We start from the raw sequence: 113476 nt of genomic DNA, 5'->3' as shown, positions 1-113476 counted from the left end.
GTCAGCTGAAATCCCAGGCGGCAAAATAGCGCGCTGGCGTCATCCAGCTGGCTGGCAACGTTGATCACCACGTGGTCGAGATGTGGAACAGGTACAGAAATCGTCATCGCTTTTCTCCTTGCTCTTAGGGTCACGATGCCAGCGCCTGTTGCTGGCGCAGCGTCAGCAGTGCGCGCTGGGCCAGTTCAGTGAAGTAATGCACCGCCGGTTCCAGCATCGCTTCATCCGGATCGAATCCGGAGTGATGCAGGCCAAATTCACTGGCGCTGCCGATGCTGACGAACGCGCCTGGCAGCTGCTGCAGGTAGAAGGCGAAGTCTTCGCCGCCCATTTGTGGCGTGCCAACTTGGGTTTGATAGCCTTGCTCAGCTGCCAGATCCAGCGCGAAATCGGCCCATTGCGGCGTGTTGACCAACGAAGGCGGCCCTTCCTGCCACACCAGATCCGTCTGCGCGCCAAATCCGGTGGCGATGCCATTGATCAGCGCTGTGATTTTCTGTGGGATCTGCGCGCGAATCGCCGCGTTGTGAGTGCGCACCGTGCCTTCCAGTTCCACCGTTTGTGGCAGCACGTTCCAGCTGTTGCCTGCGGTAAAGCGCGTCACGCTGACCACCACCGATTCCAGCGAACTGAATACGCGGCTCGGCAGCGTTTGCAGCGCGGTGACGATGTGACTGCCAATCATGATGCTATCAATGCCTTCATGCGGACGCGCGGCGTGCGCGCCTTTGCCGGTGATAGTGATTTGGAAGCGATCGACGTTGGCATAATAAGCGCCGCCGCGCGTGCGCAGCGCGCCGGTCGGCAGATCCGGCGCGTTGTGCAGCCCAAAAATCGCCTGTACCTCTTTTAGCGCGCCCGCTGCGATCAGCTGCTTCGCGCCGGTGAAAATCTCCTCGGCAGGCTGAAACAGAATGCGCACGCGGCCGGGCAGTTGGGATTCGATGCGTTTCAGGTGCTGCGCGACACCCAGCATCACGCTGCTGTGCAGATCGTGGCCGCAGGCGTGCATCACACCCGGCTGCTGCGATCGCCACGCGTGATCGCTTTGCTCGTCGATGGGCAGGGCGTCGATGTCGGCACGCAGCGCAATCAGCGGTTCGCCGTGACCAATTTCTGCCACAACACCGGTTTTCAGCTCCAGCGGCAGCAGCTTGACGTTCAGCTCCTGCAGCCAGCGGGTGAGGCGTTTAGTGGTGGCAAATTCCTGATCCGAAAGCTCGGGATGCTGATGCAGCTCGCGTCGCCAGCGCACCAGCTGTTGATGGGAAAGATCCGTCATGGTCATCCTTGTGTGTGTTCAGGTAAGAAAGGTTCGCCGAGCGTCAGCATCAGACGGTTCGCCCAGGCAAAGAAGGCGGCGGATTGAATCAGGTCCAGCAGCGCCAGCGTGCTGAATCCCTGATCGCGCAGCGCCTGCAGCTGTTTCAGGCTGGTGGCGGCAGGCGTGATCGATAAGGTGGCGACCAGATCGATCTGCGCCGCCCAGCGCGCCGATTGTCCGTGTGACAGCTCCGCGCCCGGCGCGACATTCAGCAGCTTCTGCACCGACGGTTCATCTTTCGACAGCTGGCTGGCTTTGCGCGCATGCACCGAGGCGCAGTAGATGCAGCCGTTGACCTTGCTCACCACCGTGGCGGCGAGTTCTCGCTCGGCGCGTGAAAGTCCGCCTGCGGTGTAGAAGATGCCTTTATCGGTTAGCGTGCGCTGCTCGAGCAGCGGCTGATTGCGGCCCAGCAGGCGGAAGTAATCAGAGTCGCTGTGGCCGAATTTCGCCAGCGTTGCCTGCTCTTCAGCGCTAAATTCATGCAGCGGTTTCGCCGCCAGCCACGGTTCCCAACCCAGTTCCTGTTGGGTAAAGGCGGTGAGGGCGGTTTTACCGCTGACGGTGAGCGGCGCATCGTGCCATTTACCGGCAACCGCATGTGGCTGCGACGCCGTCTCTTCGCCGTTGAGCAAACGCAAACCCGCGAGTAAGCGGCTCTGGAAGCTGACAAAGGCAATCAGTTGCGCCAGCGTGACGATACCGCGCGGCGACCAGCCGGCAGTTTGCAGTTTCTCGATGTGCTGCGGCGCGGCATCAATCGGATGCAGGCTCAGCAGTTCCGCAAACGCCAGACCCGCAGCGAAGCGCGCGTTTTGCGGCTGATCGTGCTGGCGGTAATGCGCTTCAAGACTTGACGCACTATGCCAGGCCGCAACCTGCGCGGCGAGGGCGAAGCGCTCTGCTAACGGCAAATCTTCATCATCTTGCGAAAACAGCACGTCGTAGCTGCCTTGGGTATGCTGGGTGGCGGCATGACGCTCGGCACGGGCCTGCGCCAGTTCAGACGCAGGATCGATATCCGCCAGCGCGGCCAGTAAATCTGTCGGTTGAGACATGAAATTCTCCAGTTTAACGTTAGAAGGTCACCATAAATGGCGACCCTACAAACCTTGCGTAGGGTCGCCATTCCTGGCGACCGCTAATCACCTAGCCACGCAGCGCGGGCGCAATATGTTCCGCAATCAATTCGATGGAACGCAGAATGTCGGCGTGTGGCGGATCGATGGAGTGCCCCTGGAAGCTGATATCGGTGACGCGTTGCAGCGACGTATCGGCGAGCAGCGATTGCCGCACCTGGTCGGCATCGCCGAAATGTGCATCCAGCTGACGCGCCTGTTCGTCCAGCGTGTGGCCAATCACATGTCCTGATTCGCGGAAATGCTGCGCCTGGCGCTGCAAGCCCGGTTCGGCAAGGCGGCGCGCGTAGTCACGGGAATCAGCCACAAAAGCGGTGCGTGAAGCCAGAATGCGCGGCGCAATGCCCGCCGGTAATGCCGCCAGATAGGCATCGATCATCGGGTTCTGAATCTGATCCAGCGGCAAATCCGGCTGGCCAGCCGGACGCGGCTGGGTGCGCGACAGCATCAAACCGTGTCCGGCTTGTCCCGCGCGCGCGGCACCTTCCACCGAGAAGGTGGCGATCCACACGCGCTGCGCCAGCGTCGGCGCAGCGGGATAAAGATGGTTATCCGGATGTCCCAACGTATCGCCGCGCCAGGCGCTCAGCAGCTGATGCAGATGATCGGCAAACACGCTGGCGCGCTGATCGATGGTGATGCCGAATGGCAGAAACGAGGTCGCGGTGCCGCCCGATCCTAAACCGACTTCGAGGCGACCGTTGCTTAGCAGATCCAGCACCGCCGCATCTTCGGCGACGCGCAGCGCGTTCTCCATCGCCAGCGTGATGATGCCGGTACCAAGGCGAATGGTGCGGGTGTGCGCGGCAACGTGGGCCAGAAAAAGCAGCGGAGACGGCAAGCCGCCTTCTTTCTCGTGAAAGTGGTGCTGCGCAATCCATGCACTGTCAAAACCGTTGCGCTCGGCGTGCTGAATCTGTTCAGTTGCCAGGCGATAGCGCTGTTGTGCGCTGGTGTCATCCAGCAGACGGGTGAAAAATCCAATGCGTTTACGCGTCATGCAGACTCCTTAATCAGCGGACGGAAAGCGGGAATCGCGTCAATCAGCGATCGGGTATACGGATGCTGAGGCGCGTTAAATAGCGTGACGGTGTCACCTTGCTCCACCACTTCACCGGCGCGTAGCACGGTGACGCTGTGCGCAATGCGGCGCACGGTGGCGAGGTCGTGGGTGATTAACAGATAAGTGAGGCCGAGCTCGCGTTGCAGTTGTTGCAGCAGTTGCAGAATTTGCGCCTGAACCGTGACATCCAGCGCCGAAGTCGCTTCATCCAGCACCAGAATCGCCGGTTGCAGAATCAGGGCGCGGGCAATGGCTACGCGCTGACGCTGGCCGCCGGATAACTCACGCGGTTTGCGCGTCAGCAACTCCAGCGGTAACGCTACGCGCTGCGCCACGGCGGCGACGCGTTCTCGACGCTGCTCGCTGCTGAGCTTCTCAAAGTTACGCAACGGTTCCTCAATAATGGCGAACAGCGTCTGGCGCGGATCGAGCGAGGCAAACGGGTTCTGATACACAAACTGAATCTTGCGGCGCAGCTGGCGTTGCGCTTCACCGCGCAGCGCGGTGGCGTCGATCCCATCAATTACTACGCGACCGCTGTCGGCCTGCTCAAAGCCTAAGAGAATGCGCGCCAGCGTGGTTTTCCCCGAGCCGGATTCGCCGACTAGCGCGTGCGTGGTACCGCGCGCCACGGTGACGCATACCTCTTTCGCCACCTGTAACTGCTGCTGGCGACCCAGTGAAAACTGTTTATTGATGCCGGAGAGCTGAATCGCCGGTGACGAGAAGTTGGCTTGTGTCGGCACGGACAGCGCGCTGTCGCCTGGATCGGCATCCTTTAATAGCTGCCGCGTATAAGCATGTTTCGGCGCGTTGATCACCTGCGCCGCCGGGCCTTGTTCCTGCACTTCGCCATGACGAAATACCAGCAGGCGATCGGCGCGTTCTGCCGCTAGCGCCAAATCGTGCGTGACAAACAGCACTGCCGTGCCAGATTCACGGCGCAGCACATCCAGCAGATCGAGAATGCGTTTTTGCACCGTGACATCCAGCGCGCTGGTGGGTTCATCGGCAATGATAATCTGCGGACGCAGGGCGAGGGCGATGGCAATCAATACGCGCTGTTTCATGCCGCCGGAGAGCTGATGCGGATACTGCTTGAGGCGCTGTTCCGGATGGCTCAGTCCTACTTTTTGCAACAGCTCCAGCACGCGTTGCTGGCGTTCGGCCTTGCTGATTTTCAGGTGCAGCTGCAGCATTTCACCGACCTGATCGCCAATGGTTTTCACCGGATTAAGCGAGTTGCCCGGATCCTGCGGCACCAAGCTGATGCTGACGCCGCGCAGGCTATCAAGACGTTTTGATGACCAGCCAGCGATATCGGTGCCGTTCAGCACAATCCTGCCGCTGTCACGGCGGCCGTTGTCCGCCATCAAACCAATAATCGCCTGCGCGGTGGTGGTTTTGCCGGAGCCGGATTCCCCGACCAGCGCCACCATTTCACCGGGCTGCAACTCAAAGCTGACGTTGTGAACCACCGCGCGCCACTCGCCGCGCTGGCGATAGCTAAGGGTTAAATTTTCAATGGCTAATAACGCGCTCATGCGTCACCTCCGGCCAGTTGACGGCTAATGCGGTTAGCGGCCAGCACCACGGCGACCACCACAATGCCGGGGAAAGTTGTGAGCCACCACGCGGTCGCCAGATAGTTACGTCCTTCAGCGATCAATAATCCCCATTCGGGCGTTGGCGGCGGCGTGCCGTAGCCGAGAAAGCTCAGCGTCGACAGCGCCAGAATCGCCTGACCAAACTGCAAAGCGGCGAAGGCGATCACCGCCGTCAGCGAGTTGGGTAGAATGTGGCGCCACAACACGCGCCAGAAACTGCCGCCACTGCCGTAAGCCGCTTCGACGAATTCACTGCGGCGCACGCGCACCACTTCGCCGCGCGCCAGGCGGGCAAAACTGGCAATTGAGGCGATGCCCACCGCCAGCGCGGCGTGAACGGTGCCGAAACCCAGCAAAATCAGAATGCTGAGCGACAGCAGCAGCGAGGGAATTGACAGCAGCACATCGACTAAGCGCATCAGCCAGTTCTCGGTGCGCCCGCCCATCGCGCCTGCCAGCACGCCGAGCGTGGTGCCACCAATCAGCCCCATCGCCACGGCTGCGACCGCCGCCGACAGCGACTGTGACGAACCATAGATAATGCGCGTGTAGAGATCGCGGCCTAGCTGATCGGTGCCGAGCCAGTACGCGGCCTGCGGCGGCAGACGCTGCGCGCCGGGCACGCCTTCCGTCGGGCTGAAATGGGTAAACAGGCCAGGCGCAAACGCCGCCAGCAGCGCCAGCAGCATTACGCCCCACGCCAGCCACAATCCGGGCTGGATGTTGAGCACGCGCGGTGTGCTGATTTTTTGCCGTGCAGTTGAATATTCGACCAGGCTCATCGGTGTCCTCCGGCAATGGATTGCAGACGCGGATCGAACAGCGGCATCAGCGCATCGACCAGCAGGTTAATCAGCACAAACGCCAGCGCCGAAATCATCACCACCGCCTGTAATACCGCGACGTCCTGATTATTCACCGCCTGCTGCGTCAGCTGACCGACGCCGCTCAGGCCAAACACCGTTTCTGTAATCAGCGCCCCGGCGATCAGTTCACCGAGCAGCAAACCCGCCACGTTCAGCACCGGCAGCAGCGCATTGCGCATCACGTGATGCCACAGCACATGGCTTTCGCTGGCGCCTTTGGCGCGCGCCACCGCCACAAACGGCTGGGTTGACACCTGATCGATGCTGCGCAACAGAATCTGCGCCAGCGGCGCGGAGATCGGGATCGCCACGGTAATCACCGGCAGAATCAAACCCTGCAGCGCCGAGGGATTGATCACCGGGATCCAGCGCAGCTGGAAGGAGAACAGCTGAATTAGCGCGATGCCGAGCCAGAAGGTTGGCAGCGAGATAAACAGCGCCGGTACCGATTGCAGCACGGAACGCAGGACTCGCAGCGCTGGCAAACGCGATAACGCCGCCAGCGCGAACGCGATAATCGTTGCCAGCGCAAAGCCGAGCAGCGCCAGTTGCAGCGTGGCGGGCAGGTTGCTGATCAGCTGTTCGCTGACCGGCACGCCCGCCTGCACCGAGTAACCAAAATCACCGCGCAGCATCGCCAGCAGCGTGTGCACGTACTGCTGCCAGAGCGGATTATCCGCGCCGTAAGCCAGTCGCATTTCGGCGATTTGATCCGGGCTGAGGCCCAGATCCGGATTCTGAAACTTGATCAGCACCGCATCGCCGGGCAGCACCTGCAGCAGAAAGAACGACAGGGTAAACGCGGCCCACAGCACCAAAACGCTTTGACCCACTCTTCGCAGCAGTGAACGTTGCATCATTAACCTGCCTTAGTGTTTTTCCAGCCACGCGCCGTAGAACGACGGACGACCCACAGCTTCAAAATTCACGCCTTTCAGCCAAGGCGCACCGGCAAACACCTGCGGTTCTTCAAAGATCGGAATCACATAGGCCTGATCGAGCAGATAACGCTGCGCATCGCCGGTCACTGCCAGACGCTTCGCCGGATCGACTTCCGAGGAGATAGCCAGTAACAGCGTGTTGAGTTTGTCGTCGCGGAAGTTCTGCACCTTGTCGCTGGAGCCGCCTTTCTGCAGCAGCGCATCGCGGTTGGTTGGATAGAACTGGCTCTTCACCACGTCAGGATCGGCGCGGCCCACTTCGGAAACGGTAAGCGGGGTTTTTAGCGGATCGAGGTTATCCAGCACGCGGCTGCCGGCATCACCGGCTTTCACCGCCAGCGCAACGCCAACCTGACGCCACTGTTGTGCCACCAGCTGCAGCACCTCTTTGTTTTGCGGCTGCGGCAGCGATTCATAAATGGTCAGCGCCAGTTTCTTGCCATCCTTCTCGCGGATGCCGTCGCTGCCCGGTTTCCAGCCCGCTTCATCCAGCAGTTTTTTCGACAACGCCGGATCGAATTTCAGCTTGTCGGCCAGATTGACGTAACCGGCCGCCGAAGTGGCGATCACCGAGGTAGCCTGCGGATAGTTTGGTGAGAACAGGGTTTGCACCACTTGCTGCGCGTTGGTGGCGTGCAGCAGCGCCTGACGTACTTTCACATCACTGACCAGCGGGTTATCCGGGCGGAAGCTGATGCTGTCGTTGACGCCACGCGTGGGTGCAGCGTAAATCGGGAAGTTCTGTTGCTGCGCCTGCTTTTCGTCATAGGCTTGCACCTGACGAATAAAGTCGGCCTGACCCGCCAGCAGCGCGCCGATGCGCACGCTGTCTTCCGGCGTGACGATGAATTTAATGCCGTCGAGATTGGCTGGACCTTGCTGGGCGAGATTTTTCGGGCCCCATTGGTAATCTTTGCGCGCGGTTAAATCGACTTCGCGCCCGAGTTTTTCATCGCTGACCACAAATGGACCGGAACCGATAATATGACGCGCATCGCCGAGTTGATCGAAGCTACGTTGCAGCGTGCTGAGAGAAACCAGGCCCGAGCCAATCGTTGCGGTGCCCTGTAAAAAACCGGGAGACGGTTTTTTGAAATAGAATTTCACCGTCTGAGGATCAATAACTTCACTGCGGTCGTAATTGTTGATCACTTCGGAAACCGGCAGGCGCTGGGCTTTATTTCCCAGACCGTAAGTATCAAAGTTTTTGGCTACCGCATTGGCATCTAAGGGCGTGCCATCGGAGAAGGTGACGCCGGGACGAATTTTAAAGGTATATTCGGTTTTATCCGCGTTGCTGCTCCAGCTTTCGGCAATCCAGGGTTCAACTTGTAATGTTTTTGGATTCTGCCACGTCAGTTTATCGGTGATTTGATTCAGAATTCCGCCATTGGGATAAAAGCCACCGGCGGGGGGATAAAGGTTGGTATGCGCCTGTTGTTCGAGATAAACCAGCGTGCCGCCTTTAACCGGCGTGTCTGCCGCGTGGGCGCTAAAAATCCCTGAGAGCAGGGCCAAACTCAACGCCTGCAAGTGAAAATGCTTAGTCATGGTGTTTCCCTTTTTTATCAATAGCCCGACGGGCGGTTTTCATCATTGAATGCCGCACACGGGAGTTGAACCAAGGAATTGCACTAAGCTTTGCTAAAAAAAATAAATAGGCGTGCTGGTCATACGATGGGTTGCCATAAATGGCGTAATGCTTATTAGCTAAGCCAGCGGCGATGGCGCTGACCGGTGCCACTTTTGGTCCTGCGGTCCTCGCGCCGCTTACGCGGTACCTTCACTTCGCTTGTCTGCCTGACGGAGCGGCGGAGACGGGACGTCCTTGTCCCGGCTCCGCCTTTCGCCCGCGTCCTGCGGGCTCTCCTGGCTTCCTCGCTTCGTTCAGCGCTGTGGATTGCCGGCCCAAAAGCGGCCCCGGCCTGCTCCAAACCTTCAGTGCGTGTTGTTGAAAAGGGCACATTTGCCAGAGGCGCTGGCGCGTCTGCTGCGGCAAAAGGGCTATCCGCAGCGCTGAGGCTTTTACGTTGGGCCAGGAGCCTCACGCATGGATGCGTGAGGCAATTCGGGGCCGGCCAGGATGGCCGATCCCCGAATGGTCCGTCGGCACAATGTGAGAGCCGAAGGTACCGCGCTAGCGGCGCGAGGACGGCCCGTGACGCAGTAGATGTGTCAGAGCCCGCAGCAGAATTAAAGCACTGATTTGACCGGTTGTTACATCACGCCCATTAAACGCGGTAGCCAAAGCGATATCGCCGGAATATAGGTAATCAGCATCAGCACAATAAACAACATGCCATAGAACGGCAGCATGGCGGATACCACTTGCTCAATCTTCTGCTTGCTCACTGCGCTGGCGACAAATAATACCGTGCCAACCGGTGGCGTAATTAAACCGATGCCGAGGTTGGTTAGCATGATCATGCCGAAATGCACCGGATCGACGCCCAGCGCGGTGGCTACCGGTAACAGTACCGGGGTCAGAATCAGGATCAGCGGCGCCATATCCATTAACGTTCCCACCACCAGCAACAGCAGGTTGATACACATCAAAATCACATACTTGTTGCTGGAGAATTGGGTAAAGGCTTCGGTAATGATGGTCGGTAATTGCATAAAGGTCATCACCGCACCGAAACCGGCAGCGAAGGCGATCAACACCATTACAATGGTTACCGTTTTGATGGTGCGGAATACCAGAATATGCAATTGCGTCCATTTGAAATCACGGTAAATAAACATGGTGACAAAGAACGCCCAGATGCAGGCGATGGCCGCCGATTCTGAGGCAGTGAAAACACCCGAAAGAATCCCGCCGAGAATGATGAAAATGGTGAACAGGCCCCAAAACGCATCGAAGAAGATTTTCACCGCCTGCTTATAAGGGATGCGTTCGCCTTTGGGATATCCGCGTTTACGTGCAAAGCCAAGGCACATGACCATCAAACAGAAACCCAGCAGCAGGCCAGGAATAATCCCGGCGACAAACAGCGAAGAGATGGTGACAACGCCGCCGGTGGCGAGCGAATAAATCACCGAGTTGTGGCTGGGCGGGGTTAATACCGCCTGTACCGAGCCGCTGGCGGTCACCGCTGCAGCGAAATCACGCGGATAGCCTTTCTCCTCCATCTGCGGAATCATCACTGAACCAATCGAGGCGGTATCCGCTACCGAAGATCCCGAGATCGCACCAAAGAAGGTTGAGGCGACAATATTCACCAGCGACAAACCGCCGCGAATAAAGCCAACGAAAATATAGGCGAAGTTAACCAACCGCCGCGCAATGCCGCCTTCCGCCATAATCGCGCCAGCCAAAATAAAGAAGGGAATGGTCAGCAGCGAAAACTTGTTGATGCCGTTGGTAATCTGAATCACCACCGCTTCCAGCGGTAAGTCGATCCACCATGCGCCGATAAACGCGCTCAATCCAACGGCGAATGCCACGGGAAAACCCACCAGCAGCAACACCACCAAACTGCCTATCAAAATCAGTGCGTCCATTTTCTTCTCCGCTTAGTGGGTGCCGCCAAGAGTCACGATGGCGCGTTGGCTTTGATCGCCATTAACCAATCGCTCAATCACAAACAACAGCGTAAAGATTGCGCCAACCGGAATCGGCAAATACATTTCGCCGTAGGTCACCACCGGCAATGAGGCCAGCGTTTGCACCCACATCGCTTCGCACAGGTTGTAACTGGCGCGGAAAATCACCAGACAGGTGATGATCATCAGCGCATCAGACAACTTCAGCAGCCAGCGCTGATTGGCGGGCGAGAGCCGGTCGGTCATCATCGACACGCAAATATGCGTGCCGGCGCGGAACCCGACTGGCGCACCAATAAAGGTAAAGATGATCATGCAAATGATGGCGACCGGTTCGGGCCAGGATAACGCGTCGTTCAGCACATAGCGTGAGAAAATCCCGATGGGAATCACCGTCACCATGATCAACAAGGCAACGGCGGCAATCGCCATGCACAGCAAATAAAGCCCATCCATCAGACGAGAATATGCAGTCATAATGTTTACCTGATTAAAACGCCACGCAGGCACGTGGCGTGGGGAGGATTACTTCACATCAGCAATTTGTTTCATCAAATCCTGATAGTTGCCGCCAAACTGATCGCGCACCGGCTGCGTGGCTTTCATGAAGGTTTCACGATCGGTTTGCTGGAAGGTCACGCCACCGGCTTTCATCTTCTCGATGGATTGTTGGGTGTAGGTTGCCCAAAGCTGACGTTCTTCCTCCTGCGCCTCTTTACCTAATTTCTTCAGCAACGCCTGGTCATCCGCTGAGAGACGATTCCACAACGGTTTGGAGTAGAGGATCATTTCAGGCTGAATGAAGTGGCCGCTCAGGGTGTAATACTTCGCAACGGGCATATAGTTGTGGGCGACGAAGGTGGGTGGGTTGTTTTCAGTGCCATCGACTACGCCGGTTTGCATGGCGCTAAACACTTCGCTCACGCCCATGGCGACCGGATTCGCTCCCATCGCTTTCAAGGTCGCCAAAGAGATCGCACTGTTTTGCACGCGGATTTTCATGCCCTTAAGATCTTCGGGTTTGGCGATCGGTTTTTTGGTGATCATGTTGCGCACACCGGCGTCGGTCCAGCCGAGGAAAATCATGCGGGCGTTGGGATCGTTATCGAATTTCTCGACGATACTTTTCCCGATATCACCATCCAGCACCTTGTGCATATGATCTTCATCGCGAAAAACATACGGCAAGGTTAATACGCTGGTTTCCGGCGCGATGCTGGTGACCGGTGCCAGCGAAACACGAATCATATCAATCGCGCCCAGTTGCACCTGCTGCAGCGTTTGGTCTTCATCACCCAATACGCCACCGGCGTAAACCTTCATCTCTAACCGCCCGTCAGTGGCTTTTTTCAGCTTCTCGCCCATGTGTTCAAGTGCTACCACGGTGGGATAACCCGCCGGTTGTACTTCGGCCACTTTGATGACTTTAGCGGACGCCACGGCAGGGCAAAACGCTGCCGCAGAGGATAACGAAACGACCAGAAGTAATTTTTTAAACGTCATGCTTTTTCTCCAGCTAAGGGGGAGGCAGGAAGGTGCGGCGCATTGATTTTGTCGAGAGGTGCCGCGTGGTGCCAGCATAGAGAAAATAGTGGCTGGAAAAATAAGGGAATGGCGATTGGATGAATTGCGTCACATTTTGAAACGATGTTTTAATAATTTTATATTGAATATCACATTTTCAAAACATCACCACAACAATCCCTATTCAGCGGGGATAATTGTGTGTTTTCAAAGCAGTTTACACCAAACGGTCCAATCTATCTCCCTGATATGCATAAAGTAAATATAGATACGACAATATCATGTTTTACGAACCCGCCTTCTGCGCCACACACTACTCGCCATATTCATGACGATAAGGATAAGGCGCATGTCATACCGACTGAGTTTGCTGGATAAATCGCCGATTGCTGATGGAGAGACAGCCAGCCACGCGCTGCACCGCACGTTACAGCTGGCGCAGCAGGCGGAAAGCTGGGGTTATCACCGCTTCTGGTTGGCGGAACACCACAACAGCGATCGTCTGGCGAGCCCGTCGCCGGAACTGCTGATCGCCTGGATCATCGGCCAGACGCAACACATTCGCGTCGGCTCCGGTGGTGTGATGCTGCAACATTACAGCCCGTATAAAGTGGCGGAAAACTTCAACCTGCTGGCGTCATTAGCGCCGGGACGCATTGACGTCGGCGTCGGCAAAGCGCCAGGCGGCTTGCCGCTTTCGACGCGTGCGCTGCAGCTGGGCGTACATCTGCAGGAGAAAGGCAGCTTCGCCGAACAGTTGACGCTGCTGGATAGCTGGCTGCATGTGCCGCCGGTGGGCGACGAAGAAATTCTGCGCGCCACGCCGCAGCCGCCGCGTCCGGCCAATCGTTTCCTGCTGGGTGCCAGTGAAGAGAGCGCCAAACTGGCGGCGGAACTCGGCTGGCAGCTGGTGTTCGCTGCGCATCACAACGGCGATCCGCAATTAATGGAAAAAGTCCTTAACAGCTATCGCCAGCACAGCAACGGACAGCGCGCGCTGGTGGCGGTACAAGTGGTGGTGGCAGATTCTCCGGCAGAAGCCGATCTGCTGGTGGATAACCTGCGCGTGTATCACGTCAGCGTGAAAGATGGCCCAAGCGTGAATGTCGGCAGCGTCGAGCAGGCCGAACGCTACGTGCGTCAGGGCGGTTACAGCGATTACGTGATTGAACCGCGCACGCCGTCGCTGCTGAAAGGCACCGCCGCGCAGGTGCATGCCAAGTTGGATGCGCTGCATCAGCATTTCGGCATTGAAGAGTTTGTGATTGATACGCCGGTGGCTGAAGAGCAGGCGCGCGTGAAATCACTTGAACTGCTGGCCACTCACCGTTTAGTCACGGCTTGATTTGCTGCTTACGGAGGCAGGTATGACGCAATTTAGCGAACATCAGCTGATTGACTGGCGACGTGAGCTGCACAGCTGGCCGGAGTTATCCGGTCGCGAAGTCGAAACCACCGCGCGCCTGCGCCGCTGGTTACAGGACGCCGGTTTGCGTCTGCTGGATTACCCGCTGGAAACCGGCGTGATCGTGGAAGTGGGGCGCGGCGACACGCTGATTGCGCTGCGTGCCGATATCGATGCACTACCGATTCATGAAGCCACCGGACTGGCTTTTCGTTCGCGCAATAGCGGCGTGATGCACGCCTGCGGTCATGACGTACACACCGCCGTAATGCTCGGCGCGGCCTTGCAGTTGAAAGCCGTTGAAGATCAATTGCCAGGCCGCATTCGTATTCTGTTCCAACCGGCGGAAGAGAACGCCACCGGCGCTCGCCAGTTGATCAATGCGGGCGTTTTGGACGGGGTGCAGGCGATTTTCGGCATGCACAATGAACCCGGTTTGCCGACCGGCACCTTTGCCACACGCGGCGGCGCGTTTTACGCCAATGCGGATAAGTTTATCGTGCGCGTTTTCGGCAAAGGTGCGCACGCCGCGCATCCGGAAGAGGGCGTGGACAGCATTGTGGTCGCCAGCCAGATCATTCAGGCGCTGCAATCGCTCACCAGCCGCAGCTTTAATACGCTGGACAGCTTAGTGCTCAGCGTGACGCGCATCGACGCTGGAAAAACCTGGAACGTGCTGCCCGGCGAGGCCGAATTTGGCGGTACGGTGCGCACCCATGACAAACAGGTGCGCGCCGAGCTGGAACAGCGCGCCCGCACGCTGGTCGAGAACATCGCCGCCGCCAACGGTGCCAGCGCCACTTTTAGCTGGCATCCCGGTCCGCCGGTGCTGGAAAACGATGCGCGTTGGGCGCAGTTTGCCAGCAACGTGGCGCAGCAGGCGGGTTACCGCGTGCAGACCGCTGAGCTGCACCTCGGCGGCGAAGATTTCGCTTACTACTTACAGCAGATCCCCGGCGAGTTTGTCAGCATTGGCAGCGCGAGCGAATTTGGTCTGCATCATGGCGGCTTCAATCCCGATGAAGCGCTGATTGCCCCCGCTGCACACTACTTTACGCAACTGGCTCAGCAAGCGTTGCAGCACCTCAATGCGCGATGTCGTGACGCCATTCTGAACTAGCTCGATTCACTGATTTCATTTCGATTCTGCACGGCGACACGATGTCGCCGTCAGGCTGCGCTTTGGCAAAAGAGAGAACATTATGACTGCAAGACAACTGCGATTGGGCACCATTCTGCATGGCGCATCCGGCAATATGTCCGCGTGGCGTCATCCGGCGGCGCTGGCGGATGCCAGCATCAATTTTGATTACGCCAAACACATTGCACGCAAGGCGGAAGCGGGCAAGCTGGATTTCCTGTTTGTTGCCGATGGCCTGTTCATCAACGAAAAATCAATTCCCCATTTTCTCAATCGCTTCGAGCCGCTGACCTTGCTGTCAGCGCTGGCGGGCGTCACTGAACATCTCGGTTTGGTTGGCACGGTTTCCACTTCGTACAGCGAGCCGTTCACCGTGGCGCGTCAGTTTGCCAGCCTCGATCATCTGAGCGGCGGTCGTGCGGGCTGGAACGTCGTGACCTCGCCGCTGGAGGGATCGGCGAAGAACTTCTCGCGTCAGCAGCATCCTGAACACGCGCTGCGCTATCGCATCGCCGATGAGTATCTGCAAGTGGTGAAAGGGCTGTGGGATTCGTGGGAAGGCGATGCTTTCGTGCGGAATAAACAGAGCGGCCAGTTCTTTGATCCCGAAAAGCTGCACACGCTGAATCACCACGGCGATTTTTTCCAGGTGCAAGGACCGCTGAATATCGAACGCACGCCACAAGGACGTCCGGTGGTGTTCCAGGCGGGCGCATCGGAAGATGGCCGCAAGCTGGCCGCTAAACATGCTGACGCCATCTTCACCCACCAGCCGACGCGCGAAGAAGCGCAGGCATTCTACCGCGATGTGAAAAAACAGCTGGTGGCGAATGGCCGCGAGCCGGGCGATCTGCACATTTTCCAGGGCGTTGGCGTGATTGTGGGCGACAGTGCGGAAGATGTGGAGCAGCAGTATCAAACCACCGCCGCGCTGGTTTCCATCAAAGATGCGCTCAACTATCTCGGTCGCTTCTTTGATCATCACGACTTTTCACAATATCCGCTGGATGAGCCGTTCCCGGCACTCGGCGATATCGGGCAAAACAGCTTCCGCAGCACCACCGACGAAATCAAACGCAAGGCGCGCGAGCATGGCCACACGCTGCGTCAGGCGGCGCTGGAAGCCGCCACGCCGCGTCCGCTGTTTCACGGCACGCCAGAGCAGGTGGCCGACGGTTTGCAGCTGTGGTTTGAGAGCGAAGCCACCGATGGCTTCATCATTCAGGGCGGCACGCCAGATACCTTCGAACGCTTTGTCGATCGCGTGGTACCGATTCTGCAAGCGCGCGGGTTAACCCGCAGCGACTATCCCGGCACCACGCTGCGCGCCAGCTTTGGTTTGAAAGATCCGGTTAATCAATACACACAAAAATAAAACACGAGAATAAACGCTATGCAGAAAAAATCCCTTATCGCGCTGCTGTTGCTGGGCATGAGCAGCGCTGTATTCGCCGATGATGTGGCGGTTAATGGTCAGAACGTCAGTGTTGAGGCCAATAAAACGCCGATCAATACCGCGAAGAATGCTGCTGCCGTGGCGCAGATACCGGCTGGACATCGCTTCGCGGTGCCGGGTTCGTTCACCGTGGCGGTGGCCGCGCTGAATTCGCCGCCATTAACCGTATTCAGTGATGACAACAAAACCCTGCTCGGCAGCGAAGTGGATATCGCCCGCTTAGTCGCCGACAGCCTGGGTTTAAAACTCAACGTGGTGCCAACCTCTTGGGAAGACTGGCCGCTGGGCGTGGCATCGGGCAAATACGATGCGGCGATCAGTAACGTGACCGTCACCAAAGAGCGCAAAGAGCGCTTCGATTTCGCCACCTATCGCAAAGATTCACTCGGCTTTTACGTCAAATCCAGCAGCCCGATTAAGGCGATCGCTAAAGCGGAAGATATTGCCGGACTGCGCATTATCGTCGGCTCTGGCACCAATCAGGAATCGATCCTGCTGGCGTGGGATAAAGCCAATCAGGCCAAAGGATTGAAGCCGTTTACGCCGGTGTATACCAAAGATGATGCGGCACAAACGCTGGCGCTGCAGTCCGGTCGCGCCGATGCCTTTTTCGGTCCGAACGTGATTGGCGCATGGAAAGCGGCGCTAACTAAACAAACGCGTTTGGTTGGCAGCGTTGATGGTGGCTGGCCGAAAGCGGCGCATATCGCGGTGACGGTGAAGAAAAATGGCGGCCTGGTGCAGCCGATCAACACCGCGCTGAATGGCGTGATCAAAAACGGCGATTACGACAAGGTGCTGAAGCGTTGGGGTGAAGGCGTTGAGCGTATCGACAGTTCAGAGATCAATCCGGCCGGATTGGGCGATTAAGGAGGCCGCATGAGCGAGCAACTGTTCCGCGAAGTGTCACCGGAAGCGCCTGAGCTGCAGCCGATTTTGACCGGACTGTTTGGTGAATACAGCGCGCGCTACGGCGCGTTCTTCACCAGCCAAAAAGAGGTTGAGCTGACCGAATGGTATTTGCCGCCGCGTGGGCTGTTTATCGTGCTGGAGCGTGACGGCGAGATCATCGCGATGGGCGCGTACAAACCTTATGACGCGGTGACCGCTGAGTTTAAACGCATCTGGACGCGCAGCGATCTACGACGTCAGGGATTGGCGCTGCTGATTCTGCAGGAACTGGAGCGTCGCGCGCTGCGTGCAGGCTACCAGCGCGTGTTTCTCACCACCGGTTTCCGCCAGCCGGAAGCGGTGAAGTTGTATATCGGCCACGGTTATCAGCCACAGTTTGAGCTGCTGGAGGATATGGAAGTCTACAGCCAGCCGCCACACGATGGACGCTTGCGCTTCCTGAAAGTGATTGATGTGCATAGCGTGGCGCAGGCCAGCTAAGGAGTTGCAATGAGTAATGAACCACAACGTTTAACCGTGGTGCCGGCGCGTTATCCGGCACGTACCGTCGGCGCGATTGTCGCGCTGTTTATTCTGGCCAGTGTGATTGATTCGGTTGCCTTCAATCCGCGCTGGGAATGGGGCGTGTTCGCTAAATGGTTTTTTGATCCGGTGATCCTCAGCGGTTTGGGGCAAACGCTGCTGCTGACGCTGTTTGGCACCATTCTCAGCCTGATTTTTGGCGGTTTGCTGGCGCTGGCGCGCCTCTCGTCATCGTGGCTGCTCAGCACGCTGGCGTTCGGCTACATCTGGCTGTTCCGCTCGTTGCCGCTGATTGTGGTGCTGATCATCCTCTACAACTTCTCCTATCTGTACGACACGCTGTCGCTCGGCATTCCGTTTACCGCGCTGTCGTGGGGCCACTTCCAGACCATCAACGTGCTCGGCCAGTTCCCGGCGGCGGTGATTGGTTTGACGCTGGTGCAGAGCGCCTATAGCGCCGAGATCATTCGCGGCGGCTTTTTGGGTGTCGATCACGGCCAGTTTGAAGCGGCATCGGCGTTGGGATTATCCTCCACGCGCCGCACCTTCCGCATCATTCTGCCGCAGGCGCTGCGCGCGATTATTCCCACCACCTTTAATGAAATCATCAGCCTCGCCAAAGGCACCTCAATGGTGTACGTGCTGGCGATGCCGGAACTGTTTTACACCATCCAGATGATCTACAACCGCACGCAGCAGGTGATTCCGCTGCTGATGGTCGGCGCGGCCTGGTATCTGATTATCACCACCGTCTTGTCACTGCTGCAGCACAGCGTTGAGCGCTGGCTGGCGCGCAGTGTCACCCGTGAACCGCAGCCGTCGCGCTGGCGTCAATGGCGTAACCGCAGCGCCAAACCTGCTACCGAGGAGCTTTCCCATGTCCGAAGCCATTGATTACCGCAATCTGCATAGCGCTGGCGCCATCAGCATCACCGGCGTGAGCAAGTCGTTCGGCAAACTGAAAGCGCTGGATGATGTGTCGCTGGAGCTGGAACCGGGATCGGTGACGGTGATTCTCGGGCCATCCGGTTCGGGTAAATCGACGCTGCTGCGCACCATTAACCATCTGGAGCGCGTCGATGAAGGCTATATCCAGATCGATGGCGACTACATTGGTTATCAGCGTCGCGGCGATAAGCTGTATGAGCTGAAAGAGCAGGCGATTCTGCGTCAGCGCATCAACGTTGGCTACGTGTTCCAGAACTTCAATCTGTTCCCGCATCTGACGGTGCTGGACAACCTGATTGAAGCGCCGATTGCGCATCGTCAGCTGTCGCGCCGTGAAGCGATCGATCGCGCCGGTGAGTTGCTGGATGTGGTTGGCCTGCGCCATAAAGCCGATGCCTGGCCGCGCCATTTGTCGGGCGGCCAGCAGCAGCGTATCGCCATTGCGCGAGCCTTGATGCTTAACCCACGTGTGATGCTGTTTGATGAACCGACGTCGGCGCTCGATCCCGAACTGGTGGGCGAAGTACTGGATGTGATTAAAAAGCTGGCGCGTTCCGGCACCACGCTGGTGATTGTCACGCACGAAGTCGGTTTTGCGCGAGAAGTGGCGGATAACGTGGTGTTTATGGTCGATGGCCGCATTGTTGAGCAGGGCAGCAGCCATCAGGTGCTCAATCAACCGCGCCACGAGCGCACCAAACGTTTTCTGGCGCGGGTACTTTAATGGAACGAGTGATTATTGCGGCGTTACTGACAGTGATGTTAGGCGCGCCAGCCATCGCAGCAGAAACGCTGGATGCCAAAAACAACGAAACGCCAATTAACATTGCGGCGAATCCACAGGCTATCGCGAAAATTCCGGCGGGTTTTCACTTTGTTAATCCGGGTTATCTGACCGTTGCCACCACGTCGATGAATTCGCCGCCCATCGGGTTGTGGGCGTCGGATAATAAAACGCTGATTGGCAGCGATCCGGATATTGCACGTCTGCTGGCGGATAGTTTGGGCTTAAAACTGAAACTGGTGCCAGCCGCCTGGGAAGATTGGCCGCTGGGCATCACCGCCGGACGTTACGACGTGGCGATGTTCAATATTGCCGTTACCGAAGAGCGTAAAAAGAAGTTCGATTTCGCTACCTATCGCGCGGATAACCATGCGTTTGCGGTGAAAACTAACAGCGCAATCACCGCGATTAAAGGCCGCGAAGATGTGGCGGGTAAGCGCATCATCGTTGGTTCGGGCACCAATCAGGAGCGGATTTTACTCAGCTGGGATGAGAAGAACCGCGCGCAGGGCTTGGCGCCGGTGCAACCGATCTATCTCAACGATGATGCTGCGGCTACGCTGGCGCTGCTTTCTGGACGTGCTGACGCATCGTTTGGCCCGCAGGCAATGGCAGCATGGAAAGTTGCTTCGCGCGGGCAAAACAAAATCGTCGGCCACGGCCCGTTCCGTGCGTGGGTAGCGGTGACCACTAAGAAGGGCAATGGATTGGATGTGGCGCTGCAGCAGGCGATCAACGGTGCGATTGCCAGCGGAGAATATAAACAAGTGTTGGCACGCTGGGGCGAACAGGAAGAGGCGGTGGAAACCTCGCAGGTCAATCCGCCGGGGATTGTTTATCAGTGATTTTCTAATCCGCTAAATTTTGCGAGAAAGCTCACGATGTAAAAGTTGTGAGCCTTTTTTATTTCATTGGGTTTTAGGTTGGCTCATATTTAATTTTCTGTTGTTTAATATGTGATCTGCTGATTAAAAAATATTTTCCGTAAAACATCGTTTTATTATTCGAATCGCTAATGTTTTAAAAGCATTTCAATGTCAGGATGTTCGCGTTTATGTTTGGTTGACGTTCATTCAAAGGAGGTAAGGGAATGCAGGAAAGAGTTAGCAGACCTAAAGATCATGTTAGTATTCTTTTCACCGATGTGGCAGGAAACAAATCTAGCTATGCCACTAAGCAAGATATTGAGTCCGTGGGAGTTGAGGTGGGGTCGGTAAAGGTCGATGTATATAAAGCGATAATGACACAAACTAAATGGCTAATAACAATGCAATTCATGACTCTTGGATTGGGGCTTTACCTCGCGAAACTGCTGTTTTAAATTGTATGAGCTGGAACGGTCGCCATAAATGGCGACCCTACAAAGCTGGGTTATATTTTCGCTTTTTTGATCCAGACCAGCGCATCAGCAACCGGCAGCGGGCGGGCGAAATGGTAGCCCTGAAACAAATGACAACCTCTATCACGCAGGTAGGTAAAATACTCCTCACTCTCAATGCCTTCGGCGAGCACATTCAGTCCCATTTCACGCGATAACTCGATGGTTTTCTGCACCACTATGGCGGATGATTCGTTTTTAAAAATCTGCATGATTAACGATTTATCAATCTTAATATCATTAATAGCAAAATCACTGATCGATTTAAGCGATGAATAGCCGACGCCAAAGTCATCAATCGCCCATCTAACACCCAGCTGACTAAAATGGCTGATCACCTCGCCAATGCGTTTTTGATCGTAAACAAAGGTGGTTTCAGTAATTTCAAACTTCAGGCGCTCTGGACGGATTTTATAATGTGACAGCGTCAGCAAGGTATCCTGGGTGAAATCCCGGTGTATCAACTGCAGCGGACTGATGTTAATCGAAAAGACCAAATCACCGAGATACTGACCTCGATCCCATTCGGCGATTTGCTGCAAGGCGCGTTCCATCACCCATTTGCCAATCTCTATTATCAAACCACTTTTCTCGGCCACGGGAATAAACACTTCTGGCGAGATAAAGCCTTTAGAAGGATGCTTCCAGCGTAGCAAGGCTTCAAAGCCGATCAGTTTTTTATGGTTATCCACCTGTGGCTGGTAATAGAGTTCCAGCTGGTTTTTTTCGATAGCTTGTGAAAGTTCGCGTTTGATTAAATCGGTTTCAGAGTAATTGCCACGCAGTGTGAATGCCGTCAACAAGAGTGCGATCATCGGCACAGCGCAGTTAACGATATAAAAGCCGGACTCATGCGGAATATTGAGCTCAAAGGCGCTATGTTGCCATGTTAATCCGGTAGAAATAAAAAAGAGATAAACCGCCAGGCAGATTAACGGGAATATTTTACTTAAGTAAGTGGTTTGCTGGCGTAATACCAATGCTGAACCCACGGTTAACGCCACCAAATAATTGTATTCGGAGTGTTTCTCTACCGCATGACCATTATCCAGCAGGAAAAGCAGCATTATGATCAGTAACAAAGCATGGACGATGATGTAGAGATGTTTGTTCAGCCGGTTACTGAAAGCCGCTACGACATTATAAAATCCTATCGCGGTACTCAGGCAATATAAGGCTGTGACACCAATTTCTCCCCTAATGAAATTAGTCGCTACCATATAAAAACCCGCCAGGATGCTGGAAAATCCAGCAATCAGCAGCGTTAAGCGTAATTTTTTCTCTGGGTTATCACCCTGCAAAATGAAGGGCAAATCTCTTAGCATGGAATATCTGGAATTAAAATAAGAGTTCATCTGAGGTTCTCATTTTTCTTTGTCATATTTTTCAACTAGCGTCGCATAATTATTTTAGATTCATGCCTGGTGAAAGTCATAGTTTTGTTTACTTAAATAATGGATTGTTCCTACCCAGTTCCCGGTATGCACGTTAGAATCATCTACCAACGGAAAGGCTTTTACTGAGCTTAAACCCACTTTCAACGTACTGATTGCAATGAAAATACGATTCCTGTCTGCCAACGAGCTTAAGCTGGCCGAGGTGCGTACCATCCTTGAGCCGGTCGGTGTCGAAGTGCTGCCCATCGCACGCCGTATTGAAGAGATTCAGACTGAAAATGAGGTCGAACTGGTGCGCGACAAGCTCACCAAAGCGTTCTCGATTATTGGTCGTCCGCTGTTTGTCGAGCACACCGGGCTCTATCTGGATGGTCTCAACGGCTTACCTGCTGGGCTGACGCGCATCTTCTGGAGCCGCCTGAATGCCGAGCGCTTCACCAAACTGGTGAACGGGCTGGATAGTCCCTGCGTCACGGCGAAAACCGTGCTTGGCTATTGTGACGGGCAAAAAATGTATCAGTTCGAAGGCGAACTGCGTGGCACCATCGCCACCGAGCCGGCCGGTCCACGCGAATTTCAGTGGGACTGCGTGTTTATCCCGGAAGGGCACACGCAAACCTTCGCCGAAATGGGCGATCTGAAAAATGAGATTTCGATGCGCCGCCTGGCGCTGGACCGCTTCGCTACCTTTTTGAAAACATCGCGGGGATTGGCATGAAACCCGAGCTTAAACGCGCCTACGATGCCGGTAAATTGATTCTGTTTGCCGGTGCGGGCATTTCGCGCAATCTGGGCTTACCAGAATGGCATGAGCTGATTGCGCATCTGGCTAAAGAACTGGGCTACGACCCGAAAATCTTCAACACCTACGGCACGCATTTGTCGTTGGCGGAGTATTACAAACAACGTAAAGGCTCGCTGGGACCGCTGCGCAGCTGGATGGATCGCGAATGGCATCGTCCGGATATTGATGTGCGCAGTTCTGAAATCCACACCATGATCACGCAAGGCAACTTCTCACGCATCTATACCACCAATTACGATCGCTGGCTGGAGATGGCGCATGAGGCGCACAACGTGCCTTACAGCAAAGTGGCGAATGCGGCGGATTTGGTATCGTTGACCGAAGATAAGCGCCATATCATTAAGTTGCATGGTGATTTCGACGACGATACTTCCATCGTGCTAGATGAAAGCAGCTACTTTGAACGGCTCTATTTTGATTCGCCGCTGGATATCAAACTCACGCACGACGTGATGGGCAACTCGGTGTTGTTTGTGGGCTACAGCATCAGTGATTTCAATATTCGTCTGTTATTCTACCGCCTGACAAAAATGTGGGGCCGCACCGGATTGGCTACCGCGCGTCCGAAATCGTACCTGTTCACCAACCGCAATAATCCGGTGGCGAAAGAGGTGTTGGGGCAATGGGGCATTGAGATGATCGTCTCGGAAGAGGACGATCCGCGCAAAGCGCTGGCGCTGTTTCTGGAAGAATTACTGGCTTGAAGGCAGAAAGTCATTGCCTGGAAAAGTTTGTTCAGAATATACTGTATATAAATACAGTTAACCGAGGTGCATCATGGCAGTCGAAACCAAATATGTTGTAGTCAGAAAGGGTGAAGAAAAAATGACGTTTGCCAATAAAAAAGACGCGGATGCCTGGGATAAAATGCTGGATATGGCAGACGCTTTCACCGATTGGCTGCAGCAGCATCAGCCTGAACTGGGTGAAGCGCAGGCCGAAGCATTGGGTCTGCTGTTGGCTGAACAGAAAGACGCGGTGCAGCATATCCTGCGCACCAGCAAGCTGCCGGAAAGCGTAAAGGAAGAGGTTTCGCAAGCGTCTGAAGCTTCTGCGGAAACCGAGACCGAAGCGGAAACGGCAGCGCCGGAAAAGAAAGTTCGCGCCGTTAAAGCGGCGTAATTGGTTTCGTCAGGTGTGCATTGATGCGCACCTGATAATCTTCCGCACCCTCAATGTTTAATCTGATACCGCGTACTGCGCCCGCCGCCGGGTAATTTCTCCAGACACCCTTTCGCCAGCAATTCAGTCAGATGTCGCGTCGCGGTAGCTTTACTCACTTTCGCCACTTTCTGGTACTGGCCTGCGCTGATGCCTTCACTGAACCCCTGTTCTCCGCCATCCAGTAAGCGATTCAGCACGCGGGTTTGCTCGGCACTCAATTCAGCTGCATTGTGCATCAACCAGAAGCGCGCTTTATTTTGCGTGCGCGTGACGGTTTCCAGTGCCTTTTCAAGACTTTCATTCAGCACATCACAAAACCACAGCAACCAATCGGTGACGTCCATTGCGCCGCGCTGCGTCTCCTGCAGGATGCGGTAATAATCGGCACGTCGCGCCAGAATCGATGCGGACATGGCATACAAACGGATGCTCTGGCTATCAGCCTGCGCCAGCGCCAAATCTGTGAGGGCGCGAGTGATACGTCCATTACCGTCATCAAACGGGTGCAGCGTAACAAACCACAAGTGGCACAACGCGGCGCGCAACAGCGGATCGAGCAGCGGATCCTCGCGGCTGTAATTAAACCAGGCAATAAATTGCTCTAGCTGCGCTTCCAGCCCGGCGCGTGCTGGCGCTTCGAAATGTACCGTTGGTCGATCGATACGGCCTGAAACCACCTGCATTGGCTCATCGCCGCGCAGCGTGCCGACATTTAACCGCTTAATGGTCCATTCACTTTCGGGAAACAGCCAGCGATGCCACTGACATATACGCGCCAACGTTAATTCCTGATCGCGTTGCGTAATGGCATCCATCATCATGGTTGCCAAACCTTCTGAACGTTCGGAAACCGGGTAAGGCTGATCGAGTGAAACGCCTAAACGGCGGGCAAGCGAAGATCGTACCGACTGCGCGTTGACGCGCTCATCTTCAATCGCTGAAGAAGAGAGGATATTGCTGAGCAGCGTATCCAGCGTTTGTTGATCGCTGTTATCTTGCACGCTGGCGCGGCCCAGCAAGACGCCGCGTTGCTGCTGCAACTGGCGCAGGCGCGGCAGTATTTTTTCATCCTGCCAGCGAAACCGCGGCCAATCGGGCTGCTGCCAAATCCACATTATAAGCTCACTCCTGAATTGCATGAGCTGAATAGGGTTGATATTCGGCTCATATAGTGAGCTGAATAATAGCCTTTATTCGGCTCATTGACCAGAAGGGAGCGGGCGCTGGGCTAAAGCCGGTCGCCATTAATGGCGACCCTACGGAGTTTAGTGCGTCGCCATCAAGTTCCCCCGCTGCGCGCCGATAGAGTGTTCAAAGGGATGTACGCGCACAGGGAGTGGTTCTGATTACCGAAAAGTGTCAACTCCAGGAGCGCCATAATGGCCAAACACGCATCACCTAAGAAAAAAATGAGCACCCGCACGCAGATGCTGCTGACGGGCGCCTTAACCATCACGCTCGGCTTTGCCGTGACCATCGGCGTGCTTAGCTGGCAATCCAGTAATGAACAAAAGTCGCTGGCTGAAAACTACCTGCAGCAGATAGCGCAAAGCCAGGCGCTGCAAATTCAGCATCAGCTCAGTTATGCGCGCGATGTGGCGCACAACCTCGGCCACAGCCTGATTGCGCTGCCAGCGGCGGGAATTCAGGATCGTAAAGTCGCCGATAAGCTGATGGAATCTGCGCTGCGCGATAATCCTGATTATCTGTCGATCTCGGTGATCTTTGAAGAGAACGCCTTCGACGGACGTGACGCGGAGTTTGCCACCCAACCCAACGCGGCACCCAAAGGGCGCTACGCCTTTTTCGTCGATCGCGATCAAGCCGGCAAATTCAACATGCATCCGCTGACCTCTATCTTCACGCCGGGTCAGGGCGATTACTATCTGCTGCCACAAAAAAGCCAGAAAGACATGCTGATCGAACCGTACAGCTACGCTTACAACGGCGTGCCGACGCTGCTAACCTCGGTGGCGGCGCCGATTGTCAGCCAGGGCAAATTGTGGGGCGTGGTGACGTCCGACATTTCGCTGGCGTCACTGCAGGAGAAGGTCAACAAAATCAAACCGTGGGAAGGCAGCGGCTATGCGATGTTGCTCTCCAGCGCGGGCAATGTGGTCTCTTATCCAGATAAAAGCCAGACCAGCAAGCCGTGGAAAGGCGATACCAACAATTTCAGCAGCAGCGTGATGGAGCATCATGATGCGTTGCTGGATGAAGATGTGTTGGTGACGTGGCAGCCGGTGGTAATTGGTAACAGCGATCAGAAATGGTATCTCGGCGTGGTTGCGCCGGTCAGCCAGGTAATGGCTGCGGCACATCGTCAACTGATCAACGCGGTGATCCTGATGATCATCAGCATTCTGGTGGTGTGTACGCTGCTGGGTATGCTGTTCAGCCGCAAAGTGCTGAAGCCGATTGGTGGCGAACCGCTGGAAGCCGCGACCATCGCGCTGGCCGTCGCCGATGGCAAACTCGATAACATCATCACGCTTAAAGGTCGCGATAACAGCAGCTTGTTCTATGCGCTGCATACCATGCAAAACCAGCTGCGCGATATCGTGGGACAGATTCAGGATGCCAGTTCGTCGGTGCGTCAGGGCGCGGGTGAAATCGCCAGCGGCAACCTCAATCTGGCCTCGCGCACTGAGCAGCAAGCTGCCGCGCTGGAGCAAACGGCCGCCAGCATGGAGCAGATCACCGCCACGGTGAAACACAACGCCACCAACGCGCATCAGGCAACAACGTTGACCGACAATGCCACGCATATCGCCAGCCGCGGTGAAACGCTGGTGGGCGAAGTGGTGCAAACCATGGCGCAGATCGACGATAGCGCGAAGAAGATTGGTGACATCACCGCCATCATCAACAGCATCGCCTTCCAGACCAATATTCTGGCGCTGAACGCCGCAGTAGAAGCGGCACGCGCCGGGGAACAAGGGCGCGGGTTTGCTGTGGTGGCGTCGGAAGTGCGTAATCTGGCCCAGCGCAGCGCCAATGCGGTGAAAGATATCGGCGCGCTGATTGAAGAATCCACGCAGCGCGTCGGCAGCGGCGTGCAGCTGGTGCAGGATGCCGGTAGAACCATGCAGGAGATGACCCAGGCGGTGAATTCAGTGCGCACCATCATTGGTGAAATTGTGATTGCGTCCGATGAGCAGGCGCGCGGCATCAGCCAGGTGACCATCGCGGTGAACGAGATGGACAGCACCACGCAGCAAAACGCCGCGCTGGTGCAGGAGATGTCTGCCGCCGCCAGTTCGCTGGAAGATCAGGCTTCGCAGCTGGCGAACACCGTTGGGCGTTTCCAGCTGAGTTAATCGAGCCTTAGCTAAGAACGCGCTGAGCGTGGCACGCCGTTTTTCTCTGAATAACGGCTGCCTATCCACCAGGTGATCAGCGCCGCCAGGGCGATCGCGCCCAGCACGGCAAATGCACTGCGATAGGAATAGGCTGCGGCAATGTTTCCCGCCAACGCGGGACTCATTGCCGCGCCGATGCCCTGCATGAGCATGATAAAGCCCTGACCGGCATTGGTATGTCCGCTGCCCTCGAGCACCTTCACGATATAACCCGGCACCGCCACGCCCAGCAGACCCGCCGCTACGCCATCCAGAATCTGTACCGGAATCATGAAATAAGCGCCGTCAAAAGCGGAGGCAATCAACGCACGTAACGGCAGCACCAGCAGCGCCGCCGTGATCAGCACAGGATAGCCAAAACGCGGTGCGTGACGTGCAGCATACAGCGCCATGGGAATCATCACACATTGTGAAATAACCACCGTGGCGGCAGCATAAAGTCCGGGGCTGATGGCTGCATTGTGTGCTGCCGCCACCCGCAGGCTCAGCATAGGTAACAGCGCGGCATTGCCAAGATGGAAGAGTAACAGCGTAACTCCCGTAATAATGACGGCAGGATTACGGGCAATCTGATAAAGACGTGGGACGTTGCTAACCGATTCGCTGCCAGAAAGCCCGCGCGCGGCAAGGTTATCGATGTCATTATGGCGAATAGCCAGCACGGCTGCACCTGCACACAGCGCCATCGTTGTCATGAGTACAAACACCGCACCCGTGCCCCACAACCACACTGAAGCACCCGCAATAATGGCGGCTGTCATATTACCGCCGTGGTTGAAGGCTTCATTTCTCCCCATTTGATGGCTGAATCCTTGCGGACCGGCCAGGCCAAGGGTAATACCCGTCAACATCGGCGCGATGAGCGCGGCGGAAAGGCCAGTCACAATCTGCGATAAAACCACGATCCATCCCTGATGGAAATACCACAGCAGTAAGGTGGATAGGGTGATCAGGAGTGAACCGATGAGCAGCAACGATCGTTTATGGCGAGTAGCGTCTGTGGCTAAACCCGCCGGCAGGGTGGCAACCAGCCCTGCAAGGCCACCGGCGGTCATCACCCAGCCAATATCTCCTGCATTCCAGTGGCGTTCTGTCAGAAATATGCCGAGAAAAGGCCCAAGACCATCTCGTACGTCAGCCATAAAAAAGTTAACCAGACACAGAGCCTGAAGCGAACGCAGTGGCATAGAAATCCTTAGCAAGTAATCGGAACGGGACGAACGTAATCATGGCAGGAAAACGGCAATTTTCCTGCTGTGATGGGCGTTAATTATGTTGCCGGGTACCAAACCGCTGCCGATACTGGCCGGGCGTGACGCCGGTGAGCTTGCGGAAAATTTTGCGGAAAGCGGAAGGGTCGCTGTAGCCGATCTCCCAGGCGATCTGATCGACCGAACGATTACTCAGCTCCAGCGCGTCGCGCGCTTTCATAATGCGTACCTGCTGCAAATAATCCGTTGGTCGCAGGCCGGTCGCTTTCTGGAAATGGCGCAGAAAAGTACGTGGCGTCATGCTTGCCAGCGCCGACATGCTCTCAATGCTGTGCTGCTCGGCAACATGGGCATGAAGATGATGCTGTGCGCGCAGAATCAGGCTATCACCGTGATCGAAATTGGGGATAAATGCCGAATAGATGCTTTGCTCGCGTCGCGGCGGGTCGATCAGTAAAAAGCGTGAGGTCGCCAGCATGGTGCCGGTACCGAGCACTTTTTCGATCAGCGTTAAACCCAAATCCGTCCACGCCAAAATCCCACCGGCGGTAATAATGTCGCCATCGTCAATCACCATATTTTCCACCGCGACGTCTACCGCAGGAAAACGCTCCGACAGCGTCTGTGCAAAGGCCCAGTGCGTGGTGGCGCGACGATGATCGATCAGTCCGGTTTCGGCCAGCACAAAGGCACCGGCGCACACCGAACAGAGTGTTACGCCTGCGTCATAAAGCTTACTCATCCAGTTGGCGGGCACCTTCATGGGCACCATTTTCGCTGGCACCACCAGACTTGGCGGCGCAATCACGTGGCTCAGGCGATGTGCTGTATCGGGATGGCTATCCCAGACGCAAACCATGTGATCGCTATGCGCATCAATCTGCCAATGTGAGACACGAATCGTCCGCTTGCGCTCTTCACCCGATATATTCTCGGCCCATTCCGCAGCAATCCTGAACATATCGGTTAAGCCATATATCGCCGCGAGTTGGCAATCGGGATAGATCACTAAGCCAATCTCCGCGACAACGCTGCTTTCATCAGTTTTTATCATTTGTCAGTTACGGCCCTTAATGTGTCATATTTGACAATATTAGCCGTTGCCGCTTTCCATGACAATAAGCCCATCGAACGCAGACAATCACATACAGAGGACTTACTCATGAGCAACGGCATCATCACCACTCAAGACGGTACCAAAATCTTTTACAAAGACTGGGGCCCAGAAAACGCCCAACCGGTAGTGTTTCATCACGGCTGGCCGTTAAGCGCCGATGACTGGGATAACCAAATGTTGTTCTTCCTGGCGCAAGGTTATCGCGTTATCGCCCACGACCGTCGCGGCCATGGCCGTTCCGATCAGACCGATAGCGGCAACGATATGAACACTTACGCCGCCGACGTGGCAGAACTGGCTAAAGCGCTGGACCTGCGCAACGCTATCCATATCGGTCACTCAACCGGTGGCGGTGAAGTGGCGCGTTATGTAGCGCACGCTGAGCCAGGCCGCGTGGCGAAGGCGGTGTTGATGGGCGCAGTGCCGCCAATCATGCTGCAAACCGACGCCAATCCGGAAGGTTTACCGAAATCGGTGTTTGACGGTTTCCGCTCGGCGCTGGCAACCAACCGCGCGCAGTTCTTTATCGATGTGCCAGCGGGTCCGTTCTATGGTTTCAACCGTCCGGGGGCGAAAGTCAGTCAGGGCTTGATCGATAACTGGTGGCGTCAGGGCATGGCGGGCGGCGCGAAGGCGCAATACGACTGTATCACTGCCTTCTCGGAAACTGATTTTACCGAGGATTTAAAAGCGATCACGGTGCCGGTGTTGCTGCTGCACGGGGAAGACGATCAGGTAGTGCCGATTAATGATTCGGCGCATAAGGCGATTAAGCTGCTGAAACAGGGCACGCTGAAAACCTACCCAGGTTTGTCGCACGGTATGTTCGCGACGCATCCTGAGCAGATTAACCCCGATTTGTTAGCGTTTGCGAAAGCGTAAATTACCGAGTTCACGAATCGTAGCGGCGCAATTATTTGCGCGATAAATCGCGCCGCTACAGCATGTGCAATGTATGTTTACGCTAAGCCACCGGTGTCATGCCGGTTTGCCGGCTGTTCGCAGCCGGGAAACCCTGCTTAGCACGCAGCGCAATTCCCAACGCGACCAACAGCAATAGCAGAATCGCCCACGGAAAAGATTGGGAGCCGACATGTTCCAGCAACATTCCGCCGGTCAAACCGCCGAGGGCGATAGCGCTGTTCCAGGTGACGACATTCATGGAGAGCGCGACATCGGCATATTCGCCGGCGGCATCTGCCAGAGCCGTTTGCAGCAGCGTCGCGGCACCGCCGAAGGTGAGTCCCCAAACGGCTATGCCCGCATAGATCACGGCGGGTGTTGGCGTACTTAGACCAAAAATCACCGACACCGCAGCAAAGATGGAGAGTGACAGCAGCACCGCTTTGCGCAGATGCGTATCAATGATCTTACCGGTAATGAATATTCCCCCCAATGCCGCAATACCAAAGATCAGCAGCACCACATCCACGCGATCAGCCAGACCGGCTGAAGCAATGAACGGTGCAATGTAGGTGTAGAGAATGTTATGCGCCAGCATCCAGGTCAGCACCACGCCGAGCACGGCACTTACGCCGGGGAGGCGTAATACTGCGCCGAGCGGCATTTTTTGCGTGGCAGATTGGCCGGGATAGTTCGGTACGGCCAGCAAAATCCAGCCGATAAGAATGAGAGAGAGACCCGACATGGCGGCAAATGTCAGACGCCATCCCAGCAACGAACCCATCCATGTGCCTGCCGGAACACCGAGTGAAAGAGCGATTGGCGTGCCCACCATGGCGAGCGCCAATGCGCGTCCCTGCAGCGATGGAACCACCATTCTTCGCGCATAGCCCGCAATCAGACTCCACGCCAAACCGGCTGACGCACCAGCAAAAAATCGCGCTATTAAGATGATGACAACGTCAGAAGAGACGGCGGTAAGAGTGTTAAACAGCAGAAATCCACACACGGTGCTCAGCAGCACAACCCGGCGCGACCAGCTTCGGGTCAGCAATGTGAGCGGAATCGCGGCCAGTAGCGAACCGGCTGCATAGGAGGTAACCCATTGACCGGCCAGCGAGGGGGAAATATTAAGCCCCTGACTAATTTGTGGCAGCAATCCGGCGGGTATGGTTTCAGTCAGGATGCAGATAAAACCTGCCATTGCGAGCGCCAAAAGCGCCAGGATTGGCAGCCGTTGGGCTTCTTCGTGCTTAAACGTTGAATTCATTATTTAGCCTGCTCTTGATTTGCAACAGCGCCGCGAAGCGCCATGAATATATGTATCGATCGGTATTTATATTGCGGAGGCGAGCTGTGCGTTGTCAATGAATTCTGTATCGATTAGTATAAATGGCGGAGGATGTGATGATGAGAACAGGCAGACCAAGACAATTTGACCGGGATGAAGCGGTGATCAAAGCGATGCACCTTTTCTGGGAGAACGGCTATGAATCAACCTCGCTGGCGCAGCTCAAAGCCTCTATAGGTAAAGGCATCACCGCGCCAAGCTTCTATGCCGCGTTTGGATCGAAAGAGGCACTCTTTGCTGAAACCGTGAACTGTTATTTGCAAACCCATGCTCAGGTCACGGAAGCTTTGTGGGATACCCGCGTGCCCGCTCGGCAGGCGCTGGAAACCGCGCTGCTCAACTCCGCCAGAATGCAGTACGATCCTGCGCATCCGCGTGGATGCATGGTTGCGCTAAGCGTGATGTTTTCCTGTTCTGAGGAAAATCGCCACGTGCTTAAACCGCTTGAAGCATCGCGCATGCGCACCCGTGAAGGGATAAAGCATTGCGTTGAAAGAGGGATTGGCAGCGGTGAGTTGCGGGATGAGGAAGAGACGCTTTCGCTGGCGGTCAGCTTCAACAGCTTTATGCTGGGCATCTCGACGCTGGCGCGGGATGACGTCCCTCTCGCCGAAATTGAGCGGGGAATCGCTCAGATGATGAGGTTATGGGATGCCTCGCGGACAATCCCACAACCTTAAACAGCGCGTTACGGTTTGCGCTTTAGCGTAATGCGGGTCAACTCCGATGGTCGGCCCAAACGCACCGCTATGCCAGGCCAGAGCGCGGTGCCATTGTTGACGTAGAGCTGCATGCCGTCGACCTGATACAAACCCGACACGAAGCCCGCGTTGGGTTTGGCAAACAGGCGATCAAAGCCAACAATCAGGCCGCCGTGCGTGTGGCCAGACAGCTGTAGATCGATGTTTTTCAGCGCATTTTGCCGGGCGTTGCGCGGCTGGTGGTCGAGCAAGATCACCGGAGCGTTTTCCGGCGCACCGGCCAGCGCCAATTCCAAATCGGGGCCAACTGCGCCACGTCGTGCTGCTGACGTATCCGGCATGCCGGCGATCACTAGCTCGGCGTTATCGCGCTTAATCACCGTATGACGATTGAGTAGCGGCTCCAGACCCAGCGATGCCAGATGCGCGGTCCAGCGCTCCTGCTCAAAGAAATATTCGTGATTGCCGGTGATAGCAAACACGCCATCGCGGGCATGCAATCCGCGCAACGGCTCGACGTCCGCGCGACGATTCTGCAGCGTGCCGTCGATCACATCGCCGGTGACCAGAATCAGATCGACATCCAGCGTCATGGCTTTTTGCACCAGCGCGCGCGTCCATTTCTCGTTGAAGAGTTTGGTAATGTGCATATCTGTCAACTGCAACAGTTGATAGCCTTCGAATTCACGCGGAAGGTTGTCGATCTCAATGGTCACATCTTTGATCGGCGGCACGCGGATAGCCTGATAAACGCCAACGGTGGCCAGAATCAAGGCAAACGCCGCCGCCACATAACGCACCGCAGGCACAATTTCGAACGGATGGCGGAACAACAGCGAAACCAGCGCCACCATATCAATCACAAACTGCGTCAGCGCGAGGAATAACACGGCGCTGAAACCCCAGTTGAACAGGATGACGATGGCGCGCGGCATTTCCGGCGAGAACATGCTGCCAGAGGTAAAACGGCTCACCAGCAGATATTGCGAAGCCAGCAACACCAGCAGAGAAAGGATGATTTTTAACAGCAAGGGCATGGCTAACGGGAACAAAAATCGGGCGATCACATACCAGCTCGGTATGCTGAAAATCAGATGGAACATCATTCACTTCCCTGGTCTAAGAGCGCTGATTTAGCGCAAAAATTTATCCGCAAAGAACATTACTGACCGCACTGTTGATAAAACCGCATCATCGGGTGATGCCTTCAGCCAGCGTGGCCATCAGCAATGCCCGACGAGATTCGAGTTCACTAATTTGGCGTTCAATATCCGCCAGTCGCTTATATTGCACAGCCTGAGTTTCCGGGCAGAATGCTGCCCCTTCGATCATGCGCATACAATCCGGAAAAGAGCAGATTTCGGCAATGCTGAAACCGGTATTGATGAGCCGTTGAATCTGGCGCACCTGGGTGATCGCCTGTGGCGGGAAAAAACGGTATCCATTGCAGGCACGTGTTGAAGTTAGCAGATGATGGCGATCGTAATGACGAATGGCGCGCACGCTCACACCTGTCTCTCTTGCCAGCTCTCCAATTGATAACTGCATAAGTGACTCCCCATAAAGCGGCTTGACTCTGACATCAGTGTCAGGGTTCAGGATAGCCGGGAATCATTCATTTAAGGAGATTTTTTATGCTGTTACTTTTTAAACGCACAATGTTTATCGGCGTTCTCATGCTCTTTTCTGCCACGCTGTTTGCCGCTGAGAAGCAGTACTCCATTACCGCGCCAGATGGCGTGAAGCTGGCAGTACAGGAATCAGGTAATCCTGATGGTTTACCTATTGTGTTTATTCATGGTTTGCTTGGCAGCCACTTAAACTGGGAAAAACAGATCAGTGACGCGCAGTTACAGCAACGCTATCGGCTGATTACATTCGATATGCGTGGGCACGGTTTATCCGATAAGCCAGAACAAGAATCAGCTTACCGCGATGGGAAACGCTGGGCCGACGATCTCCGCGCAGTAATTAATCAAAGCCATGCCAATAAGCCGTTATTAGTCGGATGGTCATTGGGCGGGGCGGTGATCACCAACTACCTGGCGGCCTCTGGTGACGGTAATATCAGTGGCGCTATCTACGTCGACGGTGTGGTAGAGCTCAATCCCACATTGATTCCGGCGCATGACGTATATGGCGCAATGACGGCAAGTGATTTGAAAACACATCTGGATGGCGAGCGGGCCTTTCTGCAGCTATGTTTTTACCAGCAACCTGACCGCACCACCTTTGAACGCCTGCTGGCCAACGCCGCGCTAGCTGCGTGGCCCATGCAACGAGCGGTGCCCACCATGACCATTGCATTAGAAAAAGGAGTAAAAAATGTGCGTGTGCCGCTGCTGTTCATCTACGGTGAGCATGATGCATTGGTGAATCCTGCTGCATCTCTCGCCAGAGTAAAGCGTATCAATTCGCGCATTCAGACACAGATGTTTGCCGATTCTGGCCATGCGCCATTTATCGAAGAACCTGCGCGTTTTAATCGAACACTGGCAACGTTTGCTTCAGCTTTATAAAGTCTCAGGGCCGCCATCTTCGGCGGCCCTTATCCCGCGTTCACCACGGAGGATGCATGCAACGCCAGCAGCTGTTCGACTACATCATTCAGCACTATCAGGTAGAACCCGATTATCCGTGGAAAAAGCACAGTGAATATGCGGTGCTGCGTCATCCGCGGCACCGCAAATGGTTTGCGCTGGTGTTCCCGCTGGAGAGTCATAAACTCGGTTTGCCGGATGGGCCGGTGATTGACGTGATGAACATCAAAGCGCGCCCCGAACTCATTGGATCGCTGCGCCAGTTGCCCGGCGTTTATCCGGCTTACCACATGAACAAAGAACTTTGGTTGAGTATCACGCTGGAGAATGGCTTGCCGGACAGCGAGATTTTGGCGCTACTCGATGACAGCTTTAGTCTGACATTTTAGTGACGCTGTAACTTTTTTAACGTGAGCGACGCGACGGCATCATGCGCATTAAAGTGTTGTCTTTAAACAGATAATGATGTGCCAGCGCGGCAACGGCGTGAATGCCGATCAGCCAGTAACCATATGGCGCGAGGGTCTCATGCCAGTCCGCAATCGTGTCGGCGAAATCCGGATCAGGATCGCCACTCACCGGCATCGGAATACCAAAAATCCACCAGGTTCGTCCCATATAGAAACGCGACAGAATCCCCAGCGTGGGTAAGACGATGAAAAACACGTAGATCGCCAGATGCATCAGATGCGCCAGCCCGGTTTGCCAGTGCGGTGGTTTGGGCACAATTGCCGGGCTGCGATGACGAAAACGCAGCAGGATGCGCGACAGCATAATCACCAGCACACAGCTTCCAGCGCTGAAGTGACCAATGATCATCGCAAAGCCTTGCCACGAACCGCGCGTCGCCAATCCACGAAATTCCATGGTGCAATACGCAGTGACGACCAACAGGAAGGTCAACCAATGAAGAAAAATCTGTGATGGGGCATATTTATTGCTCATCTCTAATCCGTAAATATATCTGGCGGGACGTTTAATTTAAGGGAAAATGCCCTGAATTAATTCATATTTTGACGCATCAGCAACAGCGTTTTTACTTTTCCGCTTCAGTTGCCACCAATAACTGACTCAGCAAGGTTTTCAACTGTGCTTGCTGCGAGGCATCCAGCGTGGCCAGCAAACTGTTTTGCGTTTGCGTATGCACCAGCAGCGCTTGCTCGATCTTTGCTAAGCCTCCATCGGTGAGCGCCACCAGCATGCTGCGCTTATCCTCGGGATCGGCAACACGCAAAATCGAACCCACTTCTTCCAGCCGATTGAGGCGATTGGTCATCGCGCCCGATGTCACCAGCAACGATTTATACAGCTGCGTGGGCGACAAGCGATAGGGGGCGCCTGCGCGTCGCAGCGTCGCCAGCACATCAAATTCGCCATCGCGAAAACCAAACGGTGCCAGCGCTTCAGCGCGGGTTTTCGCCAGATGTTGCATGATGCGCAGCATACGGCCAAAAACCGCCATTGATGACGCATCCAACTCCGGCATCGCGCTGGCCCATTGTTCAACTACAAAATCGACGTGATCGGTCAAGCGGCTAACTCCTGAGTTTGATGTAAGAAGGTGCGCATGAATGCGCACCCTACGAAAAACGCGCCAATCTTTTGTAGGGTTGCCATTTATGGCGACCGAAAAACGCGGCATTTATGGCGACCATATCTCATCACCATTTGTTGCTTTGTGCGCATGGGCTATTGCTGCTCCGAAAAGTATCTTAACGTTAAGGTACTTTTAATGTGCAAGGAGATGCAAAGTGAATCGTACTTTACCTGCGGTTGGGATGTTTGCCTTACTGGTTTTTATTATCGCACTGAATTTGCGGCCGATTATGGCGGCGATGGGGCCGCTGTTTCCACTATTGCAGCGCGACGCGCAGCTTAGCGCCACGCAGCTTAGCCTGCTCACCACATTGCCGGTGATCATGATGGGATTAGCGGCGCTGGCGGGTCCGCTATTGTTGCGTCGGCTTGGCGAAGTGCGCGGTATCGCTGTTGGATTGCTGTTGCTGGCGCTGGCGAGTATCGCGCGTGGATTCGATCACTCCGCCACCCTGTTAATTGTCAGTGCGCTGGTGGCGGGCAGCGGAATAGGGTTAATTCAGGCCTTGATGCCCGCGCAGATCAAACGTCACTTCGGTGCGAAAGCGGGCACGCTGATGGCGTTATTCACCACCGGGATTATGGCGGGCGCAGCGATTGCTGCCGCCAGCGCCGCACCATTGGCGAAATCGCAAGGTTTAGCGTTAACGCTGGCAATTCCTGTTGTTCCCGCAGTCATCGCGCTGTTGCTGTGGTTGACGTTTTCACGCGGCGTAACGCCAATGCAAAGCAGCCAGGCTCCACGCACTGCTCGCTCACCGCGTGCCTGGCTGTTGATGATCTTCTTTGGCATTGGCACCGGCGCGTACACCTTGGTGCTGGCGTGGCTACCGCCGTTTTACATGCAGCACGGCTGGCAACCTGAACAAAGTGGCTATGTGCTGGGCGCGCTCACGCTGACGGAAGTTGCCGCGGGTTTTGTGCTGTCGGCGTTGATCCATCGCTTCCGCGATCGTCGCCGTCCGTTGCTGGTGGTGTTAACTTTGATTCTGCTGGGCTTGATCAGTCTGCTGTGGCTTGGTGGGGCGCAGGCGTGGCTGCCTACATTGCTGCTCGGATTAGGCATTGGCGCGCTGTTCCCGCTCTCGCTGATCGTCACGCTTGATCATGCGCACACGCCGGAAGAAGCGGGCGCATTGCTATCCTTCGTGCAGGGCGGCGGTTATTTGCTGGCGGCGTTGATGCCGCTGGTCGCTGGCATCGTACGTGACCGCGCCGCCTCGCTCGATAGTGCGTGGATAATCATGAGCGTGGGCATTGTGTTGCTGATGGTGATGGCGCTGCGGTTTAAACCACAGAGAATGTGACAAAACGTGGGGGCAATTTTTTAACGTAGGGTCGTCATTTATGACGACCTGGCAAAACAAGGAGCAACAATGTCGCCACAAGTGGGAATCGGCGTTTTAATTTTCCGCGACGGGAAACTGTTATTGGGACAACGCAAAGGCAGCCACGGCGCGGGCGACTGGTCTGCGCCGGGCGGGCATCTGGAGTTTGGCGAATCGCCGGAAGCCTGCGCGCGTCGAGAAGTGCTGGAAGAAACCGGCCTACAGCTTGGCGAACTGCAAAACGGCGCGTTCGTTAGCGATGTGTTTCCCGAGGTCAACAAGCACTACATTACGCTACTGATGGTGGCGCAGGATGCAATCGGTGAACCACAACTGATGGAGCCTGAAAAGTGCCACGGCTGGCAATGGTTCGCACCAGACAATCTGCCGCAACCGCTGTTTGCACCGCTGCGCACCTGGATCGCACGCGATGGAATCGCGGCGTTAAAGGCGCTGGGAAAATCGACTTAAAGCACCAGCTTCATCACGGTAACTTCTTCATCAGCCATCACGCGTTGTTCCACATCCTGCCAGCCGAAGCGGCGATAGAGCGCTTGTTGATCCGGCGTATACAGCCACAACGCGCTAATCCCACGCAGACGCGCTTCAGTAATCAAGCGCGTCACCAAAGTGCTCGCCAACCCTTTACCGCGATGTTCGGCAGCCGTAATCACTTCGCCAAGCCAAAACTCGCGCTCGGCGATATCGTGCAGTTCGTAATGGATAATGCTGGCGGTCGCCATCAATTCGCCATCGGATGTGGTGGCAACCAGCGTCAGCGTTTTTGCCTCCGCTTGATTGCGCGCCTGCAAACGCTGCTGAATCACCGCCGCATCACGCCAGTTGGGGAAATCCGACCATTCGCGATGCAGCATTTGCGTCACTGCATCCAATAACTGTGGCTGTTGCGCCAGCAGGTTGATGTGCATTCCGATTCCTAAAGGTGGCGGGCGAGAGTGACAACATAACGGTTAGCTACTGATATTGCCAAGCAAACGGCGCTCGACAGTCGCGCCAGGCATCATCTGCAGAATACCGTGCTCCAGCATATCGCCCGCTTGTTGCAATGTGTAGAGCGGCATCGCCGGTAAACGTTCCAGCACAAACCACATCTGCGCTTGCTCAATACTGAGACGCGTGCGCACGCCTTGTCGCCAGTTCCAGCGCCGACAGGTGACGCCTGCATCATCCCGCCATACCACTTCGCCAGGTTCTGGAGATTCATGGCTTAACACGCCTTCTTTATAGACATCGAAGGATTCGCTGCCATCGGCGCGTGTCAGTTGCGGGTTGCCCAAGTAAGCGGCCACATTCTCACCGCCGACCGGAATGGCGAAACGAATGCTCACCGCATTGTAGAGATCAACGATCGGATCGATGGCCGCCATAGTTCCGTCGCGCTGCACGCGCTTGCGCAACGCATCTGCTGAACAGGGCGTACGCTTCGGTTTAGCGCCAAAGCGTTTGAACATCTCAGCCCATTGCGTCAGATGGGCTTCCGCCCACGGAAAGTCATTCTGCAACATGTCGCGACACGCTTGCGCTAAGGCTTCTTCGCCGACGTGCGGACGCTCCACTGGCGCAGCCTGAACTAAAATGCTGAGCGCGGTAAAGTCAGGCGCTAAGGCAGAAACGGAAGGATCGATTGACGGGCTAAAGGTGAACATAACATAATCCTGTAATGACTAATTTATTCCATGATAGTGACCGATGAAGACGAAAGTCAATAAATTGACCGAAACAGGTTCTGATATCGACTATGTTAGCGCCGCCGTATCAGCCAGCGTCAAAAGCTTCCGCCAACAGCAAAAACTGTCGCTGGATGAGTTGTCACGCCGCGCGGGCGTCAGTAAAGGCATGTTAGTTGAGATTGAGAAAGGCAGCGCAAATCCCAGCATCGCCATTCTGTGCAAAGTGGCGGCTGCGCTGGGAATATCGGTGGCCGATATTGTGAATGTCACCGCCGATCCGCTCGCGCATCTGGTTGCTGAAGAGGATATACCGGTGTTATGGCAAGGCGAAAAGGGCGGCACGGCGCGTTTGCTGGCGGGCACCCGAGGGCCGGATATGATCGAGCTGTGGCGTTGGGAGATGTTTCCCGGCGAACAATTTGCCTCGCCGGGTCATCCGCAGCGCACTTACGAACTGCTGCATGTCGAGCAGGGCGAACTCACGCTGAAGGTTGATGAACAGCAGTTGCAGGTGCCGCACGGCAGTTCAGCGGTGGCGAAAACCACTGCGCCGCACAGCTATGCGAACCTCGGCGAACTGCCGCTGATTTTCACCATGGCTGTCGCCGAAATTCACAGTTAATCCACTTCGTTCGCCAGCGCCACCGCATCTTTACCGGCAGGAATGCGCATCGGAGCATGCGAATCGATAGTATAGCGGTGGCAGAAGTAGCGGAACGCGTCAGCTATCGCTCAGCCAGTGCTTACAGCGTGGCATTCAGTCGTTACGTTGGACAGCTACCGGCGTGGTTCGCCGCAGAAGAGGAAATTTAAATCTAATACTTCAGAAATTATTTCAGCATCAATTGATGGGGTATTGACCTATTTGGCTAATTTTTCTTATCGGCTAAAAGTTCTCATCGTTACTGGTTGTTAAGGTTTGTCTTATTAATTTTAATGAATTCCGCGAAAACCACTGTAAGAATTTAAGGACAAAGCTTAAGTTCTTTTAAATAATTAATGGTTAATGTTCTTGCGCATTTACGATCCCTTACACAGGTGTGAGACATGAAAACCAAATCTTTTTTATCCAGCCGAAATATTGGCCTGGATCTGCTGCGTGCAGGACTGATTATTGAAGGTGTTTTATTACACGCTTCCCGTAGTTTACCCGGAGAAAACAGTTGGATTTATAACTCTCAGCGCGACCCTTCAACACTCTTTACAGCCTTATTAAGTTTGATACATACGTTCAGAATGGAAGTTTTTTTCTTTTTATCGGGTATGTTTTCAGCACTCATTATTCTAAGGAAAGGGCGAGCGTTTTTTCATGATAATCGACGTAAACGCGTACTTCTGCCACTGCTATCTGCCTATATCATTATTTCTCCATTAATGTACTGCCTTGAAAAGCAAATGAGTACCTCTGTGATAACCTTAAAAGGCGTGCTAGAAAGTTATGCGACCCTGCATCATTTATGGTTTTTGGTTTCCTTAAGCATCATGTCATTACTGATCCCCAATCGATTTTATCAGTGGTGCGCCCGTTATTTCGCCAAAATGCCGCTGCCATTTCTGATTGCATTATTGATAGTATTGGGCAATCTATTCTTTGTTTTGAAGTTTCTGACAAAAGGTCAGGGCGATTTTATTAATTTAATTCCAGTCACTGCACGTTTCCTTGTGTATTATACTGCTGGCTATGCTCTGTATATCCATCGCGGCAATATTTCATGCTATAGCAACAGTATCGTTATGAATGGCGGGTTAATTGCTGCTCTGGCTATGGCAATATGGTTAGGTTTCTTTATGGTGGCAGAGTTTCATATTGAAGGCGCGATGAAGTACTTGCCTACGCTTGCAGGTAGCGTCTTTTCAGTTTTGTTATCCTATTGGTTAGTATTTAAGTTTGAAAAAATTCAGATTAAAGAAAACCGCATGCTGACTACTATTATCGATTCAGCGTTAGTGATTTACTTATTGCATTATCCAGTAGTTATTGCATTTTCCTGGTTGTTAGATACCTGGCTCCCGGCACAATTCTCAATCATTTATGTGTTGATAGATTTTGTCATTGGTATTGCAGTAAGTGTTGTGTGTTACTTTCTCATAAAACAATCGCATTACGCTTCCTTCATTTTTGGGGTAAAGCCAAAAATGAAGAAGTTTACATGACCGCTTGGCTGAAAATTGTTCGATATGCGCTTTATCGGACAATAAATTAATACTCTTCAAGCGGGCTATCAATCAGCGGAACAATTTTTCCAAAATTAATGCCGATACCGCTTGAAGCGTTCATCGCCAACCTGGCGGGAAGTTGCCGATCAATCACGAGGGTGCAGCGATGGGTGTTTGCGTCAAAATCCATGATTCAGGCTTCACTTCGCGTGTTTTCAAAGGTACGCACGACGTAGGGGCCGCCATCCATGGCGATCACTTCATCAGCCATGCACCTGCTGCGTGCGCCGATCCCTCACCGTGACATACAAAAACGCCAGCACAAACAGCGCCGCGTAGATCACCACAATGGTTGGACCCGGCGCGCTATCGAGGAAGAACGAGGCGTACACGCCGCTGAAACCCGTTACCATCGCAATGCCAATCGCCAGCAACATCACCTGCACAAAACGGCGCGCCAACAGCAAGGCGATAGCGCCGGGCGCGATCAGCATGGAAATCGACAGAATTACGCCCACCGATTTCAGCGCGGCGACAATGGTCAGCGAGATCAAACACAGCAAACCGTAATGCATCAGTTTACCGTTGATGCCGCAGGCGCGCGCCTGATTGGGATCGAACGCGTGCAGCAGTAAATCGCGCCACTTAATACCAATCAGCACGCTGACAATCACCGCGATGGCCGCGGTCTGGATGATATCCGCCAGGCTGATACCCAGCATATCGCCGAACAAAATGTGGTCGAGATGCACTTCAGGCTGCAGTTTCAGGTACAGCACCAAACCGGCGCCAAACATGCCGGAGAAGACGATGCCCATCACCGTATCGGGTTTGATGCGGCTGTTTTCGCTGATGTAGCCGGTTGCGACGGCGCACAGCATCCCGGCGACAAACGCGCCGATGGCGTACGGCAAGCCAATCAGCCAGGCGATCACCACGCCGGGAAATACCGCGTGGCTCATCGCATCACCGAGCAATGACCAACCTTTCAGCACCAGAAACGCCGACAGCATCGCGCACGGCAGCGACAGCACCAAGGTGGTGATCAGCGCCATGTTCATGAATTCGAAATGGAAAGGACTCAACAGTAATTCAGCCATTTACGCCGTCCTCCAGGGTCTGACGCGCACGACGGCGCGCCGCCAGCACGCCATGTTTTGGCGCGAAGACAAAGGCCACTAAAAATACCAGCGTTTGTGCCACCACAATCACGCCGCCAGTCGCGCCGTCGAGGAAGTAGCTGCTCCACGCGCCGAGAAAACTGGTGACGCTGCCAATGGCGACGGCGATCATCAACAGACGTGGAAAACGATCGGTCAGCAGATAGGCGGTCGCGCCGGGCGTCACCACCAGACAAATCACCATAAAGGCGCCGACGGTTTGCAGCGCGGCGACGGTGGACGCCGAGAGCAGGGTAAAGAACAGGATCTTCAGCCGCAGCGTATTCAAACCGAGTGAACGTGCGTGGCTCTCGTCAAAGAAGGTCACCATCAGATCTTTCCACTTCAGCAGCAGAATGGTCAGGGTGATAAAGCCAATCGCGCCGAGCTGCCAGATATCAGCGGGCGCAACCGACAAAATATTGCCCAGAACGATGGTTTGAATGTTCACCGACGTGGGATTAAGCGACACCAGAAACAGGCCGATGCCGAAAAACGACGAGAAAATCAGACCGATGATGGCATCTTCTTTTAAACGCGTGCGTTGATTAAGAAACAGCATGCTGCCAGCCGCCAGCCCGCCGGAGAGAAACGCGCCGAGTGAAAAGGGCAGTCCGAGCATATACGCGCCCGCCACGCCGGGCACAATCGAGTGCGACAGCGCATCGCCAATCAGTGACCAGCCTTTCAGCATCAGAAAGCAGGAAAGAAAGGCGCAAATCGCGCCGACCAGCGCCGCGATCCACATCGCATTCAGCATGTATTGATAGCCAAACGGTTCAATAATCCACGACATGATTTGCTCCCCGGTCCGGATTTTTGTCCTTCATCAACTGCATTAATACCGCGTTACGCTCATGCAGTGCGCCATCAAAGGTCTGCGCCAGATTGTCGGCGGTGAAAGTGTCATGCAACAGGCCGCTCGCCAGCACGGTGTTTTTCACCAGTACGCAGCGATCGCAGAAATCGGGGATGGCGTTGAGATCGTGGGTGGAAACCAGCATGGTGCGGCCTTCGTCGCGCAGCTCTTTCAGCAGGGCGATAATCGCGGCTTCGGTTTTGACGTCAACGCCGGTAAACGGCTCGTCCAGCAGGATAATCTGGCCACTTTGCGCCAGCGCGCGCGCCAGAAACACGCGTTTCTTTTGCCCGCCCGACAGCTCGCCAATCTGACGATGACGATAGGCGCTCATTCCCACGCGTTCCAGCGCCTGATCTACGCTCAGTTTATCGGCGGCACGCGGAATACGCAGCATGCCCATGTAGCCGTAGCGGCCCATCATTACCACATCTTCCACCAGCACCGGGAAGCTCCAGTCGACTTCCTCCGCTTGCGGAACATAAGAAACAATATTGTGTTTCAGCGCCTTATTGGCCGGTAAACCGGCCAGCGTTACCGCGCCTGAGGAGAGCGGCACAAATCCCATGATCGCTTTAAACAGCGTGGATTTGCCAGAGCCGTTAACACCAATCAGCGCGGTAATGCTGCCTGCGGGCACGCTAAAAGAGGCTTTACGCAGCGCCGTGTGGCCGTTGCGGTAGGTAACGCCGACATTCTCGACGAGTAAACCTGCGGCTGGGTTCATTTCTGACTTCCTTCTGTGATGCCTTTCACCACGGTTTCAGTGGTGACGCGCAAGAGATCCAGATAGGTCGGCACCGGGCCATCGCTGTTGCTCAGCGAATCGACGTACAACACGCCGCCGTAATGAATACCGGCTTCACGCGCCACTTGTTGAGCAGGTTTGGCCGAGATGGTGCTTTCACTAAAGATGGCTGGAATTTGATGATCGCGCACCGCATCGATCACTTTACGCACCTGCTGCGGCGTGCCTTGCTGATCGGCGTTAATCGGCCATAAATAGAGTTCTTTCAAACCGAAATCGCGCGCCAGGTAAGAGAACGCACCTTCACTGGTCACCAACCACCGTTTATCGGTGGGCAGTTTGTCGATAGCGGCACGCATCGGCGCGATGGTCTGCTGAATCTGCGCTTTGTAACGCTCGGCGTTGGCCTGATAAATCGCGGCATTGGCGGGATCGTATTTTTGCAGCGCATTACGGATGTTATCGACGTAGATCAGCGCGTTATCCGGCGACATCCACGCATGCGGATTGGGTTTGCCGTTGTACGGGCCTTCGGTGATGCCCATTGGCTCAATGCCTTGCGTCACGGTAACCTGCGGCACATCCTTGAGGCGCTGGTAAAAACGGCTGAACCACAATTCCAGATTAAAGCCGTTTACCAGGATTAGATTGGCACCTTGCGCGCGACGAATATCGCCTGGCGTGGGTTGGTATTCGTGGATTTCTGCGCCGGTTTTGGTAATCGACGTCACCTCCGCCGCATCACCCGCAACGTTTTTCGCCATATCGGCGATCACCGTAAAAGTGGTTACCACTTTAAGTTTTTCAGCCGCGGACGCGGTAAACGCGCTGAGTGACAGCAGGACAGCAATCGCAGGCAAGAGGCGTTGAGTGAACATGATCATCTCCAGAGAAATATAGCCAATGCTATAATATATAGCTGATGCTATTTATATGAGTCATTTTTGTTCGCAATGCCAGTATCTAGACGAAAATTTACGAAAGGGGAACGGTATATAAAGGCGGGATTTTGTCGGGTGCGCATCTCTGCGCACCGGGGAAGTCAGCGCATTAATCAGCTGGCGTCAAAAATCACATACAACTTGCGCATGGTGTTTTCAATTACCCAGGTGCCTTCAGTATTGGCTTCAAAGAACAACGAATCGCCGGGTTTGAAGTGCAGCGTCTCTTCGCCATCCGGCGTGAAAGAGCCGTTTCCGTTGAGGAAGTGCATGATTTCGGCCTGTTTCACCGAGCGGCGATAGGAGCCGACACCGCATTCGAATATTCCCGTATCGATATCTTCTTTACCGGGAATCACTTTCTGAATGCCGGATAACGCGATGCTGCCGGTGCCAGGCAAACCTTCCACGCTGCCCCAATCTTCCATGACTGCGATGGCGGCGGGTTGGGTGATTTTTTGGACTTTCATTATTTTCCTCTGAATTAAGTGTTATACGGTTGAGATTCCAGGTCGCCATGAATGGCGACACTGCGGCAACAGTCGCAGGTGGTGGAGACCACGTTGCCCAGCACGCGGCGCAGAAAATCCTGGGTGCGGGGCTCCTGCGGTTTTAGCAGGATTTGATCGGCGGGACCTTGTTCGACAATTTGGCCGCTGTGCAGGAAACAGACGCGGTCAGCGACTTCGCGCGCAAACTGCATTTCATGCGTCACAACAATCATCGTCATGCCTTCACGCGCCAGATTGCGCATCACCTGCAGCACTTCGCCCACCAGTTCTGGATCGAGCGCTGAGGTTGGTTCATCAAACAATATCGCTTTCGGTTGCAGCGCCAGCGTGCGGGCAATCGCCACACGCTGCTGTTGACCGCCGGAAAGCTGCGTTGGCCATGCGTTGATCTTCTCCGCCAGCCCAACCATAGCCAGCAATTCTTTGGCGCGCTTTTCCGCCACATGACGCGGTTCGCCATTAACGTGAATCGGGCCTTCCATCACGTTCTCTAACACGCTTCGATGCGGAAAGAGGTTGAAGCGCTGGAACACCATGCCGATCTTACGGCGCAGATCGTTGATGCTTTTATGTTTGTTATTGACGCGCTGGCCCAGCACGTTGATGTCGCCGCCTTCGTAAGTTTCCAGGCCATTGATGCAGCGCAAAATGGTTGATTTCCCGGAACCCGACGGGCCGATCAAACACACCACTTCGCCTTCGCTGACGTTGAAACTCACGCCTTTCAGCACTTCGACATGGCCGAATTTTTTGTGCACATCACGAATTTCAATCATCTCAGGCTCCTTTAATCTGGCGTTTTTCCAGCTGCTTGGTCAGCGCCAGCAACGGCAGGCACAGCACCAGATAGAGCAGCGCCACCAGCGTATACACCGTGGTGTTATCAAAGGTGGACGCGGCAATCAGCTGGCCCTGGCGCGTCATCTCGGTGACGGCGATGGTGGAAGCCAGCGCGGAATCTTTCAGCATCATCACCAGCGTGTTGCTGTAAGGCGGCAGGGCGACATGAAACGCCTGCGGCAGCACCACGCGGCGCATCGCTTTCGGGAAACTCATGCCCATTGAGCGCGCGGCTTCGAGCTGGCCGCGATCCACCGATTCAATGCCGGCGCGGAAAATCTCAGCGATATAGGTTGAAAAGCAGAAGGCGATACCGATCACGCTGGCCTGAAATGACGACAGCGTGATGCCAATATCGGGGAAGACAAAATAGATATAAAACAGCACCACAATCATCGGCAGGCCGCGCGTAATATTAATGACGGTCGCAATCGGCCAGGAAATTATTTTCCACGGACACATCTTCGCCGCCGCAAAAATCAGTCCCAATGGTGTGCTGATTATCAGGGACAAAAGGGTGATGTAAATCGTCATTTCGGCCCCTTTTAACAGGAAGGGCAGATAAACGTGAATACTACTCCAATCCATGATGATCCCCTGCAGAAAAATTTCATTTTAATGAATATCCCCGATGGCGAATCACTGTCAATCTTTACCCGCCGAACAGAGATAGTTTTTACTTATTGTCGTCATACGAATAGGCTATAGGTTAAATAATGCTTGTTATCAAAAGGGTTAATCCGGAATTGTGAATTCACGCAGTGTGATTAAATAAAACATTGACAGACTCCTGACTAATTTCATTATAGTGAAAATGACGTTCGCCCTTTTCATTTGATTCAGGAGTGAGTTATGTCTGCTAATCGTTCCCGGTTATTATTCACGTGTATGGCGGCTGCATTTAGCCTCAATGCTCAAGCGGCGGCGCTGACCGCCGGTTCACCGCCTTCCAGTGCGCCAACCACTTTTCTCGATACCCAAAGCGGCAAAATCGAAGGCTTCATGCCGGATGTGGCAGCCGAAGTGGCGAAACGCCAGCACCTCGATATTAATTACACCGCCATCCCATTCTCTACGCTGATTCAATCGGTGATTGCCGGCAAAATCGACATGATTGTGGCCGGTATGACGCCCACCGAAGAACGTGCAAAACGCATTACGTTTTCGCAGCCGGTGACCGCGTTTGGCGCTGGTTTGGTGGTGCGTGACGACAACAAAAAGACCTATAACTCGTGGCAGGATGTGAAAGGTGACATCGTCGGCACCATGGCGGGCACCGATTACACCCAAAGCCTGATGGCGAGCGGCATCGCCAAAGAGGTGAAGGTGTATGACAGTCCGGCGGATATGACGCGCGATTTATCGCTCGGACGTATTGCGGCAGGCATGAATGATTATCCGATCCTGAAAGCGCAGGAAAAAGCCGGCGGCCTGAAAGGCATGCACGTTATCGATGGTTATAAACCCGAACATGTTTCGCCGATGGCGTTTGGCGTGAAAAAGGGCAACGACCCATTAATGGCGCAGATTAATAGCGCGCTGACTGCGATGAAAGAAGACGGCACTTTGCAAACCATTAAAACCAAATGGGGCATGCCATAACGTCGCTGCGGCATATTTTGCTGTCTCGCACCGGTAATTTCAGCGATAAACACAGTATCAGGGAAATAAACGCGGCGACTGCGCTGTGCGAAATTAGATAAAGTTATCCGCTGGAAGGGTAAAAACCGATGAAGAAAGTGAGTATCAGTGACGAAGCAACGGATGCGCAGGACGCGGATATTGGATCGCGCCTGAAACGGATTCGTAAGGCGCGCAATATGACCATCACTGATTTGGCGCAGCTGGCGAATGTGTCTGCTGGCGCTATCAGCCAGATCGAGCGCAACCTGACCAATCCCACCGTGCGCGTGTTAGAGCAACTGAGATTAGTGTTGAAAGTGCCACTTTCAGCCTTTCTTGAAGAGAATCAAACCAACCTGCGCGGCGCGGAACATTATGTGCGTCGCGCCGTTGAGCGGCCGCATTTCAATGTCGGCAAGCGCGGGATCTCCAAGGAGATGTTGTCGCCGTCAGGCGATCACGATTTGCAGTTTATGTTCATCAATGTGCCGCCGGGCGTGCGTTCCGATGAGATGTTAATGGGCAAGGGCGAGAAGGCCGGTTTGGTGATGGAAGGTGAGCTAACGCTGGAGATTGATGGCGACAGCGCCATCTTAACTGCGGGCGACAGCTTCCAGTTCCAGAGCCATTTACCGCACAACATTTTTAACCATAGCGCGAGTGAAGCCAGAGTATTGTGGATCATGCACATTCCCTCTGAACATCATTTGTGATTTCGTCACCGACGTGGCGTGCAGGACTTGAGACGATGCGCATAAAAATCAATGCAGTAGCAGACAGTGAACGCTTTCCCGAATCCGTTGATGTGATAGTCATTGGCGGCGGCATTATTGGCACGTCGGTGAGTTACGAACTGGCAAAACAGGGCGTTTCCGTGGCGCTGTTTGAAAAGGGCGTGATCGGCGGCGAGCAATCCGGTCGTAACTGGGGCTGGGTGCGCCAGCAAAACCGCGACCTGTATGAGCTGCCGATGGCGATGCGCAGTTTGCAGCGCTGGGACGAGTTGAGCAGCGAAATCGGCCTCGATCTCGGCTTCTCGCGTCAGGGCATTACTTACGGCACGCAGAGCGAAAGCGACCTGGCGCGCTGGGAAGCGTGGGGCAAACAGGCGAAGCAAATTGGTTTCGTTAGCCATCTGATGACTGCGCAAGAGACGCGCGAACGCATCGGCAACAATTCTCCGTGGATTGGCGGCGTGTGGTCGCCCAGCGATGGACGTGCGGAGCCGTCACTGGCGGCACCGGCAATTGCGACTGGCGCGAAAAACCTTGGCGCATCAATCCAGCAAAACTGCGCGGTGCGCGGCCTCGATGTTTCCGGCGGACGCGTGACCGGCGTCTGGACCGAGCGCGGCCTGGTGAAAGCCAATCGCGTGATCTGCTGCGGCGGCGCGTGGAGCTCACGCTTCTGCAAGCAATACGGCATCGAACTGCCGAGCGCCAACATTCTGGGTACCGCGTTCAAAACCACGGCGGCACCTGAAGTGATCAAAGGCTGTCTCAGCACCGGCGGGTTGTGCATTCGTCGTCGTCAGGATGGTAGCTACACCGTGGCGCTCTCCGGGCGCGGGCAGATTGACCTCGCACCGCAAAACATCCGTTACGCTACCAAGTTCTATCCGATGTTTCGCAGCAAGATCGCTAAGAAGCTGAAGATGCGCATTAATGGCTCGTTCTTCAACGGCCCGGAAGCCGCTGGTTCGTGGTCTAATCAAGGCGTGTCGCCGTTTGAGAAGATCCGTACTCTCGATCCGGCACCGGATAACGGCATTGTACAGGAAGCGATGCAGGCGCTGGTGCAGCTTTATCCGGAGTTGAACGGCGTTAAAGTGGATCATGCGTGGGGCGGCTGGATTGATACCACGCCGGATCTGGTGCCGGTGATTGATGAGATGACCAGCATGCCGGGCTTGTTTATCGCCTCCGGCTTTAGCGGCCACGGTTTTGGTATTGGGCCGGGCGCAGGCTTGCTGTGCGCGCAGATGGTGAATAACAAACCGCTGTTCACCGATATGAAGCCGTACAGTCTGGCGCGTTTCGCCAAAGGTCAGGCGATCCGTGAACCGCAGATGATGTAATCACAACCCCGCCACCGTAGGGTCGTCATTCATGACGACCTTACCGCTGACCGCACGATACTTTCCAGGTCGCCATAAATGGCGACCCTACAAATCACACATCCAACCGATGAATCACGTTCACAAACTCATGTACGCCGCTGTTAATTTCCCGCAGGCTGCGTGACAGCACGCTGATTTTATCCTGCTCGGTCACCACAAACTGCTTCACCTCATTAAGTTGCTGCTCCATCTGCGCAATCAAGCTGGCGTTATGTTCCACCACCTGCGTAATCTGCTTGGTGGCGCTGGATGTGGATGCCGCCAGGCGCCGAACTTCGCCCGCCACCACGCTGAATCCGCGTCCCGCTTCACCCGCACGCGCCGACTCAATTGCCGCATTCAGCGCCAGAATATTGGTTTGTGAGGCAATCAGGTTGATGGTTTCGACCACTTCGCTAATGCTTTTCGCCGAGGCGTTGAGCTCAGCACCGATCGCCGTCGCCGCATTCACCTGCACCGCCACCAAACCGGAGTTGCGGATGGTTTCATCTAACACCTCATTGGCGTTGTCGGTGATTTGTGAGGTCTCTTCAGACGTGGTCAGCGCGATGTCGGCCACGCGCTTGGCAGCTTCCACGCGCGCGGTGATATCCGAGGCAATTTTGATTACCTTGTAAACCTTGCCATCCGCGTCATACACCGGGTTGTAGCTAGCTTCAAGCCAGATGCGTTCGCCGCTGGCTGTTTTGCGTTCGAAGCGGCCAACAAAGTGTTCACCTTTGGCCATCTTGCGCCAGAAGTCCGGATTTTCGCGGTAGAAGTTATCGAAGCAGAAAATACGGTGATGTTGCCCAACCACCGAATCCAGCTCATATCCCATGTGCTTCAGGAAATTATTGTTTGCTGTGAGGATTTGACCCTCCGGCGTAAATTCAATCACCGCCATGGAAAGATCCAACGCGGTGATCACCGCTTCTTTATGCTCCAGCTCCTGGTGCCGTTCTGTAATATCCGACGCCACCTTGATCACTTTGTAAACATGGCCTTTGTCATCGCTCACCGGGAAATAGGTGGCGCTGAGATAGAAGCGCTGGCCTTGCTTATTGAAGCGTTCAAAGATGCCGGTCACCGATTCGCCCGACGCCAGCGTTTGCCAGAAGGCGAGGTAGTTGGAAGATTGGCTGTGTTGCGGGCTGCAGAAGATGCGGTGATGTTTCCCCTGAATCTCATTCAGCTGGTAGCCGGTGGTGGCAAGGAAGAGATGATTGGCAGTAAGAATCTCGCCGTTGGGCGTAAATTCGATCCATGCCACATGCTGTTTGATCGCATTGATATCTTTAATCACATCGCCACTTTTATAAAACGGCAAGGTAAGACTCGACTTTTTCACACCAAACATGGGAAGCCTCAGGCGATTATTGTGCTGTTGAACGTAAGGCGTGCAGCAACAATCTGCTCACGTTCAGGACGTGTCGCTTAGGCTGCCCGCAGATCCCCTTCGCCGTACACTTGAACGTGTCTCTGCGCGCCGCAGCGCCGCATGGGGGTATTTAATTAACCGACCTGATGTTTTCAAAGGTACCGATCAGAGCGTAGTCGAACTCTGCATCGTTAGTTATCGGCGGCCTTTTTTAAAGGTTTAATTTAAATGCATGTAAAAGAGTTGTTCATAAACTTCGGTTAATTTGCTGCTGCAAACTGGCATAACGCCACCTTCCTGACTAAACAGTTAAACGTCCTTGATATTTCCCTTACGCATTCCTGATGCGATGTTGCGGGTTCGCTTGATGCGCGGACCTAACCTTTTGCCGGTCAGACGACGTAACGCTGGCCCATCACGGAGTTGATGATGAACAACCACAAATCTGCGCTTTCTGCTGTCGCCATCGCTACCTTCAGCGCGTTGCTGACGCCAGCTCCGGCGCTGGCATGGGATAGCCTGACCGTGTTTGGCGATAGCCTGAGTGATAGCGGCAACGTGGGCCGCTTTACCTTCGACGGTGCACAACATCCTTTATATGACGAGATTCTTGCCGCGCATTTGGGCGAGGACTTGCAGCGATCTACACTGGGCGGCAGCAATTATGCGCAGGGCGGCGCGGTGTCGGTGCCGAAGCTCGATCCGGAATTAAATACTCAGGATCAACTGGCGGGATACCTCGCCTCAACCGGCGGCCGCGCTGACAACAACGGTTTGTACATCCATTGGGTCGGTGCCAACGACATCGCCGCTGCCGTCACCAATCCGTTAACCGCCAGTGAAACCATCAGCAACAGCGCCAATCAATCGGTTGCACAGATCAAAACGTTGCTGGATGCCGGCGCGGGAGCGGTAATTGTGCCAACCGTACCGCAACTCGGTTCAACGCCTTATATGATCCAAACGGTGCTGCGCGTGTTAGGCACCGCAGCCACGCCAGCGATGGTGGCGGCGTTTCAGTCGCTGGATAGCGTCACCACGCCAGATAAAGCCGCGCGGCAACAGGCGGTGCAGGATGCGTTTACGCAAGCCGCGGGCGAAGTCTCTTCTGTTCCGGCGGTGCGCGACGCGCTGGCGCAGCAGCTTTACAGCGCATGGCAAGAACTCAGCGAGCAGGTTACTGCGCTCTCCGACGGCTATAACCAGCAGGAAGAAGCGGGACTGGCGACTCTGAATGGCAACATCGTGCGTGTTGATATAGCCGGGCTGTTTGATGAAGTGATCGCTAATCCCACGCAATATGGCCTCACCAACACTATCGGCATCGCGTGTCCGATTGGGACGTCAGCGGATGAGTGTCAATCCAGCACGCCGGGTTTTTCCAGCGCGCAGGATTATCTGTTTGCCGATCGCCTGCATCCAAGTCCAGCGGTGCACGCGATGATCGCCGATTACATTCAGTCGATTCTGGATGCGCCAGCGCAAGTGGCGGCGCTGTCACAATCACCACTGATGATGGCGCGCGATACGCAAAACACGTTGGATGGGCATTTGCAGCAACAGCGTCAGCAGCCTGCCAGCGCCGGACAGTTCACGGTGTTTGGCGGTTACGCCGGGCAACACGTCGATTATCAGGGCGACAGCTGGAGCAACGGCAGTGCCAACACGGCCAACCTAACGCTGGGTATCGGCTATCAGCTCACCGACAACTGGCAAACCGGTGTGCTGTTCTCCAACACCAATCAGCGCCAGGAACCTTCTTCCAACTACGATTACAAACTGCGGGGCAATCTGGTGGCGCTATATAGCCAGCTGACGGTGCTTGATCAGGGCTGGATCAACGCCGATCTGCACTATGCCGATCTCGATTTCGACAGTATTGAGCGTGATATCCACATTGGGCCAGCTAAAAGAACCGAGCAGGGCAGCACCAGCGGTAAATTGCTCGGCATGCGCGTGCAAACCGGCTGGACGTTGCCGCTAACCGAAAATCTCAGCACCGGACCGGTCGCCAGTTACGCGCTGGATTACGGCCGCGTCGGCGGCTACAGCGAGAACAGCGACAGCAGCACTGCGATGCGCTACTCCGATCAAACCACCCATTCACAGATCGGCTCAGTGGGCTGGCGCATCGACAGCAAACGGTGGGTGGTCAATCCGTGGGCGCAGGTGAGTTACAACCATCAGTTTGGCGATACCGATTCCACGCTGCGCGCCGGGCTAAAATCGACCCGAACGTCGTTCGAGCGCACCATTGAGGCGCGTGATAACAACTGGCTCGATCTGTCGGTAGGTGCCAACGTACCGCTCGGCGAAACGGTGAATGCTTTTGCCGGTGTTTCAACGGTTGGCGGCAATAGCGATTACCATCAGGTGACGTGGAATGTGGGTATGAACGCCACGTTCTAAGTGTTGAGGTCAGTAACTGCGCGTTGCTGGCCTGTTAATGAATAACATCAACAAATGATTAATTTGCATAGTGTTCAACCCGCTATTCCCGCATTCCTCCTCGTATTTCGTGCCATACAAATAAAGAAAGTGTCTGCGATTAATCTGTAAATCGCCTTGCTGCCGCTACGCTTTTTGCCATTAATCATATTGTTGCCTGGCCATGCAAAAATCACATAAGTGAAATACCTCAATAAAAGTGGTACGCATCAACACATTAATTTTCAATTACTTATACTCGATGGTGCAGTTACTTTCTCTTAATAATTAAGGGGTACACCATGGCGAATGCGTCCAGCAGTTCGAATACCGCACCACAAAATGCCGTTACGGCGGCCGCACCTGTTATTCAGGTCAGCGATGTCGCGCAGCTCAAAGCGACTGAACCGACAACCGGCGGTGAACTCGCTACGGTACTGGAATATAAGCGTGGCACAAAAGCCGGGGGTGGCGTATTTGTTTATGACGCAACAGATACCTCATCGCCAGACGATGGTGGATTGGTTATTGTGACGGCGGGAAAGAAACGCTGGAAAAGGGTGATATTGGATTATAACTCGGTGACGGTGTTGGATTTTGGTGCCGTTCCGGACGGTAAGACCGACTGTATCGAGGCGGTAAAACGCATGTACACCTGGTCTCAGCGCGTATTGCCTTCAGCCGGGATCCGCTTTACGGCGGGCGTGTTTAGCATGTCGATGTTCGACATTTCTGATAAAGAGATCAACCGCTTCAAGGTCACAGGCGCGGCGGTTAATTTCGGCTATTTCCCCACCACTACATTAGTTTTTAACTGGGAAACAAAACCGCGTGGTCTGCACTTTTTTAAAGTACAAGCGCGCTATGCCGAGATCTCTGGCATTGTCGTCAAAGGCATGAGTTCTGATAGCGGTGGTGATGGCGGTACTGCGTTTAATAACGTCGGTTTTTACACGAATACCATTATCGGTGGTCAATTCTTACGCGTCAGCAGTATGGAGTTCCGCTATTTAGGTGGACGCGCGCTCGATCTCATCGATACGCTGGATTGCAAAATCGATCAGTTTTATTCGCGCGGCTGCCAGGACAGCATAGTGTATGCACGCTGGTCAGGTCGGGTAGAAGGCGCGTGGGATCACTCCACCGCGATTGAACTATCGAACTTCAATTTACAGGGGGGTACCAAAAAGCCGGTGCTTGATTTACCGCGCTGTACGCAATCCTTTATTCGCAATGGCTGGATTGAACACTCCGAATTTGCCGGTGACCTCACCAATGGCCAATGGGTGATTGAAGGTTTAGCGATTGAATCCACGACCAATCCGTTAAAGCTAGGTTATTGTCGCGCTACAATCATTCAAAAAAGTATTCATAACCAAAGTGCCGGTTTTGATTTTAGCACTGCAGGTATAGAGCCCTGGACACTTATTGGCGAGGGCGATCGTGGCGTGCTGGAATTCTCTGACTGGGGGATCATCGCGCAAGGTTCGCTGAATTACGACTATATAAGCTCTCAACACCACATGGACAATCGCACCGATAAAAACAAATGGTTTTATATTGGTGAATTCAACTTCTCCGATGCTACTTCTCAAATTCATGTCCGGATAGTGGGAACCGCCCAATATAATTCTCAAAGTCAAACACAAAAGGGTTACAGCGCCAGTACGCCAGAAGGAGCAACAAATATCTATCTCCAGGCGCGTGATGGTGCTAATACGATTGGCAGCTGGTATGGAGAAGGTTCCAGCCCGGTGGTTAAAGTGCATATTTCTGGCAATGGTGCCCGAACCAAGCTTTACGTAAAAATCGCGGCCTATACCGGCTTTGCCACGGCATTAGTGACGACTAATAGCAAAGATCGCTATAAAGCTGGACTTTGCTTTATCTTCCGAAAAAGCTTCACCGCGTGCAGCGCTGAGGAGAGCGCAACGCTGGATGCGGCACCGATCGTGGCGTTTGAACAACACTGGATTGGTAATAAAGATGTAGGCTTTGGCTATAACAACAACAAAGAGTTGTTATTACAGGGCACGTTAGTTTTAGGCAAACCAGAAGAGTACGAAGCAGGAAAATGGCGCACACGACGCTATTTAAAAGTGCGCGTTAACGGCGAAGAGTGGAGCATTCCATTAAATTCAGCCACAGAACCGTATATCTAAATAACAGCCAGCAACTGCAGTTGCTGGCTTTATTAACCATCAATTCACACCCGGAATATGCACCTCCGCCAACGTATCCCGCACTTCCCAGCCACGTAATTTGCCAGGATTTAATAAATTATACGGATCGCAGGCGCGTTTCATCGCCACTACATCGGCGCGTACCATGCCTTGTTTGCCATCTTCAACATGAATGACATGCGGATTATTTATTTTCACGCCGTTCGCGCGATAAATATCCATAATCGCGTTGAGTCGCTCTTCGTCCTGATAACGCACCAGCGGTAAGCCGCTACAAGTAATAGTACCGTTCATGTCGCGCAGGAATTCAATGTGCGACATCACTTCATCGGATAGTTGTGCCTCCAGCGCTAACGCCTGCTGCTGATAGTTATCCGGCGCATAGGCGGTTTGCAGATAGGTCAGTGTCTTGTCGATTTTCAGCGCCTGCAGCGTGGTGTGATTCCAGCAATATTCGATCAGCGAATGGCCGCTGTTTTCACCTTCGGCAAAATGCAGCGCGTTGCGGCCTGCATGTTGGGTGAGAAGTACAGGTAATAATCCAACGCTTTCGCTGCCCACCACTGAAATGACGCCATGCTTGCCGGTCACATCGGCATTGGCCAGATCGCTGAAGTAATCGAGCACTGGCGCGGCAAATACGGCAATCTGGCGTTTCACCATGCCCGGCGAACGCGCCAGCGCATCGGCATAGGCCATTGCCGTTGGGAAATCGTTAAAGATATCCAGACGCTCGATCCAGTCGTGACGCGGTGCCAGCGCCAGTTCGATCTCCAGCACAATGCCGTTGCTGCCATACGCGTGATGCAGCAGCAATGCATCAGGTGCCTGCAACGTGATAATGCGCGGCGTCTCTTCCATGGTCATCAGGCGCACCGACAACACATTGCCTGGCGCGGCCAGCGGACCGTAATTAATCGAACCTACGCCGCCAAATCCGCCGCCAAACAGGCCGCCGAGCGTCGCCAGTTTCCAGGTGGAGGGCATGCAGCGCAGCTCCCAGCCAAGTGGACGCGTATGCGCTTCCAGATCGCCGAGCCGAATACCCGCCTGCGCACGCACCGTGCCGTGGCCGACGGCGGTCACCGCGTTGAGGCGCGTCATATCGACCATCAATCCGCCGTGCAGCGGAATCAGCTGCCCGTAATTGCCGGTGCCGCCGCCGCGCAGATTGAGCGGCACGCGCTGTTTCGTGCAGGCCGCGACGATCAGCGCCAGCTCCTGCTCATCACGCGGACGCACCGCTAGCTCGGCAAACTTCTCTTCCAGCTGCGGTTTCAGTACCGGGCTGAACCAGTGGAAATCGCGCGACAGACGTTTGACCTTCGGCGCTTCTTTAATCCAGTCAAGTTCAGGCAACGCCGCGACCAGCGCCGCCAGTGCAGACTGGCGATCAGAATCAGACATGTTTATTTCCTGTGGTAAAAGAGGGTTCCGTAGGGTCGCCATTCATGGCGACCTGGTAAGAAGGTCGCCATGAATGGCGACCCTACACGTCAGCTGGGGCTTAATTCACTCTCATGCCACGCCGCCAGCACGCGGCGCGTCAGCCACGACATCAGCGCGAACAGCAGAAAACCGGCCAGTGAAATCAGCAGCAGCGCGGCGAACATCAGCGGGATATTGAGCTGATAACCGGCCTGCAAAATCTGGTATGCCAGCCCGGTATCGGTGCCGCCGGTGCCGGCGACAAACTCTGCCACCACTGCGCCAATCAGCGACAAGCCACTGGAGATGCGCAACGCGCCGAAGAAGTACGGCAGCGCCGAGGGAATACGCAGGCGCAGCAGAATCTGCATGCGCGATGCGTGATTGAGGCGGAAGTAGCTCAGCAATCCGGGCGACACGCTACGCAATCCTTGTGTGGTATTGGAAATGATTGGAAACACTGCCATCAAAGTGGCACACACCACCAGCGACAGCGTGGTGTCTTTCACCCAGATGATGATCAACGGCGCGATGGCGACAATTGGCGTCACCTGCAGGAACACGATGTAGGGAAAAAGGGCGGTTTCAATGAAGCGATTTTGCACCAGCAGAAACGCCACAATCGAGCCGATGACAATCGCTACCGCGAAGGAAATCACGGTGATTTTCAGCGTGTAGAGCAACGACATAAACAGCGTTGGGAAGTTCTGCACCAGACTTTGCGCCACCACTAGCGGCGACGGCACCAGAAACACCGGCACCTTGAAGGTGGTGACCAGAAACTGCCACAACAGCAGCATGGCGACCGCGACGATGGCGGGAAACAGCCACTGCTGAAATTGCCGATGGCTTGCTAACGGTTTCATCATTGACTCTCCTTGCTCGCCGCCAGCAGGCCGCGTTGCAGCTTTTGCGCATAATGCGTGAAATCCTGGCTGACGCGAAACTCATCGTCGCGCGGTAACGTGGTTTCAATGCGGATGTCATCTACCACGCGCCCGGGGCGCGCCGCCATCATAATCACCCGCTGCGACAGAAATACCGCTTCCTGAATTGAGTGGGTGACAAACACCACCGTCAGCTTCTGCTCCTGCCACAAATCCAGCAGATCGCTGTCCAGCTTGTTGCGGGTGATTTCATCCAGCGCGCCAAACGGCTCATCCATCAGCAGCACTTTCGGGCGCGTGACCAGGCCGCGCGCAATGGATACGCGCATCTGCATGCCGCCGGAAAGTTCGCGCGGCAGCACGTGACCAAACTGGCCGAGGCCGACCAGCTCGAGGATCTCGCGCACGCGAGTGTCCGCTTCGGCACGCGGTACGCCCGCCAAATCGAGCGGCAGACGCACGTTTTTGTGCACGTTGCTCCACGGCATTAGCGTCGCTTCCTGAAACACAAACGACAGCGGCAGATCGCGTTGATTTTCCCGCCGATCGCGGCGAAACAGCATCAACTTGCCATCGGTGGGCTCAATCAGTCCGGCGATCATTTTCAGCAAGGTGCTTTTGCCGCAGCCGGACGGGCCGAGCAGCGAGACAAATTCGCCCTGACGGATAGTGAGATCGACCGGCAGCAGTGCGCGCGTGCCATTGGGATAGATTTTTTCCGCTGATAGCACCTCAATCGCCGGTGGCGCCGCAGAACGCGGCACCGCTTGCGCATCGGGATGCAGCAGCGTCAGATGGCTGGCTGTATTCATGGCAGAACCTTGACGTCTTGAATGAATTTAAGCGTGTAGCTGCCGTCAAACGGCACTTTAGCGGGATCGATCAGCTTGGTATCGACCAGCAGCTGCCAGGTTTGCTTGAGGCGCGCTTCGGTCATGATGCCGATGCCGCCGGTTTGCGCATCGCCGCCGGTCAGCATCTGGTATTTCTTCATCTGCGCGATGCCGAAGGCGATCTGTTCATCGCTCATCTGCGGATTCTCTTTCTTGATCAGCACGTTGCCCGCACTCGGATCCTGCAAATAGTTTTTCCAGCCCTGCATCGATGCCTTCACAAACGCCGCCACCGCTGCCGGACGTTTCTTAATGGTCGATTTCATGCAAACGATGCTGTTGCCGTACGGCGGATAGCCCCAATCGCTGATCGGATAGACATTGGCCTGCGCATTGGCTTTCTGCACCGCAAACGGTTCGGAGGTGATGTAGCCTTGCTGCACCAGATTTTTATCGGCGAGGAATGGCTGAATGCTGAAAGTGTAAGGCCGCACGCGGGCATTTTTCAGGTTCAGCGCGCTCTGCGCCCACGGCCAATATGAGGTGTAAGCTTCTGCTGCCAGCAGGAAGGTTTTGCCCTGCAAATCGGCCTGATTTTTCACATCCGGATGAGTGAGAAAGGCAATCGCCGAGTGCTGGAAGGTAGTGGCAACCGGCATCGCTTCAACGCCTTGCTGCCAGATTTCCAGCGCCTGCATGTTATCGCTGATGATGCAGTCGGCTTGGCCGGCCGCCATCAGCTGCATGGTATGCACCTGCGGACCGCCCATCTTGATGGTGACGTCGAGGCCGGCATCGCGATAGAGATTCTGCGCCTGCGCCTGGTAGAAACCGCCATGTTCGGCCTGCGCATACCAGTTGGTCATAAAGGTGAATTTCTCCGCCGCCATGCTCGGGGCCGAGAGTGCCAGCGCAAGCGCGGCCACAGTGCTCAATGTTTTTTTCATCGTTATTCCCTAGCGAGGTGTTAAAAAGGCGGCTGCGTCGTTGTGATCTAATACTTTGCCTTGCCACTGGCCGGTGCCCCACGCCGGTTCGGCGCGCGTTACCCACGTCATCTGATGCACTTCGGTGATCACCTGCGCCCAGCTTTCTGCCAGCGAATCGAGGATCGCTGCGCCTTGCTCGGGCGTAGACGGCAAAGGATCGCCAATCACGCCGCTTGGACCGAAATCGTAGGATGCCCACGCTGCCATCGGTTTGTTGGTCGATAGCGTCGGGCAGGGGAATTCTGGCGGATAGTTGGCAACGGCTTTGTCCATTTGGACGGTATCGGGCGCGAGCGCCAGCATCAGCGCAGTTTCCGCATGTCCCGCGTGCATCGCCATCTGCCGCTCTTTGTCATCCATAAAGCTTTCAGCGCAGTTCGGCACTTTGAAAGTGTCTTGCATGATGATGATCATGTCGCCGTGGCGCAGACGCAGCTCGCGCGCCGCCATCTGCAACGGTTGCGGCTGGCCACCGTGGCCGTTAACCATCAGGAATTTGCGGAAACCAGCGCGATAAAGTGATTCGCCAATCTCCAGAATGGTGTGCAGCAAAGTTTCGCCGGTGAGCGTCAGCGTACCGGGAAAATGCAGGTGCTCATCCGATTTACCGTAGGTGATCGGCGGGATGGCGTAAGCGGGGATCGCTGCAGGTAAGCGCGCCAGCGCATGGCCGACCACGCCGGAGGAGATCACGCTATCCACCGCACACGGCAGATGCGGGCCGTGCTGCTCAATCGCGCCGGTCGGTAACACAATCACCGTGTTGGCTTTATTTTCCAGCGTGGCGATGTCGGTCCAGCTCAGGTACGGCAAAAAGCGGTTTGCCGGAATATAACCATGCAACATTTCAACTCCTCGTGTTATTGCGGCAACCACGCCGTGGCTTCAACTTCAATTAAGACGTCCGGACTAGGCAGCAATTCGCTGACCTGCACCACGGTGGAAACCGGCGGCGCATCGGGGAAAAATTGCTTACGCACCCGGCTGTAATGGGGAAAATGGTCGAGGTTGCGGAAGTACTGCACCAGTTTGAAGACATCGCTCATCTGACCGCCGGCGCTTTCGATGGTGGTGCGGATGCTCTCCAGCACGTACCAGCTCTGCGCCAGAATCGGCCCCTCTTTAATGTCGGTGGAGAACTCGCCGGTGCGGCCAAGCAGTTGTTGTGCCGCAGCGGGAATGTCGTCATAGCCGCGCACAATGGTGGCGGTTTGCGGGTTCACCGGAATAATGCCGGAGAGGAAAATGAAGTCGCCCGCGCGTCGCCACGCGGCATATTTCGCCAGCGGTTGTCCCGCTCCTGCATCAAGCGCCATCTGTTGTTTCTCCATAACGCACACCCATTTTCAGCCGATAGCGCTGACGTTGACGCAACGGCCAGCTCGCCACATCGGCATGCGGAAAAACCACTAAATCATTGGCCAGCAGCGCGCGGCGTTGGCAGATCAGCGCCGAGGCCCGATCAAATGGCGCGCCCAGTTGCAGGCTTAGCAAACCGCTAAACAGCGTATCGAGCGGGTCGTAACTGCCAAACGGGCAGAACGCGTCCTGCACGTTATCAGCGCCGAGCAGCAGCGGAATGCCAAGTGCCTGCGCCTCTTTCACCAGCGTTAACCCGCGCAGACGCGGCGTGCGGCCGGGCACCGCATCCTGCAGCAGCAGGTTGGTGAGCGGCAGCGCAATCAACGTCACATTGTGCTGCGCCAGCACGGCCAGAATCTGTTCCGCATCGTCCTGCTGCGACAGCGCACAGCTGTGGCTACAGGTGATGGCACCGCTAAACGGATGCTGCTGCAAATAGTGCGCCAGCCAGCGTAATCCCTGCGCCTCAACGTGAAGTTCTTCATCAATATGCAGATCGATATCCAGCTGCCACAGTTCGGCGGCCTGCATCAGATGCTGAAACGCCTGCGCATCCCAGTTGCTGCTGTGAATAAAACCGCCTAACAGCGCGCCGGGACCGCTGGTCGCGACCTGCGCAGCGATATGCTGCGCATCGCTGGCATCGGCGAAAAAGGTGAGTGGCGCGAGGGCCACGCGCTCGATGCTGCACAGCGGATGGTGCAAGTCGCCAATCACTTGCCACGCTAACGGTGCATCGATAGAGAACCAGTCGATGTGGGTGCGCAGCAAACCAACCCCGGCGTCCACCGCCCAGCGCAGCGCCTGGCTGGCGCGCTGCTGTAAATCCTCGGCGTTCCAGTGCGCGCGGTCCTGATGCATGGCGGCAATCGCTGCCAGCAAACCAGGCTGTTGCGCCGGGCTGCGCTGGATAGTGAAAGTTTTATCCAGATGCGCGTGCGGCTCGATAAACGCGGGTAGCACCAGCGCGCCGTTAAGCGGCAGATAATCAGCGGGTGCTGCTGCGCTGTCGGGTTCGAATTGCAGGCCTGCGGCGTGGAAATGTAAGGTCGCCAGCTGCGGTTGATTACTCGTTTCAGGCCAGTTTTCTGGCAGCAGCCAGCGGGGTAAACGTGCGCCGGTCGCACCCGCATAGCCGCTCATAGATCCAGTACCAGCAGCGGAGAATGGGCGCGCGAGCAGCACAATACGATGCAATTATTGGCGGCACGCTCTTGCTTACTCAGCACCTCATCGCGGTGATCCGGTTCGCCTGCCAGTACGCCGGTGATACAGGAACCACACATACCTTGCTCGCAGGAAAGCGGTAATTCGAGTCCTGCATTCTCAAGCACTCCAGCGATAGTTTGTTGCGCGCCCACGGCAAAGCGTGCGCCGGAGGAGGCGATCTCCACCTCGAACGCACCGCCCGCCGTCACCGTCGTTTTGGGTTGGAAGCGCTCGCTGTGCAACTGTGCTTCCGCCCAGCCGAATTGAAACGCGAGCTGCTGCAGATGATCCATAAAGCCTGCCGGACCGCAGAACACTAACGCCGCGTTCTCTGGCTGGGTGAGATCGTCGGGAACGCGCTGACGCAGGCTGTCGCCTTCGCTGCTGTAGTGAATGACGACGCGAGCGCCGAATTTGCTCAGGCGTTGGCTGAAAGCCAGCTCGTCAGCGCGCTTCAGGTAAAGGTGCAGGGTAAAATCCGCCTGACGCGCGGCCAGCGTTTCGGCCATCACCAACAGCGGCGTCAAACCGATACCGGCGGCAAACAGTAGCGTGCGCGGCGCCTGTGGCAGCGGGAAGTGGTTGCGCGGGGCGGAAATCTGTAATTCATCGCCGACTGTCAGCTCGTTGTGCAGCCAGCGCGATCCGCCAGTTGAACGCAGATCCAGACGCACGCAGATTTCATAATCATCGGCTGGCGCAGAGCAGAGTGAATACTGGCGTTTGCCGCCGTCGGGAATAAGTACATCAATATGCGCCCCCGGCGTGAAGGCGGGCAGCGGCTGCCTATTACGATTCGCCAACGTCAGTAACACATTGCCTGCACCGTTGAACTGCTTTGCGATGACGGTGACGGCGAGAGAATTGGATTTCATCATCTTTCTGCCTGAGCAGGGATGTCGTCGGCTGCGAGGCCGCGCAAACCCTTGTTTTTATCATGGCAGCGATTATTATTTTGCCCTTGTGTAAGCGTCCATCTGTTTAATTCGCATGATGCGTTGCAAAAAAGAGAGCACCCCCTTATGTTCGCCTTCTCCCGATTTCTGCTCTATTTCACTGAAGTGGCCCGCCAGGGTTCACTGCGCAAGGCTTCTGAGGTGCTGCATGTCTCGGCATCGTCGATTGATCGGCAGATCCTGCGCGTCGAAGAACAGCTGGATATGCCGCTGTTCGAGCGCCATCCATCAGGATTACGTATGACGGCAGCGGGTGAGATCCTGCTGAATGCGGCAAAAAACTGGCAGCGGGATTTTGGCCGCGTTTGTACGCAGCTGGATGATCTGCGCGGATTGCGCCACGGCCATGTGCATATCGCCACCATCGATGCGATTAATCGCGGTTTCTTTTCATCGATTTTGCAGCGCATTCGCAGCGACTATCCCGGCATCTCCTTCACGCTGACCACCATGAGCAATATCCATATCGCCAATGCGTTGACGTCGGGCGATGCTGATTTTGGCATCATGCTCAATCCGCAGAGTTCGCGCGAACTGCTGGTAAAGTCGTTCGCCGATTTACGTCTGGGTATTGTGGTAAGCAGCCAGCATCCGCTGGCCCATCTGGAGTCGATCCGCTTCAGCCACTGCGAATCCTGGCCGTTTATCGTGCCCGCCGCGCCGCTGATGCTGGCCGATCCGCTGGAGGCGCTGATCAACAGTTCAGGCATTAAGATCAACGAAGTGGCGCGCACCAATAACATTCATATGTTGCGTTCGCTGGTGCGCGATGACGTGGGAATTAGCCTGATGTGCTGGCTGGATATCGTCGATGAGTATCGGGGCGGCGAACTGAAGTTTATCCCGCTGATCGATACGGTGCTGAAGCCGTTTACTCTGTCGCTGTGTGTTGCGCCGCAGCGCCAGCTTTCGATCGCCGCTTCGATGATGCTGCGCGAGCTGGAGTCGTTTTTTGCGCTGATGCAGAGTGAGGAGCTGCTGGCGTAATCGGTCGCCATGAATGGCGTAATGCCGCTCAGTTAAGCACAGAGCGACTTTCGTTCGCCATGTGCTGAGGTAGTTGCAGCACCCTGGTGCGGCGACCGAGCAGAGAGCGCCTGGCCGCGCCCTCTGCACTCCCGGGCCTTGCGCCAGCCCAACCCGCCGCTTCGCGGTGCCTTCACTCATTCACGATTCCTGACGGGCCGGCGGCGATTCGCTCCTGCTCAACGCCACCTCTCGCCGCATCCATGCGGCTCGCCCTGGAATCCCTCATTCCCTCAGCGGTTTAGGATGTCGCCTCAACACCCGCGCTGCAGCAACTATGCATTTCACTGGCTCGCCATCGCTACAAATTCCGTAGGGTTGCCATTTATGGCGACCTGGCGCGGATTGCTAAGGTCCGCGCCTTCGGACCCTAGCCCGGCCGCCTGCTTTTGGCATTCTGAAACTGCCAGATGCTTAGCGGGCGGAATCCCTGCGATGTCAGCGCACTGCTTATCTGACATGCATTACGCCATAAATGGCGACCCTACGATAATGTTAATCGCCCCAACGGCTGCGTAAATAATTTACCGCATCCTGGGTTTGTGGCTGATTGAGGTAATTCTCGCGGAACAAAATGGTGCCGTTAATTTGCGGTACTGACTCGTTGAGATCGAGCTGCTTTTTCAACTCCGGCACGCCGCCATTCACCGTCCAGTCTGGTTCGCTTTTCGAGGCTTCGCCGATTTTATACAGCGCCACACCGATATAGAGCCGCGTATGCGTCGGTTTCACCACATCCGCCCACCAGTTAGCTAACACGTCGTAGCGTGCGGCCTGGCGCGCAAACGGCCAGTAAAGCTGCGGCGCGATGTAATCCAGCAGTCCCATTTGCACCCAGCGACGTGTATCGGCATAGGCTTCGTCGTAGGCGGCCGCGCCGCGCGTGTCGGAACCCGCCGCATCATGCGACAAATTGCGCCATACGCCCGCCGGGCTAACGCCAAATTCCACGTTCGGGTTCAACTGCTTGATGGTGCGTGACACCTGCTCAATTAACAGCAGCGTATTGTTGCGGCGCCAGTCGGCTTTTGAGGCAAAACCCTGACCATACTGGCGGAACGTGGCGTTGTCATTGAGAGCTGAACCGGGCGTTTCGGTGTAGAAATAGTCATCGAACTGCACGCCGTCGATTGGATAGTGCGACACCACTTCCGCAACGATGCTGGTGATCCAGTCACGCGCGGCGGGAATGCCGGGATCGAGTACAAAACGGTCGCTGGCGGTACGAATCCAGTCACGATGCAGCACAAATACGCTGGCCGGTTGCAGCGAAAGCGTATTATTCAGCGCGTTAACCGTGGACGGTTTGACGTTGGTTGAGACGCGATAAGGGTTGAACCACGCGTGCACCTTCATGCCGCGTTTGTGCGCCTCATCCAGCATGAACTTCAACGGATCGTAGCCGGGATCTTCGCCAATCTTGCCAGTGAGCATATCTGACCACGGCAAGATGCTGGAACGCCACAGCGCGGTGCCATCCGGCTTCACCTGGAAAAACACGGTATTGATGCCGAGGCTTTTCAGTTTATCCAGCTTGTCGGTCAACGCCTGTTGCTGCTGGTGGATGCGGTTGGCCGGGCTGGCATTGACTGAATTGATCGGCGGCCAGTCGAGGCGTGAAACGGTGGTTAGCCACACGCCGCGCACCGGCTCTTTGCTCAGCGCTGGTTTGGTGGGCATTGGCGGTTTGGTCACCGTCGGCAACGGCGTGACCAACGATTTTGGCGGCGGCGAGGAGCAACTGGCAAGAGAGAGGGCGACGGCAACGGCAATCAGCGCAGCGGATTTTTTGTAGGTATTAACCCAGGGAAAACGATGTGAACAGGCTATGGTAAACTCCCTTTTTTGCAACTTTCTGTTCGAAGAGCCTCATTCTCTTATCATGCGAACTAAAGTCAATATAATCGAGAAACTGCAGGTCGCCATGAATGGCGACCCTACAAAAGACATTCGCGTTCACGTAGGGTCGCCATTTATGGCGACAGCCACCAAACACCATTGAGGAACCCAAAACCTATGCAATACGAAGACCTTTATCGCCGTATCGGCCAGATCATCTTTAGCTGTGGCCCCGAAGGTGCGCGGGAATTGATCGTTCAGGCTGAACTGTTTGCGGACGATGATGGCGGGCAGTTTCAATTCGATTACATCGATGAAAACGGTGAACCGGATTGGTTTGAACCCGATGCGCGCGCGATTGGCGATCTCTCGGAGGCGCTGAAGGATTTTCAGCAGTACTTCGTGGATAACAACATGACCAACGGTTTGCCGGTGTGGCGCAAATGCGCGATTAACCTCAACGTGCTGGAAGAAGCCATCAGCATCGACGTGCAGTACGACTGAGTTCCGCGGCATCCTTGCCCGGAATCAATGCGTTACGAGCGTAACGCCACCATCTCCTCGTTTTTACGCGCCACGCGTTTGCGCTGCACAATGCGGCTGGCGGCAACCACACCCAGCGTTAACAGGCCGGTGGCGATAATCTCTGGACGGTGTTGTTGGTTAAACAGCATGGCAATCAACACGCCGACAATGAACACCATCGTCGCCCACGTCAGGCCAGGGAACAGCCACATGCGATAGCTGAGGATTTCGCCGCGCGCTTCGCGCTTTTTGCGCAGCACCAGATGAGACGCGGCGATCACCAGATACACCAGCAGCGCGATGGCACCGGAACTGGCCAGCAGGAACTCAAACACCGCGCTTGGCGCCAGATAGTTGGCGATCACCGCGAGGAAGGCGGCCGCCGTAGAAAGCAGTACCGCGACCCACGGCGTGCCGCTGCAGGTGGTGCGCGATGCGATGGCAGGCGCATCTTCACGGCGCGACAGCGAGTAGATCATGCGGGATGCGGTATACAGCGCGGAATTGAGGCAGCTACACACCGCAATCAACACCACCACATCAACAATCTGCTTCGCGTACGGCACGTTCATCATCTGCATCGCCGTCTGGTAAGAACCGGCTTTCATCAGCGACGGCGTATTCCACGGCACCAGCGCCACCACAATGAAAATCGACAGCAGATAGAACAGCGCAATACGCCAGATCACCGAGTTGGTCGCCTGGGTAATTTGCTTCTTCGGCTCGCGCGATTCAGCGGCGGCGATGGTGACGATCTCGGTGCCCATAAACGAGAACATGGTGGTCAGGATGGCGGCCAGCACCGCGCCAATGCCATTCGGCATAAAGCCTTGCGTGTCATACAGATGTGAAATCCCTTGCGTGCTGCTGCCCGGCATCAATCCGAACACCGCCAAACTACCCGCGCAGAGGAATGCCACAATCGCCACCACTTTCAGCAGGGCGAACCAGAATTCAAACTCGCCATAATTTTTCACGCTGAACAAGTTGCTGATGGTCAGAAATGAAGTGATCGCCAGCGTATATTCCCATACAGGAACCTGCGGAAACCATGAATGCAGGATGGTGCCAGCGGCGTTGGCTTCCAGCGGGATCACTAATACCCAGAACCACCAGTACAGCCAGCCGATGGTGAAGCCAGCCCAGCGGCCGAGCGATTTGTCGGCGTAAGTGGAGAAAGAGCCGGAATCCGGCGATGCCACCGCCATTTCCGCCAGCATGCGCATAATCAGCACCACCAACGCGCCCGCAGCGATGTAGGCCAGCAATACCGCCGGACCGGCTTCGGCGATCGCATGGCCTGAACCAACAAACAATCCGGCACCAATCACGCCACCAATCGATAACATCCGCACATGACGTGGCTTCAGGCCTTGCGCCAGTACATCGGCATTCTGTGAACTCATCAATATTTCTCCAAAGCGTCTCTCAGGCCGCGCCATGCGCAACCGGGTTACAACAGGTGAGAAGCCCAGCCCGCCGCACGGGCTGGGTAGCGTGTTACGAATCGGCGTGTTGACTCAGCACGCTGCTGAGGATTTCCAGCGCCTGACCGAACTGTGCATCAGGAATGGTGAGCGGATAGAGGAAGCGGATGACATTGCCCTGCGGGCCGCAGGTGAGCAGCAGCAGCCCACGCGCCATCGCCTGTTGCTGGATAGTTTGCGCGGTTTGCGCGCTGGCAAACTCCACCGCGATCATCGAGCCAAGGCCGCGGATATCGGTGATGGAGGAGCACTGACTGCGCGCGCTGTGCAGGAAGTCGGTTAACTGCGCGCCGAGTTGTGCAGAGCGTTCACACAGCTTCTCGTCGGCGATCACGTCCAGCACCGCATGCGCTGAGGCAATCGCCAGCGGGTTACCGGCGTAAGTACCGCCCAATCCACCCGGACCTGGCGCATCCATAATCTCGGCGCGGCCGCTGACCGCCGATAACGGCATGCCGCCCGCGAGGCTTTTCGCCATGGTGATGAGATCCGGTTTCACCGCATAGTGATCCATCGCAAACAGCTTGCCGGTACGGGCAAAGCCGGTTTGCACCTCATCGGCAATCAGCAGAATGCCGTGCTCATCGGCTAGCGCACGCAGACGGTTGAAGAATTCAGGCGGCGCGACGTGGAAGCCGCCTTCGCCCTGAATCGGCTCCAGCACAATAGCGGCAACATCCTGTGGTGCGATGTCCTGAGTGAAGATGTCCTGCAAGCTGGATAGCGCATCATCAACGCTGATGCCGGTCACGCTGTTGGGATAGCGCGCGTGCCAAACCGACGCGGGCATCGGGCCGAAGTCGCGTTTGTAAGGTGCCACTTTGCCGGTCATCGCCATGGTCATAAAAGTACGACCGTGGAAAGAGTTGCCGAAGGTGATGATGCCGTGACGGCGCGTCGCCGCCCGTGCCACTTTCACCGCGTTTTCGACCGCTTCTGCGCCGGTGGAGAAGAAAGCAGTTTTGGCTTTACCGGCAATTGGTACCACGCGATTGAGGCGTTCAGCCAGCGCCACATAGCTCTCGTACGGCGTCACCTGGAATGCGGTATGGGTAAATTTCGCTAACTGATCGGCAATCGCCTGCACGATGCGCGGATGGCGGTGACCGGTGTTCAGCACCGCGATGCCGCCGGCGAAATCGATCCAGCTGTTACCTTCACCATCGCGCAGCGTGGCGTTCTCCGCGTGCTCGACATACCACTGACAAAGATTGCCGGTGCCGCGTGGCAGGGCATCATCTTTACGTTGCTGCAACTGGCTGTTTTTACCTTCCATAACCTTTCCTTAGCGATAAGCGTCTTTACAAATCACGACAAACACGCTTATTTATGCCTGCGCTGAGCTATCTTGCCAGAGCCACTTTCAGTGAAAAGAGGGGAGCCAATTGCGAAGTTTGTACGCTGATCATGTATTAGAGCGCATGCAGTTTATGCCGGAAGGAACATTGCAGCAGCGTTTGCTGAGCTGTATGCAAGCTGCTATCGCAGAAGGCATTTTTCCACGTGCCACACGCTTGCCCGCCACGCGCGATTTGGCGCGCGAGCTGTCGGTGTCGCGCAATACGGTGTTAAATGTGTACGAGAATTTGATGGCGCAAGGCTACGTCACGGCGCGCACCGGCAGCGGCACCTGGATTGCAGAAAACTTGCCGGAAGGATCGCTTAACACACCGCGCAATGAGGCAACTGTCGAAGCGTTGACCGCGAAACCGGCGGCGATTTCTAAACGCGGCGCCTCGCTGCTCGGCCATGCCAATGCCTCGCCGTATCAGTGGGGCGCTTTTGTGCCTGGCGCGCCGGATGTCACGCAGTTCCCGCATAAACTTTTCAGCCAGATTCAGGCGCGTTTGAATCGTGATCCGGATATTGAACGGCTGATCTACAGCAGCAACGGCGGCTGTCCGCAGCTGCGCGCCGCGCTGGCGGAGTATCTCAGCGTGGCGCGTTCGGTGCGTGCCGATGCCGATCAAATCATCATCACCGAAGGGATTCATCAGGCGGTGGATTTGGTTTCACGCGTGCTGTGCGATCCTGGCGATCAGGTGTGGATCGAAGAGCCCGGTTATTGGGGTACGCGCAATCTGCTGCGCATTAATGGCTTGAAAATTAATGCCATTGCGGTGGATGAGCAGGGTTTAATTCCCGATTTGCCGCCACGCAGTCGCGCACCGAAGATGATTTTCGTGACACCGTCACACCAATATCCGCTGGGCGTGCATCTCAGCCTGGAACGTCGCAAGCAACTGCTCGATCTGGCGCGTAAACATAAAACCTGGCTGGTGGAAGATGATTACGACAGCGAGTTTCGCTTCTCCGGCCAGCCATTTCCCTCACTGCAAGGCTTCGAGCCGGATGCGCCGGTAATTTATATGGGCACTTTTAGCAAGACGCTCTATCCGGCGCTGCGCCTCGGTTATCTGGTGGTGCCAAAAGCGCTGGCGCAGCCGCTGCGTGTGGCGGCGGCGGAACTGTATCGCGGCGGCCATTTGCTGGTGCAGCGTGCGCTGGCGGAGTTCATCCAGAAAGGGCATTACATGTCGCACATTCGCCGCATGCGTAAGCTCTACAGTCAGAGGCGGCGCTTTATGGTTAGCCTGATTGAGCGTTATTTAGGGGCTGCTTTTTTGCCGGTGGTGAATCACGAGGCGGGATTGCATTTGGTGATGAATTTGCCAACCGGCTGTGACGATGTGGCGGTCGCCGCGCTGGCGCTGAGGCGCGGCGTGAAGGTGCGGCCGCTGTCGCAATATTATATGCATCCGCAGGAGCGGCGCGGGTTGCTGCTGGGTTTTGCCTGCGTCGATGAGCGGCAGTGTCAGGATGCGTTTGGTACCTTGAAAGGGTGTTTGGCGGAGATGGGGATAATTTGAAGCGGAGGTCGCCATAAATGGCGACCCTACAACGGCCGCATCGTCTTCGTAGGGTCGCCATTTATGGCGACCAGGTCAACTTATGGCTGAGCGATACCATCCAAACGCTGCACAATCTCAGGCGTAAGTTTCACTTCAGCGCTCGCCATGTTCTGCTTCAGGTGCTCCGGCGATGAGGTGCCCGGAATCAGCAAAATGTTAGGCGAACGCTGCAGCAGCCAGGCCAGCGCCACCTGCAGTGGCGTGGCGTTCAGTTCTTTTGCCACCTCGCTGAGCCGATCCGATTGTAGCGGTGAAAAACCGCCGAGCGGGAAGAACGGCACGTAAGGAATGCCTTGTGCTGCCAACTGATCAACCAAGGCCTCATCCTGGCGATTGGCCAGATTGTAGAGGTTCTGCACGCAGGCGATCGGCGTCATCGCCTGGGCATCGGCCACCTGTTTGGCGGTAACGTTGCTCAGACCAATATGACGAATCAGCCCGCGCTCTTTCAGCTTGATCATCGCCTCAACCTGCGGCTCCAGCGAACCTTCCTTCGGCCCATGCACGTCCAACATCGAACGCAGATTCACCACTTCCATCACATCCAGTCCGAGATTACGCAGGTTATCTTCCACTGCTTGCGTCAACGCTTCTGGTGTAAACGCCGGTAACCAGCCGCCTTTCTCGTCACGACGCGCGCCCAGTTTGGTGACGATTACCAGATCGTCGGTGTAAGGATGAAGCGCCTTCTTGATCAGCTGATTGGTAATGTGCGGACCATAGAAGTCACTGGTATCAATGTGATTCACGCCTGCCGCGACGGCATCGCGCAGCACCTGCAAAGCACGCGCTTCGTCTTTCGGCGGACCAAACACGCCGGGACCGGCTAACTGCATGGCACCGTAACCGAGTCGTGCAACCTGGCGATCGCCAAGGGTGTAAGTCAATGCTGGATGAGACATGGAAAGCTCCTTCGTCAGTGTGTGGTTAGATTGTAATCGCCAAAGTGCTGTGCAACTATCCGTACAAATCGGGACACACTGTACGAGGTGGCGAACAATGGCATTGGATATCGCGCTACTGCACGCGGTGGTGGCGGTGGCAAAAGCGGGTGGTTTTCGCGAGGCGGCGCGTATCACCGGCAGCAATCCGTCGCGTTTAAGTGATGCGGTGCGGCGCGCCGAAGAGCAACTTGGCGTGCGGCTGTTTAATCGCACCACGCGCACCGTGGCGTTAACCGAAGCTGGCAGGGCGCTGATGTCGCGCTTGCTTCCGGCGATGAATGAAGTGGATGCGGCGCTGGATGCACTGAATACGTTCCGCGATACGCCCGGCGGCACCTTGCGCTTGAATGTGCCGGTGAGCGCCGCGCGCATCGTGTTACCGGCGATTGTGCCGGGATTTCTGCAGCGCTATCCCGATATCCAGCTCGAAGTGGTGGCGGAAAGTAATGTGCAGGACGTGTTCCGCGATAGCTGTGATGCTGGCATTCGTTACGACGATCATCTGGAGCAGGATATGGTGGCGCTGCCGATCGGCCCGCGTACCCAGCGCTTTGCGTTGGCGGCATCTCCAGCGTATCTGGCGCAGTTCGGCACGCCGCAGCATCCGCGCGACCTGGTGCGGCATCGCTGTTTGCACGGGCGCTATGCGACGGGTGTGATTGCCGAATGGGAATTCACCTGCGGCGAAGAAACCGTGCGTTTGCAGCCGAAAGGTCCGCTGATTTGCAGTATCGGCGCGGCGATGGATCTCACGGTGGAGGCCGCGATTGCTGGCTGCGGCGTGGTCTACTTATTTGAGGATTGGATTAGACCGGCGCTGAGTGATGGCAGCCTGCAGCCGATTCTGCCGGATTGGTGGCAAAGCTTCTCTGGCCTGTGGCTCTATTACAACGATCGCCGGTTGATTCCGGCGCCGCTCCAGGCGTTTCTGGATTATGTGCGCGAACTGAATTCAGGTGCAGAAGCGAAAAAAGCCGATAACCGTTGCCAGTTATCGGCTTATTCGCATCACAGGTAATTATGCGTTCAGCAGCTGATTCGCGGTTTTCTCAACCAGCGCCAGCAGGACTTTAACATCTTCCAGCGTCACGGTTGGGTTCAGCAAGGTCAACTTCAGGCAGGTTATGCCCTGGTTCTCGGTCACACCCACGTTGGCGCGGCCTGAATCCAGCAGCGCATCGCCGATGCGCTGGTTGAACAGGGCAATCTGCGCGATATCGGTCAGTTGCTCTGGACGATAGCGGAACAGCACGCTCGCCAGCTGAGGCTGCATCACCAGTTCCAGACGCGGTTCAGAGGTGACAAACTTCGCCACTTCCTGCGCCAGCGTCACGCCGTGATCGATGATCGCCGCGTACTGTTTCTGACCCAGCGCTTCCAGGCCCATCCACAGTTTTAATGCATCGAAACGACGCGTGGTCTGCAGTGATTTGGAAACCAAATTCGGTACGCCGGCCTCTTCGTCAAACTCAGAGTTCAGATAAGCCGCCTGATAGCGCATCAGCTCGTAATGACGCTCATCTTTCAGCAGGAACGCACCGCAGCTGATGGTCTGGAAATACTGCTTGTGGAAGTCCAGCGTGACGGAATCCACCCGCTCCAGGCCATCAAGGTAGTCGCGATACTTCTCGGACAGCAACAGCGCGCCGCCCCAGGCTGCATCAACGTGTACCCAGATGTTGTGCTCGGCAGCGATATCGGCAATTTCACGCAGCGGATCGATAGCACCGGCATCGGTGGTACCGGCGGTCGCAACGATCGCCAGAATCTGCTCGCCGTTGGCTTCGGCCTGTGCCAGCTTGGCTTTCAGGTCTGACACATCCATACGGGCGAATTCATCAGACTTCACCTGCACCACAGACTGATAGCCGTGGCCAAGCAGCGCCATGTTCTTCTGTACGGAGAAGTGCGCGTTTTCAGAGCACAGCACTTTGATCTTACGCAGATCGCCAGTGATGCCATGCTGCTGTACCGAGTGGCCCTGGCGCTGATAAAACGCATCGCGTGCCAGCATCAGGCCCATCAGGTTGCTCTGGGTGCCGCCGCTGGTGAACACACCTGCGTCGCCAGCCGGATAACCCACTTGCGCACGCAGCCATTCAATCAGTTTGATCTCAATGATGGTGGCAGAAGGGCTCTGATCCCACGAATCCATACTCTGGTTGGTGGCGTTGATCAGCACTTCTGCTGCCTGGCTTACTACCAGGCTAGGGCAATGCAGATGCGCCACACATTGTGGGTGATGCACTGAAAGACTGTCTTTCAGGAAATATTCAATCGCGCGTTCAATCGCGGCCTGGTTACCCAGGCCGTTTGGATTGAAGTCGAGCGTGATACGCTCGCGCAGTTCGGCAACGGTTTTGCCTTGATACATCTCAGGCTGTTGCAGCCACTGCACAACCGCGGCGCTGCTCTGGGCAATCGCCTGCTGGTACGCCTCAATGCTCTGTGCAGAGGCGGCCAGAATCGGGTTTACTTCAGACATTTACTCTTCCAATCAAACAGGTTTGACGCCAGCGCCAATCAGCGCCTGCTCAAATTTATCCAGGAAAATCGCCAGCTCATCGTCGGTGATCAGCAGTGAAGGCAGCAGACGCAACACTGCGCCATGACGGCCACCGCGTTCCAGAATCAGACCTGCTTCGAAGCACTTCTTCTGCAGCAGCGCAGAGAGCTCGCCGTCAGCCGGGAAGCTACCCATGTGATCGGCCGCTTCGTTCGGTTTAACGATCTCAATACCGATCATCATGCCGAGACCACGAATGTGACCAATGACCGGGAAGCGTTTCTGCATCGCAGCCAGCTGCTGTTTCAGCCATTCACCCTGCGCGGCAACTTTGCCCGCGATATCCTGCTCTTTGAGGATTTTCAGCGTGGTCAGGCCGGTCGCCATCGCCAATTGGTTGCCACGGAAGGTACCGGTGTGATGACCCGGTGACCAAACGTCGAACTGCTTTTTGATGCCCAGCACGGCCAGTGGCAGACCGCCGCCCACCGCTTTAGACATCACGATGATGTCTGGCTCGATACCTGCGTGTTCGAAGGCGAAGAATTTACCGGTACGGGCAAAGCCAGCCTGAACTTCGTCGAGGATCAGCAGAATGCCGTGTTCCTGGGTCACTTTACGGATGCGCTGCAGCCACTCAGCGGGTGCTGGGTTTACGCCGCCTTCGCCCTGAACGGCTTCGAGGATGACTGCAGCAGGCTTGCGCACGCCGCTTTCCACGTCGTTGATCAGGTTGTCGAAGTAGTAGGTCAACGCTTTCACGCCAGCTTCACCACCGATACCCAGCGGGCAACGATACTGATGCGGATAAGGCATGAACTGCACTTCTGGCATCATGCCATCAACCGCTTCTTTCGGTGCCAGGTTGCCGGTAACGGACAGCGCGCCGTGCGTCATACCGTGGTAACCGCCAGAGAAGCTGATCACGCCGCTACGGCCAGTAGCTTTCTTCGCCAGCTTCAGCGCGGCTTCTACTGCATCCGCACCTGAAGGGCCGGTGAACTGCAGACAATAATCTTTACCCTGGCCCGGCAGCAGCGAGAGTAAAGACTCAGAGAATTGATCTTTCAGTGGTGTAGTCAGATCAAGAGTATGTAACGGCAAGCCGCTGGTAATGACATTTTGTATGCTCTGGAGAACATCAGGATGGTTGTGACCCAGTGCCAGCGTCCCTGCGCCAGCCAGACAGTCAAGATATTGTTTATTCTCAACATCTGTGATCCACACGCCATGGGCTTTAGCAATGGCTAAAGGCAGTTTGCGCGGGTAACTCCTGACGTTAGATTCAAACTCAGCCTGACGGGCTAAGAATGCGTCGTTGTTTCCGTTGAATGCATTGGCACCAAAACTATCAATACGGACTTTATCCGTCATCATATCTCTCCTTCAACCGGGGCACGTGAGGCTCGCCAATTGACTAATTGAACAAAAAAGTAACAGCTGTGAAAAAACGCGGCCAATATAGAGCCTTTTGACCTACATCACAATGATTAATTTTGTTTAGATTTGTTTATTACTTGTCTATATGAATCAGGGATTTGTTGAAGAATTCGGCGCTTAGATTATTTCGTCAGCATGACGCGGAAATGAATTGTGCATAAATAGCTGCAATTGTGGATAAAAAATGGCAACCCGCAGGTTGCCATTGAGGTTTACACCCGGTTTAAAACTGTAAAATTAGTGCTGATGACCGCCGCCAACTTTGGTCCACGCATCCTGCCAGTTAGAGCCAGTGCCCGGTACGTAATGGTGTGAGTTGATGTTACACCAGCCCGAATACGGGAATGGCTTGCACGCAAAGACTTCGCCGGTTGCTGGCAGCTGTACTTTGGTACCTTCTTTATACTGACCGATGCCCGCCGGATAGATGAAGTCAAAATCACCGCCCGCGTCGTTGCTCACCAGCTTGGTGGTGAACTCTTTCTGGAAGGTTTTGCCATCTTTCATTGCACCGGTAACCACCATGGTGATATCGCCGGTTTCAGCGTTCCACAGGTTGACGGTCATATTCTGCGCGGCATCTTCAACATTAACGCTGCCAAAACCGATGTTCTCTTGCTTCGCGTTGTAGGCTTTCGCATTGATTACCATTGCGCCGCGCGTTTGAATGCCGAACTCAACCGGCGTCAGACCTTCGGTAATGTTGTAGCTGCTGGCGATATTCGTCAGTTCCAAACCTGGGCGGTTATCGGCCTGAGCATTTACCTGCAGCTCGACGCGCGTAATCTGGCTTTCACTCTGCGCATAAATGGTGTTGCTACCGGCCACCGGCACCACATCACCGTCTTTATTCTTCACGCCCGCACGGATGTCTTTGAAGGTATCGTTGATCTTATTCGCTAACGCCATTGACCAGGCATTAGGTTCGCCGGCGGCGTCTGAATCGATATTCAGCGTGATGCTGAGATCTTCACGTTCGCCATTGGCGTCGAAGATACGGGCTTTCACGCTGTCGCCGGTTTCCAGCGCGCGGGAAGGCAGGATAGAACCAATGGTGCGTTTCCACACGGAAGCGACTTCGTCATATTCCACGTCGATGACTTTATAGAAGGTCGCTGCGGTGTCGGAGACATCCCACGCACCGTAAATAATCTGGTAGCCGTTACGCTCAGGCAGATTACAGCTGTGAGTGGTTTTACCGGTAGAGGCTGCCGGGCCGCCTGGAATCACGCAGAACGGCGTCAGTTCGAACGCATCACGCGTCAGCGCCTGGTTTGGATTCCAGTCGGCTTTGGTGATGTAGTATTTGAAATCGGCAATCGGATGTGGGGCGGTGAAAGTCCAGGTGATGTCCATTGGACCGGCTTCGACTTTATGTTTCACCCAGCGATCGCTGCTCTGGGCATTCAGCGCGGTACCCATCCAGTTGGTGCCGCCGCTGCCGCTGACCAGTTCACCGTTTTTAGGACCTGCAGCCGGGAAACCATCCGGACCTTCGCCCACGCTTTGCGGCTCATACTGCGCTTGGCCGCAGTTCAGGTTCGGGGTTTTAGCATCACGACACATTTGATCGCGTGACGCCGGTTCGCTGATATAGCCATGCGCTAATACGCCGCCGCTGAATGCCAGAGCAGAAATTGCCAGAGCAATTTTGGTTAATTTCATCATTATTCCCTTATCCAAAGGTTTAAGTAGGCGTGTAGGGCGCCCGTTATTTCCTGACCTGTATTTCACAGGCAGAAGCAGGATAAGAAATTTGCGGACAGATGCAGACTTAAAGGACATTAGAGGTATTAACGTTGAGAAAATATTATTTATCCCTTGATTAACAACCACCTTAATAAACCCCTCTAACTTCTTAAAGACCTTAAACATCCTTATTGGCGGTGTCATAAAACTCGCCAGATGATTAAAATTCCTGCAATTAATTTTTCTTTTCCCGGAATGAAGATGACTATCCGTATAAGCACCTGTGTATTTGTTTTTCTGGCTACCGCGTTGAGCGGTTGCCAGCAGCTCTCGCCAGCACAAGCACTGCAGCCGCAGCAGTTAAACCAATTATCCGCGTTAGTGGCGGGAAGTAACTGGACGCGCGATTATTGCCAACGCAGCGATATTCCTGATCAACAAACATTAATGCGTGGCGCATTAGGTCAGGCCAAAAACCGTGGCTGGAATACCGCGCAGATCGATCCGCACGAGCTGAGTAATGCCATCAACCAGCGATACGCTGCGTTGACGAAAGATCATCAAACTAACGCACAGAAATGCGCAGCGCTGAATGTGGCCATTGCGCCGTTTTTGAATCAGATGAGTTGGGTAAGAAGTTAAATATGCGTGGTGCGCATACTCAAACCAACGGATAAACAAACAGTAACGCCCCGGCAAATGCCAGCATCGGGCCAAACGGCAGCGGTTGGTGTAAAGGGCGCTTAAACAGCAGTGTGCGTAAAATTACCGTGACGATGCCGCCACCTGCGGCAATTAATAAAACCGTCGGCAGCATCTGCCAACCCAGCCAGGCACCTAACGCCGCCAGCAATTTTGCATCGCCCAGCCCTAAAGCGTCGATTCCGCGCCAGTAACGGTAGCCGCTCGCAAGTAGCCACAACGCCAGATAGCCAAAAGCAGCCCCCAACACCGCATCACTTAATGAGCCCGACAACCAGGCAAATGCGTGTAGCAACAAGCCCAGCCACAACAGTGAGAGCGTCAGCGCATCGGGTAGCAGCTGATGCTCAATATCAATCAGCGTTAGTGCCAGCAGTATCCAGCACAGCAGCAGTGCGGCCAATAAGGTCGCATCCCACGGCAACAGCCAGGCTAAAAACAGGCTAAGCATTAACGTCGCCAGTTCCAGTGCGGGATAGCGCACGCTAATCGGATGGGCACATTGATGGCAGCGACCACGCAGAGCCAGCCAGCTAATCAGCGGGATGTTATCGCGCTTGCGCAGCGGCCGGTGGCAATGTGGACAATGCGATCGCGGCAGCGTCAGGCTTAACTTTTTCTCAGGCTGCATAATCATCAGCGGCAGTCGATAAATCACCACGTTGAGGAAGCTGCCGACGGAGAGCGCAGACAGACTGCCGAATAGCAGCATCAACCCATCATTCAGCATGCTTCAGCTCCAGATGTGTGAGCCGGACATGTTGCTTGTCGCGCTGCATTTTCAACTCACTGACCTCAATACCCCAGCGCGCGTCAAGTTCGCTTAACCATTGCAGCAGAACAGGAAAGGAGAGCGTCACCGCCTGCTTCAATTGCCAGTGATGCTGATGTGATTCCACCTCAAGCGTTAAACCCTGCTGCTGCGCCAGTATATTGAGCACGCCTGTTGAGGGCGCTTCACCAGGTTGACGAAAACTTTGCAGCGCGGCTTCCCACGTTGGCAGCAGTTGTAACGCTTGCTGTTCTCGTGCGAATGCCTGCTGGCTGCGTTGACGATATTCATCGGCTTGCTGCGAGCTAAGTTGCAGCAATAATCCAATGCCGATCACGATTGCCGCTATCAGCAATCCGCGTTCACGCGGCTGACGTGTCTGCCACCATCCAGATAGAAAGGTCATGATTTCCTGCTCAACATTAATTGTGTTTCCATCACAATCACCTCAATGCCCTCAGGCGCGTCATTACTGACGGCCGCAGGCAGCGCATCGCGAAACGTTAACTGTAATCGTTGCGTCGTACCATCCCATATCAGCGATTGCAGTGGGTTTTCATGCAGTTTTTCGAGCAGGCTCGAAGTGTTGTGCAGCAGAGCAAGCAAACCCGGATTAGCGGGGAAATCAGCTGACTGTGACGCCTTAGCGCTAAACGCGCGGCGGACTAACGTCGGCGACTCCGCAGGAAAATAGTGCTGATAGCGTGCCAGCAGTTGCTGATTAAGCTGCGTCAGCGCCTGTTGTGCCTGCCAGCCTTGCCACAAAGGGGGAAATATCACGCTAAACCAACCCAACATGATGGCGCCCGCCAACGCGAACAGCGGTGATCGCAGTTCTGGGCGACGTGCAAATTCACCTTGCAGCAGCGAATAGCGACAGTTGCGCGCGCCTTGTGCCAGATGCAATAAGCTATCGCCTTCAATCGCCGTCAGTTCAGACAAAGAGGGAAACTGTGCCAGCGCATCACCCGGCAGCGACAAGCCGGTTCCGTCTGCCAGGCGCAGCAACCATTGATCACCAAGCTGTAAGCGCGTTCCGGCTTCCAGCACCAGCGTCACGGGGATTACGCGTTGCGGCACAATGCCGTGATCGTTCAGCGTTTCAAGTATCTGTCGTAATGGATCGCGATTGATTGCAGCCATAAGATGCGCATCGCCGTGACGCTGCAGACTAACAATGTGCAGATTTTCCTCCTCTTCACTCAGCAGCGGCTCCAGTTGCCAGCGCAGTGATTGGCTATTGGCGCTTGGCAGCGTGACGTTGGCGAGTGTCAGCTGTTCGGCGGCGATCAGCACAATCGTCTCGATATCATCGGCTACCGGTAAGTCTGCCAGAGATTCGCCCTGTTGCGGGCGCAGGTCGGCGTATTGGTAACACCAACGCCATCCCTGCGCGTGCTGCACAAGGATCCGCCAACCTTTTGGGTGTTTGTTAAAAAATTTCATGGCGCTTCACTTAATCCATATTGACGGTGATGCAGGGTAAAGAGGTCCTGATGGCGTATCCACTGGCTACGAATGGCGGCAAACTGCTGTTCGTCGGCCAGCCAAATCAGCAGCTCCCAATGTTGACTTTCCAGCACGGCGATACTTTGCAAGGTACTAACGGCCGCTGCCGTACCACCCGGCAAGGCGCTGATAAAGTCATCCAGCGTGGACCATCCGCGCTCGGGGCGTTTTTGCAGAAGTGAGAGGATCTGTGAACGATCTTTTTCGCCTTCGAGCAGCGCCATCAACAGTGATGCCTGGTCAGCATGTAGCGCGTTTAGGTTTATGTTGAGTTCGCTACTGGGTAAGGCACAAAGCAGTGGCGCGAGGTTTGACCAGCGCGGTTCGGCCAGCAAGGATAAATGGCGGATTTCGGTCTTATCGGCCAGCAAAGGCCACTGTTTGTTGTCGCCCGCATTGATCTGCTGGTGGAGCTGGGCAAGCAGGGTGCTGATCGCCTGTTGATCCATACCTTGTTGCTGCAGCAAATGGGCAAATACGCGTTGCGCCGCGCTGCGGTGAAACACGCCATCCTTATCGGTGCGACCATTTTGACCCAGCGCATTGAGGTTGAAACAGCGTTGTCGATCACGCCAGCGATAGCTGACCGTTTGCTGGTCCAGCCGCAGCTGTTGCACGCGTCCATCCAGCGGTTTGCCGCCTTGGTTAATCAGCCAGGTTTCCGCACCGCGCAGCGTCCATTGCGCCTGTTGCTGAAATTGCTGGCTCGCAGTGCGCGTCAGAGCCTGCCACCACTGTCGCTGTCCTGCTACCGCCAGCAGCGTCATAAGCGCGATGATCAGCAAAACCGTGATTAACGCCATGCCACGTTGCGCCCTCATCGCCCATTTCCCACTAATAGCACGCGCGTAATTTTCCCCCAGCGCGCCGTGATCAGCGTAATTTCAATCGCCTGCGGCAGGCTGAATTGTGAGGTCCAGCGATCCTGCCAGCGGCCAGTTGAATAGAAGCGCAGGTTGACGTGCTGAATGGCGGAAAAGGTGAGGGTGAGACCATCGTCCAGCCGTTGCCGCGACAAAGTTTGCTGGCTGAAATTCCACCGAACCTGTTGTAAAGCCGCGCGCGCATCGCCTTGCGGGTTGAGCCAATTCCGGCGAGTGAATTGCAGCAGCGTGGCTTGCTGCTGGGCAACAAAAGCCGGTTGTTGATGAATGACGGCATTCGGCAGAATCAGCGCGTGTTTGAGATCCTGTTCGAGGATCGCAAACAGGCGATTCAACGCACTCAACTGGTGTGTATGTTGCTGCGATTGCTGTTGTGCGCGCAGGCTGCCTTGTAACAGTTGATATCCCGCCAGACTCAGCAGCGCAAAGATCGCCAGCGCCAGCAGCATCTCCAGCAACGTAAACCCGCGTTGTGGATTCATTGCGCAACCCAGCTATACAGGCGCGCCAGCGGTGCTCCCTCAATGCTATTTCGCCATACCGCGATTTCAACACGCTGCACGCTGGGTTGCGTGGTGGGCAAACTCTGCACTTGCCAGTGCCAGCGTTCATGCGCCATTTGAACCTCCTGCAGGCCCGCATGTGGCAGCGCCGAAAGTTGCAGCAGCACGAGCTGGTTCTCTGCAACCCAGCCCGCGATCTGTTTCTGCTCCAGATAGTGAAGATTACGCACCCGCTCATGCTGCGTTTGCATCAGCGCCAGCCCGGCTATTGCCAGCAGAGCGAGTGCAATTATCACTTCGATCAGCGTCATCCCTTGCTGTTTCATAGCGGTAAGGTGGCGGATAAGCTGGCGGGATTGAGCGCCAGCTGATGGACCTCGCCAGCAGGCGAATGAAATTCAATCTCAGCCAGTGTCATGTCGCCATCCGGTAAAAACCACAATGTGGCGGGCAGGGCATGTGCCGCCGCGCCGCGCAGACGAAGTTCCCCGTTTTTAATCGTTTCCTGTGCTAATGGGCCCACCACCGGATGCCAGACAGTGCCGGGCAACGGCCCTTTTTCACCGGCTTCACCGCCGGTGAGCGTGGAGAGCTGCCAGCGATCGCTATGCAGCTGTAAACGCCAAATGCGCGCTTCGAGCTGCGCCTGTTCCCATGCCCAGCGCGCGCTATCCTGCAACTGTTCCAGCGGTTGCGCGGTTTTGCTTTCAGGCAGAGCCGCGACCACTAAACGCGTCACCACGCCCAGCAGCAGCATAACCATCATGATTTCTAACAGCGTGAAACCCTGACTTCTGTTCTTCATGGTTATTCGCTGCCATCCAACTGCCAGTTATTGACATCATCTTCGCTGCCGGCTTCGCCATCCGCGCCTGCCGAGAACAGATCAATAGCACCGTGTTTACCCGGACTGACCAGACGATAATCGTTGCCCCAGGGATCTTGTGGCAGACGGCGAATATAGCCATCGCTGCGATAGTTGCGCGGCTGCGGGGCGATCGCCGGTGCTGCGACCAGCGCTTTCAGTCCCTGTTCCGTGGTGGGATAGCGACCATTATCCAGCTTGTACATATCGAGCGCATTTTCCAGCGTGACAATGTCACTCACCGCCTTCTGCCGATCGGCACGATCTTTATTTCCCATTAAGCTTGGGATCACCAAACTGGCGAGTACGCCAAGAATCACAATCACCACCATGATTTCCAGCAGCGTAAAGCCACGCTGGCGTTGGGTGTTAACCGGCGCTAATTCCATTGAGTTTTATCCTGTCAGTGAGTTGAGCTGCAGTATTGGCTGCAAAATAGCGAGGATGATGAACAGCACAATTGCTGCCATCACCACAATCAGTAAGGGTTCGAACAGGCTGACGGCCAGCGTCATCTGGCTGACAAAAGCTTGATCCTGAATATCGGCGGTGCGCTTCAGCATCGCATCCAGTTCGCCACTGCTTTCGCCGCTGGCAATCATGTGGCGCATCATCGGCGTGAGCAGTTGTGAAGCATCCAGCGCCTGCGTCAGCGTGACGCCTTCGCGTACGCGTTCAGCAGCCACCTGCAGGCGTTCACGAATAAAAACATTGCTCAGCACGGCCGCGCTGATTGCCATGCCTTCCAGCAGCGGTACGGCGCTGTGGGTAAGAATGCTGAGCGTGCGCGCATAGCGCGCCAGGTTGAGATTCAGCGTAATACGACCGATCACCGGCAGCTGCAACATGCGCTGATGCCAGCGCAGTTGCAGTGTTGGGCGTCGCAGGGCGGTTTGGCACAGCAGCAGAAGCGTGACGATGATCATCAGCAGCGCCGGTCCGAACTGTTGCGCTGCATCGCTCAGCTGCATCAGAATCCGCGTGCTGGCAGGCAGGTTCTGCTGCATATGGCTGAACTGCGCCACCACTTCAGGCACTACCGCGACCAGCAAAATTCCCACCACCGACATTGCTACCACGGTGAGCAACAGCGGATAGATCATTGCCTGCAACAGTTTGCTCTTTAGTTTTTCGCTCTGCTCGCTGTAATCCGCCAATTGCTCCAGCACGCGGTCCAGACGTCCGGAGGCTTCGCCCGCGCTGATCATCGCCTGATACAAGGGAGAAAAGGTTTTTGGGAACAGCGCCACCGCTTCCGCCAGCGAACTCCCCTCAAGCACGCGATGACGTAAGGTGTCGATTAGCTGTCGCTGCTGCGGTTTTTCACTCTGCTGGGCCAGCGCCTGCAGCGACTGCGCCAGCGGTAAGTTCGCACCGGTTAAGGTGGCGAGCTGGCGCATCATCAAGACGAAATCGCGGGATTTAATACGACCTGACTTGGCGGATGAAGCCGTTGCACGCTTCAACGTTAGCGGCTGCCAGCGACGTTCACGCAATTGCTGGCGCGCGTGACGCGCATTATCGGCTTCGAGCGTGCCGCGCTGGGTTTTACCCTGATCGTCTCGCGCCACATAGCGGAAGTGCATCAATATCCCTCCCGTGAGACGCGCAGCACTTCTTCCAATGAGGTGATGCCCGCCAGCGCCTTCTCTAGTCCGTCCTGCATCAGCGAGATACGCTGAGTGACATGTTGTTGTAAAAGCTGCTCACTCGATCCCTGGTTGATAGCGCTGCGCAGCGCATCATCCACGATAACCAGCTCATGAATGCCGGTACGGCCGCGATAGCCGCTGTGATTGCACGCGGCGCAGCCTTGCGGCTGAAAAAGCGGGGCGCTGAGCGTTAGGCCACCGAGTCCGTAGCGGGTTAGCACATGCTCATCGGGTTGCCACGGCTGTTTACAGGCTTCACAGAGTTTGCGTACCAGACGCTGGGCCAAAACCGCGCTCAGCGCATTCGCCAGCAAAAAGGGTTCGATGCCCATGTCACGTAGGCGTTCTACCGCACCTAACGCGCTGTTAGTGTGAAGCGTGGAGAGCACCAGATGGCCGGTCAACGAAGCCTGCACGGCAATTTGTGCCGTATCGCTGTCGCGAATCTCACCAATCATCACCACATCCGGATCCTGACGCAAAATGGCACGCAGCCCGCGGGCGAAGGTCATGTCAACTTTGGCATTCACCTGCGTTTGCCCGATACCTTCCAGCTCGTATTCCACCGGATCTTCAATGGTAAGAATATTTTTTTCCGGGCGATAAAGCGCGCGTAAGGCGGCATACAGCGTAGTGCTTTTTCCCGAACCGGTTGGGCCGGTTACCAGAATAATGCCGTGTGGCAGCTGCAGCTGTTGCTGTAAACGCTGACATAACGTTGCCTGCATGCCGGTATTTTCCAGCGCGACATCGAGGCTGTTTTTATCGAGGATACGCAGTACCACGCGTTCACCGTGACTGGCGGGCAGCGTTGACACACGCACATCCACGCTGCGGCCGGCAACGCGCAACGTAATGCGACCGTCCTGCGGCAGCCGTTTTTCCGCGATATCCAGTTTTGCCATCACTTTGAGGCGGGAAATCAGATAGCGGCTGAGCTGTACCGGCGGCGTCAACACCGGGCGTAACATGCCGTCAATGCGGAAGCGTACGCTCAACAACTTTTCGAACGGCTCAATGTGGACGTCTGAAGCGCCTTCCCGCACCGCTTCACTCAGGATCGCATTGATCAAGCGGATGACTGGCGCGCCATCGTCGCTGTCGAGCAGTTCATTTTCATCCGGCAAGGCATCAACCAGTTCATCCAGATCGAGGCTTTGACCGATTTCGCTCACCATTTTCTGCGATGCGTTGTTCTGCTGATAGCAGGCGCTGGCGAGTTGCTGAAACTGGTCATCACTGACCGTTTCAATCAGCGCATCAGGACAGCGGCGTCGCGCCTCGGCCAGCGCGGTAAAGCTGATGCTCGATTTGCAGCAGAGGCGCGGTGGATCTTCTGGCAGCAGCACTATGTGGTGCTGCTGCACCCAGTTCCACGGCAGAAGCGGGGCACTCATCGCGCCGCCCGATTGAAGTCGTTAATCAGTTGCAGCGTCTCATCCAGCGCCTGATTGTTCTGGCTCCCACCGAGGATCTGATTAAAACCGCGATCAATGTTGCGTGCGGCGGGTGAGCCTTGCAGCGCATCGCCAAATTTATTCCTCTGCGATTCGGTGCTGGTGTTGTAATCCGCCTGGCTGCGAATGATTGTCGGACGGATAAACAGCATCAGATTACGTTTGCTGCTTTTCTCGGACTGATAGCGGAACAAGCCGCCAATCAGCGGAATGTTGCCTAGCAGCGGCACGCTGTTGGTGATGCGTGAACCGCTATTATCTAGCAGTCCGCCCACCACCACGGTGTTGCCGCTGCTGACCTGCACCGCATTGCGCACGGTGCGGGTATTGAACGTCGGACCGAGATTATCTTTGCTGGCCGCTTCTGAGACGCTTGAGACTTCCTGCTCAATCTCCATCATCACCGCATTGCCTTTACTAATTTGCGGTTTCACTTTGAGCTTAATGCCCACGCTGCGGCGCGATACGGTTTGGTAAATGTTGTCGCCGCTGGTGGTTTGGGAACCGGTCAGCACCGGAACATCCTGGCCGACGGTGAATTCCGCTTCCATGTTGTCGAGTGTGACGATACTCGGCGTGGCGAGAATATTGTTCTCACTGTTGGTTTGCAGCGCGGTGAATAAACCTGACCAGTTACCGCGATAAAAACCGGCGGCAAGGCCGTTCATCTTCGCCAGCGCCTCGCCCATGCCGCCCGGTGAGAGTCCGGTTACCGGTGCGCCGCTATCCGTGAACTGCGTACCGCCGCCGCGCTGATTGAACCACTGCACGCCAAGCGCCAGACCATCGGCATCTTCAACTTCCACGATAATGGCTTCGACTAAAACCTGCGCACGATCGATATCCAGTAGCTGAATCACGTGTTCCAGCTCGGCAACACTTTCCGGCGGCGCGTTGATCACCAGTGAATTGGTCTGTTTATCGGCTTTTACCACCACGTCTTTCATCACGCTGATGGCCGGAAGCGCGGTGCCGCCTTCGGAACGGGTGTCGCCTTGCGGATTGATACCCGTTAACACTTCCAGCAGGTTTTCGGCTTTAGCGTGTTTGAGGTAGATCACTTTGGCGTTGCTGCGTCGCACCTGCTTTGCATCAAGTTCGCGCGCGGCCTCAAGCAATGATTGACGGGCTGAGGACTCGCCGCTGATTAACAACGCGTTGGTTCGGCTGTCGGCCACCGCTTTAGCCGCGGCTTTGCTGTGCAAATTGTTGAGCAATTCCGCGACCTGCGGCGCTGCGGCATTTTCTAACGTGATTTTATCGACACTGTGATCGTCGGGCAGATCGACGCTCTCCACAATCGCCACCAATTGTTCGATAACGGCTGCGCGCCCGGTCATCAGCAGCACGTTGCTGGGATCGTAATGCACCACGCTGCCAGCGGCGGCATCGTTCAGCTGACGCAGCAGGGGCGCGAGATCTTTGGCGGTGACAAATTGCAGCGGCACCACGCGGGTAATCAACTCATCGCCAGCGCGGATCTCGCCATTTTTGGAGAGGGGAATCACGCCGCTTTTGGCATTTTTCGACGGCACCACTTTCAGCACGCCGTTTTTCATGTGGAGAACTGAGAAACCATACACATCCAGCACGCTAAGAAAGAACTGATAATACTGCTCTTCATCCAGCACTTCATGGCTGCGCACGCTGATATGGCCTTTGACGCTGGGGTCAAGAATAATGGTTTTCCTGAGGTTTTTGCTCACCGTGTTAATAAATTCGCCGATCTCGGCGTTGTTAAAACTGGCGTCATACTCTTCTGCCTGAACCACAAACGTCATCAGACAGAGCAACAAAAGAAATTTTTTCATAATTGGTGCAGTCATCGCTGACTGCCTGATTCCATTAAGAGCGATTCGTAGTGGCCGCGATATTGCACGATTACGCGATCGGGAAAGATGCGCGCCACTTTCGCGGCATAGCCCGGCAGCGCTTCACCGCTGGATACTGTGAATTGCTGTTGGTTTTCGGCAAGAATTGCCAGGCTTTGATCTGCCTTTCGTTGATGAACAATGCCGACCACCTTTACGGGCAAAGCGCTGCGCGGCGCATCGCGTAGACGCGCATCATCAGAGGCCATTTCACCCACTGCAAACGGCGACCATGCCTGTTTTTCGTTGAATAACGCGAGATTGAGCGCAGATGCGCGCGGAGCGTTTTGCCCGTTTTCGGGTGAAACTGGCAGCTCGATAGTGATTGCGTGGCCTGCGGTGAGCGTCATTACCAACCTCAGCAGCGCCACGATGAGCAGCAGCGCACTGAGCAGCCAGATAAAAAGAGATCGCCATTGGATGCAGGCGTGCGCAATTAAGCGAATATCCATTTGCTTAGAACAGGGAACGCGCAAAGGAGAGCAGTTGCGGCAGCAATTTACGCCGTTCTTCTGGCATCGCGGATCCGCAATCTTTTAGTTCGCGCAATAAGGGTTCATTCAACTTTAAGCCGTAATAGGGCACGGTGACAATTAAGTTTGCTGGTAAACCATTGCGTTGTAACAGGGCGCGAAACTGAAATACCAGCTGATGATAATTGTTATCGCGGATGCGCTGATGATTATCGTTCCACACCACTTGAATAATCTCGCGCTTGCAGCTTATTTTATTCAGCAGGCACAGCATTAAACGCTTTTGTGCTTCGTTAACTGAAAAAGTGATCGCTTGTTGGGGGAGCGTAATTTTATTATAGGCAGAATCTAACAGCAGGATATTATCGTAATTGTGCTGTCCAGATGAAAGTAATGATTTTGCCTGTTCATCAGTGAGCATATAAATTGTCTCTGTGAATTTTTTTGCGCTAAAGTAATTAGATAAGAAGACCTAAGCTATAAGAGCACTCTCGGAATGACCTTAATATCACCAGCTCATACGACGTAGCAGCGCTTTGCCTTTCATTTGATGTTTTACTACCGCCAGCACATGGCCGATGACTAATAATCCCAGCGTGGCGCAGGAGAAGATATGAACGCGGTTGAAAACACGCGTAATCGATTCATTTTCAATCGGTTGTGGAAGAGAGAACCAATCAAATACGTTGATAGGGCGATCCATCATCAATACGCCACTGAGCATCACAATGGTCATATTCAGATAGAGAAAGGCGTGACCGATGGCGGATAATTTCTCTTCGCGTAAGGAGAGCAGATGATCATTGGGTTTACCGTGACGGAATGCAAACCACAATCTCATCACAAAGAAAGGAATAAATAGCGTAGTGAGAGAAACATTGATGAAGCCGACCCAGGCTTTATGCTCAAAGGCGGGTTCAAAGAGCGCGACCATAAAGCCGGAGATAGTACCCCAGATAATAATAACGGCGGATAGCCAATGCAGAAATACCTGCATGCGGGAGTATTTTGATTTCATGATTATTTGCCTGGTAAATAAAAATGGCTGAGGGAAGTCTCCCTCAGCCTAAAAGGTCAATAGACCGAATGAGGATTAACGCGTAAAGAATTGCATTCGCGGATTAAAATAAGTTTTTGCAGGCGTTAAGAATATGAGAGCGCTCTCAAAACGAACGTTCTGAGTTCATCGGGTGAAAGGAAAAATAATAACTTTAAAGTGTTATGACTGCTGCTTAAACAGCTGGATCGCTTCCTGCACGTTGCTGGTATTCAATGACATCACGCGGTCGTTGTTTAGGAACACATCGTAGTGGCCGGCGTTATAGCGGAACACATACAGATCGCCGCGATAACGTAATCCTTTGGTTTTCACCCCAATATGGTGGCGGCGCAGCGCTGCCTGAGAAAGTCTGTCAGTAGCCGTACTCATCGCATTATCCTCCAGACGTTATAAGACATATCCTGATTTAGTATAGGGTCAAAACCTTAATTTAACCTTAAGAAGTGTGCTGGTTCATGATGATAAAACGGCAAATTTGCCCTTTCCTCTACCAATCCTCAACGTGTCAGAAAAAGCCGACTTAGTACTCTCCTCATTTAATGTTGCGTTAAGTTAACCCGCGTATTTTGGAATAAATGGCCGTCAAATAGTGCTTAATTCCAAGGTAACATTATGAATTTTTTACCATTCTCACGGCCCTCGTTGGGCGAGGAAGAGTTAGCCGCCGTAAAATCGGTGTTTGAGTCGGGTTGGATCACCACCGGCCCGAAAAATGCCGAACTGGAAGAGGCTTTTTGCCAGCTCACCGGCAATCAGCATGCGATTGCTGTCAGCTCCGCAACGGCGGGGATGCACGTCACGCTGCTGGCGCTGGGCATCCAGCCTGGCGATGAGGTGATCACGCCGTCTCTGACCTGGGTTTCCACCATTAACATCATCACGCTGCTCGGTGCGACGCCGGTGATGACCGATATCGATCGCGACACCTTAATGGTGGCGCCAGAGCAGATTGAAGTAGCAATTACACCGCGCACGCGCGCCATCATTCCGGTGCATTACGCAGGTGCACCGGCCGATCTGGATGCCATCCGCGCCATCGGTGAGCGCCACGGCATTCCGGTGATTGAGGATGCCGCGCACGCTGCCGGCTGTTACTACAAAGGTAAGCACGTCGGCCAACAGGGCACGGCAATCTTCTCCTTCCACGCCATCAAAAACATGACCTGCGCCGAAGGTGGCTTGATTGTGACCGATGATGCGGCATTGGCCGACCGCATGCGCAGCCTGAAATTCCACGGCCTCGGTGTCGATGCTTACGATCGTCACACGCATGGCCGCAAGCCGCAGGCGGAAGTGATCATGCCGGGCTTCAAATACAACTTGCCGGATATCAGCGCCGCCATTGCCTTGGTGCAATTGAAAAAGCTGCCCGTCATCAATGAGCGCCGCGCGGCGATTGCGCAACGTTATCTCACCGAACTGGCAGATACGCCGTTTCTGCCGCTGACGCAGCCAGAATGGGCGCATCAGCATGCGTGGCATCTGTTCATTATTCGTGTCGATGAAGCGCAATGCGGCATTACCCGCGATGCATTAATGGAAACACTTAAAGCGCAGGATATCGGCACCGGGCTGCATTTCCGTGCTGCACACACGCACAAATATTACCGCGAACGCTATCCGCAACTCTCGCTGCCACACACCGAATGGAATAGCGATCGCATTTGCTCAATCCCGTTGTTCCCTGATATGCGCGACGAAGATGTCACGCGCGTCATTAGCGCATTGCGTCAGATCGCTGGAGTTTGACATGTTGGAAGAAAAAGCCATTCGTAAAGTCTCCGTGGTGATCCCGGTGTACAACGAAGAGGAGAGCTTGCCGGAGTTGGTGCGTCGTACCGACGCGGCCTGCGCGGAATTAGGTCTGGAGTACGAGATTCTGCTGGTTGATGACGGCAGCAGCGATCGCTCGGGCGAGATGATTGCTGACGCTGCGGATATGCCGGGCAGCCATGTGGTTGGCGTATTACTCAATCGTAATTACGGCCAGCACTCGGCGATCATGGCGGGCTTTAGCCACGTGAGCGGCGACTTGATCATCACGCTGGATGCCGATCTGCAAAACCCGCCGGAAGAGATCCCGAACCTGGTGAAAGCGGCGCAGCAGGGTTATGACGTGGTGGGCACCGTGCGTCAAAACCGGCAGGACAGCTGGTTCCGTCGTCGCGCCTCACGCACCATCAATCACCTGATTCAGCGCGTGACTGGCAAAGCGATGGGCGACTACGGCTGCATGTTGCGCGCTTATCGCCGCCATATTGTTGATGCGATGCTGAACTGCCACGAGCGCAGCACCTTTATTCCCATCCTCGCTAACACCTTTGCGCGCCGCACCATTGAGCTGCCGGTGGCGCATGCCGAGCGCGAGTTTGGCGATTCAAAATACAGCTTTATGCGGCTGATTAACCTGATGTATGACCTGGTGACTTGCCTCACCACCACGCCGTTGCGCTTGCTGAGTATCGTCGGCAGCCTGATTGCGCTGGCCGGATTTGCCTTCTCGCTGATTCTGATTGTGCTGCGTCTGTTCCTCGGCGCTGCCTGGGCCGGCGATGGCGTGTTCTTGCTGTTCGCCGTGCTGTTTATTTTTGTCGGTGCGCAGTTTATCGGCATGGGATTACTCGGCGAATACATCGGCCGCATTTATAACGACGTGCGCGCCCGACCGCGCTACTTCATCCAACGTGTGATTCACCCACAGCAAAAAGCCTCATCTGTACAGGAAATTGAGCAATGAAAACTGTCGTCTTCGCCTACGCCGAAATGGGCTGTGCGGGTATTTCTGCACTTCTGAACGCTGGCTATGAAATCAGCGCTATTTTTACCCACTCAGACACAGGAACTGAGAGCCACTTTTTTGACTCCGTTGCGCGTTTAGCCGCTGAGCAGGGCATTCCGGTCTATGCGCCGGAAGATGTGAATCATCCGCTGTGGGTCGATCGCATTAAAACCATGGCGCCGGATTACATCTTCTCCTTCTACTATCGTGCTTTACTGAACGACAGCATTCTCAGCTGCGCAAAACTGGGTGCTTTTAACCTGCACGGTTCGCTGCTGCCTAAATACCGTGGCCGCGCACCGCTGAATTGGGTGCTGGTCAATGGCGAAACCGAAACCGGCGTTACGCTGCATCGCATGGTGAAACGCGCCGATGCCGGTGACATTGTGGCGCAACAGCGCGTCGCGATTGACGAGCAGGACAACGCATTAACACTGCATCGCAAACTGGTGGCCTGCGCCACCGAAGTACTGAATGGCGCGTTACCGGCGGTAAAACAGGGTGATATCGTCACTACGCCACAAAACGAAAGTGAAGCCACAGTTGTTGGGCGTCGCACACCGGAAGATGGTCGCATTAAATGGGAAGCCCCGGCGCAGACGGTCAACAATCTGGTGCGTGCCGTAACTTATCCTTGGCCGGGCGCATTTGCTTTTGCTGGCACCGTGAAATTTGTGGTGTGGAAGAGCCGCGTGCACAACATTGGTCACCACGCCAAACCAGGCACCGTATTGTCCGTAGAGCCGTTCCTCATCGCTTGCGGTGAAGGTGCGCTGGAAGTTATGACCGGCCAAAGCGATAACGGCGTCTTCATGAACGGCAGCCAGCTGGCGCAAAACCTCGGCATGGTGAAGGGCGCATTGCTCTACTCTCAGCCGGTGGCAGCAGTCAAACGTCGTACGCGCGTGCTGATCCTCGGCGTGAACGGCTTTATCGGTAACCACCTCACTGAGCGTCTGCTGCAGGATGATAACTTCGAAGTATTCGGTTTAGACATCGGTTCAGATGCCATCAGCCGTTTCCTCGATCAGCCGCGCTTCCACTTTGTCGAAGGCGACATCAGCATTCACTCAGAATGGATTGAGTATCACATTAAGAAGTGCGATGTGGTGCTGCCATTGGTGGCGATTGCCACGCCGATTGAGTACACGCGCAATCCGCTGCGTGTATTTGAACTCGATTTTGAAGAGAACCTCAAAATCATTCGTGACTGCGTGAAATACAAAAAGCGCATCATTTTCCCATCGACCTCCGAAGTGTACGGTATGTGTACTGACAAACATTTCGATGAGGATCACTCGAATCTGGTTGTTGGGCCGATCAATAAACAGCGCTGGATCTACTCTGTTTCTAAGCAGCTGCTGGACCGCGTGATTTGGGCTTACGGTGAGAAAGAAGGGTTGCGCTTTACCTTGTTCCGTCCGTTTAACTGGATGGGACCGCGCCTCGATAACCTGAACGCCGCACGTATCGGTAGCTCGCGTGCTATTACGCAACTGATCTTGAATCTGGTGGAAGGTTCACCGATTAAGCTGATCGATGGCGGTGCACAGAAGCGTTGCTTCACCGATATTCGCGACGGTATTGAAGCGCTGTTCCGCATCATCGAGAACAAGCAGAACAACTGCGATGGTCAGATCGTCAATATCGGTAACCCGGATAACGAAGCCAGCATCAAAGAGTTGGCCGAGCGTCTGCTGGCGAGTTTTGAACGTCATCCGTTGCGCAGCAACTTCCCGCCGTTTGCTGGATTCCGTGAAGTAGAAAGCAGCAGCTATTACGGTAAAGGTTATCAGGACGTGGAACACCGCAAGCCGTCGATCAAAAACGCGCGTCGTCTGCTGGACTGGACGCCAACCGTCGAGATGGATACCACCATCGATAACACGCTGGACTTCTTCCTGCGCACCGTTGAGCTGCAGGATAAGCCATGAAAAAAGTAGGTTTGCGCGTCGATGTAGATACCTGGCGCGGCACCCAATTCGGGGTGCCGCCGCTACTGGAGCAATTCAGTCTGCATCAACTGCAGGCCAGTTTTTTCTTCAGTGTTGGACCGGACAATATGGGGCGCCACTTGTGGCGCCTGTTAAAACCGCGCTTTCTGTGGAAAATGCTGCGTTCGCGCGCAGCATCTCTTTACGGCTGGGATATCTTGCTGGCCGGTACCGCCTGGCCGGGACGGGAAATTGGTCGCGGCCTGGAGGAGATCATCAGTGCTACCGCCGATCATCACGAAGTCGGCTTGCATGCGTGGGATCACTTTGCCTGGCAGACCTGGGCGGGCGTGTGGCCGCAAGAAAAACTGGTTGAGCAGATTGCGCGGGGGAAACAAGCGCTTGAAGCGATTATTAATGACAACGTCACATGTTCAGCCGTGGCGGGTTGGCGGGCAGACGGTCGCGTCGTGGCCGCCAAGCAGCAGTTTGGCTTCAGCTATAACAGCGACTGCCGAGGTACTGGGCCATTTCTGCCCATTCTTAGTGATGGTAGTATCGGCACGGTACAAATTCCGGTGACCTTGCCCACCTGGGATGAAGTGGTGGGACAATCGGTAAGCGCGGAAGATTTTAACGACTTCATTCTCGAGCAGATCCATGCTGCAACGGGTTCACCGGTCTATACCATTCATGCCGAAGTGGAAGGGATTGTCGGACTTAAGGCGTTCGCCGATCTGCTGAAACGTGCGGAGCAGCAGGACATTGAATTTTGTCCACTCAGCGCCTTGTTACCCGACGATCTCACTACGCTGCCACAGGGCAACATCGTGCGCGGGCATATTCCCGGACGCGAAGGCTGGCTAGGCTGCCAGCGTTAATATTTACAGGAACCACGGATGCGTACAGGCACTAAAACCGCATTACTCATCGCGCTTTTCGCGCTTTTTTACCTGATCCCGATTGAGTTCCGCGCCTTATGGCAGCCGGACGAAACCCGTTACGCTGAAATCAGCCGTGAAATGCTGTTCAGCGGCAATTGGGTGGTGCCGCATTTCTTCGATCTCCGTTACTTCGAAAAACCAATTGCCGGATATTGGGTCAATAACATTGGCCAATGGTTGTTTGGTCACACAAACTTTGGCGTGCGCGCTGGATCGATTTTTAGCACCACGTTAAGCGCAGTATTGGTCTTCTGGCTCGGCACGCAGATGTTTGCCAGCCGCCAAGTCGCGCTGACTGGCAGCGTTATTTTCCTGACTTCACTACTGGTGTACGGCGTCGGCACTTACGCGGTACTCGATCCGATCCTGATGCTGTGGCTGGTTGCCGCGATGTGCAGTTACTGGCTGGCGTCGCAGGCTAGCACCACGCGGCAACGTTTGTGTGGCTATGTTTTGCTGGGCGCGGCCTGCGCGATGGGTTTTATGACCAAAGGGTTTCTCGCGCTGGCGGTGCCGGTGTTGGCGATTCTGCCGTGGGCCATTTGGCAGCGTCGCTTCGGTGAACTGCTGCGTTGGGGACCGCTGACGATTGTGGTTGCTGTGCTGCTCAGCACGCCGTGGGCGTTGGCGATTAATCAGCAGGAAGGGGATTTCTGGCACTACTTCTTCTGGGTCGAGCATATTCAGCGTTTCGCCGAGTCGGATGCACAGCACAAAGCGCCATTCTGGTATTACATTCCAGTGTTGCTGGCGGGCTGTTTGCCGTGGCTGGCGCTGCTGCCGGGATCGCTGCTCGGCGCGTGGCGTCAGCGCAACCAGCATGCCGGGCCAATCTATTTGCTCAGCTGGGTGCTGCTGCCGCTGCTGTTTTTTAGCATCGCTAAAGGCAAATTGCCGACCTACATTTTGCCGTGCTTCGCGCCGCTGGCGCTGCTGATGGCGCACTACGCGCACAGCGCTTCACCGCAGGTGATGAAAGCGCTAAAAGTAAATGGCTGGATCAATCTGCTGTTCGGTGCGATTGCCGCAATCGTGTTGCTGGTAGTGCTAGCGCCGTGGGGCATTTCGCATCGTCCGGTGTACAGCAACGAAGAGATTGTTGGCGTGTTCTGTGCGGCGCTCTCCTTTATCGGATGGGGCGTGATGGGCTGGCTGAGCCGCAAACCGGAGAACGGTCGCTGGCAGTTAGCCGCGCTTTGTCCGCTGGCGCTGGCGTTGTTGGTCGGCTTTGCCATTCCGCAAAAGGTGCGCGACTCCAAGCAGCCGCAGAGTTTTGTCGGCGCGGTGCACGATCAGCTGGCGGAGAGTCGTTATCTGCTGGCCAACAATCCTGGCGTGGCATCGGCGGTGGCCTGGGAACTGCAGCGCAGCGACATCAATTTCTATGATGCCAAAGGCGAGTTGCAATACGGCCTGAGCTATCCGGATGCGCAGCCACACTATATTGATGCGGATAACTTTGCCGACTGGCTTCGCGTGCATCGTCGTCAGGGCAAGGTTTCATTGGTGCTGATGATGAATTCCAGCGACAAAACGCCGGATAAAAACCTGCCGGAACCGGATGATGTCTATCGTCAGGGCCGCCTGGTTTATTACGGCTACAATGCCACACCATGAATCTGCTGCTGATTTTACTGGTTAGCGTGCTGAGCTGTGCCGCCCAGCTGTGTCAGAAGCAGGCGGCTCATCTCGGCATCAAAAAGGGGATGCTTTGGCTGGCGCTCAGCATCCTGCTGCTGGGTATCGGCATGCTGCTGTGGCTGGCGGTACTGCGCGTGGTGCCGGTGAGCGTGGCGTATCCGATGCTGAGTCTTAACTTTGTGTTGGTGGCCATCGCCGCGCGGCTGATCTGGCGCGAAACCTACAGCCTACAGCAGTGGATTGGCACGCTGGCGATTGTTGCCGGTGTGGCGCTAATGGGAAGTCATCTATGAAAGCCGTGATGCTGGCGCTGTGCAGCGTATTGCTGGTATCGCTGGCGCAGCTGGTTTTGCGAATGGCGATGCTCGAATTCCCGCCGTTAAGCGCGCTGCTGAGCATGCAGCACATCAAACCGCTGCTGCTGTTAGCGATGGGCCTTGGCGCTTACGCGCTGTCGATGTTGTGCTGGATGCTGGCGCTGCGTCATCTGCCACTCAATCGGCTCTATCCGCTGCTCAGTTTGAGTTATGTGCTGGTCTGGTTAGCAGCGATTTCCTTGCCCATATTGGGGGAAACCTTTCGCTGGAGCAGCTTTGCCGGCGTGGTGCTGATTGTGTTTGGCTTGCTGCTGGTTTCGCTGCCGCGCCGCCGATAATTGTCCGTAGGGTCGCCATTCGTGGCGACCTTTTAAATTACCGTTATAAATCCTGCCTAAATAAAATATCCTCCTGATGCAATTCCATCAAAATAAAAACACCAAAATGCTTGAACTCACATTTCGGAAAACAAATTCCAAATAAAAATTAACATGAAATAAAAATGCCTTTAGCGTGAGCCTTCTGTTTTGTTCTGCCTTATTTCCTTATTTATTTTTTTACCAGGAGGTATTATGGAAAGAGAACTTTATATATCCACCAACACGGCTTCCGGCCCGAATAGCACCACACGCACCGAGCCCTTTGTTAAAATAATTGCGCTGGTCGCCACGCTTGGTGGATTACTGTTTGGCTACGATACTGGCGTGGTATCGGGCGCTTTGCTGTTTATGCGTGACGATTTACATCTCACGCCATTTACCACCGGATTAGTCACCAGTTCACTGCTGTTTGGTGCCGCTTTTGGCGCGCTGCTCGCCGGTCATTTCGCCGACGCGCTGGGGCGACGCAAAATCATTATTTCCCTCGCTTTTATTTTTGCCCTTGGCGCCATCAGTTCGGCATTTGCGCCGGATGTCATCTCAATGATCGCTTCACGTCTATTCCTTGGCATTGCCGTCGGTGGCGCGGCGGCCACGGTGCCGGTGTATATCGCGGAAATCGCACCGGCCAACAAGCGCGGCCAACTGGTCACCTTGCAGGAGCTGATGATTGTTTCGGGTCAGCTGCTAGCGTACGTGTCCAATGCCACTTTCAATGAAATCTGGGGCGGGGAGCACACCTGGCGCTGGATGATCGCCATCTCGACGGTGCCCGCCGTTTTGCTGTGGTTTGGCATGATCTTTATGCCAGAAAGCCCGCGCTGGCACGTAATGCGCGGTAACAACAACGAAGCACGCAAAGTGCTGGAGAAAACCCGCGCGGCGGATGACGTCGACTGGGAGCTGGAAGAGATCGAAGAAACCATCGAAGAGAACCGGCAACAGGGCAAAGGCCGCCTGCGCGATCTGCGTACGCCGTGGCTGCGCAAAGTGTTCCTCCTCGGTATCGGTATTGCGGCGATTCAGCAGCTGACCGGCGTCAACACCATCATGTATTACGCGCCGACCATGCTGACGGCAACCGGCTTGAGCAACGATGCCGCGCTGTTCGCCACCATCGCTAACGGCGTGATTTCAGTGCTGATGACGCTGGTCGGGATCTGGATGATCGGCAAAATTGGCCGTCGTCCGCTGGTGTTGGTTGGACAGATGGGTTGCACCGCGTGTCTGTTCTTTATCGCGGCGGTGTGCTTCTTGATGCCGGAATATCATTCTGCGGGTGACGTCAATCTGCTGCGCGCCTATCTGGTGCTGGCGGGCATGCTGATGTTCCTGTGCTTCCAGCAAGGCGCGCTGTCGCCGGTTACCTGGCTGTTACTCTCCGAGATCTTCCCGGCGCGTATGCGCGGCATCTGCATGGGCGGCGCGGTATTTGCGCTGTGGATGGCGAACTTCGCCATTTCGATGGCGTTCCCGCTGCTGCTAGCGGCGTTTGGTCTGGCCGGAGCCTTCTTAACCTTTGCGGTGATTGGTATTGGCGGATCGATGTTTGTGTTGCGCACCATCCCGGAAACCAAAGGGCGCAGCCTGGAGCAAGTCGAGCACTATTTCCATGAGTTGTATAAATGATGTTGCGTTGATGTAAATCAATCAAAGTTCTGGCAGAGCAGCAAAACGACATCGCTTACTATCGCAAGATATCGACGCGTCACAACAAAACAGAAAGTAAATAATATTACTCTTTCAGGATAGAACACACCATGACCTACAAAATAAGCCATGACCGACTCTGCGTTAATCGTAAAATTGCGTCCAACCTCAGCCTCGATCATTTTTTCTCGCTGGTTGAAAAGTTAGGGTTAAATAAAGTCGAAATCCGCAATGATATGAAAAGTGGCAGCGTAACTGATCATTTATCCGGTGAACAAGTTCGTGACCTGGCTAAACAACATGCGTTCACCATCGAAACGATTAATGCGGTTTATCCGTTTAACCAATTAACTGATGAGGTGCTGGATAAAACGCGCGCTTTATTAAACGCTGCGCGTGAAACTGGTGCCAAAGCGTTAGTACTCTGCCCACTGAATGACGGCACGGTTATTTCCCAGCAGCAAACCGTTGATGCGTTAAAAAAGCTCGCACCGTTGTTCGCCGAGTATGGCATCGCCGGTCTGGTTGAGCCGCTCGGGTTTCCGCAAAGCTCGCTGCGTTCTGCCGCGCTGACACAGCAGTTGATCAAGCAGGCGGGCGCGCCGTTCAAAATCGTACTGGATACTTTTCACCACCACTTGTACGAAGGCGCTGAGCAAGACTTTGCTGGCGGCGTCGACGTCAGCAACATCGGGCTGGTGCATCTTTCTGGCGTGATCGATGAACGCCCAACACATCAGCTAACTGACGAAGAGCGCATCATGCTGAGTGCCGACGATCTGCTGAAATCGAAACAACAAGTGCAGCGTCTGGAAGAGATGGGCTATCGCGGCATCTACGCCTTTGAACCGTTTTCTTCCGTAATGGATGGCTGGAGCGAAGAACAGATTGCCCAGGAAATTCAATCCAGCATTGCTTATCTGAATAATTAAGGAACACGCTATGACGCTCAATATTGGTGTAATTGGCACGGGCGCGATTGGTCGCGAACACATCCGTCGTTGTAGCCAGGTGCTGCAACATTCGCGCGTAGTGGCGCTGAATGACATTAACCGCGCTAACTGCGAACAGATCATTCAAGATCTGGGAATTCAGGCGGAGATTTATGACAACGCGCATGATCTGATTAACGCGCCAGAAGTGCAGGCGATTCTGGTCACGTCGTGGGGGCCAACTCACGAAGAATTCGTGCTGGCGGCAATCAAAGCGGGCAAAGCGGTGTTCTGTGAAAAGCCGCTGGCGGTCACCGCGCAGGGTTGCATGAACATCGTTGAAGCGGAAATCGCTGCCGGTAAAAAGCTGGTTCAGGTCGGCTTTATGCGTCCTTACGACAGCGGCTATCGCGCCTTGAAAACGGTGATTGAGAACGGTGAGATCGGCGAACCGTTGATGCTGCACTGCGCGCACCGCAATCCCGAAGTCGGCGATGCCTACACCACCGATATGGCCATCACCGACACGCTAATTCATGAGCTTGATGTGCTGCGCTGGTTGCTGAAAGATGACTACGTCAGCGCGCAGGTGATCTATCCGCGCTCAACGAGTAAAGCGTCTGCGCATCTGAAAGATCCGCAAATCGTACTGCTGGAAACCGCCAAAGGTGTGCGCATCGATGTAGAAATCTTCGTTAACTGCGCTTACGGCTACGATATTCAGTGTGAAGTGGTAGGCGAAAGCGGTATCGCACGTCTGCCTGAACCGATGTCGGTACAAACGCGCAGCGCGGCCAAACTCTCCACCAGTATTCTTACCGACTGGAAAAAGCGTTTCATCGATGCCTATGACGTGGAGCTGCAGGACTTCATCAATAACGTGTTGGCGGGTGAGATGACCGGGCCATCCGCATGGGATGGTTATGCGGCGGCGGTCGCGGCTGATGCCTGCGTTGCGGCGCAAAACTCGGGTGACATCGTGCCGATCACCATGCCAGCGAAACCGACGTTCTATAACTAAGTTCTTTTCCCTTCCATATACGCGCGTTTTGATGGCGTAATGCTCGTCAGTTAAGCGTCTTTCGGTCACCATAAATGGCGACCCTACAAAGGATTGGCGGTGCGCATTAATGCGCACCTGCATTATGGCGCGCGTTTTATCTCGTATCACACTCTCTTCTCAGCGTTTTCCCGTGTATCATCGCCGCTTTTAAGCAGTTTTGTAGGGAATAAGTGATGACGGAGATGACATTGTCCCGCCGCCAGCCTTCCGTATGGTGGGGCGCGATGATTATTTGCGGCACCGTAGTGGGCGCAGGGATGTTTACGCTGCCGGTGGTGATGGCGGGCGCGTGGTTTGGCTGGGCAATGGTGTTGTTGCTGATTAGCTGGGGCGGGATGTTGCTGTCCGGCTTGTTGTTTATGCGTGTCAGCTTGAAGTATCCGCCCGGCGCGGGTTACGACACCTTAACCAAAGATTTGCTCGGACGTGGCTGGGCGACGCTCAATGGTCTTAGCATCTTATTTGTCCTCGGCATTCTCACCTACGCCTATATTTCGGCCAGCGGCCCGGTTTATCAGCACTCAATTAGTCAGTTGGGGCTACCGATCTCTACCGCAGAAGCTAAAACAGTGCTGACGCTGTGCGTTGCTTTGGTAGTGTGGCTCGGCACTACCGGCGTCAGCCGTTTGATGACTTTCTGCGTGCTGGCGAAAATTCTGCTGTTGATCGTACTGTTCGGCGGCTTACTGACGCAGGTGAACGTGCCGTCGTTACTGAGCGGGCCCGCAGCAGGGGAACATTACTGGCCTTATGCACTTGGCGTGCTGCCGTTTTGTCTCGCGTCGTTTGGTTACCACGGCAACATCACCGGTCTGGTGAGTTATTACGGTGGTAATAAGCAGAATATTACGCGCGCGTTGGTCTTGGGTACCTTGCTGTCGCTGGCGCTGTATCTGTTTTGGCTGACTAGCACCATGGGAAATCTTCCGCGCAATGCGTTTCCCAAGATTGTGCAGCAGGGCGGTGATATCGCGGCACTGATGGCAGCGCTGCGTGATCATCTGCACGTTAATGCGCTGGCGCTGATGATGTCGATCTTCTCACATTTCGCGGTGATCGCTTCGTTCCTCGGCGTCACTGCTGGTTTGTTTGATTTCATCGCCGATCGTCTGGGATTCGGAAATTCACCGGGCGCGCGTCTGAAAACCGCCAGCCTGACTTTCCTGCCGCCGTTACTCGCCTCGATTTGCTGGCCGAGTGGTTTTGTCGCCGCGATTGGTTTTGCAGGACTGTTCGCGACTTTATGGGCGGTGATCATCCCGGCCATGCTGGCGTGGAAATCTCAGCAACGCTGTTCACTGGCAGTGGTTTTACTGTTTGTATTTGGCGCAATGAATATACTGGCCTGGCTGCTGAGCTGGTTTGGGGTGTTGCCGGAATTTGGTGGCCGATAAGAGAGAAAAGGACAACGTCGTGCAGACGTTGTCTTCGATTTAATGCGTAGAACCGGCTAACACGTTAAGGGCATGCGAGAAGAAGTCGCGCCGACCAAAATTCCCCGATTTTAGCGCCAGCGCCAGCGGTCGCTCGCCTTGAGCAAACAGGGCGGGCACGCCAGGATCGATTTCACTTCCAACCTGCAGCGAACCCAAATTCAACGCGCTGACCACCGCGCCCGAGGTTTCTCCACCGCCAACCACTAAACGCTGTATGCCCGCCTCGTGCACTAACTTGCGTGCCGTATCACCAAACAGCCGATCAAGGTGTTGCGAGATATTGTGCTGGCCAAACTGCTGCTGCATTTGCTTTACGGTTGCGGGATCGCCTGAGGAATAGATCAGCGGGCAACGGTTCTGTTGGGTGAGGATAAAATCCACGAGATCGTCAGCATCAATTCGTTCCGCCATCACATCCTCAATCTCTATCGCCAGCACCGCATGCTGTTTTTGGTGTTCTTCTATTTGTCCGCGCGTCGCACCTGAACAACTGCCAACTAAAATGGCGCTGGAACCTTTAATGGCAGGAAACTCACTATTGTTACCTTGTGCTTTACCGGCACTGATAAAATTGTGCGGCAGGGCAAGCGCGATGCCCGATCCACCACTGATAAGCTTCTCATCCGCAGCGGCGATGCCGATCAGCGTTAAATCGTGATCGCTGATGGCATCCACCACCACCAATTGCGCTTCCTCATCTGTCCGGGCTTGCAGAATCTCGCGCAGTGCTTCACTGCCTTGCACCACTTGCTGCCAGCCAATATGGCTGACGCGCGTTTTTGCCTGGCGCGCCAGCAAACGGCGGATATCCGCATCCTTCATGGGCGTCAAAGGATGATGCTCCATGCCAGATTCATTCAGCGGACGGTCGTGCACAAACAAATTGCCCTGATAAAGCGTACGGCCCATCGCGGGAAACGCCGGGCAGACAATCACATTGCGCGCCGCTAATCGCTGAGCCAGCGCGTCGAGTACAGGACCAATGTTGCCAGAGTCGGTCGAGTCAAAGGTCGAGCAATATTTAAATACGATCTGCGTACAGCCTTGCTGCAATAGCCATTCACAGGCAGCCAGCGATTGTTGAACAGCTTCCTCTGCGGGCAGAGAGCGCGATTTCAAGGCAATAACGCCAGCTTGCACCTGTTTGTCTGCAGATTGATGCGGTACGCCAAGATACTGCGTCGTGCGCAAACCGCCTTCGCCCACCAATCCTTTCGACAGCGTGACGGCAATATCGCTGGCACCGGTAAAATCATCGGCGATGACCCCAATCAGCATGATGATCCTCCAATCGCGAACTGCATTTTTTTCACCGCTGCATGCGGTGCCGTTAACACCGGAATCGAGACTTTCTCACGCACGGCATCGGCGGCGCGCGAGGTAGAGAAGTGCGCCAGCATAATCACATCGCAGTGACTTAACTGCGGTGCGCACTCTGCGACCAGACGATTGTGGCTGGCGACATCACCTTTACGCAGCAGGTCGATGGCATCCGGAACCAGCACGGTTTCCAGCGTCGCGGATGAACCAATTTGTTCGGCATAGTGATAAAACTCATCGCACATCGTCACTAATGACGGACCAAAGGTCGCCAGCATGCCGATGCGTTCGCCTTGCTGCAGTGCAGCCTCGAACATCGCTTCATTCGGTTTAAGCACTGGCACCGGCAAAGCCGCAGAGAGTTCATCAATCGCTGGGCCAAAGGCTGAGCAGGTCACCAGAATACCTTGCGCATTCATCGCGTAACCGTAGCGGCCAAAAGCAACGAAGCGATCAATCAACTGCAGCGAAAGCTGTTCTTCTTTTGCGCGATCCACAGTCAAACCATCATCCAGCAAATTCACCACTTCAGCCTCTGGCCAAAGATCGTTAAAAGCGTTCTGAATAGGAGACATCGCCACCGGCGTGGCATGCAGTAAAACTATGCGTTGGCTCATCATTTTCTCCGACACCAGCGATACACAAGTGAATTACAGCACACCATATCTGAGTTAGAATGAAAATGTAAGGGCTTACATTTGTCTTCATATGGTGATGCCCGTCACATAAAAAAACTGCGCATCTGTCAGGATGTAAGTGAATGCATTCGTCTGAATGCCTAATTTGAAATCGCTTACTTTTAGCTAACTCTGAGAACGCACTATGACCATTCGTGGAGAAACCACCGCTATTAACGTTAACGTGACACCCGAAGCGCAGGTGCGCCCTGCGAATACGGTGCCACGCCATTTTCGTGACTTGCTGGCGTTAGATGATTTTGAACGCCATGCGCGTAAGCGATTGCCGAATATGATTTATCAGTATGTAAAAGGCGGCGTGGAAACCGGCAGAGGACTTGCTGCCGCGCATGAGGCTTATCAGCAATATGTCTTTGTGCCGCGTATGTTCCGCGATGTTTCTGGTCGGGATCAGCGTGTGAATTTATTGGGCCATGATTGGGCGCATCCATTCGGTGTTGCTCCGCTTGGCGGCGCGTCGTTTGTCAGTTACCGGGCTGACTTAATGCTGGCGAAGGCTGCACGCGCAATGAATGTGCCAATGATCCTCAGCGCCTCGTCGCTGATTCCGTTAGAAGAGGTGATCGCCGCTAATCCCGACGCCTGGTTTCAGGCCTATCTGGCGGGCGACCAACCGCGTATCGATCGCCTGGTCGACCGCGTTGAACACGCCGGTTATAAAACGCTGGTGGTGACCGGTGATACACCGATGCTGGGTAATCGGGAACATAACACCCGCAGTGGCTTCAGCATGCCGATAAAAATCACGCCGAAAGTGATGTGGCAAAGCGCCATGAGTCCGCGCTGGCTGCTGGGCACGGTGGCGCAAACCTTCCTGCGTTATGGTGCGCCGCACTTCGAAAATACCGATGCTGAACGCGGCCCGCCAATGATGTCGAGCAAAGTGCGAAACACCAATGCACGCGACAAACTGAGCTGGAAGCACGTTGAAGCGATCCGTAAAAAATGGAAAGGCAATCTGGTGATTAAAGGGCTGATGTCGCCGGATGATGCCTTCATCGCGCGTGATCTTGGCGCCGATGCGGTGATTCTCTCCAACCACGGCGGCCGTCAGCTGGACTACACGGTGCCGCCGCTGCATACGCTCGCTGAAATTGCGGCGGCGAAGGGCAATATGAAGGTAATTATTGATAGCGGCATCCGTCGCGGCACCGATGTGATGAAAGCGATGGCGCTGGGCGCGGACTTCGTGTTTCTTGGTCGTCCATTCCTGTATGGCGCGGTGATTGGCGCTCAGGCGGGCGTTGAACATGCCATGCATATCCTGCGGGATGAAATCGATCGCGATTTAGCACTGATCGGCGTGACGCGGCCTGAGGAACTTAATGCTGCGCTGCTGCGTCGCGCTCCCTTTTTCGCACGCGAGGATTAATCATGGCGTTAACGATTTATAGCGCGCTTGCACTGAGCGCGCCGTTTAACACGCTGGTTGCCCAATGGCAGTCGCAACATCCTGATGCACCGCTGGCGATACGCTGGCATCCCAGCACCATCATCGAAAAAGAGCTCAACGCCGGCGCCGGTGCGGATGTGGTGATCGCTACGGTTGAGACGCTGGACCGCCTGACACAATCGGGTTTGGCGGATGCGGGCGCGCGTATCGAACTGGTTGATTCTCCCATCGGAATTGCGGTGCGGGCGGGCGCTGCACAGCCCGATATCAGCAATCGCGAAACGTTGATTCAGACTTTGTTAGCTGCGCGTTCGGTGGCCTGGTCAGAAGCCGGAGCCAGCGGTGTCTGGTTTTCACAATTGTTGAAACAACTCAACATTGATACGGAACTGCGCGCGCGTGGCACGGTGATTCCTGCTGGTTTTACCGCCGAGCAACTGGTGCAGGGCAACGCTGACCTGGCAGTACAGCAGATCAGCGAACTGCTGATGGTGGAGGGCATTGATGTTGTTGGACCGCTGCCAGCGGGTACGCAGCAGGCGATTTCGCTTTCGGCTGCGGTGTTAAGCCGCGCCCAACAACCTGAACGGGCGCAAGCATTTCTGAGCTGGCTGAAAACGCCGTCAGTCACGGACGTGTTCAACCGATTCGGCATGGACAGACGCGATTAGCGTTCCTGACGGGGCACCGAGCCGCTGCTGCCCCGGACAATCAATTCGGTACTTATCTGTGTCTGTATTGGTGCGGGTAAGTTATTCAGGGTGTTCAATAAATAGTGCGCGGCGTGTTCACCAATCGACGCTAAATCCACGCGCATGGTGGTCAGCGGATGCTCCAGATGTTCAGCGTATTCATAGTCGTTGAAGCCAACGATGGAGATATCATTTGGAATGCGCAGATAACGCTCGCTCGCCGCGCGCATAGCACCAAACGCCAGCAGATCGTTACCGCAGATGATGGCGGTGGGCGGCTGCGGCGCATCGAGTAAACGAAACACCGCTCTGCGCGCATCATTCATGGTGAAGGCGTTATCAATTAAATGCGTATCCGGCAGCGTCAATCCATACTGCTGCAGGGCGCGGCGCGTACCGTTCAGACGTTCTGAAATACGATCGTTGGAAGGCGGCGTGCCGACAATCACTGCAAAACGCTGATGCCCTAATCCCAGCAAATGCTGCGCCAGGGTTTCAGCCGCACCCTCGCTGTCATAACCGACACAGGGTCTTTCGCTGTCTTGCGAAAAGGTCTGCACGCAGGCGATATTCTGCTGAATAATGCGCTCCCACAGCTTTGGATGATGGGTATTGCCCACCAGCATCAAACCATCGATACCGTACTCAATCAGCTTATTAACTTCTTTCAGCTCGGTTTCCGGATCGAAGTTGGAGTTAGCCAATAGCAGCGTATAGCCGGCTTCATGAATCAGTTGCTGAAAAGCCGCCAGCGGGCGCGAAAAGGTTTCCGTCGCCAGCGTGGGTACTACCGCGCCAATCGTCATGCTGCGGCGTGAGGCGAGGGTGCGCGCGGCGCGGTTAATCACATATCCCAATTCCTCACAGGCCTTTTCCACCGCTTCACGGCGTGACGCTTTGACCGTGGTGCTGCCGTTTAATACGCGTGAAACCGTCGCCGTTGAAACGCCAGAGAGACGCGCAACATCATCCAGTGATACGCGGCCAGATCCATTTTGCTTATCACTCATCAAGTCACTCCTGCAGAAAGAGTGAGCTTGTCCACAAAAATTGCAGACACCTCACAGGTAATTTTGAAAGCGCTTACTTTTGGCTTGACTGAATTTTGTAATCGCTTACTTTTGACATCATGTTATCAGGTTGGGTGTGCCTGCTCACGTTTTTTAACACGATCATGAACTGTCACCCCCAAATTTAACCACAACGCTGACTGCAGCCGCCCTAAGGCCGCAGAACCTGTGTTAACCCTATATAAATCATAAAGGAATTCACCATGCGCAGATATCCACGAATTCGCTGGCTGATGATCGTGTTCTGCTTTTTCGCCATCGCAATCAATTACATCGATCGTATCAACCTCGCAATCGCCGCACCGCACATCAAAGCAGATTTAGGCCTCGATGACACCAGCATGGGGCTGATTCTTGGCGCCTTCTTCTGGACGTATGCGCTGATGCAAATTCCGGCTGGACGCCTACTCGATCGTCTCGGTGCACGTGCCGGACTGGCCATCGCCGTTGGCTGGTGGTCGTTGTTTACGGTGTTTACTTCGTTTGGTAAAGGATTCACTTCTCTTTTTGCGGCGCGCTTGGCATTAGGGTTGGGTGAGGCGGGGGGAAATCCGGGCTGTGTAAAAGTGGTTTACAGCTGGTTCCCGAAAAAACAGCGTGCAACGGCAAGCGGGATCTTTGATGCCGGTCCACGTGCCGGCAGCGCGCTGGCGCTGCCGCTGGTTGCATGGTTAATCAGCGTATGGGATTGGGAAACATCCTTCATCGTGACTGGCGCGTTAGGACTGATTTGGGTGGTGATCTGGTTAGTCTTCTATCGTGAGCCTGAAGAGATGAAAGGTCTCGATGAAACTGAGCGTAAAAATCTGCTGGAAGATCGTGCTTTGCCCACTACGCAGGCCGACGCAAAAGTTGAATTGTGGTCGCTGTTCCGTCATCGCAACGTGTGGGGAATGATGATTGGCTTCTTCTGCATGAACTTCGCCACCTATTTCTTTGTGACCTGGTTCCCAACTTATCTGACGGTGGCGCATGGTTTTTCATTGAAAGAGCTGGGGACGCTCGGCGCGATCCCTGCACTGATGGGGATTCCGGGAAGTCTGCTCGGCGGGATTGTGTCAGATACCCTTTACCGCAAAGGATTTAGCCTGACCGCTGCGCGTAAAACCTGTCTTATCAGCGGGATGTTGATCTCCAGCGTGATTGCTTTCGCCGCATTCACCGACAGCATTACGGTGATCCTCACCTTATTCTCCATCACTTACGCCGGTTTAGCCTTCACCGCCGCCAACATCTGGACGCTGCCAGCCGACGTTGCGCCTGCCAGTAATTACGTAGCCACGCTAGGCGGCATCCAGAATTTTGCGGGTAACCTGGCAGGGATAGTTACGGCCTCCTTCACTGGCCTGATGCTGAGCCTCAGTCACGGTTCATTTGTGGTGCCATTGTTGGTGGCGGGCGGAATCTGTGTGCTGGGTGCGCTGACCTTTATGTTTGTGCTCGGCAAACTGGAACCATTACCGATCAGCTCTAAACCGGATGCCAACGTCATTGCTACCGCCAATCAATAAGAGGAGAAACAGCATGCAAAACGAACAGTCCTTACGAGAAGAGATTTGTCAGGTGGGAGCCGATCTGTTTAACCGCGGCTATACCACCGGTACCGCGGGAAACATTAGCGCTCGCCTGGAAGATGGCTGGCTGATTACGCCAACTGATGCTTGTCTCGGACATCTGGAGCCCGGCCGGATTGCCAAGGTTAATCGCGCCAATGAATGGGTTTCGGGCGACAAGCCATCGAAGACATTACTGTTACATCGCCAGATTTATGATCGCAACCCGGAGGCGCACGGCGTGGTGCACACCCATTCCACGCATCTGGTGCAACTGACGTTAGCGGGTGTGTGGCAGCGCGACAGCATTTTACCGCCGCTGACGCCGTATCAGGTGATGAAAGTCGGGCGGATTCCGTTAATCGACTATCGCCGCCCTGGCCATGCCGATGTGGCTGCGCAGGTGGCTGAGTTGGCTAATGACGTGCGAGGCGTGATGCTGGAGAGACTTGGCCCGGTGATGTGGGGTAAATCCGTTTCAACGGTGAGCTTTGCGTTGGAAGAGCTGGAGGAAACCGCGCGACTTTGGCTGAACTGCGTGGATAAGCCCGCTGCGCTGCCAGAACAAGCCGTATTTGAGTTGTGCGAACATTTTAATACGCGCTGGTAATACCCGCATTGTTCCCTACAAAAACGAGATCCAAAGATGAAAAAGACGGTAATAGCCGCAGGCATGATGCTCTTTGCATCAACAGTATTGGCGCAGGAAAAATCTTTTGTCTACGTATCCAACGGCGACAGCGGAACGGTGACGGCTTACGAGCTGCAAAAGGCGCAGCGCCAGCTGAAACCGATTGGTGAATATCCCAGCGGCCTGAAAAGTATGCCGATGGTGGTTTCGCTGGATAACAAGACACTTTATGTCTCCGTTCGCAGTAAGCCTTACCATGTTTCGGCCTGGCATATTCAACCTGACGGCTCGCTGCAGCATTTTGCGGATACGCCGCTGCCAGAGGCGATGGCGTATGTCGCGCTGGATAAGAGCGGGAAATTCCTGCTTTCATCTTCTTACGGCGGCGATCTGTTTAGCATCAATCGCATTGTCGCGGATGGCAAAGTTGAGAGTGCGCCGGTGCAGGTGGTGCATACCGGAAAGCGTGCACATTCGATTCAGACCGATCCCAGCAACCAGTTTCTCTATGTACCGCTGCTGGGTGCCGATCAACTGCTGCAGTACAGTTTCGATAGCCACAGCGGAACCGTCACGGCGAACACGCCAGCGTTTGTGAATATCCAACGCGAGTCGGCAACCGGACCGCGTCATTTCACCTTTGCACCGCAGCGGGATGAGAAGGGTGAGCAGAATCTCTATGTGCTGACCGAAATGGCCGGCAACATTTCCCGCCTGACGTTGAACAAAGATGGCACCCTGACGGAACATGAAGCGACACCATCACTCGATCCGGCCATTGCCGCCAACATGCAGCGTGGTGAAGCGCGACCACTGACCGGCGATGATGATTTGCCAAAATCCGCCAAACCGCGGTTATGGCAAGCCGATATTCATATCACGCCAAATGGACGTTTCCTTTATTCTACCGAACGCACCAGCAGTCATATTACTGCATTTCATGTTTCACCGAGCGATGGTCGATTGACATTGATTAATAGCATGCCAACAGAAGCTCAGCCGCGTGGATTTGCTATTGATAATTCCGGACGTTATTTAATTGAGTCCGGTCAGAAGTCGACCCAGATTTCACTTTATTCCATCGATCAAGCATCCGGAAAACTGACATTAATTGAGCGTGTGCCTACCGGTAAGGGCGCTAATTGGGTCACCATCGTTGAGTAAATTTCTGCTCTACTTAATTCATTGGTAAGAAAAGGAGTATTTATGTCGACTATTCGCAAAACATTATTCAGCACATTATTGTGCTCGACGCTGTTGAGCGCAGGATTACCGACACAAGCGGCTGAAAAAGGGGTTGCCACCGATCTGGAACCACTGCACCACGTCATTCTGGAAAATAAATACGTCACGGTAATGCGCGTATTAATTCAACCCGGACAATCGACGCTATTTCATGAGCAGCATCTGGATTATGTTAATACGCACATTGAAGGGAGCCCGGTCAAAATAGAGTATCCCGACAAGCCGGTAAACATGACCGAAATGAAAAGTGGCAATGTTAAATTCGGTGAGCATCAAGGGAAATCAGATACGGATAAGGTCACCAATACCGGAAATAACGTCAATCATCAGGTGGCGTTCGAAATTAACATCCCAGGCCCGCAACATTTTGGTAACGCTTCGCGGCCTGATAATGCCGCATTTACTCAGGTGCTGGATAAGAAAACAGTGAGAGGCTGGAAGGTCACGCTGAAGCCTGGCGCCAGTACCGGCGAATATACGCAACACGGGCCTGGCGTGCGCGTGTTCTTTACCGAAGGGCGGGTACTGATTGCCGATCAAACTCATACCAATCGGGTAAAAGAAGTTTGGGTACATCCCGGCGATGCCTTTTTAACCGAGCCAGGTAAAGTCGATATAACGGCGGCAAGTGGCGAAAATATCATCTTCAATGATTATGAATTGTTATAGCACTGTTTGTATTTTGTGAATTGACGTTGTCTGATAGTGTGCACTTCTGTGGGTTGCCACAGAAGTGCATTATTGTTTTTACAATACTAATAATTATTTACCGGAAGCAATTACAATGAAAGCAAGAAAGGTGAGACAGTGTTGTCTGCCTTTCGCGTTGAGCATTCTGATGTCTGCCACATTTTCAGCTCACGCTGAAGATGCGGCTGAGTCTGCGGCTCTTATTGCGAAAGGCAAGTATCTGGCTATTGCTGCGGACTGTGGAGCTTGCCACACCGCACCGAATCAGGGCAAGGAAATGTCGGGTGGCTATATTATCTCCTCGCCGTTGGGGAATATTTTTGCCAGTAATATCACGCCATCAAAAACCGCCGGCATTGGCGATTATAGCGAACAAGATTTTGTTAAAGCCGTGCGAAGTGGCATTAATAAACAGGGGCAGCATCTTTATCCGGCGATGCCTTACACCTCATACGCAAAAATTTCTGATGCCGATATGCACGCGCTGTATGTTTATTTTATGCACGGTGTAAAAGCAGACGATAATGTACCTCCCACCACGGATTTGCCTTTCCCGTTTAATATTCGTTCAAGTATGTTCTTCTGGAATATGCTGTTTGCCGATAATAAGCCATTTATTCCGGCAAAAGATAAATCGGATGTGGTTAATCGCGGTGATTATCTGGTCAATGCATTGG

General features: G+C 54.9%; 115 protein-coding genes (2 of these 115 running past the window's edge). 50 read left to right on the top strand and 65 right to left on the bottom strand.

All coding sequences use genetic code 11. The features are described from left to right. The 12 genes from PanJK_RS07450 to PanJK_RS07395 form a co-directional block, all read right to left on the bottom strand. A protein-coding gene (locus PanJK_RS07450; protein ID WP_265298536.1) for a VOC family protein crosses the window boundary here: on the bottom strand, positions 1 to 107 show its start. It extends 742 nt beyond the left edge of the window; 107 of the gene's 849 nt are visible here — the first part of the coding sequence; the start codon lies at positions 105 to 107; its stop codon lies beyond the left edge, outside the window. Between the two features lie 23 nt (positions 108 to 130). Next, positions 131 to 1282, bottom strand: a complete 1152-nt coding sequence (locus PanJK_RS07445) for an amidohydrolase (RefSeq protein WP_265298534.1) — start codon at positions 1280 to 1282, stop codon at positions 131 to 133. Between the two features lie 2 nt (positions 1283 to 1284). Next, positions 1285 to 2382 (bottom strand): alkylhydroperoxidase domain protein, encoded by a 1098-nt coding sequence (locus tag PanJK_RS07440; RefSeq protein ID WP_256698807.1) that lies wholly within the window; start codon positions 2380 to 2382, stop codon positions 1285 to 1287. Positions 2383 to 2473: 91 nt separating this feature from the next. Continuing rightward, complete coding sequence (locus tag PanJK_RS07435) at positions 2474 to 3463, bottom strand: putative FMN-dependent luciferase-like monooxygenase (RefSeq protein ID WP_265298531.1); 990 nt, start codon at positions 3461 to 3463, stop codon at positions 2474 to 2476. After that, the gene (locus PanJK_RS07430) at positions 3460 to 5070 is read right to left on the bottom strand and encodes a dipeptide ABC transporter ATP-binding protein (protein WP_265298529.1); all 1611 of its coding nucleotides are present in this window, start codon (positions 5068 to 5070) and stop codon (positions 3460 to 3462) included. Before PanJK_RS07430 ends, PanJK_RS07435 begins: the two co-directional genes overlap by 4 nt. Next, on the bottom strand, positions 5067 to 5915 hold the full coding sequence (locus PanJK_RS07425; protein ID WP_265298526.1) for an ABC transporter permease: 849 nt from the start codon (positions 5913 to 5915) through the stop codon (positions 5067 to 5069). The genes PanJK_RS07430 and PanJK_RS07425 overlap by 4 nt, the downstream gene beginning before the upstream one ends. Next, on the bottom strand, positions 5912 to 6856 hold the full coding sequence (locus PanJK_RS07420) for an ABC transporter permease (RefSeq protein ID WP_265298569.1): 945 nt from the start codon (positions 6854 to 6856) through the stop codon (positions 5912 to 5914). Before PanJK_RS07420 ends, PanJK_RS07425 begins: the two co-directional genes overlap by 4 nt. Positions 6857 to 6868: 12 nt before the next feature. Further along, positions 6869 to 8491: a TIGR04028 family ABC transporter substrate-binding protein gene (locus tag PanJK_RS07415; protein WP_258145704.1), complete on the bottom strand. Its 1623-nt coding sequence runs from the start codon at positions 8489 to 8491 to the stop codon at positions 6869 to 6871. Beyond that, entirely contained in the window at positions 8484 to 8684 is a 201-nt protein-coding gene (locus tag PanJK_RS07410) for a hypothetical protein (RefSeq protein WP_256698802.1), read from the bottom strand. The genes PanJK_RS07415 and PanJK_RS07410 overlap by 8 nt, the downstream gene beginning before the upstream one ends. A 473-nt stretch (positions 8685 to 9157) precedes the next feature. Next, positions 9158 to 10444 carry a TRAP transporter large permease gene (locus tag PanJK_RS07405; RefSeq protein WP_179452705.1) on the bottom strand — a complete coding sequence of 429 codons (1287 nt, stop codon included), beginning with the start codon at positions 10442 to 10444 and terminating at the stop codon, positions 9158 to 9160. A gap of 12 nt (positions 10445 to 10456) precedes the next feature. After that, a complete protein-coding gene (locus PanJK_RS07400) occupies positions 10457 to 10963 on the bottom strand; it encodes a TRAP transporter small permease (protein ID WP_256698800.1) in 507 nt (168 codons plus the stop codon). Between the two features lie 48 nt (positions 10964 to 11011). Then, positions 11012 to 11989: a TRAP transporter substrate-binding protein gene (locus tag PanJK_RS07395; RefSeq protein WP_265298519.1), complete on the bottom strand. Its 978-nt coding sequence runs from the start codon at positions 11987 to 11989 to the stop codon at positions 11012 to 11014. Positions 11990 to 12359: 370 nt separating this feature from the next. Here PanJK_RS07395 and PanJK_RS07390 point away from each other — a divergent pair, with 370 nt between their 5' ends. From PanJK_RS07390 to PanJK_RS07350, 9 genes are all read left to right on the top strand, one after another. Then, positions 12360 to 13355, top strand: a complete 996-nt coding sequence (locus tag PanJK_RS07390) for an MsnO8 family LLM class oxidoreductase (protein ID WP_256698798.1) — start codon at positions 12360 to 12362, stop codon at positions 13353 to 13355. 22 nt (positions 13356 to 13377) lie between these two features. Further along, positions 13378 to 14535, top strand: a complete 1158-nt coding sequence (locus tag PanJK_RS07385) for an amidohydrolase (protein WP_265298515.1) — start codon at positions 13378 to 13380, stop codon at positions 14533 to 14535. Positions 14536 to 14617: 82 nt separating this feature from the next. Then, entirely contained in the window at positions 14618 to 15931 is a 1314-nt protein-coding gene (locus PanJK_RS07380; protein WP_265298513.1) for an LLM class flavin-dependent oxidoreductase, read from the top strand. Between the two features lie 18 nt (positions 15932 to 15949). After that, positions 15950 to 16882: an ABC transporter substrate-binding protein gene (locus PanJK_RS07375; RefSeq protein WP_265298511.1), complete on the top strand. Its 933-nt coding sequence runs from the start codon at positions 15950 to 15952 to the stop codon at positions 16880 to 16882. A 9-nt stretch (positions 16883 to 16891) separates the two neighbouring features. Continuing rightward, positions 16892 to 17404, top strand: coding sequence for a GNAT family N-acetyltransferase (locus PanJK_RS07370; RefSeq protein ID WP_061719549.1), 513 nt, complete (start codon positions 16892 to 16894; stop codon positions 17402 to 17404). Between the two features lie 9 nt (positions 17405 to 17413). After that, positions 17414 to 18340 carry an amino acid ABC transporter permease gene (locus PanJK_RS07365; protein ID WP_008108808.1) on the top strand — a complete coding sequence of 309 codons (927 nt, stop codon included), beginning with the start codon at positions 17414 to 17416 and terminating at the stop codon, positions 18338 to 18340. Further along, positions 18324 to 19118, top strand: a complete 795-nt coding sequence (locus tag PanJK_RS07360; RefSeq protein ID WP_265298507.1) for an amino acid ABC transporter ATP-binding protein — start codon at positions 18324 to 18326, stop codon at positions 19116 to 19118. The genes PanJK_RS07365 and PanJK_RS07360 overlap by 17 nt, the downstream gene beginning before the upstream one ends. Then, on the top strand, positions 19118 to 20023 hold the full coding sequence (locus PanJK_RS07355; protein ID WP_265298505.1) for an ABC transporter substrate-binding protein: 906 nt from the start codon (positions 19118 to 19120) through the stop codon (positions 20021 to 20023). Before PanJK_RS07360 ends, PanJK_RS07355 begins: the two co-directional genes overlap by 1 nt. A 245-nt stretch (positions 20024 to 20268) precedes the next feature. Further along, on the top strand, positions 20269 to 20499 hold the full coding sequence (locus PanJK_RS07350; protein WP_265298503.1) for a hypothetical protein: 231 nt from the start codon (positions 20269 to 20271) through the stop codon (positions 20497 to 20499). Between the two features lie 50 nt (positions 20500 to 20549). On the opposite strand, the gene PanJK_RS07345 is transcribed toward PanJK_RS07350, so the two are convergent. Continuing rightward, positions 20550 to 21911, bottom strand: coding sequence for a putative bifunctional diguanylate cyclase/phosphodiesterase (locus PanJK_RS07345; protein ID WP_265298501.1), 1362 nt, complete (start codon positions 21909 to 21911; stop codon positions 20550 to 20552). A 199-nt stretch (positions 21912 to 22110) separates the two neighbouring features. On the opposite strand from PanJK_RS07345, the gene PanJK_RS07340 reads away from it, so the two are divergent. From PanJK_RS07340 to PanJK_RS07330, 3 genes are all read left to right on the top strand, one after another. Then, positions 22111 to 22671, top strand: coding sequence for a non-canonical purine NTP pyrophosphatase (locus PanJK_RS07340; RefSeq protein ID WP_265298499.1), 561 nt, complete (start codon positions 22111 to 22113; stop codon positions 22669 to 22671). Further along, positions 22668 to 23462 carry an SIR2 family protein gene (locus tag PanJK_RS07335; protein ID WP_008108794.1) on the top strand — a complete coding sequence of 265 codons (795 nt, stop codon included), beginning with the start codon at positions 22668 to 22670 and terminating at the stop codon, positions 23460 to 23462. The genes PanJK_RS07340 and PanJK_RS07335 overlap by 4 nt, the downstream gene beginning before the upstream one ends. Before the next feature lie 73 nt (positions 23463 to 23535). Next, complete coding sequence (locus PanJK_RS07330; RefSeq protein WP_265298493.1) at positions 23536 to 23880, top strand: YebG family protein; 345 nt, start codon at positions 23536 to 23538, stop codon at positions 23878 to 23880. A gap of 50 nt (positions 23881 to 23930) precedes the next feature. Here the strand turns inward: PanJK_RS07330 and PanJK_RS07325 are convergent, their stop codons facing one another. Then, positions 23931 to 25037 carry a Fic family protein gene (locus tag PanJK_RS07325; protein ID WP_265298491.1) on the bottom strand — a complete coding sequence of 369 codons (1107 nt, stop codon included), beginning with the start codon at positions 25035 to 25037 and terminating at the stop codon, positions 23931 to 23933. Positions 25038 to 25301: 264 nt separating this feature from the next. On the opposite strand from PanJK_RS07325, the gene PanJK_RS07320 reads away from it, so the two are divergent. Next, positions 25302 to 27242, top strand: coding sequence for a methyl-accepting chemotaxis protein (locus PanJK_RS07320; RefSeq protein ID WP_265298489.1), 1941 nt, complete (start codon positions 25302 to 25304; stop codon positions 27240 to 27242). Positions 27243 to 27253: 11 nt separating this feature from the next. Here the strand turns inward: PanJK_RS07320 and PanJK_RS07315 are convergent, their stop codons facing one another. Further along, positions 27254 to 28471: an MFS transporter gene (locus PanJK_RS07315; protein ID WP_256698785.1), complete on the bottom strand. Its 1218-nt coding sequence runs from the start codon at positions 28469 to 28471 to the stop codon at positions 27254 to 27256. Positions 28472 to 28550: 79 nt separating this feature from the next. Further along, entirely contained in the window at positions 28551 to 29549 is a 999-nt protein-coding gene (locus tag PanJK_RS07310) for a GlxA family transcriptional regulator (RefSeq protein WP_265298486.1), read from the bottom strand. 108 nt (positions 29550 to 29657) lie between these two features. Between PanJK_RS07310 and PanJK_RS07305 the strand changes: the two genes are divergently transcribed. Then, the gene (locus tag PanJK_RS07305; protein WP_265298484.1) at positions 29658 to 30494 is read left to right on the top strand and encodes an alpha/beta fold hydrolase; all 837 of its coding nucleotides are present in this window, start codon (positions 29658 to 29660) and stop codon (positions 30492 to 30494) included. Between the two features lie 82 nt (positions 30495 to 30576). Here PanJK_RS07305 and PanJK_RS07300 read toward each other — a convergent pair whose 3' ends face one another. Then, entirely contained in the window at positions 30577 to 31785 is a 1209-nt protein-coding gene (locus PanJK_RS07300; protein WP_265298482.1) for an MFS transporter, read from the bottom strand. A gap of 137 nt (positions 31786 to 31922) precedes the next feature. Between PanJK_RS07300 and PanJK_RS07295 the strand changes: the two genes are divergently transcribed. Beyond that, positions 31923 to 32546: a TetR/AcrR family transcriptional regulator gene (locus tag PanJK_RS07295; RefSeq protein ID WP_265298480.1), complete on the top strand. Its 624-nt coding sequence runs from the start codon at positions 31923 to 31925 to the stop codon at positions 32544 to 32546. Positions 32547 to 32554: 8 nt separating this feature from the next. Here PanJK_RS07295 and PanJK_RS07290 read toward each other — a convergent pair whose 3' ends face one another. Beyond that, positions 32555 to 33670 carry a metallophosphoesterase gene (locus tag PanJK_RS07290; protein ID WP_265298478.1) on the bottom strand — a complete coding sequence of 372 codons (1116 nt, stop codon included), beginning with the start codon at positions 33668 to 33670 and terminating at the stop codon, positions 32555 to 32557. A gap of 88 nt (positions 33671 to 33758) precedes the next feature. Then, positions 33759 to 34115 (bottom strand): MerR family transcriptional regulator, encoded by a 357-nt coding sequence (locus PanJK_RS07285; RefSeq protein WP_110866970.1) that lies wholly within the window; start codon positions 34113 to 34115, stop codon positions 33759 to 33761. 86 nt (positions 34116 to 34201) lie between these two features. On the opposite strand from PanJK_RS07285, the gene PanJK_RS07280 reads away from it, so the two are divergent. Then, complete coding sequence (locus tag PanJK_RS07280) at positions 34202 to 35086, top strand: alpha/beta fold hydrolase (RefSeq protein ID WP_414858934.1); 885 nt, start codon at positions 34202 to 34204, stop codon at positions 35084 to 35086. A 56-nt stretch (positions 35087 to 35142) separates the two neighbouring features. Continuing rightward, complete coding sequence (locus PanJK_RS07275; RefSeq protein ID WP_265298472.1) at positions 35143 to 35496, top strand: MmcQ/YjbR family DNA-binding protein; 354 nt, start codon at positions 35143 to 35145, stop codon at positions 35494 to 35496. A gap of 16 nt (positions 35497 to 35512) precedes the next feature. On the opposite strand, the gene cybB is transcribed toward PanJK_RS07275, so the two are convergent. Both cybB and PanJK_RS07265 read right to left on the bottom strand, forming a co-directional pair. After that, positions 35513 to 36052, bottom strand: coding sequence for a cytochrome b561 (gene cybB, locus PanJK_RS07270; RefSeq protein ID WP_265298469.1), 540 nt, complete (start codon positions 36050 to 36052; stop codon positions 35513 to 35515). A gap of 91 nt (positions 36053 to 36143) precedes the next feature. Next, positions 36144 to 36638: a MarR family winged helix-turn-helix transcriptional regulator gene (locus tag PanJK_RS07265; RefSeq protein WP_265298467.1), complete on the bottom strand. Its 495-nt coding sequence runs from the start codon at positions 36636 to 36638 to the stop codon at positions 36144 to 36146. Positions 36639 to 36858: 220 nt separating this feature from the next. Here PanJK_RS07265 and PanJK_RS07260 point away from each other — a divergent pair, with 220 nt between their 5' ends. Next, positions 36859 to 38010: an MFS transporter gene (locus tag PanJK_RS07260; protein WP_265298465.1), complete on the top strand. Its 1152-nt coding sequence runs from the start codon at positions 36859 to 36861 to the stop codon at positions 38008 to 38010. 69 nt (positions 38011 to 38079) lie between these two features. Continuing rightward, positions 38080 to 38502, top strand: a complete 423-nt coding sequence (locus tag PanJK_RS07255) for a nucleotide triphosphate diphosphatase NUDT15 (RefSeq protein WP_265298462.1) — start codon at positions 38080 to 38082, stop codon at positions 38500 to 38502. Here the strand turns inward: PanJK_RS07255 and PanJK_RS07250 are convergent. Both PanJK_RS07250 and PanJK_RS07245 read right to left on the bottom strand, forming a co-directional pair. Further along, the gene (locus PanJK_RS07250; RefSeq protein ID WP_265298460.1) at positions 38499 to 38960 is read right to left on the bottom strand and encodes a GNAT family N-acetyltransferase; all 462 of its coding nucleotides are present in this window, start codon (positions 38958 to 38960) and stop codon (positions 38499 to 38501) included. The two genes, PanJK_RS07255 and PanJK_RS07250, sit on opposite strands and share 4 nt — an antisense overlap. Before the next feature lie 42 nt (positions 38961 to 39002). Beyond that, positions 39003 to 39698 carry a B3/4 domain-containing protein gene (locus PanJK_RS07245; protein WP_265298458.1) on the bottom strand — a complete coding sequence of 232 codons (696 nt, stop codon included), beginning with the start codon at positions 39696 to 39698 and terminating at the stop codon, positions 39003 to 39005. Between the two features lie 43 nt (positions 39699 to 39741). Between PanJK_RS07245 and PanJK_RS07240 the strand changes: the two genes are divergently transcribed. From PanJK_RS07240 to PanJK_RS07230, 3 genes are all read left to right on the top strand, one after another. Next, on the top strand, positions 39742 to 40344 hold the full coding sequence (locus tag PanJK_RS07240) for a helix-turn-helix domain-containing protein (RefSeq protein WP_265298456.1): 603 nt from the start codon (positions 39742 to 39744) through the stop codon (positions 40342 to 40344). Positions 40345 to 40400: 56 nt separating this feature from the next. Then, a complete protein-coding gene (locus tag PanJK_RS07235; protein WP_265298454.1) occupies positions 40401 to 40535 on the top strand; it encodes a hypothetical protein in 135 nt (44 codons plus the stop codon). A 234-nt stretch (positions 40536 to 40769) separates the two neighbouring features. Further along, the gene (locus PanJK_RS07230; RefSeq protein WP_265298452.1) at positions 40770 to 41876 is read left to right on the top strand and encodes an acyltransferase family protein; all 1107 of its coding nucleotides are present in this window, start codon (positions 40770 to 40772) and stop codon (positions 41874 to 41876) included. Positions 41877 to 41922: 46 nt separating this feature from the next. Here the strand turns inward: PanJK_RS07230 and PanJK_RS07225 are convergent, their stop codons facing one another. The 8 genes from PanJK_RS07225 to PanJK_RS07190 all read right to left on the bottom strand — a co-directional run bounded on the left by PanJK_RS07225 (position 41923) and on the right by PanJK_RS07190 (position 47527). Further along, positions 41923 to 42069 (bottom strand): hypothetical protein, encoded by a 147-nt coding sequence (locus tag PanJK_RS07225; protein ID WP_414858933.1) that lies wholly within the window; start codon positions 42067 to 42069, stop codon positions 41923 to 41925. Positions 42070 to 42142: 73 nt separating this feature from the next. Then, positions 42143 to 42979, bottom strand: coding sequence for a metal ABC transporter permease (locus PanJK_RS07220; RefSeq protein WP_265298450.1), 837 nt, complete (start codon positions 42977 to 42979; stop codon positions 42143 to 42145). After that, positions 42972 to 43835 carry an iron/manganese ABC transporter permease subunit SitC gene (sitC, locus tag PanJK_RS07215; RefSeq protein ID WP_265298448.1) on the bottom strand — a complete coding sequence of 288 codons (864 nt, stop codon included), beginning with the start codon at positions 43833 to 43835 and terminating at the stop codon, positions 42972 to 42974. The genes PanJK_RS07220 and sitC overlap by 8 nt, the downstream gene beginning before the upstream one ends. Then, positions 43819 to 44625, bottom strand: a complete 807-nt coding sequence (locus PanJK_RS07210) for a manganese/iron ABC transporter ATP-binding protein (protein WP_179452669.1) — start codon at positions 44623 to 44625, stop codon at positions 43819 to 43821. The genes sitC and PanJK_RS07210 overlap by 17 nt, the downstream gene beginning before the upstream one ends. Beyond that, positions 44622 to 45524: a metal ABC transporter substrate-binding protein gene (locus PanJK_RS07205; protein WP_256698767.1), complete on the bottom strand. Its 903-nt coding sequence runs from the start codon at positions 45522 to 45524 to the stop codon at positions 44622 to 44624. The genes PanJK_RS07210 and PanJK_RS07205 overlap by 4 nt, the downstream gene beginning before the upstream one ends. A gap of 176 nt (positions 45525 to 45700) precedes the next feature. Further along, positions 45701 to 46057 carry a cupin domain-containing protein gene (locus tag PanJK_RS07200; protein WP_176972152.1) on the bottom strand — a complete coding sequence of 119 codons (357 nt, stop codon included), beginning with the start codon at positions 46055 to 46057 and terminating at the stop codon, positions 45701 to 45703. 14 nt (positions 46058 to 46071) lie between these two features. After that, complete coding sequence (locus PanJK_RS07195) at positions 46072 to 46875, bottom strand: amino acid ABC transporter ATP-binding protein (protein WP_256698766.1); 804 nt, start codon at positions 46873 to 46875, stop codon at positions 46072 to 46074. 1 nt (position 46876) lies between these two features. Further along, positions 46877 to 47527 (bottom strand): amino acid ABC transporter permease, encoded by a 651-nt coding sequence (locus PanJK_RS07190; protein ID WP_265298442.1) that lies wholly within the window; start codon positions 47525 to 47527, stop codon positions 46877 to 46879. Between the two features lie 264 nt (positions 47528 to 47791). Here PanJK_RS07190 and PanJK_RS07185 point away from each other — a divergent pair, with 264 nt between their 5' ends. The 3 genes from PanJK_RS07185 (at position 47792) to PanJK_RS07175 (ending at position 50639) form a co-directional block, all read left to right on the top strand. Continuing rightward, on the top strand, positions 47792 to 48541 hold the full coding sequence (locus PanJK_RS07185) for an ABC transporter substrate-binding protein (RefSeq protein ID WP_256698765.1): 750 nt from the start codon (positions 47792 to 47794) through the stop codon (positions 48539 to 48541). 128 nt (positions 48542 to 48669) lie between these two features. Continuing rightward, complete coding sequence (locus tag PanJK_RS07180) at positions 48670 to 49275, top strand: cupin domain-containing protein (RefSeq protein ID WP_061719510.1); 606 nt, start codon at positions 48670 to 48672, stop codon at positions 49273 to 49275. Between the two features lie 35 nt (positions 49276 to 49310). Then, entirely contained in the window at positions 49311 to 50639 is a 1329-nt protein-coding gene (locus PanJK_RS07175; RefSeq protein WP_265298436.1) for an NAD(P)/FAD-dependent oxidoreductase, read from the top strand. Between the two features lie 94 nt (positions 50640 to 50733). On the opposite strand, the gene PanJK_RS07170 is transcribed toward PanJK_RS07175, so the two are convergent. After that, the gene (locus PanJK_RS07170) at positions 50734 to 52020 is read right to left on the bottom strand and encodes a methyl-accepting chemotaxis protein (RefSeq protein WP_265298434.1); all 1287 of its coding nucleotides are present in this window, start codon (positions 52018 to 52020) and stop codon (positions 50734 to 50736) included. 450 nt (positions 52021 to 52470) lie between these two features. On the opposite strand from PanJK_RS07170, the gene PanJK_RS07165 reads away from it, so the two are divergent. Together PanJK_RS07165 and PanJK_RS07160 are read left to right on the top strand one after the other, a co-directional pair. Beyond that, positions 52471 to 54450, top strand: a complete 1980-nt coding sequence (locus PanJK_RS07165; protein ID WP_265298432.1) for an autotransporter outer membrane beta-barrel domain-containing protein — start codon at positions 52471 to 52473, stop codon at positions 54448 to 54450. Between the two features lie 320 nt (positions 54451 to 54770). Beyond that, entirely contained in the window at positions 54771 to 56630 is a 1860-nt protein-coding gene (locus PanJK_RS07160; RefSeq protein ID WP_265298431.1) for a hypothetical protein, read from the top strand. 39 nt (positions 56631 to 56669) lie between these two features. Here PanJK_RS07160 and PanJK_RS07155 read toward each other — a convergent pair whose 3' ends face one another. The 8 genes from PanJK_RS07155 to PanJK_RS07120 form a co-directional block, all read right to left on the bottom strand. Then, positions 56670 to 58058: an FAD-binding oxidoreductase gene (locus PanJK_RS07155; RefSeq protein ID WP_265298429.1), complete on the bottom strand. Its 1389-nt coding sequence runs from the start codon at positions 58056 to 58058 to the stop codon at positions 56670 to 56672. A gap of 89 nt (positions 58059 to 58147) precedes the next feature. Further along, the gene (locus tag PanJK_RS07150) at positions 58148 to 58948 is read right to left on the bottom strand and encodes an ABC transporter permease (protein ID WP_101761439.1); all 801 of its coding nucleotides are present in this window, start codon (positions 58946 to 58948) and stop codon (positions 58148 to 58150) included. Continuing rightward, positions 58945 to 59778: an ABC transporter ATP-binding protein gene (locus PanJK_RS07145; protein WP_265298424.1), complete on the bottom strand. Its 834-nt coding sequence runs from the start codon at positions 59776 to 59778 to the stop codon at positions 58945 to 58947. Before PanJK_RS07145 ends, PanJK_RS07150 begins: the two co-directional genes overlap by 4 nt. Next, a complete protein-coding gene (locus PanJK_RS07140) occupies positions 59775 to 60746 on the bottom strand; it encodes an ABC transporter substrate-binding protein (protein ID WP_265298422.1) in 972 nt (323 codons plus the stop codon). The genes PanJK_RS07145 and PanJK_RS07140 overlap by 4 nt, the downstream gene beginning before the upstream one ends. A gap of 9 nt (positions 60747 to 60755) precedes the next feature. Then, positions 60756 to 61634 carry a creatininase family protein gene (locus PanJK_RS07135; protein WP_256698758.1) on the bottom strand — a complete coding sequence of 293 codons (879 nt, stop codon included), beginning with the start codon at positions 61632 to 61634 and terminating at the stop codon, positions 60756 to 60758. Between the two features lie 14 nt (positions 61635 to 61648). Continuing rightward, positions 61649 to 62104, bottom strand: coding sequence for a RidA family protein (locus tag PanJK_RS07130; RefSeq protein ID WP_256699141.1), 456 nt, complete (start codon positions 62102 to 62104; stop codon positions 61649 to 61651). Next, positions 62094 to 63293, bottom strand: a complete 1200-nt coding sequence (locus PanJK_RS07125) for an amidohydrolase family protein (RefSeq protein ID WP_256698757.1) — start codon at positions 63291 to 63293, stop codon at positions 62094 to 62096. Before PanJK_RS07125 ends, PanJK_RS07130 begins: the two co-directional genes overlap by 11 nt. Continuing rightward, positions 63290 to 64237: a PDR/VanB family oxidoreductase gene (locus PanJK_RS07120; RefSeq protein WP_265298419.1), complete on the bottom strand. Its 948-nt coding sequence runs from the start codon at positions 64235 to 64237 to the stop codon at positions 63290 to 63292. Before PanJK_RS07120 ends, PanJK_RS07125 begins: the two co-directional genes overlap by 4 nt. Positions 64238 to 64381: 144 nt before the next feature. Here PanJK_RS07120 and PanJK_RS07115 point away from each other — a divergent pair, with 144 nt between their 5' ends. Beyond that, positions 64382 to 65302, top strand: a complete 921-nt coding sequence (locus PanJK_RS07115; RefSeq protein ID WP_265298417.1) for a LysR family transcriptional regulator — start codon at positions 64382 to 64384, stop codon at positions 65300 to 65302. Between the two features lie 534 nt (positions 65303 to 65836). Here the strand turns inward: PanJK_RS07115 and PanJK_RS07110 are convergent. Beyond that, complete coding sequence (locus tag PanJK_RS07110; RefSeq protein ID WP_256699139.1) at positions 65837 to 67171, bottom strand: glycoside hydrolase family 10 protein; 1335 nt, start codon at positions 67169 to 67171, stop codon at positions 65837 to 65839. A 186-nt stretch (positions 67172 to 67357) separates the two neighbouring features. Here PanJK_RS07110 and PanJK_RS07105 point away from each other — a divergent pair, with 186 nt between their 5' ends. Continuing rightward, positions 67358 to 67684 carry a hypothetical protein gene (locus PanJK_RS07105; RefSeq protein WP_265298415.1) on the top strand — a complete coding sequence of 109 codons (327 nt, stop codon included), beginning with the start codon at positions 67358 to 67360 and terminating at the stop codon, positions 67682 to 67684. A 32-nt stretch (positions 67685 to 67716) separates the two neighbouring features. Here PanJK_RS07105 and gabP read toward each other — a convergent pair whose 3' ends face one another. Together gabP and gabT are read right to left on the bottom strand one after the other, a co-directional pair. Continuing rightward, complete coding sequence (gabP, locus tag PanJK_RS07100) at positions 67717 to 69111, bottom strand: GABA permease (protein ID WP_265298412.1); 1395 nt, start codon at positions 69109 to 69111, stop codon at positions 67717 to 67719. A 94-nt stretch (positions 69112 to 69205) separates the two neighbouring features. Further along, positions 69206 to 70468 carry a 4-aminobutyrate--2-oxoglutarate transaminase gene (gene gabT / locus PanJK_RS07095; protein ID WP_256698752.1) on the bottom strand — a complete coding sequence of 421 codons (1263 nt, stop codon included), beginning with the start codon at positions 70466 to 70468 and terminating at the stop codon, positions 69206 to 69208. A gap of 109 nt (positions 70469 to 70577) precedes the next feature. Here gabT and PanJK_RS07090 point away from each other — a divergent pair, with 109 nt between their 5' ends. Beyond that, positions 70578 to 72062, top strand: a complete 1485-nt coding sequence (locus tag PanJK_RS07090; protein ID WP_265298409.1) for a PLP-dependent aminotransferase family protein — start codon at positions 70578 to 70580, stop codon at positions 72060 to 72062. 80 nt (positions 72063 to 72142) lie between these two features. Here the strand turns inward: PanJK_RS07090 and PanJK_RS07085 are convergent, their stop codons facing one another. Next, a complete protein-coding gene (locus PanJK_RS07085; protein WP_265298407.1) occupies positions 72143 to 73006 on the bottom strand; it encodes an aldo/keto reductase family oxidoreductase in 864 nt (287 codons plus the stop codon). A gap of 97 nt (positions 73007 to 73103) precedes the next feature. Here PanJK_RS07085 and PanJK_RS07080 point away from each other — a divergent pair, with 97 nt between their 5' ends. Next, positions 73104 to 74066, top strand: coding sequence for a LysR family transcriptional regulator (locus PanJK_RS07080; protein WP_265298405.1), 963 nt, complete (start codon positions 73104 to 73106; stop codon positions 74064 to 74066). Here the strand turns inward: PanJK_RS07080 and PanJK_RS07075 are convergent, their stop codons facing one another. From PanJK_RS07075 to gbpA, 3 genes are all read right to left on the bottom strand, one after another. After that, on the bottom strand, positions 74067 to 75533 hold the full coding sequence (locus PanJK_RS07075) for a pyridoxal phosphate-dependent decarboxylase family protein (protein ID WP_265298403.1): 1467 nt from the start codon (positions 75531 to 75533) through the stop codon (positions 74067 to 74069). Positions 75534 to 75545: 12 nt separating this feature from the next. Next, positions 75546 to 76931, bottom strand: coding sequence for a diaminobutyrate--2-oxoglutarate transaminase (locus tag PanJK_RS07070; protein ID WP_265298401.1), 1386 nt, complete (start codon positions 76929 to 76931; stop codon positions 75546 to 75548). A 300-nt stretch (positions 76932 to 77231) separates the two neighbouring features. Continuing rightward, a complete protein-coding gene (gbpA, locus tag PanJK_RS07065) occupies positions 77232 to 78659 on the bottom strand; it encodes an N-acetylglucosamine-binding protein GbpA (protein WP_265298399.1) in 1428 nt (475 codons plus the stop codon). 285 nt (positions 78660 to 78944) lie between these two features. Between gbpA and gspS the strand changes: the two genes are divergently transcribed. Then, the gene (gene gspS / locus PanJK_RS07060; protein ID WP_265298397.1) at positions 78945 to 79325 is read left to right on the top strand and encodes a type II secretion system pilot lipoprotein GspS; all 381 of its coding nucleotides are present in this window, start codon (positions 78945 to 78947) and stop codon (positions 79323 to 79325) included. A gap of 19 nt (positions 79326 to 79344) precedes the next feature. Here the strand turns inward: gspS and PanJK_RS07055 are convergent, their stop codons facing one another. The 15 genes from PanJK_RS07055 to PanJK_RS06985 form a co-directional block, all read right to left on the bottom strand. Beyond that, entirely contained in the window at positions 79345 to 80115 is a 771-nt protein-coding gene (locus PanJK_RS07055; protein ID WP_265298395.1) for a prepilin peptidase, read from the bottom strand. Then, complete coding sequence (locus PanJK_RS07050) at positions 80105 to 80563, bottom strand: type II secretion system protein M (RefSeq protein ID WP_265298393.1); 459 nt, start codon at positions 80561 to 80563, stop codon at positions 80105 to 80107. The genes PanJK_RS07055 and PanJK_RS07050 overlap by 11 nt, the downstream gene beginning before the upstream one ends. After that, positions 80560 to 81603: a type II secretion system protein GspL gene (gspL, locus tag PanJK_RS07045; protein ID WP_265298391.1), complete on the bottom strand. Its 1044-nt coding sequence runs from the start codon at positions 81601 to 81603 to the stop codon at positions 80560 to 80562. Before gspL ends, PanJK_RS07050 begins: the two co-directional genes overlap by 4 nt. Further along, a complete protein-coding gene (gspK, locus tag PanJK_RS07040; protein ID WP_265298389.1) occupies positions 81600 to 82487 on the bottom strand; it encodes a type II secretion system minor pseudopilin GspK in 888 nt (295 codons plus the stop codon). Before gspK ends, gspL begins: the two co-directional genes overlap by 4 nt. Continuing rightward, positions 82484 to 83032 carry a type II secretion system minor pseudopilin GspJ gene (gene gspJ, locus PanJK_RS07035; protein WP_265298387.1) on the bottom strand — a complete coding sequence of 183 codons (549 nt, stop codon included), beginning with the start codon at positions 83030 to 83032 and terminating at the stop codon, positions 82484 to 82486. The genes gspK and gspJ overlap by 4 nt, the downstream gene beginning before the upstream one ends. Continuing rightward, on the bottom strand, positions 83029 to 83379 hold the full coding sequence (gene gspI, locus PanJK_RS07030; protein ID WP_265298385.1) for a type II secretion system minor pseudopilin GspI: 351 nt from the start codon (positions 83377 to 83379) through the stop codon (positions 83029 to 83031). Before gspI ends, gspJ begins: the two co-directional genes overlap by 4 nt. Continuing rightward, entirely contained in the window at positions 83376 to 83858 is a 483-nt protein-coding gene (locus PanJK_RS07025) for a type II secretion system protein (protein WP_265298383.1), read from the bottom strand. Before PanJK_RS07025 ends, gspI begins: the two co-directional genes overlap by 4 nt. A gap of 2 nt (positions 83859 to 83860) precedes the next feature. Then, positions 83861 to 84307: a type II secretion system major pseudopilin GspG gene (gene gspG, locus PanJK_RS07020; RefSeq protein ID WP_265298381.1), complete on the bottom strand. Its 447-nt coding sequence runs from the start codon at positions 84305 to 84307 to the stop codon at positions 83861 to 83863. Between the two features lie 6 nt (positions 84308 to 84313). Further along, the gene (gene gspF, locus PanJK_RS07015) at positions 84314 to 85507 is read right to left on the bottom strand and encodes a type II secretion system inner membrane protein GspF (protein ID WP_414858932.1); all 1194 of its coding nucleotides are present in this window, start codon (positions 85505 to 85507) and stop codon (positions 84314 to 84316) included. Continuing rightward, positions 85504 to 86967 carry a type II secretion system ATPase GspE gene (gspE, locus tag PanJK_RS07010; RefSeq protein WP_265298377.1) on the bottom strand — a complete coding sequence of 488 codons (1464 nt, stop codon included), beginning with the start codon at positions 86965 to 86967 and terminating at the stop codon, positions 85504 to 85506. The genes gspF and gspE overlap by 4 nt, the downstream gene beginning before the upstream one ends. After that, positions 86964 to 88838 carry a type II secretion system secretin GspD gene (gene gspD / locus PanJK_RS07005; protein WP_265298375.1) on the bottom strand — a complete coding sequence of 625 codons (1875 nt, stop codon included), beginning with the start codon at positions 88836 to 88838 and terminating at the stop codon, positions 86964 to 86966. Before gspD ends, gspE begins: the two co-directional genes overlap by 4 nt. Before the next feature lie 11 nt (positions 88839 to 88849). Continuing rightward, on the bottom strand, positions 88850 to 89350 hold the full coding sequence (locus tag PanJK_RS07000) for a type II secretion system protein N (RefSeq protein WP_265298373.1): 501 nt from the start codon (positions 89348 to 89350) through the stop codon (positions 88850 to 88852). 4 nt (positions 89351 to 89354) lie between these two features. Then, positions 89355 to 89792: a winged helix-turn-helix domain-containing protein gene (locus PanJK_RS06995; protein WP_265298371.1), complete on the bottom strand. Its 438-nt coding sequence runs from the start codon at positions 89790 to 89792 to the stop codon at positions 89355 to 89357. An 87-nt stretch (positions 89793 to 89879) separates the two neighbouring features. After that, on the bottom strand, positions 89880 to 90389 hold the full coding sequence (locus PanJK_RS06990) for a cytochrome b (RefSeq protein WP_265298370.1): 510 nt from the start codon (positions 90387 to 90389) through the stop codon (positions 89880 to 89882). 201 nt (positions 90390 to 90590) lie between these two features. Further along, the gene (locus PanJK_RS06985; protein ID WP_176971957.1) at positions 90591 to 90800 is read right to left on the bottom strand and encodes a hypothetical protein; all 210 of its coding nucleotides are present in this window, start codon (positions 90798 to 90800) and stop codon (positions 90591 to 90593) included. Between the two features lie 243 nt (positions 90801 to 91043). Here PanJK_RS06985 and arnB point away from each other — a divergent pair, with 243 nt between their 5' ends. From arnB to PanJK_RS06930, 11 genes are all read left to right on the top strand, one after another. Then, positions 91044 to 92180: a UDP-4-amino-4-deoxy-L-arabinose aminotransferase gene (arnB, locus tag PanJK_RS06980; RefSeq protein WP_265298366.1), complete on the top strand. Its 1137-nt coding sequence runs from the start codon at positions 91044 to 91046 to the stop codon at positions 92178 to 92180. A gap of 1 nt (position 92181) precedes the next feature. After that, positions 92182 to 93168: an undecaprenyl-phosphate 4-deoxy-4-formamido-L-arabinose transferase gene (gene arnC / locus PanJK_RS06975; protein WP_008107434.1), complete on the top strand. Its 987-nt coding sequence runs from the start codon at positions 92182 to 92184 to the stop codon at positions 93166 to 93168. Further along, complete coding sequence (gene arnA / locus PanJK_RS06970) at positions 93165 to 95144, top strand: bifunctional UDP-4-amino-4-deoxy-L-arabinose formyltransferase/UDP-glucuronic acid oxidase ArnA (RefSeq protein WP_265298355.1); 1980 nt, start codon at positions 93165 to 93167, stop codon at positions 95142 to 95144. Before arnC ends, arnA begins: the two co-directional genes overlap by 4 nt. Next, positions 95141 to 96025 carry a 4-deoxy-4-formamido-L-arabinose-phosphoundecaprenol deformylase gene (arnD, locus tag PanJK_RS06965; protein ID WP_265298353.1) on the top strand — a complete coding sequence of 295 codons (885 nt, stop codon included), beginning with the start codon at positions 95141 to 95143 and terminating at the stop codon, positions 96023 to 96025. The genes arnA and arnD overlap by 4 nt, the downstream gene beginning before the upstream one ends. Positions 96026 to 96043: 18 nt before the next feature. Continuing rightward, on the top strand, positions 96044 to 97705 hold the full coding sequence (gene arnT / locus PanJK_RS06960) for a lipid IV(A) 4-amino-4-deoxy-L-arabinosyltransferase (RefSeq protein ID WP_265298351.1): 1662 nt from the start codon (positions 96044 to 96046) through the stop codon (positions 97703 to 97705). Next, a complete protein-coding gene (gene arnE, locus PanJK_RS06955; RefSeq protein WP_265298349.1) occupies positions 97702 to 98022 on the top strand; it encodes a 4-amino-4-deoxy-L-arabinose-phosphoundecaprenol flippase subunit ArnE in 321 nt (106 codons plus the stop codon). The genes arnT and arnE overlap by 4 nt, the downstream gene beginning before the upstream one ends. Next, the gene (gene arnF, locus PanJK_RS06950) at positions 98019 to 98384 is read left to right on the top strand and encodes a 4-amino-4-deoxy-L-arabinose-phosphoundecaprenol flippase subunit ArnF (RefSeq protein WP_265298347.1); all 366 of its coding nucleotides are present in this window, start codon (positions 98019 to 98021) and stop codon (positions 98382 to 98384) included. Before arnE ends, arnF begins: the two co-directional genes overlap by 4 nt. A 234-nt stretch (positions 98385 to 98618) precedes the next feature. Continuing rightward, the gene (locus tag PanJK_RS06945) at positions 98619 to 100055 is read left to right on the top strand and encodes a sugar porter family MFS transporter (protein WP_265298345.1); all 1437 of its coding nucleotides are present in this window, start codon (positions 98619 to 98621) and stop codon (positions 100053 to 100055) included. Positions 100056 to 100186: 131 nt separating this feature from the next. After that, entirely contained in the window at positions 100187 to 101008 is an 822-nt protein-coding gene (locus PanJK_RS06940; RefSeq protein ID WP_265298343.1) for a TIM barrel protein, read from the top strand. A 10-nt stretch (positions 101009 to 101018) separates the two neighbouring features. Next, complete coding sequence (locus PanJK_RS06935) at positions 101019 to 102029, top strand: Gfo/Idh/MocA family oxidoreductase (protein ID WP_265298341.1); 1011 nt, start codon at positions 101019 to 101021, stop codon at positions 102027 to 102029. A 215-nt stretch (positions 102030 to 102244) separates the two neighbouring features. Beyond that, positions 102245 to 103465, top strand: a complete 1221-nt coding sequence (locus tag PanJK_RS06930) for an aromatic amino acid transporter (RefSeq protein WP_265298339.1) — start codon at positions 102245 to 102247, stop codon at positions 103463 to 103465. 39 nt (positions 103466 to 103504) lie between these two features. On the opposite strand, the gene otnK is transcribed toward PanJK_RS06930, so the two are convergent. Both otnK and PanJK_RS06920 read right to left on the bottom strand, forming a co-directional pair. Then, a complete protein-coding gene (gene otnK / locus PanJK_RS06925; protein WP_265298337.1) occupies positions 103505 to 104785 on the bottom strand; it encodes a 3-oxo-tetronate kinase in 1281 nt (426 codons plus the stop codon). Continuing rightward, on the bottom strand, positions 104779 to 105444 hold the full coding sequence (locus PanJK_RS06920; protein ID WP_414858930.1) for an aspartate/glutamate racemase family protein: 666 nt from the start codon (positions 105442 to 105444) through the stop codon (positions 104779 to 104781). Before PanJK_RS06920 ends, otnK begins: the two co-directional genes overlap by 7 nt. A 205-nt stretch (positions 105445 to 105649) precedes the next feature. Between PanJK_RS06920 and PanJK_RS06915 the strand changes: the two genes are divergently transcribed. Together PanJK_RS06915 and PanJK_RS06910 are read left to right on the top strand one after the other, a co-directional pair. Further along, positions 105650 to 106897, top strand: a complete 1248-nt coding sequence (locus PanJK_RS06915; RefSeq protein ID WP_265298333.1) for an alpha-hydroxy acid oxidase — start codon at positions 105650 to 105652, stop codon at positions 106895 to 106897. 2 nt (positions 106898 to 106899) lie between these two features. After that, positions 106900 to 107589, top strand: coding sequence for a substrate-binding domain-containing protein (locus tag PanJK_RS06910; protein WP_265298331.1), 690 nt, complete (start codon positions 106900 to 106902; stop codon positions 107587 to 107589). Here PanJK_RS06910 and PanJK_RS06905 read toward each other — a convergent pair. Then, on the bottom strand, positions 107586 to 108620 hold the full coding sequence (locus PanJK_RS06905) for a LacI family DNA-binding transcriptional regulator (protein WP_265298329.1): 1035 nt from the start codon (positions 108618 to 108620) through the stop codon (positions 107586 to 107588). The two genes, PanJK_RS06910 and PanJK_RS06905, sit on opposite strands and share 4 nt — an antisense overlap. Positions 108621 to 108883: 263 nt before the next feature. Here PanJK_RS06905 and PanJK_RS06900 point away from each other — a divergent pair, with 263 nt between their 5' ends. The 5 genes from PanJK_RS06900 to PanJK_RS06880 all read left to right on the top strand — a co-directional run. Beyond that, complete coding sequence (locus tag PanJK_RS06900) at positions 108884 to 110191, top strand: MFS transporter (protein WP_265298327.1); 1308 nt, start codon at positions 108884 to 108886, stop codon at positions 110189 to 110191. A gap of 13 nt (positions 110192 to 110204) precedes the next feature. Then, complete coding sequence (locus PanJK_RS06895; RefSeq protein ID WP_265298325.1) at positions 110205 to 110843, top strand: aldolase; 639 nt, start codon at positions 110205 to 110207, stop codon at positions 110841 to 110843. A 36-nt stretch (positions 110844 to 110879) separates the two neighbouring features. Continuing rightward, positions 110880 to 112028: a lactonase family protein gene (locus PanJK_RS06890; RefSeq protein WP_265298323.1), complete on the top strand. Its 1149-nt coding sequence runs from the start codon at positions 110880 to 110882 to the stop codon at positions 112026 to 112028. 42 nt (positions 112029 to 112070) lie between these two features. Continuing rightward, complete coding sequence (locus PanJK_RS06885) at positions 112071 to 112778, top strand: hypothetical protein (protein ID WP_265298321.1); 708 nt, start codon at positions 112071 to 112073, stop codon at positions 112776 to 112778. Positions 112779 to 112893: 115 nt separating this feature from the next. Next, on the top strand, positions 112894 to 113476 hold the beginning of the coding sequence (locus PanJK_RS06880) for a c-type cytochrome (RefSeq protein WP_265298319.1). Its footprint extends 827 nt past the window's final position; the window shows 583 of its 1410 coding nt (coding positions 1-583); the start codon lies at positions 112894 to 112896; its stop codon lies beyond the right edge, outside the window.

It is taken from the genome of Pantoea sp. JK (assembly GCF_026130245.1).
GTDB classification, from domain to species: Bacteria; Pseudomonadota; Gammaproteobacteria; order Enterobacterales; family Enterobacteriaceae; genus Pantoea; species Pantoea trifolii.
This window is presented reverse-complemented; position numbering and strand designations above follow the sequence as displayed.

Bases quoted from the DNA above. Each gene is read 5' to 3' on its own strand.
- PanJK_RS07435 (WP_265298531.1), bottom strand. From the start codon at position 3,463: ATGACGCGTAAACGCATTGGATTTTTCACCCGTCTGCTGGATGACACC.
- PanJK_RS07285 (WP_110866970.1), bottom strand. From the start codon at position 34,115: ATGCAGTTATCAATTGGAGAGCTGGCAAGAGAGACAGGTGTGAGCGTG.
- PanJK_RS07305 (WP_265298484.1), top strand. From the start codon at position 29,658: ATGAGCAACGGCATCATCACCACTCAAGACGGTACCAAAATCTTTTAC.
- PanJK_RS07400 (WP_256698800.1), bottom strand. From the start codon at position 10,963: ATGACTGCATATTCTCGTCTGATGGATGGGCTTTATTTGCTGTGCATG.
- PanJK_RS06935 (WP_265298341.1), top strand. From the start codon at position 101,019: ATGACGCTCAATATTGGTGTAATTGGCACGGGCGCGATTGGTCGCGAA.
- PanJK_RS07140 (WP_265298422.1), bottom strand. From the start codon at position 60,746: ATGAAAAAAACATTGAGCACTGTGGCCGCGCTTGCGCTGGCACTCTCG.
- PanJK_RS07300 (WP_265298482.1), bottom strand. From the start codon at position 31,785: ATGAATTCAACGTTTAAGCACGAAGAAGCCCAACGGCTGCCAATCCTG.
- PanJK_RS07180 (WP_061719510.1), top strand. From the start codon at position 48,670: ATGAAGAAAGTGAGTATCAGTGACGAAGCAACGGATGCGCAGGACGCG.
- gspJ (WP_265298387.1), bottom strand. From the start codon at position 83,032: ATGAATCCACAACGCGGGTTTACGTTGCTGGAGATGCTGCTGGCGCTG.
- PanJK_RS07420 (WP_265298569.1), bottom strand. From the start codon at position 6,856: ATGCAACGTTCACTGCTGCGAAGAGTGGGTCAAAGCGTTTTGGTGCTG.
- PanJK_RS07025 (WP_265298383.1), bottom strand. From the start codon at position 83,858: ATGAAGAACAGAAGTCAGGGTTTCACGCTGTTAGAAATCATGATGGTT.
- PanJK_RS07365 (WP_008108808.1), top strand. From the start codon at position 17,414: ATGAGTAATGAACCACAACGTTTAACCGTGGTGCCGGCGCGTTATCCG.
- PanJK_RS06900 (WP_265298327.1), top strand. From the start codon at position 108,884: ATGCGCAGATATCCACGAATTCGCTGGCTGATGATCGTGTTCTGCTTT.
- arnA (WP_265298355.1), top strand. From the start codon at position 93,165: ATGAAAACTGTCGTCTTCGCCTACGCCGAAATGGGCTGTGCGGGTATT.
- gspS (WP_265298397.1), top strand. From the start codon at position 78,945: ATGACTATCCGTATAAGCACCTGTGTATTTGTTTTTCTGGCTACCGCG.
- PanJK_RS06995 (WP_265298371.1), bottom strand. From the start codon at position 89,792: ATGCTCACTGATGAACAGGCAAAATCATTACTTTCATCTGGACAGCAC.
- PanJK_RS07145 (WP_265298424.1), bottom strand. From the start codon at position 59,778: ATGAATACAGCCAGCCATCTGACGCTGCTGCATCCCGATGCGCAAGCG.
- gspE (WP_265298377.1), bottom strand. From the start codon at position 86,967: ATGAGTGCCCCGCTTCTGCCGTGGAACTGGGTGCAGCAGCACCACATA.
- PanJK_RS07350 (WP_265298503.1), top strand. From the start codon at position 20,269: ATGCAGGAAAGAGTTAGCAGACCTAAAGATCATGTTAGTATTCTTTTC.
- PanJK_RS07130 (WP_256699141.1), bottom strand. From the start codon at position 62,104: ATGGCGCTTGATGCAGGAGCGGGACAACCGCTGGCGAAATATGCCGCG.
- PanJK_RS06985 (WP_176971957.1), bottom strand. From the start codon at position 90,800: ATGAGTACGGCTACTGACAGACTTTCTCAGGCAGCGCTGCGCCGCCAC.
- PanJK_RS07120 (WP_265298419.1), bottom strand. From the start codon at position 64,237: ATGATGAAATCCAATTCTCTCGCCGTCACCGTCATCGCAAAGCAGTTC.
- arnB (WP_265298366.1), top strand. From the start codon at position 91,044: ATGAATTTTTTACCATTCTCACGGCCCTCGTTGGGCGAGGAAGAGTTA.
- PanJK_RS07395 (WP_265298519.1), bottom strand. From the start codon at position 11,989: ATGACGTTTAAAAAATTACTTCTGGTCGTTTCGTTATCCTCTGCGGCA.
- PanJK_RS07125 (WP_256698757.1), bottom strand. From the start codon at position 63,293: ATGAGCGGCTATGCGGGTGCGACCGGCGCACGTTTACCCCGCTGGCTG.
- PanJK_RS06990 (WP_265298370.1), bottom strand. From the start codon at position 90,389: ATGAAATCAAAATACTCCCGCATGCAGGTATTTCTGCATTGGCTATCC.
- PanJK_RS07345 (WP_265298501.1), bottom strand. From the start codon at position 21,911: ATGAACTCTTATTTTAATTCCAGATATTCCATGCTAAGAGATTTGCCC.
- PanJK_RS07290 (WP_265298478.1), bottom strand. From the start codon at position 33,670: ATGTTCCATCTGATTTTCAGCATACCGAGCTGGTATGTGATCGCCCGA.
- arnE (WP_265298349.1), top strand. From the start codon at position 97,702: ATGAATCTGCTGCTGATTTTACTGGTTAGCGTGCTGAGCTGTGCCGCC.
- PanJK_RS07160 (WP_265298431.1), top strand. From the start codon at position 54,771: ATGGCGAATGCGTCCAGCAGTTCGAATACCGCACCACAAAATGCCGTT.
- PanJK_RS07220 (WP_265298450.1), bottom strand. From the start codon at position 42,979: ATGGCTGAATTACTGTTGAGTCCTTTCCATTTCGAATTCATGAACATG.
- PanJK_RS07440 (WP_256698807.1), bottom strand. From the start codon at position 2,382: ATGTCTCAACCGACAGATTTACTGGCCGCGCTGGCGGATATCGATCCT.
- PanJK_RS07135 (WP_256698758.1), bottom strand. From the start codon at position 61,634: ATGTTGCATGGTTATATTCCGGCAAACCGCTTTTTGCCGTACCTGAGC.
- PanJK_RS07070 (WP_265298401.1), bottom strand. From the start codon at position 76,931: ATGATGACGGATAAAGTCCGTATTGATAGTTTTGGTGCCAATGCATTC.
- PanJK_RS07240 (WP_265298456.1), top strand. From the start codon at position 39,742: ATGAAGACGAAAGTCAATAAATTGACCGAAACAGGTTCTGATATCGAC.
- PanJK_RS07445 (WP_265298534.1), bottom strand. From the start codon at position 1,282: ATGACGGATCTTTCCCATCAACAGCTGGTGCGCTGGCGACGCGAGCTG.
- PanJK_RS07370 (WP_061719549.1), top strand. From the start codon at position 16,892: ATGAGCGAGCAACTGTTCCGCGAAGTGTCACCGGAAGCGCCTGAGCTG.
- gspK (WP_265298389.1), bottom strand. From the start codon at position 82,487: ATGAGGGCGCAACGTGGCATGGCGTTAATCACGGTTTTGCTGATCATC.
- PanJK_RS06890 (WP_265298323.1), top strand. From the start codon at position 110,880: ATGAAAAAGACGGTAATAGCCGCAGGCATGATGCTCTTTGCATCAACA.
- PanJK_RS07380 (WP_265298513.1), top strand. From the start codon at position 14,618: ATGACTGCAAGACAACTGCGATTGGGCACCATTCTGCATGGCGCATCC.
- PanJK_RS07325 (WP_265298491.1), bottom strand. From the start codon at position 25,037: ATGTGGATTTGGCAGCAGCCCGATTGGCCGCGGTTTCGCTGGCAGGAT.
- PanJK_RS07185 (WP_256698765.1), top strand. From the start codon at position 47,792: ATGTCTGCTAATCGTTCCCGGTTATTATTCACGTGTATGGCGGCTGCA.
- arnT (WP_265298351.1), top strand. From the start codon at position 96,044: ATGCGTACAGGCACTAAAACCGCATTACTCATCGCGCTTTTCGCGCTT.
- PanJK_RS07155 (WP_265298429.1), bottom strand. From the start codon at position 58,058: ATGTCTGATTCTGATCGCCAGTCTGCACTGGCGGCGCTGGTCGCGGCG.
- PanJK_RS07425 (WP_265298526.1), bottom strand. From the start codon at position 5,915: ATGAGCCTGGTCGAATATTCAACTGCACGGCAAAAAATCAGCACACCG.
- PanJK_RS06895 (WP_265298325.1), top strand. From the start codon at position 110,205: ATGCAAAACGAACAGTCCTTACGAGAAGAGATTTGTCAGGTGGGAGCC.
- PanJK_RS07335 (WP_008108794.1), top strand. From the start codon at position 22,668: ATGAAACCCGAGCTTAAACGCGCCTACGATGCCGGTAAATTGATTCTG.
- PanJK_RS06940 (WP_265298343.1), top strand. From the start codon at position 100,187: ATGACCTACAAAATAAGCCATGACCGACTCTGCGTTAATCGTAAAATT.
- PanJK_RS07245 (WP_265298458.1), bottom strand. From the start codon at position 39,698: ATGTTCACCTTTAGCCCGTCAATCGATCCTTCCGTTTCTGCCTTAGCG.
- arnD (WP_265298353.1), top strand. From the start codon at position 95,141: ATGAAAAAAGTAGGTTTGCGCGTCGATGTAGATACCTGGCGCGGCACC.
- PanJK_RS07275 (WP_265298472.1), top strand. From the start codon at position 35,143: ATGCAACGCCAGCAGCTGTTCGACTACATCATTCAGCACTATCAGGTA.
- otnK (WP_265298337.1), bottom strand. From the start codon at position 104,785: ATGCTGATTGGGGTCATCGCCGATGATTTTACCGGTGCCAGCGATATT.
- PanJK_RS07430 (WP_265298529.1), bottom strand. From the start codon at position 5,070: ATGAGCGCGTTATTAGCCATTGAAAATTTAACCCTTAGCTATCGCCAG.
- PanJK_RS07205 (WP_256698767.1), bottom strand. From the start codon at position 45,524: ATGTTCACTCAACGCCTCTTGCCTGCGATTGCTGTCCTGCTGTCACTC.
- cybB (WP_265298469.1), bottom strand. From the start codon at position 36,052: ATGAGCAATAAATATGCCCCATCACAGATTTTTCTTCATTGGTTGACC.
- PanJK_RS07210 (WP_179452669.1), bottom strand. From the start codon at position 44,625: ATGAACCCAGCCGCAGGTTTACTCGTCGAGAATGTCGGCGTTACCTAC.
- gspI (WP_265298385.1), bottom strand. From the start codon at position 83,379: ATGAAACAGCAAGGGATGACGCTGATCGAAGTGATAATTGCACTCGCT.
- arnF (WP_265298347.1), top strand. From the start codon at position 98,019: ATGAAAGCCGTGATGCTGGCGCTGTGCAGCGTATTGCTGGTATCGCTG.
- gspG (WP_265298381.1), bottom strand. From the start codon at position 84,307: ATGGAATTAGCGCCGGTTAACACCCAACGCCAGCGTGGCTTTACGCTG.
- PanJK_RS07000 (WP_265298373.1), bottom strand. From the start codon at position 89,350: ATGGATATTCGCTTAATTGCGCACGCCTGCATCCAATGGCGATCTCTT.
- PanJK_RS07085 (WP_265298407.1), bottom strand. From the start codon at position 73,006: ATGTCTCATCCAGCATTGACTTACACCCTTGGCGATCGCCAGGTTGCA.
- PanJK_RS06945 (WP_265298345.1), top strand. From the start codon at position 98,619: ATGGAAAGAGAACTTTATATATCCACCAACACGGCTTCCGGCCCGAAT.
- PanJK_RS07340 (WP_265298499.1), top strand. From the start codon at position 22,111: ATGAAAATACGATTCCTGTCTGCCAACGAGCTTAAGCTGGCCGAGGTG.
- PanJK_RS07080 (WP_265298405.1), top strand. From the start codon at position 73,104: ATGGCATTGGATATCGCGCTACTGCACGCGGTGGTGGCGGTGGCAAAA.
- PanJK_RS07230 (WP_265298452.1), top strand. From the start codon at position 40,770: ATGAAAACCAAATCTTTTTTATCCAGCCGAAATATTGGCCTGGATCTG.
- sitC (WP_265298448.1), bottom strand. From the start codon at position 43,835: ATGTCGTGGATTATTGAACCGTTTGGCTATCAATACATGCTGAATGCG.
- PanJK_RS07280 (WP_414858934.1), top strand. From the start codon at position 34,202: ATGCTGTTACTTTTTAAACGCACAATGTTTATCGGCGTTCTCATGCTC.
- PanJK_RS07165 (WP_265298432.1), top strand. From the start codon at position 52,471: ATGAACAACCACAAATCTGCGCTTTCTGCTGTCGCCATCGCTACCTTC.
- gbpA (WP_265298399.1), bottom strand. From the start codon at position 78,659: ATGAAATTAACCAAAATTGCTCTGGCAATTTCTGCTCTGGCATTCAGC.
- gspL (WP_265298391.1), bottom strand. From the start codon at position 81,603: ATGAAATTTTTTAACAAACACCCAAAAGGTTGGCGGATCCTTGTGCAG.
- PanJK_RS07115 (WP_265298417.1), top strand. From the start codon at position 64,382: ATGTTCGCCTTCTCCCGATTTCTGCTCTATTTCACTGAAGTGGCCCGC.
- PanJK_RS07170 (WP_265298434.1), bottom strand. From the start codon at position 52,020: ATGTTTGGTGTGAAAAAGTCGAGTCTTACCTTGCCGTTTTATAAAAGT.
- PanJK_RS07360 (WP_265298507.1), top strand. From the start codon at position 18,324: ATGTCCGAAGCCATTGATTACCGCAATCTGCATAGCGCTGGCGCCATC.
- PanJK_RS07225 (WP_414858933.1), bottom strand. From the start codon at position 42,069: ATGGATTTTGACGCAAACACCCATCGCTGCACCCTCGTGATTGATCGG.
- arnC (WP_008107434.1), top strand. From the start codon at position 92,182: ATGTTGGAAGAAAAAGCCATTCGTAAAGTCTCCGTGGTGATCCCGGTG.
- PanJK_RS07075 (WP_265298403.1), bottom strand. From the start codon at position 75,533: ATGTCTGAAGTAAACCCGATTCTGGCCGCCTCTGCACAGAGCATTGAG.
- PanJK_RS07190 (WP_265298442.1), bottom strand. From the start codon at position 47,527: ATGGATTGGAGTAGTATTCACGTTTATCTGCCCTTCCTGTTAAAAGGG.
- PanJK_RS07050 (WP_265298393.1), bottom strand. From the start codon at position 80,563: ATGACCTTTCTATCTGGATGGTGGCAGACACGTCAGCCGCGTGAACGC.
- PanJK_RS07315 (WP_256698785.1), bottom strand. From the start codon at position 28,471: ATGCCACTGCGTTCGCTTCAGGCTCTGTGTCTGGTTAACTTTTTTATG.
- PanJK_RS07415 (WP_258145704.1), bottom strand. From the start codon at position 8,491: ATGACTAAGCATTTTCACTTGCAGGCGTTGAGTTTGGCCCTGCTCTCA.
- PanJK_RS07390 (WP_256698798.1), top strand. From the start codon at position 12,360: ATGTCATACCGACTGAGTTTGCTGGATAAATCGCCGATTGCTGATGGA.
- PanJK_RS07320 (WP_265298489.1), top strand. From the start codon at position 25,302: ATGGCCAAACACGCATCACCTAAGAAAAAAATGAGCACCCGCACGCAG.
- gspD (WP_265298375.1), bottom strand. From the start codon at position 88,838: ATGAAAAAATTTCTTTTGTTGCTCTGTCTGATGACGTTTGTGGTTCAG.
- PanJK_RS07200 (WP_176972152.1), bottom strand. From the start codon at position 46,057: ATGAAAGTCCAAAAAATCACCCAACCCGCCGCCATCGCAGTCATGGAA.
- gabP (WP_265298412.1), bottom strand. From the start codon at position 69,111: ATGAGTTCACAGAATGCCGATGTACTGGCGCAAGGCCTGAAGCCACGT.
- PanJK_RS06910 (WP_265298331.1), top strand. From the start codon at position 106,900: ATGGCGTTAACGATTTATAGCGCGCTTGCACTGAGCGCGCCGTTTAAC.
- PanJK_RS06905 (WP_265298329.1), bottom strand. From the start codon at position 108,620: ATGAGTGATAAGCAAAATGGATCTGGCCGCGTATCACTGGATGATGTT.
- PanJK_RS07385 (WP_265298515.1), top strand. From the start codon at position 13,378: ATGACGCAATTTAGCGAACATCAGCTGATTGACTGGCGACGTGAGCTG.
- PanJK_RS06930 (WP_265298339.1), top strand. From the start codon at position 102,245: ATGACGGAGATGACATTGTCCCGCCGCCAGCCTTCCGTATGGTGGGGC.
- PanJK_RS07195 (WP_256698766.1), bottom strand. From the start codon at position 46,875: ATGATTGAAATTCGTGATGTGCACAAAAAATTCGGCCATGTCGAAGTG.
- PanJK_RS06920 (WP_414858930.1), bottom strand. From the start codon at position 105,444: ATGAGCCAACGCATAGTTTTACTGCATGCCACGCCGGTGGCGATGTCT.
- PanJK_RS07250 (WP_265298460.1), bottom strand. From the start codon at position 38,960: ATGCACATCAACCTGCTGGCGCAACAGCCACAGTTATTGGATGCAGTG.
- PanJK_RS07375 (WP_265298511.1), top strand. From the start codon at position 15,950: ATGCAGAAAAAATCCCTTATCGCGCTGCTGTTGCTGGGCATGAGCAGC.
- PanJK_RS06915 (WP_265298333.1), top strand. From the start codon at position 105,650: ATGACCATTCGTGGAGAAACCACCGCTATTAACGTTAACGTGACACCC.
- PanJK_RS07310 (WP_265298486.1), bottom strand. From the start codon at position 29,549: ATGATAAAAACTGATGAAAGCAGCGTTGTCGCGGAGATTGGCTTAGTG.
- PanJK_RS07150 (WP_101761439.1), bottom strand. From the start codon at position 58,948: ATGATGAAACCGTTAGCAAGCCATCGGCAATTTCAGCAGTGGCTGTTT.
- PanJK_RS06885 (WP_265298321.1), top strand. From the start codon at position 112,071: ATGTCGACTATTCGCAAAACATTATTCAGCACATTATTGTGCTCGACG.
- PanJK_RS07235 (WP_265298454.1), top strand. From the start codon at position 40,401: ATGCGAATCGATAGTATAGCGGTGGCAGAAGTAGCGGAACGCGTCAGC.
- PanJK_RS07405 (WP_179452705.1), bottom strand. From the start codon at position 10,444: ATGGACGCACTGATTTTGATAGGCAGTTTGGTGGTGTTGCTGCTGGTG.
- PanJK_RS07295 (WP_265298480.1), top strand. From the start codon at position 31,923: ATGATGAGAACAGGCAGACCAAGACAATTTGACCGGGATGAAGCGGTG.
- PanJK_RS07105 (WP_265298415.1), top strand. From the start codon at position 67,358: ATGCAATACGAAGACCTTTATCGCCGTATCGGCCAGATCATCTTTAGC.
- PanJK_RS07055 (WP_265298395.1), bottom strand. From the start codon at position 80,115: ATGCTGAATGATGGGTTGATGCTGCTATTCGGCAGTCTGTCTGCGCTC.
- PanJK_RS07175 (WP_265298436.1), top strand. From the start codon at position 49,311: ATGCGCATAAAAATCAATGCAGTAGCAGACAGTGAACGCTTTCCCGAA.
- PanJK_RS07255 (WP_265298462.1), top strand. From the start codon at position 38,080: ATGTCGCCACAAGTGGGAATCGGCGTTTTAATTTTCCGCGACGGGAAA.
- PanJK_RS07330 (WP_265298493.1), top strand. From the start codon at position 23,536: ATGGCAGTCGAAACCAAATATGTTGTAGTCAGAAAGGGTGAAGAAAAA.
- PanJK_RS07355 (WP_265298505.1), top strand. From the start codon at position 19,118: ATGGAACGAGTGATTATTGCGGCGTTACTGACAGTGATGTTAGGCGCG.
- gabT (WP_256698752.1), bottom strand. From the start codon at position 70,468: ATGGAAGGTAAAAACAGCCAGTTGCAGCAACGTAAAGATGATGCCCTG.